Origin of the sequence: Nocardia sp. NPDC059195 (assembly GCF_042754695.1) — a bacterium.
GTDB lineage: Bacteria > Actinomycetota > Actinomycetes > Mycobacteriales > Mycobacteriaceae > Nocardia.
Map to the genome: position 1 here is coordinate 73,153 of NZ_JBHZBG010000007.1, position 115,343 is coordinate 188,495.

Below are 115,343 nucleotides of genomic sequence, written 5' to 3' on the forward strand. Positions count from 1 at the left end.
GGCGGCGTCGGGTTCGGCGGCGTCGGGTTCGGCGGCGTCGGGTTCGGCGGCGTCGGGTTCGGCGGCGTCGGGTTCGGCGGCGTCGGGTTCGGCGGCGTCGGGTTCGGCGGAACAGGCGGCTCGGGCTGACGTGGCGGCTCGGGCTGACGTGGCGGCTCGGGCTGACGTGGCGGCTCGGGCTGAGTCGGCGGCTCGGGCTGGGTCGGCGGCTCGGGCTCGCCTGGGTCGGTGGGGGTCAGGTCGAGGTCTGGCCAGCGGATCCGGTCGACGTGCATCAGGTCTGGGAATTCTGGGTCGAATTCCCTTGGGGGGTGCGGGATATGCGAGCGGAAGGTGGGGGCCGATGGCGGTGGGGTCCGCCGGGGGGCCGTGGTGGTGTTCGGCGATTCAGGGGTTCCGTCGTCGCCGGGCGAGTTGGGAGTTGGCCGGGCAGGGTCCGCCTCACCGGGCGAGGTCGCGGGCGGGGCAGATTTCGCCTCACCAGACGAGTTGGCAGTAGGCCGAGCAGGATTCGCTTCTCCGGGCGAGGTGGCAGGCCGAGCAGGATTCGCTTCTCCGGGCGAAGTAGTGGGCCGGGCAGCGTCCGCCTCGCCAGGCGACGTCGTTGGCCGGGCCCGGTTCGCCTCGACAGACGAGTTGGCGGGCGGGGCAGGGTTCCCCTCATCAGACGAATTGGCAGTAGGCCGAGCAGGATTCGCTTCTCCGGGCGAAGCGGTGGGCCGGGCAGCGTCCGCCTCGCCAGGCGACGTCGTTGGCCGGGCCCGGTTCGCCTCGACAGTCGAATTGGCGGGCCGAGCAGGGTTCGTCTCGCCAGACACGTTGGTGGGCCGGGCAGGATTCGCTTCGCCGGGGGTAGGCAGCGGGTGGGTTGTCGTCGAGTCGGGGGCGGGTCGGTTGTTCGTGGCTGCGTTGTCGAATGCGGCGAGGGCTTCTTCCCTGGCCTGTTCGAGGTCGTTCAGCGCGCGGACATAGTCGGCGTGCGCCTCGATGTCTCCGTCGACCCGGTCCAGATCGTCGATAACCCGATCGTGGTCGGCAGCCGACTCTTCATCGGCGCGGGTGAACGCCTCGTCCACCGCTGCGGTCTCGCGCTGGCGGGCAGCTTCGATCTGTGCCAACGGGTCGGGTGTGGGCTCGGTGGGCTTGCGGTCAGAAGGTGGGTTGGCGGGATCGGTGGGGGTGGTCCGACCGTTGTTCGGCGTTTCGGCATCGGGGGCGCGCTGGTTGTTCGAGGCTGCGTTCTTGTCGAAGGCGGCGAGGGCTTCTTCCCTGGCCTGTTCGAGGTCGTTCAGCGCGCGGACGTAGTCGGCGTGCGCCTCGATGTCTCCGTCGACCCGGTCCAGATCGTCGATAACCCGATCGTGGTCGGCAGCCGACTCTTCATCGGCGCGGGTGAACGCCTCGTCCACCGCTGCGGTCTCGCGCTGGCGGGCAGCTTCGATCTGCGCCAACGGGTTCGGTGTGGGCTCTGGGCCGGAAGGCGGGGTGGTGGGACCGTTGTTCGGCGTTCCGGTCTCGGGGGCGGGGAGTGTGTGGGGTTCGGTGGCAGGTAGTTGTTCGGCGCGCACGGCCAGGTCCAGTTCGGCGAGCAGGCGGGCCAGGGTGTCGATCTGATCGGCGCGCAAGCGGATCTCGCCGCGCAGTGCGGCGAGCTCGGCGACCAGCTGGTCGGGGGTCAGGCCCTCGTGACGCTCGATCCGGCCGTCGCGGTACGCCTCGTACACCTTGGCGAAGGTGGCGTCGTCGGCGTCGGTGATGTCGACGCCGACGATCCTGGCCCAGTCTCGGTTCGCGCTCGGCCGGTGCGCCTGATCGGTGGTCGGCAGTGGACCGCTGTCGGGTCGGGCCGCCGCTTCGGCCACCGCGGTGGCGAAGTCGACCTCGCCGCGACCGCGCATCGCATCGGCGACGACATCGCGCACGCTGTACACGGCATCGGGATCGTGCATCGGCAATCTGCCGTCCACCACGCGCGGATCGGCGGACTCGTCGCCGCGCGGCACCTCGGAGTAGACGTCGACTTCCTGCAGCGCACTCGCGTATTCGGTGAGCGCGTCGCGCACAAGGTCGTGTTGCCCGTCGCGTTCGAGCATCCGCAGCAGCTTGCGCAGCTTCTTGGCCGAGAGCCCGCTCGCGCTAACCGCGTAGACCCGTTTGCCGTTCGGGCCATCGACGAATCCCGGTGGCAGCAACGCCATGATCCGGGGATCGATGTTCACCCGGGCGATGAACCGCTTCGGCACCAACCTGCGCGCCCGCTCCTCGGAGACGAGCCGCTGCGCGAGCTGGTTCCGCGCGGCGTCGACGGCAACCGGGTCGATCTCGCGCAGTTGCTTGGCGTAGGCGACCAGGTCGCCGACCTGTTGCACGCGAAGCGCTTTCGCCGTCGAGGTGTCGGTGAGTGCGGCCACCAGGGTTTCCGGGGTGAGCGCGGCCTGGGTGAGCCCGAGCCGCGTCGCGAGGTGACTGCGAGCGTCGCCGACCTCGTGGAAAGTCTGAATATCGTTGGCGGAGCGCGTGAAATCGCTCAGCGCCTCGATCTGAGTGGCCCGTACGGCATTGTCGAGCCGCAGATCCGGCACCAGCGCTTCGAGCTGGGACGGGTCGAGGCCGAGCGGGTTCAAGCCCAGATCGCGCACCACCCGCACCAGATCGGTCAGTACGGCGGTGGGCGAGCGCGGCGCGGTGGTGGACAAGGTGGGAGTGAGTTCGTCGGCATTGAGCACCGCCCGCCACGGACCGTCGCCGTCACGCAGCAATGTCACGGCCAGTTCGCGGCCGTCGACAACCTCGCGCCGATGCCGGACATCCGGGGTGTCGACGGCTTCGAGCCGAACATTGCCCGACCAATCCGTCTGTGCCACACGGTAATCGACAATCAGCTTACGCCGAGCGAGCTGGCCGGCGAGGTCGGAGTCGGCGGCCAGTAGCCCGGCCAGGACGTGGTCGCGCTGGGCGAGACCGTCGACGATGACCAACCGGTCGGGCCCGATCGCGTACGGCACCAGCGCCGCCTGATCGCCGTACCTGGTATCGACCGGCGTACCGCCCTCGTCACCGTCCGGGAAGAGCAACCGCTCGGCCGCCGCCGTGAACTCGGCGACCCGGGCCGACCTGGCGATGCTCTCGGCCCGCAGCCGTTCGAGCAGCGCGTCGGCATCGGCCCTGGTCGACACCTGATCGATGCCCACATCGCGACTTGCCGCCCAGGTGGCCAGCTCGTCGCGAAGCTGATCACGACGCAGCGCGTGCTCGAAGAACTTGCGCAGGCCCTCGTCGCGACCGAGCTCGTCGGCATCGCCCCACTCCGGCAGCGGCTCGGCGCCATTGCCGATCGGGGTGACATTGAGCAGCCCCGGATCGTGGCCGAAGGCCCGGAGGAATTCGTCGCGCAGCCGGCCGAGCGGGTTCTGGTCGATGAAGCTCACCTCACCGCCCATCGGCACGGGCCGAGGGGTGGGATCGGGATCGTCGTGTCGACCGCGCCGCGGCGGCGACGCTTCGTCGAAGTCGTCGTCATCATCGAGATAGCCGTCGTCATCACGGTATTCATCGATGGCGGCTGGTTCGCGCCGACCGGGCAGCCCCGCCGAATCCGGCCGGGTGCCATCGCCGAGATCGGCCCCGTAAGGCAGCGTCTGCTCTTCGATGAACCGCGCCACCGCGGCGGACAGCCCTTCGATCGAGCCGACCATCCGCATCGCGCGATACTGCTGCTCGTCGATGACTCGGCGCAGCGTTTCCGGCGACTCGTCCGGCAGCTCGATATCGAGCAGCCTGCGCGCGGCCTCGGTCAGCGTCTCCCCGTCCGGCGCGGGCGCGACAGGTTCGGGCAGTTGTGGTGCGGCAGGCGGCTCGTCCGCGAGCCGGTCCGCCGCCTCGGGCGAGATCAGGTCGTGCTCGAGCAAGGCGTCGATGATCCGATCACGCGCTGCGCCATCGGCATTGGCGAACGCAAGCAGCAGCCCCTCGCGCGCCTCGTCGGGTGTGGTGCGGCCGACTTCGAGGTCGCCGGTCACCTGGGCGCGCACATCGTCGGGGTCCACGTCGGTGTACCAGGGCTGGTACACCGACCCGTCCGGCAGCCGCATCGGCAGGTGTTCGCCCGCCGTATCGCGCATCCGGGCCGAGAGTTGGCCCAGCAGCGGGATCTTCTCCCGGTTGGCGATCCAGATCGGCAACTGCTGCGCGATCCGCAGGAAGGTCGGATCCGGCCCACCGGCCTCCGGCGGGGCCTGGATCACCGGTATGTCCGGGTTCGCCGGCGGGGTCACCGGCGCGGGCGCCGCCCCGCCCGACTCGACGAGATCGGCGAGGCCGCTGATGCCGTCGGCGATGGCGGCCTGCCCCTTGGAATCGCCGACCGGCGAGCCGGACGGATACTTGATCTGCTCCACATGCTGCGGCATGGAGTCGCGGATGAACTGCCATTCCCGGCGCAGCCGGGAGGTCGGTTCCGCGTCGGCCAACGGCGCGTTCTCCCCAACCACCAGCCACCGATCGTCGCCGTCCGGGCGGACATGCAACGGCACCTGCTCGCCGTCGACATCGATGACCACCTTCGGCGGGTGGCCGACGGCGGCAGGCTCGATCGGCTGGTGGGTCTCATCGCGCGCGGGCTCACGCGGGCTCTCGGGCTCCTCGCCCTCACGGGCGGGCTCACGCGTGCTGTCCGGCTCATCGCCCATGAGGTCCAGCGGCCGATCGACCTGCTCGCGAGGACGATTCGACGCGTCCGCCCGATCACCCGGATCGTCGGCGACCGGCAGGAGGTCTCCGGGATGGAGATCGGGGTCCGCGGCGTACCGCATCAGCAGTTCGTACAGCGCGCGGACGGGCGGGGGCACCTCGTCCACACCACGGAAGACCACGTGGGCGAACGCCTCGGCCAGCGCCTCGCCCGACCGGAGCATCTGATCCTGGTCGAGGCTGTAGCGGCTGAGCATGCCCAACCAGTCGCCGAAGTCGGCGTCGGGGTCGCGCTTGCTCAGCTCGAGCAGATAGGCCTCGGCGAGTATCCGGGCGTTCATCTGCCCCGCGGTGTCGAGGACGTGCCCGAACTCGTGCGCCACCACGTAGTAGACGGGCCGCGACAGCGCGGACGGGTAGAACAGGCCGGTGTCGACCGCGTCGCGAACCTGCTGGTGGAAGTCGTACGCGCTCGTCGCGTGGTCGTAATTGAGCGCGACTTCCTTGCTGTGGTAGCGGCCGGATTCGATGGGGCCACGCTCGGTTTCCCCGAGCACACCGAAGGGCATCGACCGAATCGCGACGCTGCGCAGATCGACGTCCGGGTGCTGTCTCGCCATATCGACCGCGCCCCTGGCGAATTCCTGCACCACCGACCAATTGAGGCCGGGCAGATCGAATCCGATCGCCGCCATGTCGGGATAGTCGAGGATGCGGGCGAGTTCGTCGCGCAGCCGCACGCCGACCTCGGCGGGACTCAGACCGGTCCATTCGTCGGCACCGGGCACCCCGAGCAACCGATTGTTGTCGGCTTCGAAGGAATCGATGTCCTCGCTGGGCGGGCGCAACGGCTCGATGCCATCGCCCATCCGGTCGACACCGGGCCGGTGTGAGGACTCCCCCGTCGCGGCCTGGTCGACGATCGGCAACGGGACATCGGCGAGGACGTTCACGCCGTCGCGCACCAGCAGCAGCTCGGTCACCGTCACCTCGCCGCGCGCGGAAGCGTGCACCAGGTGGTACTCGACCCGCAGTGTCTCGTCCCCGGTGGCCTCGCGCAGTTCGCGCACCGCATCGATCAAGGCTCGGCCCGCGTCGCTGTCGGGATCGAGACCGCGCGCCGCCATCTGGGCCGGGGTCTCGTTGAGGATCCTGGCCAGGTTCTGATCGATCGCCAGGGTGCGCCGCAGGTATTCCGGCGAACCCTGTTGCGCGTGTGCGGTTTTCGAGCCACCGAGGGCCGAGCCGACGCCCTTGGCCTCGACGACGATCAGTGTCGTCGGCGCACCGTCGACCGCCCGCGTCATCGACGCGATATCGACGGTGTTCGCGCCGTCGAAGGAACCGTCGAACGGGGACAACAGGATCGCGCCCGGCCTGGCCTGCGGGTCGAGGGCGAACGCCCGCCCCGCCAGCTCGCCGAGCTGCTTGGAGACCTCGACCATCTTCGGACCGAGGTCGTTGTATTTCGTCGCCGCGGCCTCCAACTCGGCGAGGGCGGTGAGCTCGGCCACCACGTCGGCATCGGTGAGCGACGAATCGGCGGCGAGCCGAGCCTGCTGCCGCTGGATCTCGGGTCCAAGGCGGTCGGTCGTCAGATCGCTGAGCCGCTCGATCTCGAACCGGCCCATGAGCTGATCCATGGTGGCGCGGACCGCGTCCCGCTCGTCTTGTAGCGCCAAGCGGTCGGCGGACGCGTCGCGCAATTGCTGGGCGAGGTCGGGATCGCGCACCTCGTAGGTGTGCGACTCGCCCTTCTGCGCGAGGTAGTCGTAGTCCGCGGCGGTGAGGTGATCGTCGATGAACTGGTTGTTCGTGTTCCGGTAGCCGAAGTTGGCGTCGCGGTGGGTATTCGGCGCGTCGTCGCCGTGATGCAACGTGCCGTCGGGATCGCGGTAGCTGTCGGCGCGCGGATCGGGGCCCTCGCCCATCAGATCCAGCGGACGGCTGCGCGGTGGGGTATCCGGCTCCCCCGCACCGATTTCCGGCTTCGTCCCCTCGGGCCTCGGCGTCGGGTTCTCCGGTGCGGGCGCTTCGAACGGGACGTTCGCGCGGTCACCGGTGAGCGGGGTGCGGTGACCGTCCCAGTGCTCGCCCGGCATGCGCGAGACCCGGTCCTGGATTTCCTCCCAGGTGAGGTTGTAGTCATCGTCTTCGTAGCTGCGGCGCCGCTGCTCGGACCACTCCCACGCATCGCGCATCAACAGCAGGTCGCCCGGCTCCGGCTCGCCCCGGCTCAGTCGATCCCACGCCTCGGCCACATGGGCCAGCCGGTCGAGCGGACGCCAGCGCGGCTGACCGGAATCCGGGTCGGTCAGCAGGATCTCGTCCTGCATGAGCAGCCGCTTGATCTGGCGCACATTGTCCGGAGTGAGGTCCGGGACCCGGCTCGGCAGCTGGTGGGCGACCGTGTCGGCGATGACGTGCGGTGGCACACCCGCGTCCAGCCAGTCGTACACCTGCCGCAGTACTTCGCGGCGCGCGTCAGCCTCCGGATCCTTGCGGCTGAATCGGAGTTCGGGGTCGGCGAGCTGGGCCCTGACCTCGTCGATCAACGCCCGGCGTCGGGTATCGGCGTCGCCGGGCAGGCGGGCGGCCGCGTCGTCGAGGGCGTCCTCGAGGGCGCCGACCATCTCCCGAGCCTGCGTCCGCTGATCCGCCACACGCTGATCCCGCACGGCTTGCGCGATCGCATCGGCATCGCTCGCGGTGCGCAGGAACCGCTCGTATTGATCGTTCGCCCAGCTCTGTACCTCGGCCCAGGCGGCCCGGCGAGCATCGCGGCGATCGCGCATCTGCGCCGAATCGTTCGGGTTGGCGACCACGTCGGCACGGTCAGGCGCGTTGACGAACGGCTGCTCCGGCGAGCTGAATCGGCGGAGCAGCCGCTTCCGCTTGAAGCCGGGGCTGATCCGGTGCGGATTGTCCGAATCCGAGAACCACGACCAGCCCGAGAACTTCACCAGTTCCACCGTGAGCCGCAGCAGGTTGGACGCCGCTTCGGGCACCGGATTCGCGTGACTCTCCAGGCCGGGGTCCAGTGGCGGACCACCGGGCAACCTCGGCAGGAAGCCCTCGTTGATGCCGGGGCCGGGCGTACCACCGAAGAACCCGTCCGTGACGGCCGCCTGAGTCGGACTGACGCCGACACTGCTCACGCCTTCGGGCAGCGGCCTGCCTTCGAACTGCTCGGGGCGGTCGTCGGAGCCGCGCCGATTCTCCCACCGGGCGCCTTCCGGGTTGACGCTGTGCCAGGTCCCGTCGGACGAACGCCACTGCACGACATCCAGATGCGTGCGCTCGCCCCGGCCGTCCCGGTTCGTGAAATCGATGGTGGTGCGCCGCACCTGTGGTCCGTCGTCGGGCATGGCATCGACGCGCGCATTGCCCTCGCGGTCGGCGGTGATCCTGCGGAACTCCACCGTGGCGCGGTCGCTGGTGAGGGCCCTGACCACCGCGTCGCTGGTGCTCAGCGCGTGTTGCAGGGCGGCATCGTGGTCGGTGAGCCCGCCGTCACGCGGCATATAACCCAACTGATCGCGCGGGCCGTAGACGATGATGCGCGGCGGTTCGCCGTCCACGAGCCCGACGTCTCTGGTGTGCATCCGGCCACCTTTGCCCTCGATGTCGGTGCGGGCCGCACCGGCCACCAGCGCCATCTCATCCTGCAGGCGGCCGATCCGATTGTGTGCCTCGTTCACATCGCGGGCGGCGGTGGCGAGGGTGTTGATCTCGTCGGCGCGACGCCCGGGTTGGCTGTCACGCAGCTCGTCGATCGTGGCGGCGAGGTTCTCCGGGCTCAGCGCGGCCTCGTTGATCGCGCCGTCGGCGTCGACCAGGCCGAAGCGCTGCGCCAGGTCGTCGCGCATCGCGCGGTGCGGCTTGATCCGCAGCAATTCGGCGGCGCGGCGACGGGCCAGCCGATCCAGTTCGGCGGCGGCCTCAGCCCTCGGCGGCCGACCGTCGATGGCGCCGCTGGCCTCGAGTCCGGCGATCTGACGGTCGACGGCGGCGAGGTCTTCGCGCAGGTCGATGACTCGGCGAGCGGCATCGTCGAGCTTGGCGGCGGCCTCACGCCGATGCGCCTGGTCGGCCTGCGAGCGCCGCTCGTTGACCTGCCCGCCTGCTTCCTCGCCGATCGCCGCGACCCGGGTGGACTGCGACGCCGCCTCGTCCGCCAGCCTGCGCATCGTCTGCGCGAGGTCGGCCCGGGTACCGACGGCCCGTTCGGCATCGACGATCCCCATCAGTCGCGTGACCCGATCGTCGCGCTTGGCCCGCCAGAACTCGGTCTCCCGCGCCAACTGGTTCCGCTCGGCCATCAGCCGGTCGTACTCGGCCTTGGCCCACGCGTCGGCCGCGGCGATATCCGGTTGCGACGCAGGAGGATCCATCATCCACGCCGCACGCGGATCGGTCGGCGACGGATCGGTCGGCGATGCCGGGTCATCCATCATCCAGGCACGACGCGGATCCGTCGGCGACGCCGGATCGTCCATCATCCAGGCACGACGCGGATCTACTGGCGGCGAATCAGACTGCGACGCAGCATCATCGGCCATCCAGGCCAGACGGGGGTCAATGGGAGGCGAATCCGACTGCGACGCCGGATCATCCAACATCCACGCACGACGCGGGTCCACTGGCGGCGAATCAGACTGCGACGCAGCATCATCGGCCATCCAGGCCAGACGAGGGTCAACGGGAGGCGAATCCGACTGCGATGCCTGGTCGCCCAGCATCCACCCGCGACGTGGATCGATCGGCGGCGAGGCAGGATCATCGACCATCCACGCTCGCCGTGGGTCCACCGGCGGTGTGACAGGGTCATCCGATGTCCGCCCACGGCCCGGGTCCAACGGCGACGAATCCAATTGCGACGCCGGATCACCCAGCATCCACCCACGACGCGGATCCGTCGGCGACGAATCCGAGCGCGAAGCAGGGTCCATCATCCAGCTCACGCGTGGATCCGGGATGGGGCGGCCGGGGTTGTCCTCGCCCATCAGGTCGAGCCCCCGGCGATTCGGCGATTCGGGGTCCGGGCGAAGGTGCGGGTATTCCGGCGATGCCCCCTTCTCGGGCAGCGTGCGTAGTACTTCGGCATGGAACGCGGCGAAGTCACCGCCGTTGGCGAGGGTGGCCACCAGCGCCGCGTGGATCGCGTCCGAGCGCACGAACCCGAAACTGTTGCCCGAAGGATGTGCGCCGAAGCCGACACCCTCCAGTACCTGCCGCGTCATCGGCGGGGCATCCCAGAGGAAGACGTCCCCCGCTTGATCGCGATAGTTGCGCAACCACTCGGTCACCCGGTCCACGTCGCCGAGATCGCGCACGTAGACCACGACGGCGTCGGGCCGGGTGGCCAGCGGGCCCGCCACCTTCGCGGTTTTGACGCCAGGGTGGTCGTCATCGAGGATCAAGTCGCGCACGAGGTTTCGCATCAGCTCGGGCGCGGCATCCATGCGGGGGTTCACGTACACCCGGTACCCCGGCGAGAAGTCGGCACCCGGTCGGCTGAAGTGCAGGAAGTGGAAATCCTGCCCGACGGAATCGACGTCTTCGGGCAGGAGCATCCCGCGCCGATCCGGCGCCTGGATATACGCGTACCGAAGCTCGGGATTGTTCACCAGCAGGTCGGTGATGGCACGCAGGTAGCCGGCGGGGTCGGAGGTCACATTGGGCGCGTGCGCGAGCGCGTACTGGTTGTACACATCCATGGCGTTGCGCACCGAGTCCCGGCGGTCCCAGACTTCCCGGACGAAGGCGTCGAGGCTCTCGCGCGACAGGCTCGGCGGTTCGAGACCTGCCTGCTGATACAGCGCGTCGCGCAGCTCGAGCAGTTCCTCGAACGACAGATCGGGCCGGTCGGCGCGCAACTCGTCGAGCGAACGCGGCGGCCCGCCGGCATCCGGGCTCTCGCCCAGCGCGATCCCGTCGACAACAGGCCCGAACGGAGCGTCACGCGGGAGATCGGGATTGCGCCCGGCCTCGTATGCCTCATCGGGACTATAGAACCGCGGCTCCTGCGCGGGCTGACGCGGATCTGGTTGCCGCCCTGGCGATTCCGCCGAGTTACGCGGATCCGGCTGCGGCCCCGGCGATTCCGCCGAGTTACGCGGATCTGGTTGCCGCCCCGGCGACTCCACCAAGCCACGCGGATCCGACTGCCGCCCCGGCGACTCCACCACGCCACGCGGATCAGGCTGCCGCCCCGGCGACTCCGCCGAGTCATGCGGGCCGGGCTGCCGCGCGTGCGGCTGCCCCGGATTGCGCGAGTCAGGTTGCTGTGCAGGTGATTCCGGCAGGCTGTGCGGGGCGGGTGCGGGGTTGTCGGTACGTGGTGTGGGTCCAGCGCTGTTCGGGTCAGCGGATGACCATTGCAGGCGGGGGTCAGCGGCGCGCGGCGGCACGACGTTGCCCTGGGAATCCATCAGGAGGGCCGAGACCGAGCGCAGGTCCGGTGGGGTGGGGCGCGGATAAGGGTGGCGCGCACCGGTTTCGGGGTCGAGTATCTCGACGCGGTGCTGGCCGGTCGCCGGATCGAGGCCGACGACCATGGCGTAGGGCGCGCCGCCGACGACGAGCCCTTGGCCGGGGCTCACGAACTGGTCGACCACGAAGGCGCGCGGACCGGCGCCGCGGGCGATGTCGGCGGGATCGGTGTCGCGGGCCATCCGCATCAGCTCGTCGACGATCCCCTGGTGCCGTGGCCGACCGGCGCCCGGGTCGGCGTAGTCGTGCAGCGGGCCGCCGAGGGCAGCCTCCAGATCCGCGCGTGACCGGCCGTCCTCGCCCATCCGGTCCGTGCGCAGGTCGCCGAAGTCGCGGGGTGCTCGCGGCGGGTCCGCAGGCTGATGCGCGCCGTCGGCGACCGGTCCGGTGGTGTTGCCGGGCCGGAATTCCTTCCATTTGCCACCGACCAATTCGGCGGGCTCGTCGGGTTCTGGATAGACACCGACTTCCTTGGTCGGCGCGTGCACCTTCGCACCGAGCAGGTCGGCGAGTGCCTTCGCGAAGCTGCCGTCGGCACCGCTGTGGCAGGAGAGCAGCCGCACCGGCGTGCCGCGAACGTATTTCGGGTTGCTCAGGATCGCCTGGGCGATCAGCTCCACATCGACCCGACCCGCCTTGCCCGGAATCGGGTGCCCGTCCATGCTTCCGTGCAGGACAACGTCGTGCGCACCCTCATTGCGCACGTTGTCGCGCACATTGTGCGTCTTGGTGTCGTTGCCGATGGACGTGGCGGTCGGCGTGTGGACCACGCCCTGACCGTTGGGCAGCAAGTACGCGTAATCGGTTCTGCCGTCAGCGATTCCGTCGTCAGCCTCGCTGCTCCGGTCGGCACCGTCACCGCGACCGGCATCGTTGCCGCGACCCGCATCGTTGCCGCGGTCAGCACCATCACCGCGGCCCGCATCATCACCGCGGCCCGCATCATCACCGCGGCCCGCATCGTTACTGCGGTCGGCGCCGTCACCGCGACCGACGCCATCGGCAGGCGCACCCGGATCGCCGATCGGAACGCGGGCGCGTCGACGCGCGGGATTCGACGGCGCGTTCTCTCCGGGAACGAGCGGCACGATCGGCGCCACCGCCTCATCGATAGGCGCGGCCCGCCCCGTTTCCCCGTTGTCCGCACCATCGCGCGATTTCGTCGCCACGTCGTCCGCACCCTCGGCGCGCACGGCGGGCTGGTTGTCCGCACCATCGCGCGAGCTCGTCACCACGTCGTCCGCACCCCCGGCGCGCACGGCGGGCTGATCATCCGCACCATCGCGCGAGCTCGTCACCGCATTCTCGGCACGATCGGCGCGCACGGCGGGCTGATCATCCGCACCATCGCGCGAGCTCGTCGCCACGTCGTCCGCACCCTCGGCGCGCACGGCGGGCTGATCATCCGCACCATCGCGCGCGCTCGTCACCGCATTCTCGGCACGATCGGCACGCGCGGCAGGCTGATCATCCGCACCATCGCGCGCGCTCGTCACCGCATTCTCGGCACGATCGGCGCGCACGGCAGGCTGATTGTCCGCACCGGTCAGCCCCTCGTCGGCGAGCCCCGCGCGACTGTCGGGGTGGCCAGCCGCATCGTCGGCACCGGCTCGTGACGCCGACGATTCTCCGGTCACCGGCATCGAGTCGGGGGTGGGGCCGACGATCCCCGCACCCGAGAGGCCATCCGCCCCGGCACCTTGAATCAGATCCCCGGCCGAACCCCGACTCGGAGTGGAAGAGGTTGGCGCACTTCGTGGTTCGCCGCCAGTTGCAGCCTGGGAGGCGGGCGCTTGGTTACCCGGCGCAGCAGGATTCGGACTGCCCGCCGTCGGCGCCGAGCTGCCGACGGCCGGAGTCGCACTGCCCACCGCGGCCGGTGCCGGGTTGCCCACAGCAGCCGGGCTCCCCACCGCGGTGAGAGGAGCGGCGGCAGCTACCGGAGCGTGCGCCAACTCGCCGGGCGTTGCCGCGGTGACCGGCGCGACGGAGTCAGCGGCACCACGCGAACCGAGGTCTGCGCCCGACAGCCCGTTCTCCCCCAGCGGAACACCGGCCCGCTGCGCACCATTCGGATCCCCGGCCTGACCGACCGACGAATCAGGCTCCGCCCCATTGCGATTCGTCTCCGACGACGCGCCTTCGGCACGATCATCACTCCCCGCCCGATCGCCTTCGGCTCGAGCACCCTCAGCACGAGCACCGTCCGCACGAGCACCGTCCCCTTGAGCACCGTCCGCACGATCGCCCTCAGCCCGGGAATCCTCGCCGCCTCGCTGACTGCCGGCCAAGTCCTCACCCTGACCCGCCCTGGAAACAGCACGATCGTCCCCCGCCGAAGCGGCCGGCTTCGCTGCGCCGCCCTCGGATTCACCGATGGACGCCGCGGCAGCGGGACGCACCGAAGACCCGTCGTTGCTACTCGACCCGAGCCCGGACGGACCACTGGCCCTCGGCCCGTCCTCGCGAGTTCCCGCGGCGGTGTCATCACCATCGCCTTCCGCGAGCCCGGCACGGCTCCCCTCACCCACCCCGGCCTCGTCGTCGGCACGCGTCGGACCACCCTGCGCGGTGTCATCGTCGTCCGCGCGCGAACCCGCACCGAGCGCGCCGTCGTCACCCTCGCCGGCACCTCGCCCCTCGGGCGAGCCGATCCCGGCGATCTCATCGATCTGCGCCCGCAGACTCGGCCCGTCCATCGTGTCGAGGCCGAGCGTGGGGACGCCCTCGCGGGTGCGGTAGGCATGCGCGCCGGTCCCGCTCAGGCTGGACAGCAGCCCGTTGGACACCCCCGCCGTCAACATCAGCGGATCATGATTCTTGGGGTTGGCGGCGTGCGCGGCCCGATCCCAGGCCGCGTCCCATTCTTCCTGGTTCTTCGCGTCGTGCAGGTCGATGGCCAGCTGGGTGCCGATGGCGGCGTAGTTGCCCGCCTCGGCCCCGACGAAGCCTGCCGTCGGCCCCGTGATCGCGGCCTTGAGCCACCGGTTCATCTGCGGGCCGAGGATGCGGTCGCTCATGAGCTCGCCCGCGGGCCCGGCGAAAGCGCCGCCGATCGCCGAGCTCACCATGGTGACCAGCAGCTGGCGGTCGTTGATCTCGTCGCGGTGCCCCTGGCTCACCTGCCAGGCCTGGGTACCGAGTTCCTGCATCGTGCCGAGGGTCAGGTCGATGGCCACATGCTTGGCGAGGAACTTCAGGATGGTCTTGACGAAGGCGTTGCGGCCGAAGCGGATGAGGGCACGCGTGGCCGCCTGCCCGATGATCCGCACCGCCAGCCGCGTCGCCAAGATCGCGGCGGCGTTCAGCGCGGGCGAGGCAGGCGTCGGCGGCACCCAGCACAGGGCGATCTCGAGCGCCAGCAACGCCAGCGACGAGTAGAACATGATCTTCGTGTACTCGACCTCGGTGCCGGTGTTGAACACCGATTCGCCGACCGAGTCGAAGTACTCGGCCAGCTTCTCCAGCGACTGATCCTTTTCGGACCCGTCGCCGCTGCGCATCGAGTTGAAGTCCTTGATCATCTCCTCGACGCCCTTGCCGAACGGATAGGCCGTCAGCGAGGCCGCTTTCGCGTCGTCGATGTCGTCGAGGATCCCGCGCAGTTCCGCCGCGGCCGCCTTCCAGTCCTCGGCGAGACCGAACAGCTCGTCTTCGTTCCCCTCGGGCCACTCCATGCCGGCCGGATACTTGAGCCAGCCCAGCTCATCGGGAAGATAGATCATCCGTGGTTACGCGAGGTCACCAGCTCGAGTCGGTCGCCGAACCCGACCGATCCGGTGCTCCGAGTAGCTGGTCGCCTTCCGAAATCTCCTGCCGCTCAGCGGAATCAGGGGCCGCGAGGGAGGCCTCCACGGCCTCGGGAACGATGAGATCAGGCATGTCGGCGACGAAGTCGGTCAGTTTCGGCAGCCGCGAACGGCTTTCCTGCAGCGGTGCCATCATTTCCTGGGTCAGCCGGGCGACCTCGGCCGCTGCCTGCTGCGCGGCTTCGGTTGTCGCCCTGGCGATCTCGGGGTAGGTGAGATCGTCGATGTTGTCGCTGAACTTGGTCTCGATCACCTTGTAATCAGCGTTCACCGACACCGTCACCCGCTTGCGGACCGTCGCGCTGGCAATGATCTTGGCGCGGTCGCGCTGCACCTGCGCGATCGAGCGCATCTGCTCCTGCACACCTTCGATGATGTCGGCGAGCTGGGCCTTTGCCTGTTCATTCGTCATGATCGATCGACCCCCGGATCAGCGCAAGCCGTCGTAGTTGCCCTTTTCCATCTGCTCGAGCAATCGGGCAGACTCCAGCTGCCCGGCGGACATCGTGCCCATGTTGCCCGCGATGGTCGCGGCGCTGTCGGTGGTGTTCTTCTTCGACGCCTCGTAGCCGTTGTCGGCGTCGCCTTTGAAGAAGTTCTGGCCCAGTGTGTCGTTGCCCCAGCAGGTGCCGCGCCGCTCAGCTGCCGCGTCGAGCCGGCTGATGACGCCGTTGATCTGGTCGCGAACCGAACCGGTCTTGGCGGCCGCCCTGCGGAACAGCAAGGGTTCGTACTCGAACTTCTCCACCATCGCGTTCGTGTCCCTCCAGCGTCAACGCACCGTTCCACAATTCGTTTGCTGCGCAAAAGAATGACAGGGGTGAGCGAATCTTTCGTGACGCCAACGTGAATGGAGGGTTCCCACCGCGTGATCGCTACGCAATGGGCGGTGGCGCGATCAGCCGAAGTAGCGCAGGAGCGCGTCGTAGAACGTCTGGTCGTCCTCGACCGCCGGTGGGGTGTAATCGATGGACCGCACGTAGTCGACGAAGTCGGCCGGGATCTCCAGGGGTTGGGCGGCCAGGTACTCGACGGAGTCCTCGCGCCAGACCCACACACCGTCGGAGTTCAACGACGAACCGCCGGGGATCCACCGGTCCTGCTCGAACAGGTGCGACACCGCCTCCATCACATCGAATCCGGCCGGTGGATTGCGCAGGTAGGCGATGATCTCGGCGCGGTCGGGCAGGACCTGGTCGGTCGTGGACTCGGCGATCGAGGGCAGTTCGTCGTGCTTGCCGCGGAACATCTCCCGGTACATGCCAACGGGTTTGAGGATCACTGGGTCACATCCTGGATCAGGGTGCCCGCAGCGTCCCACTTGCGCCGCGCGCGCAGTCTGCCGGTTTCGTCGTAGACGTCGATCTGTTTGACGGTGCCGTCCGGGTACCACTCGCGCCACTCGCCGATCGCCCGGTTTCGCGAGGCTGTCCCGTCGGATTGGGGTGAACCGTCGGGGTAGAAGCCCTGGGACGGGCCGTCTTCCATGCCGTCGACATAGGTCATCAGGGTGAACAGCGAGCCGTCGTCGTACAGCTCGACCATCTCCCCGGTGAACAATTCGCCGCGGTAGTACATCAGACCGTCGGGGCCGGTCGCGTCGGCCTCCGGGTCATCCGTGTCGATCCGCCGGGTCATCGATACCTGCCTTCCGTTCGCTGCGTTCCTACGGTGTCACAACCGCGGCGACCGTCGCATCCGGCGTGGTGGCGCCGACGACGGTCAGCTGGAACAACGCGCCGTCCACGTCGAAATCGCCGTCGAACACCTCGGCCAACGAGGCGCGGGTGACCACGCCCGCCTCGGCGTCGGCGACCAGTCGCCGCGCGGCCGCGTGCTGGGATTCAGTGGGCTCGTCGGCCAGCAGACCGGCGATGATGCCCGCGACGATGTCGGCCGTCCACATACCGGGCACCGCCTCGGCAAGGTTGCCGGCGCCCGGGGAATCCGCGCGATACCAGTGCCCGTCAGCCCACCAGTAGCAGAACGAGAGCAGGCCGGAACTCGTGCGCGCGTTCAGCACCGGGTCCGCCACCCACGCCGGGGCGCCGCGATACAGATCGGGCGACTCGGCACCGTCTTGATAGACCGCCGCCAAGGCCGGGGCGTTCCACACCCCGCCCGAGAGCACCGCCCGGTCCCCCGGCAACGCCTGCAAGGTGGACCCGCTGCGGCGCGCGCCCTCGAAAACACAGGTCGACGGCGCCACCCGCGGACCCCACATCGACCCGACCGCGACGAACCCCGCCGCGATCACCGCCCATCTCCGGACCAGCACCGGGAAGTCCGGGAATTCGGTGTCGGTGCCGCATCGCAGCGGCACCCGTCCGGTCGCCTCGTCATCTCTGGCCTGCGCCGCCGCCAGTCGCGGCGGACGCGACTGTCTGCCGCCGTGCCCCACATAGGCGGCCAACCACAATGGCACCTGCGAACGCGGATACGCCGTGAGGTCGGCGCGATAGACCTCGGGTGCGAACAGTTGATCGTCGGGGAAGGGTTCGTCGCCGTAGTCGTAGTCGACTTCGAGCTGTCCCTCGTCGGTGAGGGTCATCAGGAAACGCCACCACGGGCCGTCGCCGAGCGAAGCCGACAGATGCCGGTGCTCGCGCACCGACGCCAGGACCGACTCGGTCGGGAAAACCCGCGCCACCCGATCGTTGTCATCGGTGAAGACCAGCGCCGTCGACTCGCCCGCCACGGTCATCGAGAACGTCGCCTGCACCCGGCGCCAGCCCGGTGGCCCGAGTTCGGCTGTCTCGCGGGCGATCCGGCGACTGAGCTCAGCGGCGGTGTCCAGTGGCGACAGGGTGAATCCGACGTCGGGCGCGGCTGTCGCTTCGGGCGCGGGGACCGTTTCGGGTGCTGTGGTCGTCTCGGCGTCAGGTGTCATCGCGTCAGTGCTCGGCGTGGTCATCGGTGCTCCTCCCAGATCGGCATCTCCCGCTCAGCCACCGAAGATCGTGGCCCGGCGAACCGGGTCGGCCATGACATCGCGGACCATCAGTCCCAGATCCATCTCCGGCGGCAACGACCAGTAGATCAATTCGCAGCGCACGACACCGGCGACGACGACCGCGAGCCTGGTCTGTCGTTGCTGCGACTGCGCCCACTCCACACTCACCGGCCCATCCAGCTCGATCCGCTGCCCACCGACCCGCAGACCCAGCCGGCCCGCGTCCCGGTAGAACACCACGAAGACATTACCGAGATCGGCGAAGAAGCCACCGAGCGCGAGCCCGCCACCGGCCGACGCGAACAACGAACCGGTCGTCGGATCGAACTGCGCCGGTCCCCCGTTGCCGAAGTAGGGCTGCACGAAAACTGGTGTATCAGTGGGACTTTCCGGATGGTACGGACGCTCGGGTGTTCGTCCGGCCCGGCGCCCGCCGCCTTGCTGAGGCGACATGGGCATCATGGGCGGCATCATCGGCGGCTGGGCTCCCGGCTGGTACTGACCGCCGGCCGATGCCTGCGGTACCGCGGACCCGGAATTCGCGGGGGTGTGCCACGGCGGATAAGCGGGCAGCGAGGAACCGCCCTGGCCCGTCGCGCCATAGCCGTTTCCGGTCGGCGGTTGTGCGTAGCCGGGGCCGCCCCCTTGATAGTGCGGAGGTTGGCCGACCGGTGCCTGATAGCCCGAGCCATTCTGCGGGTAGGACGGAACCTGGCCGGTCGACGGATAACCCGAACCCTGCGGCAGCCCGGTCGATGGATAGCCCGAACCTTGCGGTCCGGTGCCTTGCGGGCCTTGTGGCAGCCCGTTCTGCGCATAGTCGGGCCCCTGCGGATAGCTGGGATTCGCCGACTGCGGCCGGCCGGACGGATACTGCGGGGCAGGTGGCTGCTGTGCGTACCCGGGAACCTGCGGCGAACCGTGCGGGTACTGCTGGCCGGCCGGCTGCGGATAACCGGTTTGCGACGGCTGTCCGCCCCCCTGACCGTATGGCGGTTGTCCGTAACCCGACTGCGCAGACGGGCCGCCGGAGCCGTGCGGCTGACTCGAATCATGCGGCGAACGTTGACTGTTCGGCTGAACTTTACCCGACTCGGCACCGCCCCCATCGTGATTCCGGATCGCCGACTCGGGCACCGGCCAGCGCACCGGGTCGCCGGGCAACGGAACCGACAGTTCGTACTCGTATTCGTGCGGCGGATGCGGAATGTGCGAGCGCATCGCGTGCGGGGGCACGCCACGTCGGTCGGTGGCGGTGCCGTCGTCGCGGATCGACTCGGAGTCCGGTGGCGGGTCGTCGCCGTCGGCCGGGTCGTGATTGTCGGTGCCATCGGGTTCGTCCGGCGTGAACCGCTGGTCGGGCAGGTCTTCGGCACGGGCGGCAGCCTCGGGCGTACCGAGGTGGCGCCCGTCGAGTTCGTCGAAACGCCGGGCGATCTCGCGCTGGGCGGCATCGAGGTCACCGGCGATGCGGGCCCGCTCGGCCATGTCGGTGCTCACCCGATCGAGGTGATCGAGCAGTTCCTGATGCACCGCTTCGGCTTCGGCCGCACGACGGTCGAACTCCGCGTCGATGCGCGCGAGTTCGCGGGCGAGCACGGTGTCGATCCGGCTGCGGACATCGGCTTCGGGCGCGGCACCGGCGATGTCGTTGATCGCGGCGATCGGCGCACTCAGCGCCTGCCGGACCTGCTCCATCCGCTCGATGGTGCGGCGCAGATCCGCGTCGGCCTCAGCGGTGAGCAGCCGGTGGTGCTCGTCGAGTGCGGCCAGCTCTTGATCGACGGCCGCCTGGTAACGCGACGCAGCCACCCGACTGTCGTCCGCGGGCAGGCCGCCGGATTCGGCCTGCGCACTGCCGGAGTCGGCTCGATCGCGGCCGTCGGCATCGGCGCGGCCGTCAGCATCGCCGCGACCATCAGCATCGCCGCGACCATCAGCATCGCCGCGACCATCAGCATCGCCGCGACCATCAGCATCGCCGCGACCATCGGAACCCATCCAGTCGACGCCGTCGCTCTGGTCGCTGGGCGGCAGAGCATCGCGCGGTGCGGTATCGCCGCGCGAGAGATCAGGGCCTGCCTGCTGGTCGGGCTGGTCGCCGGAGTCGCGCAAACGTTCGGTCAATCGGCCGAGCAGCCCACGGCGCTCCAGCGAGTCCAGGCTCGCGTTGCCGTCCTGCAGGATCCGGGTGACGGCGGCCTCGATGGTGTCGGCATCGCTGACCCAGCTGTCCGGCAGCACCCGGCCGATCACATCGGAGGGATGCCCCTGCGCGGTCGGCGGCGCCAAGCGCCAGTTGCCGTCACCGTCGCCGACCAGCCACAGCGTGAACGGGCGCCCGCCGAGTTCGACGGTGCGCGCTTCGTACTGTGGTGTCGGTCGCGGCGGGTGCCCGTCCCGCGGTGGCATCGTGAGCTGGCGGGTGTGCAGTTCGTGCGCGACAGCGGCCGGGTGGGCCGGCCCGTACCGATCGGGTTCGGCGGCGTGCATCTGGTGACCGATCGCCGTGAATTCGTCCGCGAGCATCGAGACCTGCACGCGGCGGCGCCCGTGCAGGAAGCTGTCGGCGAACACACTCTGATCCTGGAAACTGTTGGGGCCCAACTGCTTCAGCCAGTCGTCGAACCCCAGCCGGATCCGCCCCTCCCCGCGCAGGCTCAGGTAGCGCGCCAACGCGTGCGCCACGGCTTCGTTGCGATCGGGAGCACGGAACACCCCCTCGGCCAGCGACGCGGGAATATCGCGCAGCGAGGGCCGCCCACCCGGACCGACCACCGGCAACTCATAGCTTAGCCGATGCGATCGGTCCCAGAGCACATTCGAGTATTCCGGGTGATCGATGGCCAGATCGGTGAGCACCCGCAGATGCTCACCAGCGGGCGCGACGACCACCAGGCGGCGGTCGGAGTCCCCCGCATACGGCGAGGCGACCGCGACATAGTCGGTCAGGCGGTGCACCTCGGGATGCCGTTGCAGGTATCGGTCGAGCGCCTGGACGGCCAGCGCGTCATCCGCCGCGAGGTCGGCCGGCACCGCGTCGGCGAGCGCGACCGGACCGTCGGCGCGCAGCCGGTCGGCACTCGCGTCGACCGGCCGCGGACGACCCCACCGCGGCTCACCGTCGTGCAACCCACCGTGCACCAGATCCATCGCGACCTGCGCGGTATCGATGCCTGCCTTATCGAGGTAGCGACGCACCGCGGCACGACCGGCGTCCGCGGCGACCCGCTCGGGTGCCGGCGCGTCGGGCTTACGCTCCGCGGCCCGCTCGGCTTTACGCAGGGCTTTGTCGTGGGCGGCGGCGTAGGCACGTTCGGCGGGACCGACCGGGATGTACTCCCCTGCCACGCGCAACGCTCGGAAGGTCTCGATCTCGGTCGTGAACTGATCGGCGAGCCGGTCGCGGCGCTGCGGGGTATCGCGGGCGATCGCGGCCGGATCACCCGGCTGGTCACTGACCGGAATCCCGTGTGCCCGATCCCAATTCGCGCCGTGATGATCGGCGAGACCGCGACCGTCGACAGTCGCCGGCTCGGCGATCGACGCACGCACCGCACGCACACCCGCTCGATGGGCCGCGCCGTGCACAGCGGACGGCGTCGCGGTCATGTCCTTGCCGATCCGCGCGGCCAGCTCGGACGCGCGCTGATACTCCGCGGCGTAGGTGCGTGCGATGGCGTCGCCCTGTGGCACAACGGGATTGCCCTCGTCGCCGCGGGTGAACGCCCACGCCAGCCCGTGCGCTTCGGCCGCGCGATCGAGCATCGTCGCGACGTATTCGTCGCGCGACATCCGCAACCGTTCGACGCCGTTGTCGCCGAAAGTCCTTGTCAGGTCGACGATCATCGCCGCCATGACCAGTTCCCTCGCCTGGTCGCCCCGTTCACCGTTGCGATCGAGAACGGTCTCGTTGGTGACCGGGTCGTACCCGATCCTGGCGTCGGGCTCAACGCTGTAGCGGATCGCCACGGCATTGTCGGCGAGCACCTGCGCCGCCCAGCGTCCGACCGGGTCGCCGCCCAGTTCCTCGAAGGCGCCGCGCAGCTTGCGCTCGCCGATACCGTCGAGCTGCGGCGGCATCCGGTGCTCGACGAAGCCCGAGCGTGGTGCCGGTTCGGCGGGAGTGTGGGTGGCCGATGCGTCACCGACGTAGAGCACACCCGTCGCGTCACCGTGCACGGTCACCGGCACACCGAGATCAGCGCGAACCGCCGCGGTGACATCGCCGACCAGCTGTGCGCGCGCCGCGACGACTTCCGCGTGCCGGTGCGTGAGCGCGTCCAGGACGTGCACTTCTTCGGTGAGGTGCGGCATGAACACGTGGCGAATACGTTCCAGCAGGAGATCCGCGGTTTCGCGTCGACCGGGTCCGAGCTCGTCGTCGCGGATGTTCATCCGCTCCTGCAGCCTGGAAGCCACTCGCTGCCAATCGGTTTCGATCCGATGCAGTTCGCGGACCGTCGCCGCCTGCGCGCGCACCAAGCCGTCGACGGCGCGGGCGTGCGCCGGCGTCGACGGTACGTACTCGCGCAGTCCGGGCGGCGGGGTGTGCGCGAGTGCGTTGTCCCATTCCCGGCCTGCGATATCCCGGAAACTCCGACCGCCGTGCGGGAAGTCGGCCGCGTCGAACCGCTCGCCCGCCAGCAGACGGTCGGCGCCCGCGGACCGGGCGAGATCGAGGAGCCGGTCGCCGTCGATAGTCGGCTCGGCGGTGCGGGCCGCGGCGACTGCCTCATCGAACGCCGCGAGATAGGAGGCTTCCAGGTCCTGCCGGTAGTCGCTGTCGATCAGGTCGCGCAGCGGTGCCGCCGACACGTCGTAACCGGCGTTCGACATTTCGCGATGGAACTCCGCCTGCCTACCGAGCGCCATCGCCTCCGCCCGCAACCTGGCGTCGATGTGGGCGTCGCGGTCGAGGCCGGCGATCCGGGCCGGGGCCACCTCGAGGTCGCCGGCGAGCACCGCGTCGGCCAGCACGCCCGCCCGGATCACGCCTGCTCCCTGCGCGATCTGGCTGCGTCCCTCGGCGCCGATCACCACCGCCATCGTGCGGCCGTCGAAGTGGTCGGCACCGCCGGCTTCGAGGGTTTCGGGCGTGAAGCGGATCGCGGCGTCGGCGGCGGCCAGCGATCGCACCGCCCGCGTGCCTAGATCGCTGTGCGCGAGGACATCCCGGACTTCCGCGGCCGCGATGTCGGTGGGGCTCGTCCGCCACCTCGCCGGTTGACCCGCGTTGTCCTCGCCGTAGCGGGGTCGCGGTTCGGGGTCGCCGCCCATCCAGTCGATGTCGTCGCCGGGTGTGCGGCTGTGGTCGGCGGGCGGGGTCTTCGGCGGCTCGTCCGGGTTCGCGGGGGTTCCCGCGTCCGGCTCCGGGTCGTCGCCGTCGTCCTCGCGTGCCCGGTCGGGTGACTCCGCGCTCGGATGCTGCTGCGCGGCGTCGAATTCCCGCATCATCCGCAGATGTTCCGCCTGTGCGGTGAGCTCGTCGGCGACCTGTTGCAGGTGATCCAGCGCCGCCCGATGCGCGGCCTCGGCCCGCGCCTGAAGTTCCTCGAATCCGGCTGTCATCCGGTCGATTTCGCGAGCGCGCGCGGCATCGATGAGCGCCGTCGCGTCGGGCCGCCCATCGAGCCCGACCACCGGATCACGCAGCCCATCGAGCACTTCGGCCAGCCGGTCGAGCCGGCGCGCCGAATCCGCATCGGCATGCTCGGCGATCTGACGCTGCGACTCGGTGAACAACTCGAGCTGCCGGGTGGCCGCGTCGCCGAACCGAGCAGGCACGGGCCTGTTGTCGGCCGCTGGGTCAGCGCTGTTGTCCGGCGGCGTCGGACCGGGTTCGGCTCGACGCGGCGGCGTCGAATCAGGATCGACCGAACTGCTCGGCGTCCCAGCGACCGGGTCAGGCGTTGCCGCCGGACCACTCGGGAGCGCCGGTCCGGACGGAGTTGCCGGTCCGGACGGGAGCGCCGGTCCAGGCGGAGTTGCAGGTCCAGGCGGAGTTGCAGGTCCAGGCGGAGTTGCAGGTCCAGGCGGCGGCGCAGGTTCCGGCGTTGGCGCCGGTCCGGACGGCAGCGCAGGTCCCGACGTAGGCGCCGGTCCGGACGGCAGCGCAGGTCCCGACGTAGGCGCCTGCCCAGACGGCAGCGCAGGTCCAGGTGTCAGCGCCTGCCCGGGCGGAAGCGCAGGGTCGCGCGGCGGCGTGGGGTTGGACGGCGACGTCGGGTCGGGCTGGTTCGGGTCGGGCGGGCTCGGGTCGAGCACACGTGGACCGTCGGATTCGGGTGCGTTGTCGGGCGTCGGCGCCGCGGTGGGCCGGTAGAACTCGTCGCTGAGCTGGACGAGTCGGTCGATGAGCGCGGCGCGGCGGCGGACCTCGCCACGCAGCTTGTTCAGCTCCGCTTCCAGCCCCTCGCGATCCAGTCCCGCATGCTGATCGGGATCGCCCGCGCGGAACTTCTCGTACGCGTCGTAGTAGCCCTTCTCGTCGAGCGTGGTGAGGTCGAGCCCGACCAGCAGCATCCAATCCGGATTCGGCTGCGGCCGTGGATCTCTCGAACCCTGCGTCGTATCGGCGCCGAAGGCGCGGTGGGCGTTGTCCGCCAGCAACCGGGCGAAGTCGAGTGGATCGCCGTCGGGCAGCGCGGCCGCGATCACCTCGCGCAGGGCATGGATCGCCATCGGGTCGAAGATCGCCAGCGGGCCGAGGCGACGCGGGTCGGCGCTGCGGTCGCCGCGCGCTACGTCGGAGTACGGGTCGAGCTCGTTCAGCTTTGCCACGTACTCTGCCAGCGCCGCCGCGACAGCCGGCTCACGGCGCTCGCGATCCCTGACCTCCGAGAGCAGCTTCTCCCAGTCCAAGGCCTCGGGATCGGGCTCGTAGTCGAACTTGTTGGTTTCCTCGTTCGCGGTGAACTTCTTCGGTTGCAGCGCATCCGCTTCCAGCCCGAGCGCAGTCGTGAGCTGCGCACGCGCGGCGTCGACGCCGTCGGGATCGATCCCGCGCAGCTTTTCGGCGTACGCCGCGAGAGCCTCGTATTGCTGCCTGCGCCGGGAACGGGGCTGACCGCGATCGGCCAGGAGTTCGCCCAACCGATCCGCGGTCAGTTCGGCGGCGGTGAGTTCGAATGTGTCGGCCAGTTTGCTGTACTTGTCACTGATCGATGTGTACTCGTCGATCGCCCGCGCGTAGCGCGCGAAATCGGCCATTCCCTCCAGCAGCGCGGCCCGCACCGCGTTGTCGACGCGCAGGTCGGCGACCGCGTCATCGATGCGGCGAACATCCAGTTGCCGATGTCCTAGCCCGAGTTCCTGTGCCACATCGACCAACTCGGTCAGCAACTCGGCGCGCGTGCGCGGCAGCGGCGGCGGCCCGCCGACGGTCGCACCGGGCTCGGGTGCCTGCACGGCCCGCCATTCGCCGTCACCGTCGCGCAGCATCGTGACCACCAGCTCGCGACCATCGCTGATCTGCCTGATCTGCCGGACATCCGGCGTCGGCGCGGGATCGAGGTGGATCGTGCCGAAGGCGTCCACCCGCGCGGTCCGGAATTCCAGCTGCAGTGTGCCCGTGGCGAGATCGTCGCCGAGCTGGGGATGGTCGGCGAGCACCTGTGCCAGCGCGCTGTCGCGGTCCAGCGTCCCTTCGATGACCAGCAGCCGGTCCGGCTGTCCTTCGCCCAGCGGTATCCGGGCGACCTGATCACCGAAGTTCGCGCCGACCACGTCGCGGGTGATCCGCAATACCGGTTCGGCCGCGGCGATGAATTCGCCGAGCTGCTCGGCCCGCAGCTGCGCCGCCGCACGCAGCTCCGCGATGATCGAATCCCGCTCCGGTCCGCGCATCGCGACCGGATCGACCTCGAAATGTCGTGCCCATGTGGCTACTTCGTCGAGCAGCTGCATGCGCCGGAACGCCTGCTCGAAGTACATGCGCTGGACCGAGTCGCCGCCTGGCTCGGTGCCGAGCTCGCGGAAAATCGGCAGCGCGTCCGCGCCGTTGCCCACCGCGCCCACGTCGATCATGGCCGTGCCGCTGCCGAAAGCGGTCATCAATTCGCGCAGGAACGTGTCTAGGTGGCTTTCGTTGTAGGCGATGGGCAACCCGGCGAGCGGAACAGGGCGGCCGGGTCCGCCGAGGTCGTCGAGCTGAGCGGGCACCGCACCCTCGGCAGGCGGCGCGGATCCTGCGATCTCCGGGTGTGGGGTACCGCCGTCGAGTGCGGCTCGCGGGTCCGGGTCGGACGTACGGACATAATGAACAGTGCTCTCGAGCTCGGCGCGGCGGCCGGCAGCCGCCAGCCCTTCGACCGCCGCCGCGTCCCGCCAGGCCAGGTAGGTCTGCTCGTCGACCACTCGGCGCACGGTCAGCGGCGACTCGTCGGGCAGGTTGAAACCGAAGCGCGCCGCCAGACCGGTCAACGAGTTGTCGGCCACGGGTAGTTGCGACGACTCGGGGGCGGGCAGCGGTTCGTCCCACCACGGGGTCTCACCGCGTCGCAGCGTCTCGGCGTCGTCGAGCGCGATCAGGCCACGAATGTCGAGGTCGTCGATGATCTGGCGTCGCAATTCGCCCTCGGCACGGTCGAGCGCGTGCAGGAGCATATTTCGTGCCTCGCCCCGGGAAATACGCTGGACGTCGAGCTGGTCGAGCGCCATCGCGCGCAGCTCTGCCGGATCGCTTTCGGTGAGCTCCGGCTCATGGACAGTGCCGTCGTCGTCGTGGACCGGCACGTGCTCGCCCGCGACTTCGGGCCGCAACGACGAGAAGCGACCCAGGATCGGTGCGTGGGCACGGCCGCGATAGAAGGTGATCGCCGTGGTGATGAAGCCGGGGCCCATGACCGCGTGACCGGCGTCCGGCGCCTCCCGGATTTCATGTTGACCTGGGTGCGCCGGCGGACTGTGCGGGGTGGGGAGCTGGTGCCCCGGCTGCAGCGCCTGCGCGCCGTCGCGCAACGGCGTGAACCCGTCGATTCCGCTCCCGGCCACGTGGTCCGGGTTCCGCCGGCCGACGAGGCCGCGCAGCCGATTCACCACCCCGCGCAACCCGGTCGCCGGCACGGGTGCGGGTGGTTCCTCGGGTGTCGCCGGTGTGTTGTCCGGCCGCGTGGCGAGTCGCCAGTTGTCGGTGCCCGCGGGCTCCACCCGCACCGGAACCGACTCACCGTCGACCGTGACATGGACGATGCCCGGCTCGTCCGCGCGCACCGGCGTCGCACCGGGTTCGCCTGGGGGAAGCGCGTTTCCGGCACCCTCGCCCGGATCGGGGGCACTCGCGGGGGCGAGTGGACGCGTCGGCGGCTTGTTCGCGCCGCCGGACTCGTCGGCCGCGGGCGGGACGTGCTCACCGTCGTCGTCATCGCGACGGCTGCCGAGCCAGTCGATGTCGTCGTCGGAGCCACGGTCGCGTGCGTCGTCGGCGCGGTCGCGTGCGTCGTCGGCCCGATCGCGCGAGTCCTCGGCCCGGTCACGTGTGTCGTCGGACCGGTCACGAGTGGTCGTCTCGTCGGACCGGGCGCGTGGTTGTTCTTGCACCGCATCGGGATCGCGCGTCGCTCTGATCTGCTCGGCCTGTGCGGCCAGTTCACGACCGAGGTGGCTGATCTGGTCGAGCGCGGCCTGATGCCGCGCCTCGGCCTGTTCGGCGCGCCGCACGGCGAACTCCGTATCACGCGCGAGCTGCTCTGCCCGGGCCGCATGACTACGCTGCGACGGCGACCCGTCCGGGTCTTGATCGAGACTGTCGCGCGCGGCCAATTCTTGTTCCACCCTGATGAGCTGATCCAGGGTTCGCGCCAACTCCGCATCGGCCTGCCCTGCGAGTTCGTCGAGCCTGGCGTTCGCCTCAGCCAGCAACGAATCAGCCTGCCGAACAAGCGAATCGGAGTTCGCGTCGACATCGGGTGCGGTGCCGGCCAGGCGAGCGAGACGATCGGCGAATTCGGCTCGGATGCGCTCCGCTTCGTCGGTGAGCCTGCGATGTTCGGCCGTCGAGGCGTCCATCTCCTGACGTGGCGTAGCGCCGGCGTCGGGTGGCCCGGTAATCGCCGGGTCCGGCTGTGGGGTGAGGATATCCAGGCCGACCAGCGATTCGATCACCCCGTCGGCATTGCGCCGCACATGATCGAAGGGGGTGAAATCGCCTGGCGGGTAACCATTCTGATATCCGGTCGCGCTCTCCGTACCGCTCAGCAGGTTGGTGCAGTTGGCGCAGCACGGCGCGAAGATCCGCACACCCTTGACGAACATCGGCGAGTTGATGATGTCGGGCAGCGCGTCGGCGTCATCGCGCAGATGACCCCACTCCGGCGTCTCCCTCAACCGAGCCCGATCGTGCAGGATCTGGTTGGTGGTCTTCACTTCGGCGTGCGCCAGCGGTTCGTCGGGGTGCGGCTGGTTGAAGGTCTCCGGATCGTCGCCGCGAGTGTAAGTGCCCGCCCGCATCTCGTTCAGCCGCTGTCGCAGCGTCGGATGCACGTCGGCATCGAGGATCACATCACCGACCCGACCGTTGGCCGCCTCGTACACCCGCCCGGTGGCCCGGTCGATCCCGACCGACACCACCGCGCCCTGCGCCTTCTTGCTGAGCACCTTGTCCTTGGCGGCCTGCACGAAATCCGCCTGCCGTTCCAGCCCGAGCCTGCGCACGAAATCGGCGATCGGCTCCCCGCCGACATGGGTGATCAGCCCGTTCTCCCTGGTCGTGCTCGCTGGATCGAGCACGCCGAGCAGGTGGGAATCGGTACTCGGTGGTGGCGGCACGACCATCGCAGGCAGCTCGGGATCGGGCTGCAGGAACGAACTCGGCTCGAGCCGTGGCCCGTCCTCGCCCATCACATCGAGGCCGTACCGCCAGTCGGCGTCATTGTGTAGGTCATCCGGATCACGCGCAGGTGGTGCCGCGGAGTCGCCCTCGACCTGCGGCGCTGGGTTGGCGGGCAAGGGGAACGTACGCCATTCGCCGTCCGGCGCGACCTGCACGGGCGAGTCCGGAGTACGGGGCGCGCCAACGGGTTTCGTCGGTGCCAGCACCGGCGCGTCGATCCGGTCGGCGACGTACTGAGCCCACCCGTTGTCGTTGCCACTGTGGCACGACAGCAACCGCACCGGCGTACCACGCACATAGTGCGGGTTGAGCAGGATCGCGTCGACGATCTGCTGCGGATGCACCTCGGACCGGTCGCCGGGAATGGGCGCGCCGTCCTCGGAGCCGTGCACGATCACGTCGTGCATACCCTCGTTGCGCGCGTTCTCGCGTACCCGATGGGTGCGTGGATCGTCACCGATGGAGGTGCTGTGCGGGGTGTACACAACGCCTTCACCATTGGGCAGGTAGCTGTCGAAGATATCGCGCACCTGGGGTTCGTCGATGGTCTCCGGGTCCGGTTTGCGGCCGCTGCGCATTTCGTCGCCCGCGCCGGGGGTGGGATCGGTGCCGTCGGATCGAGTGCCTGTCCGCGTCGTCCGCGCGGCCGCCTGCCCGCCCGGTGCCACTACCGGCAGGATCGGCGCGACGGTATCGCCGCGGCCCGCACGCGTGCCCGCCCGGCTTTCCGGGTCCGGCCTTGCCATCGAGCCGTCGCCGATGCGCGGCCGTTCGGTGGAGGACTGCGGCAACCCACCGCGGGTCTCCGGCGCACCCGCCCTGGCCTCGGCGACGCTCGACCGGTCGGCACCGGGAGCATCACCGGGTGCGTGCATCTCGGGTGCGAGACCCGATCGCGCGGGTGTCGTCTGAGCACCACCGGGCTTCACGTCTCCGGCGCCCTGTACTGCGGCAGGTCCGGGGGTAGCGGGTTGGCCCGCGTTCGCCGGAGCGGCGGGTGCTTGCCCCGCACTCGCCGGAGCGGCGGCCTGACCCGCCGTCACCGGGGTCGCGGGTGCCTGACCGGCACTCGCCGGGGTCGCGGGTGCCTGACCCACACTCGCCGGGGCGCCGTGCGCGGCCCCGGTTGCCGCGGCTGTGCTCACCGGCCCGGCGGCGATCTCGGGGCCGTTCGCACGAGCGGGGTGCAACCCATTCCCCTGCTGCGCAACCCCATCGTCGCTGCCACGAGTCGCCCCGCCCTGCTCGGCCGATCCTGCCCGATGATCATCGCCACGTTGGACGGCCGAATCCGATTGTCCGCCAGACTGATCCGATTCATCGCTCTCGGCGCTCCGTTGCGGACCACCTTCATCGCGTACCGGTGCACCACCCTCACCGCGAGCGGAATCACCCTCGGCGCGCGGCGCGTCGACACCCGTCTTCTGCGAGGTCTCGCCAGAGCCCGCCCGCTGGTCACCGCCGGGACCGGCCGCGCCCGGGTCGGTGGCACCCGCGGGCCGCATCGCCGAGCCGTCGCCGGGCCCGCGGCTGCTCTGTCCCGCGGTGTCGTCGCGCCGCTCGCCCCTCGTCTCCGGGTCGTCGCCCCCGCGCGCCTCGCCATCCGGGCCTACGCCGAGCTCGTCCTCACCTGCTCCGCGCGCACGTGGACCGTCCCCACCCTCACCCTCGGCCCGGCCACCAGGGCCGTTCTCACCACCCTGCCGACCACCGGAACCCTCACCCGCGCCGATGTTCCCGAATTCCCCGAGCAGTGGATTTAGCCGATCCGCCAGACCGGACCGGCCGGTCATCCCCGGTGCCATGTGCTGCCACGCCGTGTTCGCACCGACCTTGTTCACGCCCGACATGAAGCCGTTGCTGGCGCCCGCGGTGAACATCAGTGGGTCGATCGTGGTCAACGACTTCTTGGCGTTGTCCCACGCCGTGTCCAGATCGAATCGGTAGGCATCGATGCCGAACTGGGTCGCGGTCGCGGCGGCCAGCCCGGCGCCCGCGCCGACCAGCCCGGCAGCGGGGCCGGTGATCGCCGATTGCAACCACTTATCGGTGACGCCATTGTTCTTGAGCCAATTGCCCATCGCGTCGCCCGCGGGCCCAGCCGCCGCACCGCCGGCGGCCGAACTGATCGCGGTCACGATGATCTGGTCGACATTGAGCTTGTCGCGGCTGCCCTTGTCGACCTGCCACTGCTGAACCAGGTACTCCTGCATGGTGCCGAGCGTCGCGTCGATCGCGACGTGCCTGGCCAGGAACTTGACGACGGCGTTGGCCGCGGCCCGCCCGATCCACCGGATGATCGCGGCCGTCGCGCGCTCGCCGAGAATGCGCACCGCGATCCTGGTCGCGGCGATCGCGAGGCCCTCCACCAGCAGCGCCGTCGGCGGGAACAACCACGCCGCCGCCAGCTCCGCGGCCAGCAGGAGCAGCGAGGTCCAGAACATCATCTTGGTGTATTCGATTTCCATGGCGACGCCGTCGACCGATTCGGCGACGAGGTCGAAATACCCGGCGAGCTTGCCCAGCGACTGATCACCGGTGCGCATGCTGTCGAGCGCCTTGGTCATCTCCACGACGCCCTCACCGGACGGATACGCCTTCAGCGAGGCGGCCTTCGCGTCATCGATGTCGGGCAGGATCGCGCGCAGACCGTCGGCGGCGGTTCGCCAGTCCTGCGCCAGCTTCCACATCGCGGTTTCGTCGCCCTCGGGCCACTCCATCCCCGCGACGATCTTGAGCCAGCTCAGCTCATCAGGCAGCTCGATCATGCGGCGCTAGGTCACCAGCTCGAATCCGTCGCGGTGCCGGATCCGCCACGATTGCCCTGATCGTCGTTCTCGGCTGGTCGATCTCGCGCCTTCGGCGGGGCGAGCGACGCCTCGACCGGCGCCGGGATCCGCAGCTCCGGCATGCCGTCGATCAGGTCGCTCAGCTTGGGCATCCGCGCACGCTGCTGCTGAAACGGCGCGGTGAGCTCCGCGGTCTTACGAGCGACCTCGGCGGCGGCCTGCTGCGCGGCTTCGGTGACCGCCTTGGCGATCTCGGCGTAGTCGAGGTCATCGATGTCGGCGGCGAACTTCGTCTCGATCACTCGATTGTCGGCGTTCACCGTCACCGTCACCCGCTTGCGCACGGTAGCGGTGCCGATGATCTCCGCACGCTCCTGCTGAATTCGCGCGATCGTGTGGAACTGCTCCTGCACCCCGTCGATCACGGTGTGCAGATCGGACCTGGCCTGCTCGTTGGTCATGCGCTCGCTCAGCCGCGCAGGCCGTCGCGGTTGCCCTGCTCCATGTCCCTGAGCAGCACCGCGCTCTCGTACTGACCGGTGGAGAGGTTGTTCATGCCGGTGGCCATGCTGTCCGCGTTGTCCACGGTGTTCTCGCGCGAGGAGTCGTAGCCGTTGTCACCGTCGGGGCCGTAGAAGAAGTTGGCGCCGAGTGTGTCGGTGCCCCAGCATCCTTCGCGGCTCGCCGTCGAGGCCGCCAGGGTGTCGAGCACACCCTGGATCCGGTCACGGACACGGCCGGTCGCGTCGGCGGCCTTGAAGAACAGGCCGGAATCGAACTCGACTTTCTTGTCCGTCATCGGTTGCCCTCTTCCAGCGCCTACGCGGCGCACCGCACCAGTTCAGATCGTTGAAGACGTCACTGTGACTGTAAGACGAATCCGAGGTGACGGCAACGTGAACGGCACTATGCCGCGCGGATCGTGTTGCTGGAGAGCAGCTTCGACTCCCGAGTTAAGCGCTGGCCTCCCAGTGCGCCTCGACCCGGCCCATCATGCGGTCGATGCCCGCGTTGACCGCCTCGATCAACGCAGGTCGCGACATCGGCGTCGCGACGGGCGCGTCCGAGGGCACCTCGATGGTGTAGCGGCCGTCGTCGGGCAGATCACGCCAGATCAGGATCTCGCGATGCATACCGCGGGAGCCGAACATGGATTTGTTCTGGAGGATATCGATGGTTCCGGTGCGATCGGCGGGAATGTCGAAGAACTCCGCACTGCGCCGGGCCACCGAGGTGTCGGCCTCCTCGAAGAACATCGAGGCGCGCGGCTGATGCTCCTCGGGTTCGGCGTCGGTCGTCAGCGGAATGAGGCCACCGCTGCCCGCGCCGACCACGGGCATCAGGTCGACGAGCGCCTCCGCGATCCCGTACGGGCCACAGTCGATTACCACGTAACCGCCACTGTGCGTATAGGTTTCGCCCGGCCGCTGGTAGACGAGGTACCCGTTGGCGCCCACCCGCGCCGCGCGAGCCTTCACCCAGTACTGCGGGTCGCTCTCCTGCGAATCTCGCCAGCCACGCAGTCGCACCCACACATCCGGGCGTTCGAGCACCTCGAAGACAGTTCGAATCACCGGGTCGAGGGTGTGCTGCAACCGTTCCCAGGTCTCGTAGCTCTCACGCTCGAAATCGGCGAGCAACCGCGTGTTCGTCTTGAAGGTGAGCGGGTTCGGCAGCCGGTTTCCGGTCAATCGCCGCCACAGGACGTAGAACTCGAGATCGGTGAATTCCCATGTCCGGCTCACTCGCCGACCACCAATCGGGCAGCCGAAGCGGCGGAACCGTCGCCTTCGCCGACGGCTTGGGGCAGGGGCACGACCTCGGCCTGCGGGGCCGCTTCCACCAGACCGGGCAACGGTGCGCCGACCTCCGCCAGGCTCGGGAGCAGGTTGGAGAAGTCGGGCAGCGCGGCGCGGGGGAAGGCGCCTGCGGCCGACGCGGTCACCGGAAGTTCCGCGGTCTCGGCCGGTTCGGTGACCGCTGGTGCGTCCGCCACCTCGATCCCCAGCATGGCGGCGATCGGCTCCAACGCGGGGTTGGCCGAGATCAGACTGTTGACCTCCGGCGAGTCCGACAGCATCGACGCCAGATCGGGGAACTGGTCGAAAACCGCGCCGAGCTGACTCAGGTCCGGCATACCCGCGGTCACATCCGTGGAGATCTGTTGCAGCGCGGTCAGCAGATTGGGCAGCGCCTCGGACAGGGAGGAGACCGTCGACGTCACCGCCGACATCAGCGAGGACAACATCTCGGTGCCGGAACTCGACCCGGAGCCGGACTGCGTGCTGCCCGTCTGCTGGCCCACGATGCCCGCTCGCGAGGCGCCGGAGGCGGGGTTCGTCGCACTCGACGAACCCGTGCCCGTCGAACCCGAACCGGTCGAACCCTTTCCCGCAGACCCGGTTCCGGTAGGCGTGGACGGGATGACGCCGGCCTGGATCTGCTCGGCGGTCTTCTGCGCAGCCTGCCCCTCGGGCGTGATCTGCGGCTGAGCCTGAGCTTGCGGAGAGCCGCCACCCCCGGACCCGCTCTTCTGGGACCCGCCACCACCCTGTTGCGACCCGCCACCACCCTGGGACCCGCCACCACCTTGCTGGGATCCGCCGTTCTGTCCACCCGACTGCTGATCCGAGGGCTTTTTCTGGCCACCCGATTCGTCTTTCGGCTTCTCGACAGGTCCGGCCGGCGCGGCAGCTTCGGTAAAGACAGGGAAGAGCTTCGTCGTCTGATCCAGACCGTCGACATAGTGGACGCGATACGCCTCCTGCTTGTCGCCGACATCGTCGCCACAGCCACGTGGCTCGTTCTCGCCGAGCGGCATCGCCACCTTCGTGGAGTACAACCAGTCCGCCGTGTACCGCATGTTGGCCTCGGTCATCCGGAAGTCACCGGACAGGTCGTATACCGACTTGGCGTAGGTCGTGATCGCCTTCAACGCGGCGTCACCACCCTGGCTTTCCCAGCTCTCGGTGGTGATCTTCTGCAGCTTCGCCTCCAGCTGCGATGCGGCCTTGTAGACCTCGGTCGCCATATTCGCCCAGAGGGTCGCCGCGTCACCGACGCCGGCCCATTGGATCCGGACACCGAGGCGATGCAGCTCCCCCCAGTCCATGCTTTCCGGCGAGGCCACCGGAATGGGCTCGATCTCCTTGGGCTTACCCTTCGGCTTGATCTTGGGCACCGACGCGACGTCGACGTCGGCTTCGTGCTTCTTCACGTCGTCCGCGTCGTAGTAGCCGGGGCGATACGAGTCGCCCGTCTTGCCCATCGACGTGCCCAGCTTGTCCTGCTGGGCCTTCGAGGGCGCCACGTCGCCGAGTTTGGTCTTGTCGGCCTTCAACGCGGCGATCTCTGTGCTCGACATGTGGTCCGCGCCGGTATAGGTGTTACCAGCGGATTTGAACAGGTCCATCATGTCGGTCAACGAGGCGACGTGCCGATCGAGACATTCCTTGGCGTCCCACGCCTCGATCTCGAACCGGGTGGCCAGCAGCGGGCCTGCGATAACTTCCGACCCGCCGAGTTCGTCACCGGTGAAGTGCCCGAATTTCGACGCACCGACGATCGCCAGGCAAGCGTTGAACACATCGATCGCGTCGCTACACGCCTTGGCGGCATCGAGCGCGGCACCCGTCTCGACCCGAACCTTAGCCCTACCGGCCAACCCCGACCAGGGAGTCTCGTTACCCACGCACTCGCTCCTCGACGCACACCACCGGCGACCCTCGCCGACGGGCTCGATCGTGTCGGAGTCTAACGACCACGGCGAAACATGCACAGCCCCAGGACTTCACGATTAGGCGAACGATCGGCGCTGCGGCCGGCCGTGTGCCGACCCGCCGAGAGCCCGCACCGGAAGTAATCCAGCAATCCGATCACGATCCGACGGCCGAGACCGATCTGTGACAGACTCGATCGAAGCGCAAGCGGCCGTCCACCGGCCGATGACCGAACGAACGATAGGGCTCTCAGGTTGACGTCCCGACGGAACTGCTCATGACCGACCTGAGCGACCTGAGCGACCTCGAACGGCGCGTCGCGGCCAATCGCGCCAACACCCGCAGCCAGCACTCCGACGACTACCTGCGCCTGGCCGGTTCACTCACCGAACTCGCCCAGGGCCTGCTCGCCACCCGCGACGATCCGTCAGGTCGCGATCGCACCGCCGAGGCGCTGGAGCCCGCCCAGGAAGCGGTGGCCATCCGGCTGCACTGGCTGGTCGAGGGGTTCGTCTCCTACGAGTACGCGGGTGCGCTGCAGGACGCGTTGCGGTTGTTCGAGCAGGCGACCCGGTTGGTCGGGCACCGGCAGCTCGCCACCAACACCATTCGCAGCGCGTGTTCGGCGTATCGGCAGGTCGCGCAGGACTACCCGGATGTCTCGGCCATGTGCGCCGACGGGCTGTCCAAGTGTGGCGTGTGGCTGATGCGGCTCGATCACGACGCGGCGGTGGCGGCGAGCGAGTCGGCGGTGCGGATTCGCGCGGCCATGTACGCGCGCGCGTCCGAGCAGCCCGGCAAGTATCTGGCGAGCCTGAGCAGCTTGCTGCGCACCTTGATGGTCGGCCGCTCGCGCAAGCAGGCCATCGCGACCTATCGCGCGTTGTACTCCGAGGTGACCACCACCGCGAGTACCGCGAAACTGCGTGAAACTCGGGTCGAGGAACTCGATCTCACGGTCAAGACCACGCAGGCGCTGGTGAAGCTGGGCGCGCAGACCTTGGAACGCGCGGGGCGGCTGACCCAGCAGCAGATCCTCTACCAGTCGGGCGGCGACCTGGCCACGATCGACGAGATCAACTGGCGGCTGGCGCTCGTCGGCCTCAAACCCCTTGCGGCCGGGGCGATGCCGGAGCCGCCGTCGCGGCCGGTGGAGATCTCGGCGACCTACGGCGCGATCGCCGTGCGTTGTTCGGCGCCCGACGGTCTCGATCAGGTGCGAGCCGCGATCGTCGACGCGTTCGCTCAGGACGGGGCCGAACCGGTGGACGCGGGCAGGTTCGCGGGTGTGCACGAGAAGCATTGGGGCGTCAAAGAACCCAAGACCAACCTCGACACCCAGCTCGGCGCCGATGTCGTGCTGGTCGAGAAGTCCTCCGGCAGCTGGATTTCGGTGAAGAGCCTCAACTGGGAGATCGGCGCCCTGGGTAAACACCCGCTCGCGGTTGCCCTTTCGGCGAAGTGGCCGGTGCTGACCGTCGCCACGATCGAGAAGATCTCCTACGAACTGTGCCTCTACGACGACGGCGTCGCCACTCAGTACGCCGCCCTCGGCCGACCGGCCGGACAGGCACCGCTGGACACCCCGCTGGCCCCCCTGGATTTCGCGACGTTAGCCGATTACGGCGCCGACTACGCCTCCGAAACTCAGGTCAGAGCCGCCTTCGGCAACGCCGAAATGTTCGCGAAGGTCACCGAACTCCCCGGCGCGGGTATCCGCCAGGCCGCGGAGAAGTCCCCGCTCACCGACTACGGCCCGAATATTCTCTTCTTCGGCAAGAACTGACCGACCAGCCGCCCCGGAATATCCCGGCGCGCAGACGCCCGGCATGATCGGTGACTGTGCGAGTACTGCTGCAGCGTGTGACCAGCGCCAAGGTGAGCGTCGACGGTCAGGTCGTCGGCGACATCGACCCGGCGTCGAACGGTGTCCCCCACGGACTGCTCGCGCTGGTCGGCGCCACCCACACCGATACCGAAACCATCGCGAAAGCCCTGGCCGACAAGACATACCGCCTGCGCATCCTCGACGGCGAACGCTCCGCCGCCGACCTCGACGCCCCCATCCTGGTCGTCAGCCAGTTCACCCTCTACGCCAACACCGCCAAGGGCCGCCGCCCCTCCTGGAACGCCGCCGCCCCCGGCCCCCTCGCCGAACCCCTCGTCGACACCTTCGCCGAAACCCTGCGCGAACTCGGCGCCACCGTGGCCACCGGAAAATTCGGCGCCCACATGCAGATCGAACTCACCAACGACGGCCCGATCACCGTCCTGCTCGAAGGCTGAACTCAGTCAAGACCGTCAGCGAGCGCGGATGACCACACCGCGTCCTCGCCTGCCGAGTTCCACTCGTCCCACGCAGATTCGTACGTGTCTTCGAGCGCACTGTTCATGTCCGACATCCCACCAAACTACTTGTCGCCAGGCCGGTAGGGAATGCCGTCGGCAGCAGGTGCGACCGCCTTTCCGATGAACCCAGCTACCACAACAAGGGTCACCACATACGGCAGCATGCCGAGGAACTCGGTGGGGATCGGGTTGCCCGGCATGGTGTTGAGGAAGCGTTCCAGGGCGCTGGAGAAGCCGAACAGCAGGGCTGCCAGCAGGGCGCCGACCGGCTTCCAGCGGCCGACGATCATCACCGCCAGTGCGACGAAGCCGAGCGCGGCGGTCATGTTCTTGCTGAACGCCACATTGTTGGCGATGGTGAAGAAGGCGCCGCCGAAACCCGACAGGGCACCGGCGCAGGTGACGTTCCAGAAGCGCAGGCGGTTCACGTCGATGCCCGCGGCGTCGGCCGCGGCGGGATGCTCGCCGACGGCCCGCGTGCGCAGGCCCCAGCGGGTGTGGAACAGCAGGTACGACAGCCCGAACACGCAGGCCAGCGCGACATAGACGAACAGGTTCTGGTCGAACAGCACCGGGCCGAGCACCGGGATGTCGGTCAGGAAACCGAGGCCGATGTCGTGGAGGAACCCGCCGATGCGCGGCACCGTGCTCGGCTCGTTGAGCGAATGGTCCATGCGCATGAGCCGCTCGAACAGGAAGCCGGTGAGGCCGAGCGCCAGCAGGTTGAGGATGACACCGGTGACCAGCTGGTTCACCTCGAAGCGGGTGGCCAGCCAGGCCAGCAGCAGCGTCGATGCCATGCCGCTGAGCACCGCGGCCAGTATTCCGAGGTAGGGGTTGTCGGTGATCGAGGCGAACAGCACCGCGGTGAACGCACCCGCCAGGAACTGCCCCTCGATGCCGAGGTTGATCACGCCCGAACGTTCACAGACCACACCCGACAGCGCGCCGAAGATGAACGGCAGCGCCAGGAACAACGTCGAGGCCAGCACGAACTCCACCGGAAAGCCGACACCCGGCGTCACCACCCACGACAGCGCGGCGATCACCAGAGCCGCCACCGCGACGCCGACGATCACCCCGTGCGCTCGCCGCGAGAGCGGCCTGGCGAGCAGCACACCGCCGAGCACCACCGTGAGGACACTGAGGATCAGCACAATCGTGAGAGTGCCGACAGTCCAGCCACTTTCGATGGTCTGATCCAGCCGGAAGGTGGTCGTCCGCCCACCATCGATGAACGACAGCCCGAGGACGCCGAGACCGATGCCGAGCACGGTGAGCACCACCCCGGCCACACGGTGCGGGGCGGCTTCGATCGTGACGACCGGTGACGCGGTAGTGGTACTCACCAGCCCCTCGCTTCCAGAGTATTGAGGCCACCGCGCGGTGTGCGCAGGCGCAGCAGGGTTTTCACCAGCGCGGGCGCGGCCACGAACAGCACGATCACGGCCTGCAACAGCGTGGACATCTCGACCGGGATGGCGGGCTGCATGTGCAGCGTGCCCGATTTCAACGCACCGAACAGCAGTGCCGCGGCCACGATGCCGCCCGGATGCGCCCGCCCTAGCAGAGCGACGGTGATCCCGTCGAACCCGAATTCCGCGACCGTGCCCGGGTTCACCGTGTACGGGTTCAGGCCCAGCACCAGCGCGGCACCACCCAATCCGGCCAGCCCGCCCGACACCCCCATCGTCGTGATGAACGTGCGCCCGATATCGATGCCTGCCGTCGCCGCCGCGTGGGTATTGGCGCCGACCGCGCGAATCCGGTACCCGAAGGTGGATTTTCGCAGCAGCCACCAGATTCCGGCCGCGAGCGCCAGCCCGAGCAACAGCCCCGCACTGACCCGCAGCCCCGACCCGGCCCACCCGAGCAGCCGCGGCAGTCGGCCGGAGAAGTCCACCTGCTTGGAGACCAGCTCCTGCGAGGTCGTCGAATGGATGAACGTGGTGCCCAACGCCCAGAGCAGGAAATAGGTAGCGATGTTGTTCAACATGATCGACGAAATAACCTCGTGTGCACCAGTTTTCGCCTTGAGCACACCGGGGATGGCACCGAGTAGACCACCGGCGAGCGCACCCGCGAGCAGGGCCAGCGGCACATGCAGCAGCGGCGGCAGGTCGAGCGCGAACCCGACGATCACACCGCCGAGCATGCCGAAGATGAACTGCCCGTGCCCGCCGATATTGAACAGTCCGGCCCGGAAAGCCAGGCCGACAGCGAGTCCGGTGAAGATCAGCGGGGTCGCGTAGGTGAGCGTCTCCGAGATCGGCCGCAGCACCTGGGCGAGCGTGGCATCCCCGTCGAAATACTGTCGCAGGCGCCCGAAGTCGATGATCGCGCCTTCGAACAGATCGCGATATCCCGTGCTCACCGCCTGCCACGAGAAGCTCAGCGCATCGGCGGGCCGGTTGAAGAAATAGCCCCATGCTCCCCGCACCGACGCGTCGGAGACGATGATCAGCAGAGCGCCGATCGCGAAGGCGAGCAGCAGCGAATAAATCGTCACCATCACGCTGTTGGCCTCGGTCAGGTACCCGATGAAAGTGCGGCCGACGTCGCGCTTTTCCGGTTTACGCTCGCCGGGTGAGTCGATGGTCGTACTCGGCATGGATGTCCTCGGGGTCGACGACTACAGCTCAGCTCGCGGTGGCTGGATCTGCGGGACGGTGGCCTGCCATGAGCTGACCGATGATCTCGCGCGGCGTATCCGGGGCGAGGACGCCGACGATCTGCCCGTTGTGGATCACCGCGATGCGGTCGGACAGGGCCAGGATCTCGTCCAGCTCCGCGGAGATGAGCAGGACCGCGGTCCCCGAATCACGTTCGGCGACCAGACGACGGTGGATGAACTCGATGGCACCCACATCCACCCCGCGGGTGGGTTGCGCTGCCACCAGAACCGAACGCGGCCTGGAGAATTCGCGCGCGATCACCACCTTCTGCTGATTGCCGCCCGAAAGCGCCGACACCAGCTCCCCCGGCCCTCTGGTGCGGATGTCGAAATCGGCGATGGCCTTGTCGGCGAGCGAGCGCACCGCCGCCGCATCGACCACCCCACGATTGGACAGCGGTTTGTCGCGATACTGATTGAGGACGAGGTTCTCGGCGACGGTGAAATCGGCGGCCAGCCCGTCGCGGCCGCGATCCTCCGGGATGTAGCCGAGCCCGGCGACGATCCGCCGGTACGGGTCCCACCCGGTGATCGGGGTGCCGCCCATCTCGACCGAGCCGCTCTCGGGCGTGACGGTGCCGAGCACCGCTCTGGCCAGTTCGGTCTGACCGTTGCCCTCCACCCCGGCCAACCCGACGATCTCACCGGCCCGTACCTGCAGGTTCAGTCCATCGAGCATCGGCGTCCCGCGCTCGCCGAGCACCGTCAGATCCTTGACGTCCAAGGCGATCTCGCCCGGCCGCGCCTGCGGCCGATCCACGGTGAGCACCACCGAGCGTCCGACCATCGCCGACGCCAGCTCTGCCTCGCTGTCGTCGGGCGATGCCTCGGTCACCACCTTCCCGCGCCGCAGGACAGTGATCGTGTCCGCGATGGCCTTGACCTCTTTGAGCTTGTGGCTGATGAAGATCACCGACATCCCCGAGGCCGTGAGATTGCCGATGATGTCGAGCAGCTCAGCGACTTCGGGCGGGGTGAGCACCGCGGTCGGTTCGTCCAGAATCAGCAGATCGGTCTTGCCCGAGAGCGCCTTCACGATCTCGACGCGCTGCTGCACGCCGACCGGCAGGTCTTCGCAGATCGCGTCGGGGTCGAGCGCCAGACCGTACCGCTGCGACACCTCGAGCACCGCCTGCCGCGCGGTCGCCCGATCGAGGCTCCCGCGCTTGACGTGTTCACGACCAAGCTGCACATTGTCGGCGACGCTGAACGGCCCGACGAGCTTGAAATGCTGATGCACCATGCCGATTCCGGCGGCGATGGCATCGCTGGGCGATCGCAGCCGCACCGGCTCGCCGTCGATCAGGATCTGCCCGCTGGTCGGTTCGAGGATGCCGTACAGCATGTTCATCAGCGTCGACTTGCCCGCGCCGTTCTCCCCGAGGATCGCGTGCACCTGCCCTGGCTCGACGACCAGGTCGACGCTGTCGTCGGCGAGAAACGCACCGAATGCCTTGGTCAGTCCCTGTACTTCGAGTCGCATGGGCGTGTCCTCTACAGCTTCGGGGCGGCCGGGGAATGGATCACGATCTTGCCGTCGACGATGTCGCTTCGCAGCTCGGTGAGCTCCTGCTTCAGCGGCTGCGGCACCTTCGCGTCGAAATCGTGGAACGGCGCGAGCCCGACCCCGGCATTGCTCAAGGTGCCCACGTATCGACCGTCCATGACACCGTCGCTGTAGGCATTGTCGATCGCCACGCGGATCGCGGCGGCGATGTCCTTCATCGAGGAGGACAACATGATGTCCTGGTACTCCGGAACCGCTTGGTAGCCATCGGAATCCACCCAGATCATGGATACACCGGCGGAGTCCTGCACGGCGGAGGCCCCGCCCATCCCGACCGGCCCGGCCACCGGGTGGATCACGTCGGCGCCCTGGGCGATGAAGTTCTCGGTGAGTGAGCGGCCCGCGCTCGTATCGTCGAAGTTGCCGGTGAACGAGCCGTTCTGGTCTTCGACGTCCCAACCGAGCACGGCGATCGCGGTGCCGTGCTCGGTGTTGTAGCCGGCCACCCCGGCGGCGAACCCGTCCATGAAGATGGTCACCGCGGGAATCTCCATGCCACCCCAGGTGGCGACCCGACCGGTCTTGGACATCCCGGCCGCGAGATAGCCTGCCAGATAAGAAGATTGGGCGGCGTTGAATTCCATCGAGTAGACATTGCCCAACTCGACGTGCGCGTCCACGATCGCGAAACGCTGATCGGGATACTCGCCTGCCACCTGCGCCACCGCCTCGGCCATCAGGCCGCCGACGCCGATCACCAGATCGCAGTCGTCGTCGGCCGAGGCTCGCAGGTTGGGTTCGTAGTCGGCGGAACTATTGGACTGACGGTAGGAGCCGTAGACACCGGGGTTGGCGTCGATCGCGGCTTTCACACCGTTCCAGCCGGATTCGTTGAACGACTTGTCGTCGACACCGCCCGCGTCGGTCACCATGCAGGTCTCGAAACCCGCGTTCGCCGTGCCGTAGGTATTGCCCGATCCCGTATAGCGCGCGTTCGGCGGCGGCTCGGCGCAACCGGCGAGCAGTGCCGTAGCCACGCAAGCGACCAGCGCGATGCGAGATCTCATCTCTCAGAGATACAGGATCACACCAACAGCCAGTCGGTTTAGAAAGATTACTTCACCGAAAAGTCGTCGCCGACTACTCCGGGCGCAGGGTGAGAATGCGTGGCCCGTCCTCGGTCACAGCGACGCTGTGCTCCCAGTGCGCGGCCCGCGACCCGTCGGTGGTGACCACGGTCCACTCATCATCGAGGGTCTTGGTGTCGGTGGTGCCGAGCGTCAGCATCGGCTCGATCGCCAGCACCGACCCGACCACCAGGCGCGGGCCCTTACCGGGCGCGCCTTCGTTGGGCAGGAACGGATCCATGTGCATCTCGCGGCCGATGGCGTGGCCACCGTAGCCGTCGACGATGCCGTATTGCCGACCGTGCGCCTGCGCGGCCGCGCGAGTACCCAGCTCGATGGCGTGCGAGACGTCGGTGAGCCGGTTGCCCGGTAGCATCGCCGCGATGCCGGTCTCCATCGAGAGCCTGGTCGCCTCGCTCAGCAGGTGATCGGCCTCGATGATGTTGCCGATGCCGAACGTCCACGCCGAGTCGCCGTGCCAGCCGTCGAGAATGGCGCCGCAGTCGATGGACACGAGATCGCCCTCGGCGAGAATGTCACTCGCCGAGGGGATCCCGTGGACCACACGGTCGTTGACCGAAGAACAGATCGAGCCGGGGAAGCCGTGATAACCCTTGAACGACGGGACAGCGCCCGCGTCGCGGATCGTCGCCTCGGCGACCTCGTCGAGCTCCAGCGTCGAAACGCCGGGCTTGGCCGCCGCGCGAACGGCGACCAGCGTCGCACCGACGATCGCGCCGGCTGCCTGCATGGCATCCAGCTCGCCCGCCGAACGGAACGGCACGACCTTCTTCTTACGGTTGAAGACCATCCGGCCTCAGTACTCCGATCCGCTGGGGCTCATCCCCGCTCGCGCGGGGAGGTGAAGAGCTACTGTCCGAGCGCCTTGAGCGCGCGGGCGTTGACCTCATCGACTTCGCCGATGCCGTCGACGGTCACGACCAGACCGTCGTAGTACTCGAGCAGCGGCTCGGTCTCCTCACGGTAGACCCGCAGCCGGTTGCGGATGACGTCCTCGGTGTCGTCGGCGCGCCCACGGGAGAGCATGCGCTCCACCACGGTGTCCTCGGCGACCACGAAGCACAGCACGGCGTCGAGCTTGGTGCCGTTGTGCTCGAGGATCTTCTTCAGCGCGTCGGCCTGGTCGACCGTGCGCGGGTAACCGTCGAGCACGAAACCGTTCGCGGCATCGGGCTCGCCGACGCGGGCCTCGACCATGCGGTTGGTGACGTCGCTTGGAACGAGGTCGCCCGCGTCCATGTACTTCTGTGCCTCGCGACCGAGGGCGGTCTGCTGGCTGATGTTCGCGCGGAAGAGGTCTCCGGTGGAGATGTGCGGAACGCCCAGCTTCTCTGACAGCAGGACGGCCTGAGTACCTTTGCCGGCACCCGGCGGACCGAGCAGAACAACTCTCACTTGAGGAACCCTTCGTAATTTCGATTCATCAGCTGGCTCTCGATCTGCTTGACCGTGTCGAGACCCACGCTGACCATGATGAGCACCGCGGTACCGCCGAACGGAAGGTTCGCCACCGCACCCGAATTGCCCATGTCGAGGAACAGGTTCGGGAGCACGGCGACCAAACCGAGGTAAATCGAGCCAGGCAGGGTGATGCGGCTCAGGACGAAGTTCAGATAGTCGGCGGTCGGCTTACCGGGCCGGTAGCCCGGGATGAAGCCACCGAACTTCTTCATCTCGTCCGCGCGTTCCTCCGGATTGAAGGTGATCGCGACGTAGAAGTAGGTGAAGAACACGATCAGGCCGAAGTAGATCGCGATGTAGACCGGGTTGGACGGGTTCACCAGGTATTTCTGGATGGCTTCCTGCCACCAGCTCGGCTCCGTTGCCGTGCTCGACCCGGTGAGCTGCGCGATCAGGTTCGGCAGGTACAGCAGCGAGGACGCGAAGATCACCGGGATGACACCGGCCTGGTTGACCTTCAACGGCAGGTACGTCGATGAACCGCCGTACATCTTGCGACCGACGACGCGCTTGGCGTACTGCACCGGAATCCGGCGCTGACCCTGCTCGACGAAGATCACGGCCACGATGATCGCCAGCACGGCCCCACACACCAGGCCGAACACGAGGCCGCCACGGGTGTCGAGGATGTTCTTGCCGTCGATCGGGATACGCGCCGCGATACCGGCGAAGATGAGCAGCGACATGCCGTTACCGACACCGCGCTCGGTGATCTGCTCGCCGAACCACATCACCAGCGAGGCACCGGCGGTCATCACCAGCACGATGATGATCATGCCGAAGATGCTGGTATCAGCGAGGATCGGCTCGTTGCAGCCTTGGAGCAGCTGACCGCGCGAGGCGAGCGCGACGAGACCGGTGGCCTGCAGGACCGCCAAGGCGACCGACAGGTACCTCGTGTACTGCGTCATCTTGGTCTGGCCGGATTGGCCTTCCTTGCGCAGTTCCTCGAACCGCGGGATGACGACGGTCAGCAGCTGGATGATGATGCTCGCGGTGATGTACGGCATGATGCCGATCGCGAACACCGACAGCTGCAGCAGCGCGCCACCGGAGAAGAGGTTGATGAGCTGGTAGATACCGGCGGATTCACCGCCGGAGACCAGCTTCACGCACTCCTGGACGTTTTGGTAGTCGACGCCGGGGGACGGCAGCGCGGCACCCAACCGGTACAGCGCGATCAACCCCAGCGTGAAGAGAATCTTCCGCCGTAAGTCCGGAGTCCGGAAGGCCGATACGAAGGCGGAAAGCACAAATCCTCCTGGCGAACGACATGGTCATGCCATGCGACATCGGTTTTACGGAAACGTCAGCCCATGACAGGGTTTGGCAGCCAACGACTGAACTCTAACAGTGACACCGGACGAGTTTGCCACTCGTCCGGTGTCGACTGCTATTCAGAGTACCGTCAGGCCAGTTCGGTGACAGTGCCACCGGCTGCGGTGATCTTCTCCTTGGCGGAGCCGGTCACCTTGTCGGCGGTCACCTGGATGGCGACACCGATCTCGCCGTCGCCGAGAACCTTGACCAGCTCGTTCTTGCGAACGGCGCCGGCCGCGACGAGCTCGGCCTTACCGATGGTGCCGCCCTGCGGGAACAGCTCAGCGATGCGGCCAACGTTGACAACCTGGTACTCGACCCGGAAGCGGTTGGTGAAGCCGCGAAGCTTCGGCAGACGCATGTGCAGCGGCATCTGGCCACCCTCGAACGCCGCGGGGACGTTCTTGCGCGCCTTGGTGCCCTTGGTACCGCGACCAGCGGTCTTACCCTTGGAACCTTCACCGCGACCCACACGGGTCTTCTCGGTCTTGGAGCCAGGGGCGGGACGCAGGTGGTGCAATTTGATGGTCATGTCTAGACCTCCTCAACTGTTACGAGGTGGCGCACGACGTTGATCAGACCGCGGTTCTGAGCGTTGTCCTCACGAACCACCGACTGGCGGATCTTCCGCAGACCAAGCGTCCGCAGGCTGTCGCGCTGGTTCGACTTGGCACCGATCGTGCTCTTGATCTGGGTTACCTTGAGATCAGCCATGTCAGGCTCCCTGTCCTGCACGCGCACGCAGCATGCCCGCCGGAGCGACATCCTCGATCGGCAGACCGCGACGAGCGGCAACCTCTTCGGGACGCTGGAGCATCTTGAGCGCGGCAACTGTCGCGTGAACGACGTTGATCGCATTGTCGCTACCGAGCGACTTCGACAGAATGTCGTGGATACCGGCACATTCGAGCACGGCACGGCACGCACCACCGGCGATCACACCGGTACCGGGCGAAGCCGGACGCAGCATGACCACACCGGCCGCCGCCTCACCCTGAACCGGGTGGACGATGGTCGAGCCGATCATCGGGACGCGGAAGAAGCTCTTACGAGCCTCCTCGACACCCTTCTGGATGGCCGCGGGAACTTCCTTGGCCTTGCCGTAGCCGACGCCGACCAGACCGTTGCCGTCACCGACGATCACGAGGGCGGTGAAGCTGAAGCGACGACCACCCTTCACGACCTTGGAGACACGGTTGATCGCGACGACGCGCTCGAGCTGGTTCTTCTCGGCCGCATTGTCGCGACGGTCGCCGCCACCGCGACGATCGCCACCGCCACGACGGTTGCCCTCGGGGCCTCCGGCGTTGCTGTTGGTGTTGGGTCCGGCGGGTCCGCTGCCGCCGTCACGCCGCTGACGTCCCGGCATCAGACGTTCCTTCCGTTAGAAATTGCAGTCATCAGAACTTCAGCCCACCTTCACGAGCGGCATCGGCCAGCGCCGCGATACGGCCGTGGTAGTCGTGACCACCACGGTCGAACACGACCGCCTCGATACCGGCAGCCTTGGCACGCTCGGCGATCAGCTGACCGACCTTCGCGCCCTTGGCGGACTTGTCACCTTCGAGCGCGCGCACGTCGGCCTCGATCGAGGAAGCGGCGGCAATGGTCTTGCCCACCGAGTCGTCGATCAGCTGAGCGTGCAGGTGGCGCGCGGAGCGGTTGACCACCAGGCGCGGACGCTCGGTGGTGCCTTCGACCTTCTTACGAAGACGGAAGTGACGGCGGGTCTTCGACAGGCGACGCTTCGTGGAAGCATCCTTGCCCAGCGGAATCCGCTTCGCCTTCTGGTTAGCAGTTTGCGCCATGATCACTTACCCGTCTTTCCGACCTTGCGGCGAACGACCTCGCCGGCGTAGCGGATGCCCTTGCCCTTGTACGGGTCGGGCTTACGCAGTCCGTGGATGACAGCGGAGATCTGACCGACCGCCTGCTTGTCGATGCCGGACACCGAGAACTTGGTGGGCGATTCCACCGCGAAGGTGATGCCTGCCGGGGCCGTGATCGGCACCGGGTGGCTGTAGCCGAGGGCGAACTCGAGGTTCGAACCCTTGGCCTGAACGCGGTAACCGACGCCGAAGATTTCCATCTTCTTCTCGTAGCCCTTGGTGACACCCTCGACCATGTTGGCGATCAGGGTGCGGGAAAGGCCGTGCAGCGAACGGTTCGCGCGCTCGTCGTTGGGACGAGCAACCTCGAGCTCATTACCTTCACCCTTGGTGACGGTGATGGGCTCGGCCACGGTGTGCGACAGGGTGCCCTTGGGCCCCTTGACCGTGACAACCTGGCCGTCGATGTTGACGTCGACGCCGGCCGGAATCTCGATGGGCTTCTTACCAATACGCGACATTAGTCCTGACCTCCCTTACCAGACGTAGGCGAGGACTTCGCCCCCGACGCCCTGCTTGGCCGCCTGACGGTCGGTGAGCAGACCGGTCGACGTGGAAATGATCGCCACGCCGAGGCCGCCGAGGACCTTGGGCAGGTTGGTGGACTTCGCGTACACACGCAGACCCGGCTTCGAGACGCGACGCAGGCCCTGCAGGCTGCGCTCACGGCTGGGGCCGTACTTCAGATCGACGACGATGGCCTTGCCAACGGTCGCGTCTTCGGTGCGGTAATCGGCGATGTAGCCCTCACGCTTGAGGATCTCGGCGATGTTCACCTTGATCTTCGAGTGGGGCGCCTTCACCTGATCGTGGTACGCCGAGTTGGCGTTGCGCAGACGCGTCAAGAAGTCTGCGATCGGATCAGTCATGGTCATGGTTAGACCTCGACACCTTTCTCGCTGCGGTTCCCATGCAACATCTCCCGCACGCTCGCGCGCAGGTGACCGTGGGCCTACAACAATTCGGCTGGTCCGGTCGGCACTTGCCGACCGGATGAGTTCTCTTGCGAGCTCTCGGCGCCTGGCACGGTCCCACCCGCGCCGAAGCGCGCAGCGGACACAGATCTGCCCAGGCAACCGCTCTAGTGTAGGCAATGCCGTGGTCAGGACCAAACTCGGGGTCAGCGAGGTTGCTCACTGCCCGACGCGCCCCCCGCCGAGCAACCCGCCGCAGAGGCTGTAATTCCCGCCACATTTCGACCGATCCCGTAACGCTACGGCCAGCTGGACATATAGGGCCAGATTTCCCGGCAAGACAATCGGACCTCATGACCGAGCACCACAGTTACCTGTGACTGATAGCGATCAACTATGCCGCGGCGAAATAGTTGATCTTGCTGGGGTTACGGTTTGTGCCATGTTACGCACCAGGGGGGTGCAGTCGACGACTGCAGGGCGACATCTCGCCAATTCGGGGACTCCGCGACAGCTCGAGTCCCACGGCGCATTCACGAGCCGGTTCGGCATCCGCCACTAGGCGCCTTCGGATTTTCGCCGACATCTGAAATCTCTTGCTCCGCAGGGTTGTCCAGCGGGCGTGCCAAGCGCGCCCGCTGGTCAGTGCTGCGTCGCAGCGCTCTGTAGAAAAGGAAAACAATGATCGTCAGGAAATTCGTCGCGACCGCGATGCTGGCAGCGGCATCGACCGTGATCTGCGCGGGCACCGTGCACGCCGAGACCACCCCGGCCCCGATCCAGGCGCCCGCCGCGACCCCCGCGCTGCCGGTTCAGCAGGGCGTCGACGGCAGTGTCGGCTATGTCGCGCAGGGTAGCGCCGACGGCCGGGGCGTAGTGGCCGAACTCGACAGCGGTGCGTTCGCTCTCGACGGCTCGGCCGTCACGATCACCGACGCCGCGGGTTCGACCATCGGTTCGATCCCGACCGCTTACCAGATCGCCGGGCAGCACATCACCCTCATTCCGGCGATCAGCGCGAGCGGCCGCGAACTGACCCTGACGCCGGTCGGCATGAGCCGCCTCGACGACGTGGCCGCCAAGGACTTCCAGACCCAGCTGGGCGCCGCCGCGGGTGGCGCGGTCATCGGTGGCATCGTCGGTGTCATTGCCGGACTGGTGCTGACCTTCATCATCAACGGCATCCTGCTCGGCCCCGCCGGTTGGGTGCTGTCGGGATTCGGCCTGCTCCTGTTCGTCGGCGGCGGCCTCATCGCGGGCGCGACCCTGGGCGGCCTGGCGGGTTACGCCATCGCCAACGCTCTGCCTTGATCGGATAACCGAGCCGGACGGCCGTTTCGCCCTTTCGTCGGGGGCGGGCGAAACGGCTGCTCCGCCACCGTCAGTCAACTGAGCGGGCAGCGCACCTCACGCGGCGGTGTGACCTGCCCGCGTGCCCGTCTTGTAGGTGATCAGGATCGCCGAGGCCGAGACACCAGCGGCGACGATCAGCATCATCTCGCCACCCACCACCATGCTCATCAAGCCACCGAGCAGGGCGCCGACGGCGAAGGCCGCGTATTGCAGGCCGTAGCCGAGCCAATCGCGCGAACTACCCCCGCTGACATGGCTTTCGATACCCTGGCTCAGCTTCACGACCGTTCCGGTGGCATAGCTGAGCGGGACGCTGGTCTCGCCGTTCTTGACGAACGCGGTGTTGAGCGCGCCCACCGCGAAGGCGACGAACGCGATCGGGATGAACCCCACCTCCTGACCGCCGGTGCGGTCGAGGGCGTAGTCGACGACCGCGGCCGCGGCGAGCGCCGCGGTGGTCACCACGGACGCGCCGTAGTGGCCGCTGCGCCACAACCGCCGCCGGAGTATCGAGGCCACGAACACCCCGAGCCCGAACGAGAAAAGCAGCGTAATAGCCCCGGTGGCCAGCAGCTGGTCATTGTCGAACCAGCCGAGAACGGCACGCTCGGTATTACCGGTCATGAATGTCACGAAATATCCGGCGGAATGCGTATATGCCGCGGCACCGATAAATCCGGCCAATATCGAAAGAAATGCGACCATCGGCATCGCGCCCGCCGGAATCCCACGCAGCGGCGCCCGGTGGGCCACGTCACGAGCCTTGTTTTCTGTGGTCAGGGTCACAATTTCACATCCTCTGCATTCGCTCTGGCAAGGGATCGACACTGACACCCATCTGCACGCTGCATTGTCGCGCAACGCCCTCGACAGTAGCCACGGAATAAATTTCCGACCAGCACGGAGATCACATTCTCGGGAAAGACACAGGATTATGAGGTGCCGGCAATACCGCGGTAACCGAGAATTCGATATCAATTCCGAGGACAGCCACGCGAAAGATCGGCGACGACCTGCGGCGATGCCGCCGCAGGATGGCCGCCGATCCGCACCATCGTTCGAATTGCGTTCGATACCAACCACTTTGCGTTCGTGAGCGCCGCTCACGAATGTGGTAGCTTCGCGAGGTTCGTCGGATCTGCGCAGGAGGCTCGGCCGTTGTCTTCCCACCGTGCACGCCGCCGGGGCTCGGCCTATCTGCTCGCCGTACTGCTCGGGATCGGCGCGCTCGTCACGCCTGCGCGCGCTTCGGCCGATCCCTACGTCGACCAGCTCGCCGACGCGGCGGCCACCCCGACGCTGGGGTGGGAGGGTTGCGCGGACGGATTCGAGTGCGCGTTGGCTCAGGTGCCGCTGGACTACAACAGCCCGCACGCCGCGCAGATCGACCTGGCGGTCATCAAGTTGCCCGCGTCCGATCCCGCACGGCGCATCGGGACGTTGTTCGTCAACTTCGGTGGGCCCGGCCCGTCCGGCGTGGACCGGCTCCGCGAGCGAGCCCGCTGGCCGTGGCTGTTCTCCGACGAACTGCGCGCCCGGTTCGACCTGGTCTCCTGGGATCCGCGCGCGGTCTCGCGCAGCGCGGGCACGCAGTGTTTCGCCAGCGCCGACGAGCAGGCCGCGTACCTCGCTTCCTTCCCCGGCACCCCCACCGATCCGCGCGATGAGCCCGCGTTCTTCGCCGCCTCCGCCGACATCGCCGCCCGCTGCGCCGAGAACGCCGGCCCGATCCTGCACCACGCCTCCACCGCGAACACCGCCCGCGACCTTGACCTGTTGCGCCGCGCGGTCGGCGATCAGACCCTGACCTACCACGGTATTTCCTACGGCACCCAGGTCGGCGCGGTCTACGCCAACATGTTCCCCGGCCGGGTCCGCGCGATGGCGTTCGACGGTTCCCTCGACTTCGAAGGCAATGTCAACGGCCACGGCACCGACGGACTGAACCTGCCCTTGGACACCCGCCAGGGCGTAGCCGCGGGCATCGCCGAGACCTTCGATACCTTCGTGCGCGACTGCTCTGCCGCGGGTCCGCGCTGCGCGTTCGCCGCGGGCGACCCGAAACTCAAGTGGATCGCGCTGGCCGAACGAGCGCGCCTCGCGCCGATCACGGTCGACGGCACCCCGTGGACCTTCTCCCAGGTGGTGAGCGCCGCGGGCAGCCTCTCCCGCCCCGACACCTATCCTGACCTGGCGATTCTTCTCCAAAGCCTGTTCGACGCGGCAACGGTGCTCCCCGCGCGGGTTCCCGATGCTCTTTTCGCCGAGAACCATCCCGCCAACCGTGTCGAGGCCTTCTACACAATCCAGTGCTCCGACAGCACCGTCCCCACAGACCCCGCCGTCTACAGCAGAGTGGCCGCCGCCGTTGACCGCGAGTCCCGCTACTTCGGCCGAACCGCGGTCTTCAACGCCACCCCCTGCGCCTTCTGGCAGGCCGAGGACCGAGACCGCTACACCGGCCCGTGGAACCGCGAAACCGCCGCCCCGATCCTCGTCCTCAACAGCCGATACGACCCGGCCACCCCACTGGCTGGCGCCAAAGCCGGTGCGGCCCAACTGAACCGGGCCCAGGTAGTCGTCATCGAAGGCGCGGGCCACAGCTCCATGTACGTCCAGAGCACCTGCGCCGAACACCTCAAACGCGACTACCTGTTCACCGGCCAACTTCCTCCTGCCGGCATCAGCTGCGGAATCGACCGCTCCCCGTTCAACTGAGCAAGCAGAGGAAGTCGTAGAGCGGCGGCTTCTCCACGCTGCCCCCGGCGAACAACAACTGCGCGATCGGCGAACAGATCAACGCCGTCTCCGACGACCCCGACCCACCCCCCGAACCGGAATCGGCAACCGGCGCGATGGGGGCGGCGGATGCGACAGCGGGCGCCCCGAGGAGCGCGACGGAAACAACAGCGACTGTGGCGAACTTCTTCATGCGCCAAGAGAACACACCAGCCTCAGCCTCGGGAGTGAAATATCAACATTTCATCCAACGTCACAACATCCGCGGGTGGTTGTGCGCCGGTTTCCAGCAGAGGATCCTGAGTAGGTCGGTTAGTTGGAGGCTGTTCGATGACACCTCGTACGATCGCGCTCATCGGTGGGGTGACGGCAGGTGCCGCCGCGCTGAGCGTCGCCGTGGTGTTGTCGGTGGACTGGTCGGAGGCCGCCCTCTACGACCCGGCCAGGATCCTGCTGCTCGGGCCGCGTGAGGCGTTCAAGGCGGCAGCGGTTTCGCCGGTTTTCGGGCGGGTCGAGCTTGTACTGTTCCTGCTGGCCGGGGCGTCCTTCGTCGCATCCGGTCTGTTCACCTGGACGAATCGGCCGCGTGATCTGGCCGGACCGCTCTTCGTGCTGGCGGGCCTGGTGTGGCTCGCGGGCGGCGTCCGCCGGTCGAGCGACCCGGCGCTGTTCACCGCCGGCGCGGTGCTGACGAATATCTATCTGCCGGTGATGATTCCGGTGCTCCTCGGCTTCCCGTCCGGGCGACTGAACCATGTGTGGGAGCGCTGGTGTGTCGGGGCGTGCTGGGCATTGGCGGTGATCGGCGTGTCAGCCGAGTGGATGTTCTTCGATCCGCGCGAAGTCCCGGCGCCGCACCGGTCGACATCTGTCAACCTGTTGTTGATCCGACACGATCCGGTCATCGCCGATCGGATCCAGCTGCTGGTCGGCGCGCTCGTCTTCGTCCTCGCCATCGTGCTGCTCGGGGTGGTCCTGCGGCGCTGGCGTACGGGCACGCCTGCCTACCGATCCGGCTTCTCACCGGTGATGGTCTTCGCGCCGATCGCCGGGCTGATCATCCTGGCGATCTTGCTCTCGACCGCGATCCAGTTGCCGGGTTCGATGCACAGCTGGGTATTGGACCTGCGTTACGTCCCGATCGTTCTTTTGCCGATGGCCATCGCGTACGGGCAGATGCGGTACCGCATAGCGCGGTCCGCTGTCGGCGATGCGATGGTCGCGATCGGGGCCGCCCCGATCGGTTCCGGCTTCGTCGAGGCATTGCGCCGCGCATTGCACGACCCCACCTTGGAACTATGGCGTTTCGATGCCGGGCGCGGGTGTTATGTCGATGACGACGGGATCGCGCGAGAACTACCGGCCGATTCCGACCCCAGGGTGGCGACCGTGCTGGAGCCCGCCGGGTCCCCACTGGCCGCGCTCGTCTTCGACGAACAATTGCAGACCGAACCGGCACTGCTCGCGGTGGTGCGCGGCGCGACCGAGCTCGCACTCGAACACGAACGCCTGCGCGACGATCTGGCCGACCAGCTCGCCGAAGTGCGCCGCTCCAGGGAACGCATCGTGGCGGCGGGCGACGCCGAACGCCGCCGAGTCGAACGCGATCTGCACGACGGCGCCCAGCAACGCCTCGTCGCCGCGGCGATCCTGCTACGCAGAGCACAGCGTTCGGCCGACACCGCGACCCAGGACGACCTGATGACGCAGGGCGCCGCCGAACTGGACACCGCGCTCACCGAACTCCGCGAACTGGCCAGGGGCGTGTTCCCGCCCATCCTCGCCGAGCGCGGTCTCACCGCCGCGCTGACCGCCCTCGCCGAACGCGCCCCGATCGCCGTGCGAATCCAAGGCGACCTGGTGCCGAGGCCGGCGCCCGGGATCGAGTTGGCCGCGTATTTCATCGCCGCCGAAGCCCTCACCAACGCGGCCAAGTATTCCGGCGGCACGCACGTGGACATCGAGGTGGATGTCGTCGCCGAGAGCGCGCGGCTCGTGATCGCCGACGACGGGCGCGGCGGCGCCAGCATCGGACCTGGTGGCGGGCTCAGTGGGTTGTGTGATCGAGCCGCCGCGCTCGGTGGACAGCTGTTGCTCGACAGCGCACCCGGCACCGGCACGGTTCTCACCGCCACGCTCCCGCTGCGCGCGCGGGAACCGGTGTTCAATGAAGATTCGCGCCAACGGCGAGGCGGTGACACATGAGCGGTGGTGACCTCGAACCCGGCACGGTGTTCGCGGGCTACACGATCGAGCGAAAGCTCGGCGCGGGCGGCATGGGCTCGGTCTACGCGGCCAGGCACCCGACGCTGCCGCGCACCGTCGCGCTCAAGGTGCTGCACCCCTCGCTCACCGGGGACGACTATGTCCGCACCCGATTCGAATTCGAAGCAGATCATGTCGCACGGCTCGAACATCCCGCCATCGTGGCGGTCTACGACCGGGGCCAGGAAGGTGACCGCCTCTGGATCGCGATGCAACTGGTGCCGGGAACCGACGCAGCCCATCTGGTGCACGAGGGGCCGGTGGCACCGGCGCGCGCCGTGCACATCGTCGAGGTGGTCGCGGCGGGACTCGACTACGCGCACCGGGCGGGCGTGTTCCACCGCGATGTCAATCCGGCGAACATCCTGCTGGCCGCCCCGACCGAGCCGGGCGAGGCCGAGCGGGTGCTGCTCACCGATTTCGGCATCGCCAAAGCGCTCGACGACACGGTGCACCTCACCGCGGCCGGGATGATGGTGGCCACCCTGCGTTACGCGGCCCCCGAACAGATAGAAGGGCGAGCGATCGATCACCGGGCCGACCAATATTCGCTGGGCTGCACCCTGTTCCATCTACTCACCGGCAGCGCGCCCTATCCGGGGCCGGGTCCGGCGGCCATCATGAACGGCCACCTCAACGCACCGGTACCGTTGCCGAGCTCCCGGCTGCCTTCGCTGCCGAAGGCCCTCGACGCCGTGATCGAGCGGGCGATGGCCAAGAGCCCGGATGCCCGCTATCCGAACTGCGGGGAATTCGCCGCCGACGCGCGAGCGGTGCTCACCGCGGCGTCCGACGCCACCGCCGAGCTACCGACGATCCCCGAACCTCTCCCGCCGCGGGAGTCATCCCGACTGCGCGTTGTGCTCGCCGACGACTCGGCGCTCCTTCGGCAGGGCATCGCGCGACTGCTCGAGGACGAGGGATTGGAGGTGTCGGGGCAGGCGGGTGACGCGGTGGCGCTGTTGGGTTTGGTCCGCGCGCACCGCCCCGATGTGGCGGTCGTCGACATCCGGATGCCACCGACCTGCACGACCGAGGGCATCGACGCGGCGGTGACGATCCGTCGCGAGTTTCCCGAAACGGCGGTGCTGCTGCTGTCTCAGTACATCGAAACCGAGAGCGTGCTCGACCTGCTCGCCGGTGGCGCGCGCAGCCTCGGCTACCTGCTCAAAGACCGAGTTTCCGATATCGACGAGTTCGTGACGGCCCTGCGACGGGTCGCCGCGGGCGGCTCGGCGATCGATCCCGACCTGGTCGGCCGCTTGGTCTCCCGGCCGCACCACGGCGCCCTCCCGCTCGACGAGCTCTCCGCCCGCGAGCGAGAAGTGCTGCGGCTCATGGCCGAAGGGCGCTCCAACCGCGCGATCGGCGCCGCCCTGTTCCTCGGCGAGCGCACCATCGAAACCCACGTGCGCAGCATCTTCGTCAAACTCGGTCTCCAGCCGGAACCCGACGACCACCGCCGCGTCCTCGCCGTCCTGACCCACCTACGCGTCTACAACTGAACGCACGAAGGCCGCGTCGGACTACCATTGCGCCGTGACGAACGCGCCCAACAGCGCCTTCGCATGGCGATCATACGGCCCGGCAACCAAGTCGAGAGCCCTTGCCTTGCACCGTTATTCGCCCAGCTAGCCGGTGGCACCCGACGGCCGGTCGACCGGAACAACCGTGAGCACGGCCTCCAAGCCCGCGAAGTCCTTTGGGTTCGTCGTAAACAGCGGCAGGCCGTTACTCGCGGCCGTGGCCGCGATCATCAAGTCCGAGCTCCGTCGACGTGGGCTGCGACCGACAGCGTAGACCTGAGCGCAGAGCAGACCGAAGACGCGAGCAGCGCGGCTGTCGTAAGGCAGAGCCTCGCCGAACTCGGCCTCGACCCGTTGCAGTACGGCGATGCGGTTGGCCCGCTTGATGACGTCATCGGTCGCGTGCGGCCCGTGCGACAACTCCCCCAGCGTGACAGCCGTGATGGCTGACTCCACCGGAAGATCAGCGACGTCGAACAGGCCGAGCGCCGCGACGATGCACGTGTCCAGAACGCCCCGATCGTGGCGGCTCACTCGTCCACCGGCCACGGATCGTCAGCGAGTTCATCATCCACCATCGCGTCGAGGTCGCGCCGCAGGTCATCCGCATCCAGAGCCGGAACACCGACGAAGGATTGCTGGGCCCTTGCGGTCGAGACGAAGCGACTGCGATGGATCGGAATCACATCAGCCAACGGTTCACCATTGAGCGTGAGCACGAACCGCTCCCCGTCACGAAGACTCCTGGTGATCCGCCCGGAGTCGTTGACGAACGCGCGAACGCTGACTTCGGGGGGGATTTTTCCGGGAGCAGCCATACCCCAATGTACTACTGCGTACCACGCCGTGGTACTGCAATCGGGGCCGTCCGAACCGACCCAGGCAACACCCGACCTGTCACTCTGACCACCTCTGCTCGGCTGGAACCGGGACTCGAAAGACGACCGGCGCGCGGATATACTATTTGGAAAACAGATATCAACCGGAGGTTCAGATGGCACGGACAGTGGTCGATCTCGATGACGCCGCGCTAGCCGAGGCGGCTCGATACCTGGGAACAACGACCAAGAAGGACACGGTCAACGCCGCATTGCGCGAGATCATCGATCGCCGCCGCCGCGCTGAGGCGATCGCCCGGATGCGGGCGCTGGTCGCCAATGGCGAGATCGACCTGCCCGAAACCGGGCCGGCACGCCCAGGCCATGAGTCGGCGGCGTGACCGAACGGTTCCTCGCCGACACCAGCGCCCTGGTGCGATTCTTTCGAGGCCAGACCGGTGCGCAATGGGACCAGCTGGCCAGCTCCGGCCTGTTGGGGATCTGCGAACCCGTTCGCCAGGAATACCTACGTGCCGCGGGTGGACGTCCCGCTTACTACGAGGCAGCCAGTCTGCTTCACGAGATCTTTCCCTACTTCGCGATGCCCGATTCCTGCTGGGAGGATTCCGCGCAACTGCAGGATCGCCTCGCCGAGAAGGGCTGGCATCAGTGCGCGGGCCCGGTCGATCTACTCGTCGCGGTGACCGCCGCACACCACAAGCTGACTGTGCTGCACGCGGATTCGGACTATGAGACCATCGCCCGCCTCACCGGGCAGCCTGTTCAACGCATCGACTGAATTCACGACAAACGCGACAAGGCACGGACTCTCCGTCGAGAGTCCGTGCCTTGCTTCGTTATTCGCTTAAGCGGGTGCGCTCACGAGGAGCGCAAGCTCACCAGGAGCTCTTGTGCACGCCCGGGAGCTCACCGCGGTGCGCCATTTCGCGGACGCAGATACGGCACAGGCCGAACTTGCGGTAGACCGCGTGCGGGCGACCGCAACGCTGGCAGCGGGTGTAGGCGCGGACGGCGAACTTAGGCTTGGCCTCCGCCTTGATGCGCAGTGCTTTCTTAGCCATGTGCTCAGTTCTCCTTGAACGGGAAGCCGAGGTGCTTCAGCAGCGCGCGGCCTTCTTCGTTGTTGGTCGCTGTGGTGACCACGGTGATGTCCATACCGCGCGGGCGGTCGATGGAATCCACGTCGATCTCGTGGAACATCGACTGCTCGCTGAGGCCGAACGTGTAGTTGCCGTTGCCGTCGAACTGCTTCGGCGACAGGCCGCGGAAGTCGCGGATACGGGGCAGCGCGATGGACACGAGACGGTCCAGGAACTCCCACATACGGTCGCCACGAAGGGTGACCTTCGCGCCGATCGGCATGCCCTCACGCAGCTTGAACTGCGCGATCGACTTGGTGGCCTTACGGATTTCGGGCTTCTGGCCGGTGATCAGCTCGAGGTCCTTGACGGCACCGTTGATCAGCTTCGCGTCACGGGCGGCGTCGCCGACACCCATGTTCACGACGACCTTGACAACGCCAGGGATCTGCATCACGTTGGCGTATTCGAACTCGCCGTTCAGCGCGTCCTTGATCTCGGCGCGGTAGCGCGCCTTCAGCCGGGGCTGAGTCTGCTCAGAGGTGGTCATGTCAGATGTCCTTCCCGTTTTTACGGGAGATCCGGACGCGCTTGCCGGACTCTTCGTCGGTGCGGTAGCCGACGCGAGTCGGGTTACCGTCGGAGTCGACGACCATCACGTTGGAAACCTGGATGGGGGCTTCCTGGGTGACGATGCCACCCGAGGACGCGCCACGCTGGTTCGCGGAATCCGCGACGTGCTTCTTGATGCGGTTCACGCCTTCGACGAGAACCTTGCCGGTCGCCGGGAAGGCCTGAATGACCTTGCCCTTGGCGCCCTTGTCCTTGCCCGAAATGACGAGCACGGTGTCACCCTTGTGCACCTTCATAGTCAGAGCACCTCCGGGGCCAGCGAAACGATCTTCATGAAGCGCTTGTCACGCAGCTCGCGGCCGACCGGGCCGAAGATGCGGGTGCCACGAGGGTCGTTGTCCGGCTTGATCAGCACGGCGGCGTTCTCGTCGAACTTGATGTAGGAACCGTCCGGACGACGACGCTCCTTGGTCGTGCGAACGACGACAGCCTTGACGACGTCGCCCTTCTTCACGTTGGCGCCGGGGATGGCGTCCTTCACGGTGGCGACGATGATGTCACCGATACCGGCATAGCGACGCGACGAGCCACCGAGCACGCGGATGCAAAGGATTTCCTTCGCCCCGGTGTTGTCGGCGACGCGCAGTCGCGACTCCTGCTGAATCACTTCAGCACCTCCTGGACCTGGATGTATACGTACGCCGGATTGCCGACCCGACGCACATGGTCAGTCACCCTCCGGACGCGCGCCTGCCAGCGGAAATACCTTCCACTGGGGGTTCACTGCCGGATTGCGAGGGCATAGCTCCCGCAGGCAACCGTTCTAGTGTAGGTGAACCCCCAGGGCAAACCGAATCGGGGTGCGTCGGCAGATCTGAAGTAGATATGTTTCAAACTGCCTTCGTCGCGCACGGCCCGTTGCTACCGTCCCGCCATGAACATCACCCTGCCGATGAAGCGCCGTCTCGCGACCACGGCCACCGCGTTCGCCGCCGTCGTCACCATGGTGGCACCGCATGCGGGCGCGGGTCCCGTCATCGACATGCTCACCGACACGCTGACCGTCGGCTGCACCTCGAAGATCGACGTCGTCGGCCTCGACAACTATGTCGGCGCGCAGGTCGACTTCCTCGCCAACGGCAAGTTCTTCGCCAGCGACACCGTCGAGCTCGAGGTGAACGTCGCCGGCGTCACCGTCGCCAAGGCCACGGCGTTCTACCACGTCGACACCGAGGTGGAGGTCAACCTGTCGCTGCTGCTGCATGCCACCGGCACACCGCTGGTGACCAAGCGCGTGCCGACGGTCATGCGAATCCTGAACGCGGGCAGCGGCCTCGCCTGCGACCTGGCGACCGGTAGCTCGGGCCTGTCTTCCTAGCCACCACTGCACCGAGACGGCGTCGCGCCGGTAGCCTGTGCGGGCTAGCTCGAGCGCAACAAGCAGGGTGCGGCTGCCGCATCGGGGAAGGAAGTCCTGTGACATCGTCCGGTCGTCCGTCGGTGATCGACCGCCGCGCGTTCCTGATCGCCATGGGGCTGGTGCCCGTGGCCGCCGCGCTGGCGTCGTGCTCGTCCGAAACCACCGAAGTGCAGCTCACCGGCGTCGATCTGGGCGGCGGCGACCCCACCATCCGCCCGCAGGACGACCTGTACCGCCACGTCAACGGCGCCTGGCTGCGCGATTACCAGCTCCCGCCCGACAAGGCTTCGGTCGGCGCGATCACCGACGCCAACGACCGGACACTGGACCAGCTGCGCGCGATCATCGAGGGCATCTCCGATCCCGAGCACGGCTCGGAGGCGCAGCAGATCAAGGATCTCTACGACGCGCGCCTTGACCTCGACGAGATCGAACGCCTCGGCATCACGCCCCTGACCGGGCTGTTCGCCGCGATCGACAAGGCCGCGGGCAAGCCCGAGCTGGCGAAGGTGATGGCCGAGGCGCCGATCGCCGGGCTGATCGGGATGGGTATCAGCATCGATCGCAAGAATTCCAAGGCCTATATCCCCAGTGTCGGCCAGTCCGGGCTCACGCTGGGCGAGCAGTACTACCGCAAGCCCGAGTTCGCCGCCCAGCTCGCGGGCTACCAGGTCTATCTCGAGCAGCTGGCCGCCGGCCTCGGCCTCGCCGACCCGGCCGGGGTGGCGCAGCGGACGATAGACCTGGAAAAGCGCATCGCCGCCGGGCACTGGGACAGCGTGCGCCTGCGCAATACCGATGCCACCTACAACCTGATGAGCTGGCAGGAACTGACCGCGCTCGGCCCCCAGTTCGATTGGGATCCGTGGCTGGCGGGCATGACCGACCGGCCCAAGTCGCTGTTCGACAAGATGGTGGTCGGCCAGCCGTCGTTCGTCACCGCGGCCGCGCAGCTGTGGGGCGAGGTCGATATCGCCCAGTGGCGCGACTACCTCAAGCTGCAGGTGGCCAACAGCTATGCGCGCTTCCTGCCCAAGGCCATCGCCGACGCGCGCTTCGAGTTCGTCGGCCGGGTGCTGAGCGGTCTAGAGGAGAAGCCGGAGATGTGGCGCTCCGCGGTGGGTGTGGTCGACGACAATCTCGGCGAACCGCTGGGAAAGCTGTACGTGGACAAGCACTTCCCGCCCGCGGCCAAGGAACGCGCGTTGGAGATGGTCGCCGACCTCACCGCCGCCTACCGCGACAACTTCACCAATTCGACCTGGATGACCCAGCCGACCCGCGAGGCCTCGATCGCCAAGCTGGACAAGATCGCCACCCAGATCGGTTACCCCGACAAGTGGGTCGACTACTCGTCGGTGCAGATCACGCGCGGCAAGCTGATCGAATCCCTGTTGGCCATCAACGCTTTCGAGTCCAAGCGCGCGTTCGCCCGCCTCGGCACCGAGGTGGACAAGATGGAGTGGAGCATGTCGCCGCAGACGGTGAATGCCTACTACAGCCCGACCACCAACCAGATCGTCTTCCCGGCCGCCTACCTGCAGCCCCCGTTCTTCGACAAGGACGCCCAGGCCGCGGTCAACTACGGCGCGGTGGGTTCCACGATCGGCCACGAGATCGGGCACGGCTTCGACGACCAGGGCTCCAAGTACGACGGCGACGGCAACCGTCGTGACTGGTGGACGCCCGAGGATCTCGCGGCGTTCGGCGCCAAGACCCAGCAGATCATCGCGCAGTACGACGTGCTCGTTCCCGAGGGCGCGCCCGAGGGCCAGCACGTGAACGGCGCGCTGACCGTCGGCGAGAACCTGGCCGACCTGCGCGGCCTGCAGATCGCGCTGGCCGCCTATCAGAAAGTGGCTCAGCGGTCCGGCGAGCAGCCCGACTACCAGAGCATGTTCTTCTCGTGGGCGCGGCAGTGGCGCGACAAGCAGACCGAGGAGGCGACCCTGCAGGGTTTGCAGGACACCCACTCCCCCAACGAGTTCCGCTGCAACCAGGTGGTTCGCAATATCGCCGAGTTCTACACCACCTTCGAGGTGAAGGACGGCGACGAGCTGTTCATGCCACAGGACCAGCGCGTCACGCTGTAGGACACAGCTTCCCCCCGGAAAGTGACGTAGGTTAGCCTAGGCTGACTTACGCTGGAACTTGCTCTACGGAGGGTGCACCCATGACGACTGTTCGGACTTCGCGCGGCTGGCGACGCGCGGCGGTTGCCGCGCTCGCCGGTGCTCTCGCCTTCGGCGTCGTCGCCTGCGGTTCCACCGAGGACGAGGCCGCTTCGGGCGAAGCGGTGACCATCACCCACGCCCGCGGCGAGACCACCGTCCCCGGTACCCCGAAGAAGATCGTCGCCTTGGGCAACCAGTGGCTCGACAGCTCGCTGGCGCTCGGCGTTGTCCCCGTCGGCTACATCGACAACGTCTCCGCGGTGTCCAAGAGCACCCCGCCGTGGACGCCGGAGTCCCTGAAGGCGGCCACCGCCCTGAACACCACCGGCAGTATCGCCGAGCAGGTCGCAGCCCTGGAGCCGGACCTGATCCTGGCCGACCCGTTCATCGCCGACCAGAAGACCTACGACGACCTGTCCAAGATCGCCCCGACCCTGCCCGCGCTCACCAAGGACGCCGTCACCCCGTGGCAGGACCAGGTCACCGCGCTGGGCAAGGTGCTGCACAAGGAGTCCGACGCGAGCGCGGTGATCAAGAAGGTCGACGACAAGATCGCCGCCATCGCGACCGCCAACCCGGGCCTGAAGGGCAAGACCTTCGCCAGCACCTGGCTCGCGAGCCCCGCGCAGCTGATGGTGCTGACCGACCCCAATGACGGTTCGGCCAAGGTGTTCACCGCACTCGGCATGGGCATCCCCGCCAACCTCACCGCGCTGCCTGCCAACCAGGGCCGCCTGGCGCTGTCGCCGGAGAAGGTCGACGAGCTCACCGCCGACCTGCTGCTGGCCGGTTACTCCCCCGGCCTCGACGAGAAGTACCGGCAGTTGCCGGGTTACGCCGATCTGCCGTCGGTGCGCAAGGGTTCGGTCGTGTTCCTGACCACGCAGGAGATCAGCGCGATCAACCAGCCCAGCGCGCTGTCGGTGCCGTACATGCTGGACAAGCTCGAGCCCGCGTTCGCCGCCGCCGCGAAATAGGCCCCAGACCGGTTCTACCCCGAGGATTTCACCGTGCTCGCCTCCGCTTACCCCGCCCAGACCCGCTTCGCGCTGCGTGCGGGCGTCACCTGCCTCACGACTCCCGCCGGCGCGGTGCTGCTGAACCCGCCGCGCAACGAGAAGCTGACCGGTCTGGGCGCGGGGGCGCTGCAGGCGCTGAAAACCCTGAATCAGGGCCCGGCGACCGCGGCGGAGATGGCGACCGCGGCGGCGGGCGACGACATCACCGCCCTGATGCGCAAGCTCACCGACGGCGGCTGGCTGTCGGTAACGGTCCGCGACGGCGGCCGCGATCTCTACAGCATCCGGCCCTTCGCCGACCCAGCCCCGCGTCCCACGGTGGCCTTGCCCACCTGGTCGGCGGCACTGTCGAAATTCGCTGTCCTGCACCGCGACAACCAGGGCTTCGTCCTCGAACACCCCCAGTCGTGGTGCGACCTGCGCATCCACGACCCCCGCCTGCTCGCCCTGCTCGACGGCCCGCTCGCCGCCGATTCCCCGGTCCCCGCCACCGTGAAAACCCAGTTCATGGCCGACCTGCAGTGGTGCGGTTTCCTGGTCGACGGCGACGAGGAGGAGCGCGAGTTCACCACCCGCTCCTGGAACACCCCCGACCTGTGGTTCCACCGCCGCAGCACCCTCGGCGCCCGCACGGTGACCTGGGACGACTTCGGCCCCACCCGCTGGGCCGACGGCCAGTTCCCCGAATTGCCTTTGCGCCGCGCGTCATTCGATGGCGCACCGGTCGCCTTGGCGAAGCCGGACCTGGTGTCGCTGCGCGTATCCGATCCGAGCCTGGCCGCCGCCATCGAGGACCGCGTCTCCACCCGCGCCTTCGACGACGCCGCCCCCATCACCTCAGTTCAATTGGGCGAGTTGCTGTTCCGCACCGCCCGCACCCGAGACGACGGCTCCCGCCCCTACCCCTCCGGCGGCGGCGCCTACGAACTCGAGATCTACCCCGTGGTGCGCAATGTCGCAGGCCTGGAAAACGGCATGTACCACTACGATTCGACCGACCACGCCCTGCGCCCGGTCGCCCCCGCCGACGCCCCCGCCGTCCAGAAGCTCCTCAAATCCACCTCGGCAACCTTGGCAGGCGGCGCGCAACCCCAAGTCCTGCTCCTGGTTTCGGCCCGCGCGGGCCGCGTCATGTGGAGCTACGAACAGGTCGCCTACGCCAACATCCTCAAACACGTCGGCGTCCTCATGCAGACCTTCTACCTCGCCGCCACCGCCATGCACCTCGGCGTAGTCGCCCAAGGCTTCAGCGACACCTCGGCGTTCGCCGCCGCCACCGGCCTCGACGAACTCGAAGAATGCAACGTCGGCAGCATCATCGTGGGCTCACCAGCCCGCTGATCCGCGTCCGACGGTCTCGGATCCGCGAGTCGGCCTCCGAACGGGTTCCCCAGCGATCGCCCAGGCACCTGTTCGCACGGAAGTCCCTGGCCAGAGCGGGAACTCGCTAGTTGCTAGTGTGCGCGGGAGTGTGTAGCGTCACACGAACAAGAACGGCCGCCCGGTGAGCTACCAACTCACCGAACGGCCTAGGTACGAAACAGTCCAAGCTGTTCGCACCGTGGGATGAAATCCTACATGCAACGGCTCGGCGCTCCATGCGTCGGGCTTTCGTCGTTCCAGGGGTGAAGTCTGCCCTGACGACGGGCTTCCTGTGTCGTGTCCTGGGCTGGCCGCTCCTGTCGGCCGTTATCGGAGAGCCCGACCGAGGGACAAACAACCCTGACACCCCAGCCTCCTGCGAGCACCTTCGTCGTACGCCTCGCACGTACGCATCTGGTCGGTTCGGGAGTGCACACCAACGCCTGGGTCCAACATCGCCACACGCCGAAACAGGCGCGGGGCCAATTGTGTTGGCCGAGGACGCAAATCGGGGTTCGGTGCGGGGAAGCGGGCAGGGATGGTTACGACACCGGCACCCTTGGGTGCTCCTTCCGGTCGAACACAGTGCGGGCGAAGCCCGGTCCGAATCAAGCAGGAGGAAGCGATGGCGAGCTCTGATGAACCTGAGGACTTCGGTTTCGAGGAGGTTCCCGCTGCCGGAATTGCGCTCGCCGGGCAAGGGCTAGACCTGCTCACCGCCGTTGAGCGTGACGCGATCCAGTCATATGCGCTCAACGGGTTCGAACGGATCAACAAGGCTCTCTGGGATCAGATACCGATGACTGACGCACTCGTGCAGCGCATTGATGCCATCAGATCGGGCCTGATGAAGTATCCGCTGCCGACCATGGTTCGCGTCACCCGCGAAGATGAGGCACCCAACATGGGCATCGTCGGTGTCGAATCCGCATATTCGCTGATCGACCGGAAGTTCACACACCGCGGGTTTCTGTCTGCCAGCGGCGCGACCAACCCTCCGCGATCTAGGCGCCACCGCGACCCGGTGATTCTGGACCTGCTCGTTCCTGCAGGCACCCCGGCCCTACGACTGGGTGAGCTCGCCGAGATCCCAGACGAACGAGAAGTGCTGCTCATCGACGCGCGCAGCTATTTCGTCGTTGGCGTCACCTGGGACGAGGCGCGTAGCATGTGGCGTATCCAGGCAATTGTGACGGAGGGCTAGCGATGAGTGCACTGACCCAAGAATCGTTGCATGTCGTCGAGGTGAAGCTGTCGCCGGAGCAGGTTCAAGAGCATCGACGCCAGGCCGAGAAGCTCCTTGGCAAGGCTCTTCCGCCGCGGCCGAACACTGCGGCGGCTGGCTCCCGCTCCAGGTAATACTGGTCAGCACAGTCCCGCCCGCTTCGGCGCATCGTCGGCGGCACTGTGACGTTGACGAGTGCGCGATCGAGTCAAACCCTCGGCGGTCGACGGATCGGTCGAACTCCAACTGCGCACATCGGCTCACTCACTCGCTGACGTCATCGCCAATCCAGCTGACCATCGACAACGGTCGGCGCCGAATAGCCGTCGAACTCGGACCCAGTGCGCAGGCTCGTCGCGAGGTCGGTCAGCATCGCGCTGATCGACACCCAGCTCGGTCCTGCGTCATCGGCGGCGCACTTGTCGAAAGTGGTTACACAGCCGTGCAGCTCACCCGGCCGGGTATCGACGAACAGCAGGTAACCGTCCGCGCCCGCGAAGGGGATGAACTCGGGCAGATAGGTCCCGGCCGGGTCGCCCGCCTGCGCGTCGGGGTCGACCTCGAACCCCATCTCCTCAGCCATGGGTCCCCATATGTCGAGCTCGAGCTGCCACTCACGGAGAACTCGATCCAGATCGAACAGTTCGTTTCCGGGCAGCAACTGCACCCACTGATCGACGGGAAACCCATTGATCCTGGTGTAGAGCTCGACCAACTCGGCAGGCCACGCCCGACCGGTCGCGGCAGCGGCTTCTTCGATCTGCCCGCTCGTTGCCCCGCTGATCGACACCGTCGCAAGATTGCCCCGCAACCACTTCTCGATCTCGCCGAACTGCTCGGCGACCGACCCGACCGGGGTCGAATACTTCGGCTCCATGACGATCCCCGTCCTCGCGCGAGACGTGCGTCACATAATGCAACCTCCGACGACTCCCGCGCGTCCAAACTTATGACGTGCTTCCTGACAGATCGAGGGTCTCATGAACGACGACTGGTCGGCGCCGACGCGAGCTTCCAACGATGCGTTGCGCGCGCAGATCGATTCGATGCTGGACACCTATACCGCTGAGAAATCGGCGCTGCTCGATGCTCAGTCCCAGGCCACCCAGCTCGTGACCGCCTGGTCGGCGGACGGCTTGGTCCGCGTCTCCGGCACCATCGCGGGGATCTCGGAGGTCCACATCGAGCCGGATGCCTTCAAACGATCGACCCCGGAATCCCTCGGCCGGTCGGTCACCGAGGTGATCGCCCAGGTGGCCACGCAAGCCGCCCAGACCCAGCAGCAAGCCCTCGCCCCACTATCGGACATGAGCGCGAACATGCCCGACCTCCCCGATCTGATCCCGGGCGCCCCCAGCATGAAAGACCTCATCGCCCAGCTGACCCCGCCACCGCCACCGGCCCCCGAACCGGTCACGGACTCACGCCACAGCCTCATCGATGACACCGACGACGAAGAGGGCGAATACTTCCGCAACCGCGGATACCTCCGATGAGCTCACTGAAAGCCGACCCGCAAGCGCTGCGCGGCACTCAGCCGTCGTTCACCTCGGTCGCCGACACGATCACCACCGGCGCCCAGAAGCTGGCGGCTGTGATCGCGGCGGAGGGTGAGTGCTGGGGTAACGACGAGATCGGCCAGTCGTTCGCCAAGAACTACACCCCCGGCGTCGAGCCCGGCCAGAAGGCGGTGACCGGCCTGGCAACAGTGATGACCAAACTGGGCGAGAACATGGTCACCGTCGCCGAAACCCTGCAAGCCCAGGACACCGCGCGTGCCGGTGAGATCGATAAGGCCACGGGGTCGCTGTAATGGGCATCGAGATCCCCGACGAGCTGGCCTGGGTAGCGAAATACATTCTCGGCGCGGGTGATTGGCCCGAAGGTGACGAAACAGCCATGCGCCGTGTCGCCGATGGGTGGACCGCCATGGCGAACACCCTCGATACCGTCGACGACGGTGCCGCACTCGCGCTGAACGCCGCGCTCACAGCGCTGTCCGAGGGCGAAACCCACACCGCCATCACCACTTTCCGCGACAAACTGCTGTCGGGCGACGAAGCGACCTTCGCCGCGGTCCGCAAGTGGTGCGAGAAACAGGCCGAGCTACTCGAAGACGGCGCCAACGACATCGAACACACCAAACTGGTGATCATCGCGACAATGATCATCGCCGCGGTGGAGATCGGTGCGGCCATCGCGACCTCGTGGACAGGTGTCGGCGCTGTAGCCGGCGTGGCAGCCCGGGTGGCCGCCCAGGTCGCGGTGCGCGTGGCGATCAAACAGCTCATCGCCCGCATGCTCACCCGCGGCGCGGCGAAAGCCGCAGCCCGATTGGCCCTGCGTGGCGCCGCATTCGAAGCACTGGAGGAGGGCGGCACCGACCTCGGCGCGCGCTTGATCCAGGTAGCAAAGGGCGACCGCTCGGCCGACAAATTCGGCTGGACCGACCTCGGCCTGGCCACCTTCGGCGGTGCGGTCGGCGGTGCGGCAGGCGGCCTCCTCGGCGGCGGCACCGGCGCTCTGGGCGATGTCGCATCCTCGACAGCAGGCAAACTCGCAGGCAAGGTCGTCGGCGGCACCGTCACCGAACTGGGCGCCGACCTCTCCGCGCAGGTCGCTACCGCAGGAGTAGGCGCCGCCTTCCTCGGCCAGGAATTCAAACTGGATGTCGGCGTAGACACCTTCACCAGCGCGGGAGCAGGTGGCGTCCAGAGCGCGCTGGAATCCAGCAGTCACGGCGGAAACAGCACGGCCCCCACCGTTCCCGATCTCGGCACCGACGTTCCGGGCGCCACCACGCCCGCGGGGACCGATACCCCCTCCGGTGATCAGAGCCCGAACGCACCGACAAGTCCGAACACCGGTGACACCGGCGGGTCGACGAACCCAGCATCCACCGCTCCTACCGGGGACGGAGCGACCCCGCAAAACGGTTCGCCCAACTCCGCAGCACCGGGGGAATCGGCACCCACAAGCCCGAATGACAACGGCGCGAATGGAACTCCGCCCACTGGCGACTCCGCACCGTCGAACCCGAACAGCAACGGATCTACCGAAACCCCCGACGCCGGAGAAACAGCACCCTCATCCAACGGATCCCCCTCCGCCGGAGACACGACGCCGTCCAGCCCGAACGACAACGGGTCCAACCCGACCCCGCCGACCGGCGACACCACACCATCGAACCCGGGCATCGACACCCCGACCGGAACGCCCCAGACCGGCGACTCGCCGTCGAACCCGAACAGCAGCACCCCGGCCGAAACACCGTCGACCGGCGATACCTCGCCCTCGGACAATCCCTCGAACACACCGCCCACAAGCGACACCACTCCCAACCCCACCGGCTCATCACTGGATCTCCCGGACCAGGATTCGTCGACCCAGCCGAACACCCCCACCGACAACAGCCCGAATACCGCTACCGGACAACAGAACCCGACTCCGAGCGACACCGGGCAGTCCAACACCACCCCGACAACACCGGCGAATCCCCAACCCACGACACCCGCACCCACAGCCCCTACCGACACACCGGATGCGACCACCCAACAACCGACCCCCACGGCACTGACCACACAGGAGTCGACCCCACAGCAATCACCGACTCCGACTCCCGCCGCAACCACCGGTTCGCCGATCTCCACAACCTCCCAACCGGCAGCCCCTGCGAACAACCCCACCCATACCCCTGCCGACACCACTCGCCCTTCCTCCACAGACACATCGACAGCGACCGCCACCACCGCGACAGCTCCCCCAGTCCAAACCGCAAACCCCACAACAACTCCCCCCACATCAACACCACCGCCCACTGCCACACCGACGCCCACGCCGACACCCCCGATCAGTCAAATCCCAACGTCAGCGCCGTCATCGCCCAGGTCGAACACACCCACGTCAACCCCCACAACAACTCCGGCACCGGTCACCTCGATCTCGACCACCCGGACTGGGCCGCCAATCGACCAGACCCCGTCTCGGTCTAGGCCGACGACCCCGCCAGCGGTACCACAAACGCGCACAGCAACGAGCCCTGACAGCCGACCGAGTTCTACCCCGACCACCAACCCCACTCGGACAACACCGCAAACCCTCACGCCCACTCCAACTCCGGCAAACCAGCTACCCGACCCCGGTTACAGCCCAGACGCCCGCCCGCTGCGCGACGCACTGCGTAACCAACCTCCGCACGACGGCCGCACAACCACCGTCGACCGGAACCCGTCCCAACCACGCCCTTCATACCGAATTCGCCGCTTCCAGGTCGGCAGCCGCTGGGTCTCGGTAGCCACCATCCGCGCCCACATCCCGAACGCACACCTGATGACACCGGCCGAGCTGAACCTGGAGATGGAATACGCCCAGGGCGCGGTCGATGCCGCCTTCAACCACGGTCAGGATCTCCTCAGCCGCGCCCCGTCCGTCGGCGACCAGTTCCTGGTCGACCTCGAATTCACCACCGACCCGAACGCAGCCGATCTACGCCTGAACACCCAGCAACACCAATTCGACCTGTCCAACGATCTCCGCGCACACATGGGCTTGCCGCGAAGCACCCCGGACACCCGTTTGAGCCCCGACGACCTCCGCACGATCAGCAACGACATCGCCCGAGCCAACACGCCGGCCCGGTTCACCAATCCCTCGGACAGCCGAGTCATGGCCCCGGGTCGGCTCGAGCCTGTCGAGCAGGCGGCGCACCAGCAACGAGTTGAAGACCAACTCCGCGACGGCAGCGGATTCACGATCGGCGCCGACCCTCGAACGCACCCCTACGGCACGTCGGTCAACGACGGCGGCCCGACCCGGGGCGGCCGAAGCAATAACTGCCTCGACTGTTCCCTATCAGCGTTGTCGTCGTTCTACGGCGTTCCTCAGGTCTCGGCGCCACGGTGGCCCGACCCTCTGCCGAACGGCTCCCGCGACAACCGCAGTGGCGAACGATTCGGCACCGCACGAGCGGAAAATTGGCTCGGCCGGAGTTTGAGCCATTTCCCTGGACTACCGATCCAGGATCAGTTCCGCGAACTGCACAATCATGTCGCCGGCCTCGGTCCAGGCTCGGCTGCGCTGGTCATCAACTGCTGGCATGCACGCGACAGCAATGGAAACCCTCGATTCAACGCCGACGGTTCCCCTCTGATCCTTGCCTCGCACGCAACAGTCATTGTCTATCCGCCCGGCGCAGCAGGGCCCGTATGGTGGGATCCGCAGTCGGGCGCCACCTCCGATGTCCCACCCCCAGACATGGTCGCCCGGTCGGCCGCGCTGGACTTCATTCCCATCGACGCACACGGAGGTATCCAGAATGCCGGAGCCAATTCACACGGCGGAACAGGCCAACCAGCTGCTGACCAAAGTGTTCGGGCCGAACCGGAAGTTCCAAACGATGGAGACCAGACACGGCTGGGTAGCCCAAGCGATTCTCTCCCAGGAGGAATTGGATCAGGGCATGGGATTGGGACTGGGGAACTACGTCCTGAACAAGCAAACGGGAGTCGTGACAGCTCACCGGAGCCTGCCACCGGACATGATCGGGGAGGAATTCGACCAGGCGATCGAAACGGGCCAGCCGATCCAGGGCGGCCAGGTGTATCCCCCACTCCATCGAATCCACCTGCTGAAAACCTTCGAGGACCCACAGACAGTCCAGTACCAAGTCCACGTGACCGACCTGGATCAATCGAACAACCCGGGAACCACCGAACTGATCACGATCAACAAGGAAACCCTGTACTTCCATCCGAGCGGGGGCCCGCTCTCGGAAGCGACAGCATGGGCCGAGATGCTCAGCCGGACAACGGGATCGTGGCCGATGGAGGAAACGATCGAACGGTAGCGAGCGACGCAGACACCACCCCGTCGCCCAGAGCGTCACAGTCAGCGCTGCTACAGCAACAGGTCGACAACGCCGAGCGGGCAAGGAGCGCCCGCGAGCAGCTGCGTGCGGACGTCACAGCGACCGGCGAAGCTACGCGAGTTGGAAATCGGAACAGCGGCAGGTCATTTCAAGCCCGTCGCGTTGACTTCAACGGACAACCACTCACTGTTCTCCAAATCGCTGTGCACATCAACGCCAGTGCGTCCGTAAACCCAGACGCTGTCGGCGAACTGAGTGAACGAGCCCAGCTTGCAACTGACCTTGCTTTCAACGGCGGGAATCAGTTCGCCAATGGCGAATGGGTAATGGTCGACCTCGTCCCGGTGGACAATCCGGCCGACGCCGACATGCAGGTCCAGGTGGACGACACAGGGCAACCCGGCACCACTCACCCGAACTCGGACGTCAAGGCCCTGACATCACAGTTGCGCGATCAGCTCGGGTTAGCCCCGAGTACCGCCGATGCACTCTCGCCGAGCGACCTTCAACAGCTCAGCAGCGAGATCGACCGTGCCACACTCGCACCGCGCTCACTCCCGCCATGGCTTACCTCAGATTCCTCACAGTCGTCCTCGACCCACGACGCCCCGGCCACCGACTACCGGTCGAGCCCCGACTCCGACAGTGCGTCGGTCGCAGGCCACGACAGCAGCGATCATTCCTTGCCGGCCACCGACTACTTCCGACCCGACGGGCGACCAGTACCTACCGACGAGCTCGTCCATCCGGAAATGGACGAGACCGAACTTCAACGACTACAGGCCCTCGACAGCCAGCTGTCGGCGATCGCGCGGGATCACCGCAGCAGGACCGGCGCATTTCCCGATCCACCGCCGGGCGTCGGCCGCGGCAATCCAGCTGTGGACGCGCTGCTGCCCAACGGCTGGGACCCGTTTCACGGAGTCGGCCGCGACGCCTGGATGCGGTCAATCGCTGGACCGAACGGCGATCCCGCATGGGCAGACGGCAATCTGTATCCGCAAGGTTTCTCCAGTTCGACCGACCGTCATCCAGCCATGCTCCAACCGGGCGAGGTCATCGACCGGTTCGGTGGACCCTCTGGCAGGTTTACATCGCCCGCGGGCGTTCCGTATCCGCAGCGAGCGCTGCCACCAACCAATCTCGATGGCGAGTCGTATCACCAATACGAAGTCCTACGGCCATTGCCTATGTGGCGGGGCGGCATTGCTCCCCAGATGGGAGAACCCGGCCTCGGTTCCCAGCACTATCTTCCAGTCAGTGTGCAGGCACTCATCGATGCTGGGTACCTCAGAGAAGTAGATCCTCTTCCTCGTGCACCTGCTTCCGGCGCCGACGTCGATGCGCCGACAGCTGATGGCCTGGAAGAACGTGGCAACCCCGCAGCGTCTCCCACAACGTATCCATTCACGGATGCCCGCCCGGGGTTCTCGATCATGTCCGCGACGGATCGCTTCTACCAGGATGTACAAAGCGTTTCGCCACTTGCGGGGCACTACGATGTCGTTGCGCATGGACAGCCGAACAGCGTGAACATGGACTCGACCGGAGGAGGAGCGATGTCGGCGCGCGAGCTGGCCAATTTGATCCGCCATCGACCGGACTATGTCCCCGGCACCCCCATCCGGTTGTTGTCCTGCAACACCGGACGGCTCGACGGCAACTTCGCACGAAGTCTTGCCCAAGCGCTCGGCACGCCGGTAGTAGCGCCGGATGGATACCTCTACACATCCAGAGGCAGACTCGGCGTTGATGCCAGACTGCGGAGGATCAGTCCATGGCAAGTACCGCGACTGCCTGACACCTGCCACCGATTCCACCCCGATGGAAGAGTCGAGGAATTGGACCGTTCCGAGTGGGAAGGCTGAAAGTGAAACTACTGCCCGATTTTTCGGAGGACCCCCGCGAGGGAATCGAAGGCTGGCCAGAAGTCAGCTTGGCGGACCTTGTCGGGCGCCTGGACGACGAACTCCGCGAACCCCTTTCGCACTACCTGCTGGAGTGTCAGTCGCTTGTCTCGACCCAGTCGATGGCCGACCCACTCGACCCGGCACGAGACCACGGCGTACCGACCGGGATGTCAAGCGACGGCACCTGGGTGTGGTCAACATACTGGGGATACTTCGTGCGGGAGTACGCGATCGAGGTTCCCGCCGAGTTCATCGACCATGCCCGGTCGCGCGATTTTCAGCCGGTGACACTCGACAACGCCGAGCAGGAACGAATCGACAGCGAACTCGAAGCAACGTTCTCCGACTGAGCTAGAAGAGGTTTCATCGTGAACATCGACGAACTCACCAAGATCTTGCGGGGTCTTGGTGTTCCCGACTCAGTTGCCTCGGTCGGCAGACTCCGCGACGACCATTACTGCTTAGTACCGGGCCGAGATGGCTCGTTCGAAGCATTCTGGTACGAACGCGGCGGCCCACATGACCTCTGCGAATACGACAACGAAGCCGCTGCCTGTTTCGGGTTCCTCGGGTTGATCGGCGGAGCTCTCGATGGGTCGCAGCCACTGGAACCGGGTCGTGGTACCGCCGGGTCGGTCGGCGGCGTGCCGATCAGCAGTCCGGCGGTTCAGTCGATTCTCGATGACGGTGATCTGTTCGGCGGCATGCGTGAAGCGCAGTGGGCGCGGGAGTTCGTGGTACCCGAAGACGTCGGAGCTTCAGCTGGCCGGAGGTTGCTCCGCTGGCCCGATCCGATACTCCATCCAGACGGCTTCGCGACCCCCACCGGCCGGAAACCGGCACGGCTCGAACCTGGTCGGATCATGGACTCGTTCGGCACCACATTCACCCGACTGCTCTACGACATCGGGACGCCGTTCGGCGCACGTTCACTGCCGATCGACTACGCCGAATCCGGATACCGACGATGGAAGGTCCTGACGCCGACACCGGTGTGGTCCGGCCCCGTCGCACCGTGGTTCGCCAGACCAGGTGGCGGAAACCAGTACTTCACCGTGATGCCGGTCGTCGATCTGGTCGGCTCCGGATTCATCGAGGAGATGGCAATATGACCCCGAACGACGGTGTGTTCTCCCAGAATCCGATCAGCCAGCTCGCCTGGTTCTCCCACGTCGGCGCGCCCGCAGCCCTTGTCTCGGAAGGTGAACTGCGCGAACAGGCTTGGTGCCTGATTCAAGCCGAAGACGGCTGGTGGGATGTCTTCTACTACGAGCGAGGTTCCCGAACCACCAACATCGGCCGCGCCAAAACCCGTCTCGCCGCCCTCCGGCTACTCGGCGGGCGCCTTCTCTACACCGACATCCTCAACCGAGCTACTTCCTGAGAACCGCTATGCCAGTTGCCCCGACCCCCACCAAGCAGACGCGCAGGAATTGCTGGCGGACGCATTTCCGTCACAGACGTCTCACTTACCTGCTGGCGGCACGTGACCGACCGCCTCGGGATATTCGGTGGCAAGGAGTTGGGAAACCGCGCCTTCGACTGTCGGTAGGTCTACTTCGGCGACCTCACGCACGATCTCCCAGTCGAGACTGAAGTAGGCGTGTACCGCGTGGTTGCGGAATCCCCGCATCTGTCGCCAGGGCAGGTCGGGAAGCTTGTTCCGCGTCTCATCCGTGAGATGCGATGCGGCCTCACCGATGACAAGTAGCTGTCGAAGCACCGCGTTCTGCAGAATTTCGTCGGTGCTCCAGCCGTCGCCGCGCTGGTCGAGCCACCGGATCACGGTGCGGGCCGCGATGACGATGTCTGCGAGGTAGAGCGAGTTGGCGCGTTCCTCACGCGGCGGCATACAGGACCTCGGCGTCGGCAAGTACTTCGTCACGGATCAGTCGGTTGAGGCCACTCTTGGGGACCAGATCGACGTGGATGCCCAACAGCTTCTCGAGCTCCTCCTCCAGTCCGAAGAAGGCCAGGCCGCGAACTGCGTGTGGTCCGCGCACGTAGAGGAGATCGACGTCGCTGTCCTCGCGGTCGTCACCGCGGGCAACCGAGCCGAAGAGCGCTAGCTCCGTGACGCCGTATTCGGCACAGAGCTGGATAATCGCGGGAAGGAACTCGATGAGCTCGTCTCGTCTCACTCCACCATCATGGCAGCTCAGATGGGTGGGAAACAGGGGCCGCGGGGTTCGAGGTTCGAGGTTCGGAGCTCGCTTCGGTTGTTGGGGACCGGTAGTTCCCGGCGACGGTCCGGGTTGAGTAGGGTCGGAGGCACAGGTTGGAGGGCTGTCGACAGGTCGGTGGAACCGAATGGGGTCGGGGTGCGTCTAATTGAGTAGTGGCGGGTTGCTGCCGTGTCCGACCAGGTAGGAGTGCTGTGCGAAGCGTTGTGGTGATGCGGGCTGTGGTCTGTGGTGTGGTCGGGGCGGCTGTGCTGGCGGGGTGTGGGGGGGCTGAGGAGGGGTCGGCTGGGCCTACGACTACGGTGCGGGATCCGGACACTATCGAGGTGTTCAATCCGTGTCGGGGGGCGTTGTCGGATGAGGTGTTGCGGGGTGTGGGGCTCGATCCGGCGACGAAGGGCATCACCACCGACCCGCCGACCGGGGTGTCAGCCTGGCGCATCTGTGGGTGGCTTCCGCTCGACGACAGATACGGTTCCGGCAAGCGGCGGGTCAGCGTCTTCTCGACCAGCCACACGCTTGACGAGGCCCGAAAGAAGGACAGCGCGATCATCGTCCGCGACACCACCGTGAATGGGCGGCCCGGTCTCATCTCGAAAGAGAAGGACGATCCGGATGCCTGCATCGCGTCTTTCGGAGCCGAGCAAGGCATGTTCGAAGTCCGGACGTCGTGGTTGAGCACCGAAGGTCCGCGAGTCGGCGACGTATGCGAAATGGCGGAGCAGTATGCGACTGCTCTCGAACCGCATTTGCCGAAGTAAGCACAGGGGGGAACATGACTCAGGACCACGCCACCTATTGGCGAAACATGAAGACTCAGGCGATCAACGGCGAGTTCAAGATCGACGAAGACCTCGGCCAAGCGATCGCTGATGTCGTCAGCCAATACATCTCGGACCTAGAGATCCAAAAGGATGACGCGGCCAACCTCAACCGCATGTCCGGTTGGGGCGGTCTCCCCTCGGCAGAAACGATCCGCGCCAAGTACGAAGCCAAGGCAGTTGCCGGAGGCGCCGGCGACCCCAACGACTCCGCGGTGAAACGCCTGGACCAGCACATCGCCATCGCCCGCGACCAGCGCGACACCTTCCTCGCCGCCATCGGCAAACTACAAGCCGTCGACCAGCAGACCGCAGGCGCTATCGGCGCGACGGGGGCGAACATCTGATGGGGTTCTGGGATGGGCTATCCAATTTCGGTCAAGGCGTTGGGCATGTAGGCACTCTCGGCATCTTCAAGATCATGGACAATAACGACCGGTCCGACAATGGCGAGAATGAACGCAGCACACTCGACGCCAACGGCAAGCAGGCGTGGGAAGGCGACCGCAGAATCATCGGCGACGAATGGTCGCGGTTGCTGGCAGGCACGAATGTGACGATGGAGGGAGCGAAGGTAACTCCCGAGCAGTTCAGCACGTGGCCGCACCAGCAAATCTGGGATGCGTTGAACGGCAAAGGCGGTCAGGGTGGAGTCGATGCCGGTCAGATCAACGCCAGTGCGGACGCGTGGCGGCGACTGACGACGGGAACGGAAACCGCGGTCAACAACTACCGCACCAAGTTCGAGCAAGTGCTGTCCGAGAAATGGTCGGGTGCTTCGGGGAACTCGGCGATCGACGCGGTGAAGAGCTACACCACCGAGGCCGCGAAGCTGCCCGCCACGTTCCAGATGGTTGCGAATGGCGTCGACTACATGGAAGGTGTTCTCGGACAGGCGAAGATCGCCATTCCGGAACCGGATAACGTTTCGACCTTCGACGAGTTCATCGGCCACATCCCCGGCAACGGCGTTGTCAAAGCGGCCAAGCATCGCGCCAATGAAGCCGAGGAAGACGCTCGCCTCTTCATGATCGGCACCTATCAGCCCGGTTCGATCACCGTCGACAAACAGACTCCCGTGCTTCCCCTCCCCCAGAACAACGTCGGCGACCCCGGTGGGGTCACCCCCGGCGACGGCGGAACCGACAACGGCAACGGCGGGAACAGCAACGGCAACGGCAACGGCGGTACCCCGTCAACGAAACCGGCTGACACACAAGAGGACCCGGCAACAACTGAACCGCAGTCGACCGACCCCGGCGACGATCAGAACGACGACGAAACCGGCGACGACTCCACCGAGCCGAGCACGACCGAACCAGCCTCGACCACGCCCGCCGCGACCACTCCGGCCGGAACGGGCACGCCGACCACCCCCGGCGGCGGAGGGTCGCCTGGCTCGGGTTCACCGGGTTCGGGTTCACCCGGGTCCGGCGTGCCGAGCGGAGGCACTCCAGGCGCCGCTTCGCCGGGCACTCCCGGCGGCGCCGGCGCGGCCGCAGGGGCGTCAGGTAACCGCGCGGGAACTACCAGCGGCGCAGGCGGTAGGGGCATGAGCGGCATGCCCGGCATGATGGGCGGCGGACGTGGCGGCGGCAAAGGCGAGGACGACAGCGAGCACGCCATTCCCGACTACCTCATCCAAGATCGGGAAGACGAACTCATCGGGCTGCTTCCGCCGACCCTTCCGCCAGGTGGAGTGATCGGCGCGTGAGCTGGAACAATGACACCTACACCGAACCGCGCGTAACAGGTCGCTGGCAGCTCGACCCGCACGCGTTCGCTGTCGGACTCGAAGGCCATGGTCGTGACCGCCTGCCCTACCCGCTGACCTTCCGGCCCGAGTTCGCCGAAACCCACGAGATCCACCAGGAGCGGCGCGAGGCCGCCATCGCCAGGCTGCGACAGGTCTACGACGACGGCCTGCACAAAGTGTTCCGCGCTCTGCTCGAACCAGAGGTTCGCGTCGAAATCGAGGGTTTGCACGGTCCGGGTCTGTCCGAGGTCGCCCGCGTGTATGCCGGAATCATCGAGGATCACGCAGCTTTGGCGGTCCAAGCATCAGGACCCACCCGCGAGCAAGGCGGGGATATCGCCTTGACCATTGTGCCGCTGGTTGATTTGGCCGCCGCGATCGTCGCGAAACTTCCTCACGCACAAGGTGGTTCGACACCCCGCTTCGAGGGCCGCCGCAGCGACCTCGACACCGCCACCTACGCCCGCCACCCCACGCGCCTGTCCCCCGTCGAACAAACGCAACGATTCTTCCGCCGCCCCCGAACCAGCACCGGCGAAATCACCGTCTACCCCGGCTACCAGGTGGACTCACGCCCCACCGCCGACGGCAAAGCCTTTCTGTGGCTGGACTATCCGAACGACGGCCGCTACCTCATCCAGCACCACGACGCCGACAACTTCACCGTCATCCCCGGCCCACCCACCGAACTCCAACACCGCCTGGCCAAACACATCGCGATGTTCACCGAACGAAGGCGCGTATAGCATCGGCCAGAACAGGTATCAGCGGTGTTACTAACATCAGTGATACCGAGTCTGAGCAGCATCGGCGCGGCACCGAGGGCGACGTCGGCACTCGCGCTACTTGCGCAGGCCGACGTCGCGATGCCGCTATACGTCGACGATCAGGACGCGATCTCCGCAGAGTCGCTCCCAATCATCACGATCGGATGTGAGAACGACCGGCGGTCCAGGACTGCGCAGCGCCATCGCCGCCACCAATGAGTCGATCGCGTACTTGTGTCCGTGTACACCGTCTGCCTCACGAGGCAGACGCACCGCATCGAGCGAATCGGCTTGGGTTACTTCCTCGACTCGCAGCCGCGAAAGCAACCAGCTCAGCCTGCCCATATCGGTCTTTCCATGAACGGCTTCGACAATAGCCAGCACCGATACCCGTACAGGAATGCTGTTCCGCCTGGCTGCTTCGATGCGGGCGGTGAGCGCTCTGTCATGTCGTAGCAGCAGTGACAGAGCCTCGGAATCAAGGACTACCGACCGAACATTCCGTTCCGTCACGCGGCTCCCCGGTCGGAGCCCTGCGCGCCGTGGCCGAAAAGCTCCTCAGCTGCGGCTTGCACCTCCGCGTCGGTGAGCGGCTCGTGGCTCGACTCGAAGTCCGAGACGATCTCCCCGAGCCCGTCCATCTCGAGTTGGTGCCGCACCGCTTCGGCAACGTACGCCGAGAGGCCGCGCTTACCTGTCCGGTCGCGGACCGCGGACAGAAGATCCGACGGCATCGACACCGAGACGTTGGTGGTGGCGCCGGGACGAGCGGTAGTCATAGCCAAATTGTACTACATGGACTATTACATCCCTGCCGTCGCGTCGACGGTGCGCGAAGGTGCGGATAACGCCCGCAAGAGAAGGTATCATCGATGTTACTATCATCAATGATACTAAGAGGTGCGATGGACTTCGTCGGGCGATGGCATGAACTGCACACCCTGGACGCCGCCTTGTCCGGCGTCGGGGCCGCGATCGATACGGCGAAGCCGGGACGTTGCCTCATTCTTCGTGGCCGCCGCCGCATCGGTAAGTCTGCACTGATCGAGGAGTTCACCCAGCGCAGCGGTGTGCCAAATGTCTTCTACACCAGCGAGATCGGACTCGGAAACGACCCGCTGCGCGAGTTCTCCGATACGGTCGCGCATTCCTCGCTGCCCGATGCCGAGATCTTCGATGAGGCGCTTCCGGCCAACTGGACCGCAGCCCTGCGACAGCTCGCCGGCATTCTGCCCGACAATGAGCCGAGCATCGTCGTTCTCGACGAGTTGCCATACCTGATGGATGAGTCGGGCGCTTTCGAGAGTGTCTTGCAACGCGCGTGGGACCGCGAACTGTGCCGCAAACCGGTTCTGTTGATCCTGATCGGTTCCGATCTCGCCATGATGGCTGCGCTCACGTCGTATGGTCGCCCGTTTCATCAGCGCGGCACCGAGATGCGACTGGGCCCACTCAATCCCGCCGATGTCGCCGCCATGACCGGCTCCGACCCCGCGGCGGCCTTCGATGCCACCCTCATCACCGGTGGATTGCCCATCATCTCCTCACGATGGCGCGCAGGCGAGGACGTGTGGGAGTTCTTGACGAGAGAACTCGCCGACCCGGTCAGCCCGCTGATCGTCTCCGCGCAATTGTCTCTGGCAGCCGAGTTTCCCGATCAGACCTTGGCGCGCCAGGTCTTGTCCGCGATCGGCAGCGGCGAACGAACGTTCACCAATATCGCCCGTGCCGCAGGCGGTCTAGCCAGCACGAGTCTCTCGCGCGCACTGAACCTGTTGGTGGACAAGGGAATCGTGGCCGCGGAACTACCGATCAGCCTGGCCCCATCGAAAGAACGCCGTTACCGGATCACCGACTCATACCTACGGTTCTGGCTCACCTTCCTCGGCCCCTACTTGCCTGAGCTGGATCGCCTGCGCGGTGACCTGACTCTGGATCGGATCCGCCGTGGCTGGACGAGTTGGCGCGGCCGCGCGGTGGAACCCCTGATCCGTGACTCGCTCGCCCGGCTTCTCCCAGCCCAAGGCATCCCCGCGGTCCCCGCCATCGGCGGGTTCTGGACACGCACCAATGACGTAGAGATCGACATCGTGGGCGCCGACCGGGAACCCGTCGCCAAGGAGCTGGCCTTTCTCGGGTCGATCAAGTGGCTGGAGAACTCACCCTTCGACACCCACGACCTCGTCGCCCTGCAAAACCACCGCTTCCGGCTGACCGATGACCCCGTCCCCTTGATCGCTGTCAGCCGCTCCGGCGTCTCAACCGACCACCTCGCCGCCACCTTCACTCCCACCGACCTGATCGCGGCGTGGCGACCGCCAACCATCTGACCTGCACCGATGCCGGTGACAGATCGTGCCGCTCAACGCAAAGGCCGGCCCAGCTACATCGGTGTCACCTGCATCCGGTCGGCGTCGAAGGTCGTGGTTGTGGGTTCTGTGTCGCCGTTCTTGCGTATGGCGATAGTGGTGTCGTTGGAGAAGAACACTTGCGTCGGGCAATTGCCTTCATGCAGATGCCACACCAGCGCCCGTCGACTGAAAAGCCCCCCGCGCTCCAGCAGCCACACGCGGCAGGCAGGGTCGATTAAATTCATGTACTTCTCGGTGGCCAGTTCAACGCGACCGTCGGGACTCACCGCGACCGTGCGGACAACGCTGCGATCGTCGAACGCCTCGAGAAACGTCGTGATCGCCCACAGGAACATTGTCGCCAGCACCAGCATCACCGCGAACACGATCCGCAACCAGCGGCGAGGCCTGCTGCGACTGAACCAGACGTAGCAGAGATAGACGGCGGTTGCGGCCGTCCAGCACAGCGGCATCGCGAAGAGCGGGGGGTCGCCGAAGCGATAGAAGCGGTCCGCCGCCGCCGCTACCATCCATACGGCCACTCCCGCCGCGAGTAACGCGACAACAGCGAGCACCCACACGATCTGCTGCCGGCGCGACATCGGACCGGCCCCTCCTCGGTCCAAATCGGATGTCCCATATCGCCGGCGGATACGTTCCGACGTAGCGTTGTTGTCTGTCATCCCAACTCCTCGGGTCGCAATAGTTGCTCAGGCGGGCACTGGTTCGGTTCCGTCGAAGGGTGGGTAGGTGTCGCTGGTTGTGCGTTCGGCGGCGGCGATGTAGACGGCGAGGGCGTCTCGGGATCGGGCGAGGCGGTCGATTTGGTCGTCGAGGCGGTGGAGTCGAGTTCGCATGTTGGACACGAGTTCTGGGCATGCGGGCAAGGTGGGGGTTTCGCCTTCCGCGCAGGGTAGGAGGTAGGCGATGTCGTCGGAGGACAGGCCTGCGCCGAGTAGGTGGCGGATCTGTTGCACGCGCAGCAAGGCGGTTTCGTCGTATTCGCGGTAGCCGTTCGGGCTGCGGTCCGCGGTCATCAGCCCCTGGGCCTCGTAGTAGCGCAGTTGGTGGGCGTTGACGCCCGTGCGGGTACTCAGTTCGCCGATTCGCATCGCAACCTCACTTGACCTTCATACCGGTATCAACGTTGATGATGCTGCCATGAACAACGCAACCGAAACATCTGTGACCGTCATCGGACTCGGGCTCATGGGCCAGTCGCTCGCCGGCGCGTTCCTCGCCGCCGGACATCCCACCACCGTATGGAATCGGACGCCCGCCAAGGCCGACAGGCTGATTGCCGAGGGTGCGCGGCTCGCGCCGACCATCGGCGACGCGCTGCGGGCGGGCTCGATCACGATCATCTGCGTCACCGACTACCCGGCCGTGCGTGAACTGTTGGGCACGAACGATATCGACGGTACGACCTTCCTCAACCTGACCTCGGGCGACTCGGCCCAGGCCCGCGAAACCGCCCGCTGGTTCGAGCAGCGCGGCGCCCACTACCTGGACGGCGCGATCATGGCCATCCCGCAGGCGATCGGAACCTCCGACGCCGTGATTCTGCACAGCGGTCCACAGGCGGACTTCGACGCGCACGAGAAGACACTCGAGGCACTGGGCACCGTCACCTACCTCGGCGCCGACCACGGCCTCGCCTCCCTGTACGACGTGGCCGGCCTGACCATGATGTGGAGCGTCCTCAACGCCTGGCTCCAGGGCACCGCGATGCTCAGAACCGCCGGTGTCGACGCCGCGACGTTCGCACCGTTCGCGCAGATGATGGCTACCGGGGTGGCCACCTGGCTGCCCGGTTATGCCGAGCAGATCGACAGCGGATCCTTTCCCGCCGAGGTGGCGGCCCTGGAGACCGATGCGCGAACGATGGCCCACCTGATCGAGGAGTGTGAGGCGCTCGGCGTCAACGCCGAGCTCCCGAAGCTGATCAAGGCAATGGCAGACCGCTCGATCGCCGCAGGTCACGGCGGGGAGCAGTATCCCGTGCTGATCGAAGAGTTCGCCAAGCCCCACAGCGACTGACATCACCGCGTGCCCAACGAGCAGGCAAACTAGCGGTCCAGCACCTCGGCGAGGGTGGTGAGCGCCAGCTCCCAGAGTTCGGCGAAGCGGGCTGCCTCGGCTTCCGTGAATAGAGCGGTGCTCCAGCGGAAGTTCGTGGTGAGGGCGGCGCCTTCGGGGGTGGTTCCGATGCCTGCGATGACGTCTACCGCGTAGCGCAGGGGTAGGTCTGGTTCCGGGTCGAGTGGGAGTGCGGTGTCGTGTTCACCGACGAGCAGCGACCAGGGGTCGGTGTTGTTGCCGCTCAGGTCGATTCGGCCGAGGTAGTTGAATTCGACCTGCGGTTCGGCGGCGGTGCGAAGTTCGGCGGCGCGGTTGACGTAGCGGAGCAAGCCGTAATCGAGGCCCTGGTTCGGGATTTCGCGCAGGTGAGTCGCGACCGAGTCGAGCAGGGTTCGGGCGGCGGACGGATCTGCTTGTGCGCGTAGGACATCCACCGCGTTGTCGCCGACGCCGAGGCGGACGGGGAAGACGCTGGTGAACCAGCCGAGGGTGTTGGCGGTGTCGGTGCCGAGGGTGGTGTCGGCGCGGCCATGGCCTTCCATGGCGATCAACGCGCCTGCGGCCGGATCGTTTCCGTTCTCGGCGTGGAGTGAGGCCATGGTCATGGTGAGGGCGGTGAGCAGGAATTCGCGGACGCCCTCGTCCTTGCCGACGCGGTTGAGCAGGCGCTCGGTGACCGCGACCGGAGTCGCTACCGTGCTGACGCGCAGGCTGGACCAGGTGTCGGTGGCCGGTGCGGGGTGCCGGGAGCCGAGCGCTGCGTCGGGCTCGCGGACCTGCGCGGTCCAGTAGTCGCGCTGGGCGAGGACTTCCGGTTCGGACGCGCGCTGCCACATGGCCTCGGACCACTGCCGGTACGAGGTGAACTCGGGCAACATCTTCGGCGCCACGCCTGCTTGGATCTGCTGCCAGGCGGCAGCCAGCGCGTCGAGCATGATGTGCCAGGACACGACGTCGACCGCGAGGTGGTGCACGGCGAGCAGCAGAATGTCGCCGGTTCCGCGACCGGCAGCCTCGCTCGCCACCGCACCGGCGGAATCCGAGCCGAGGTACACATCGGCATCCGTGGCCGGGAACCACACCGCGCGCACCATGTCGCCGGTGCGGGGATCGATCGCATCGTTGGCGATCCGCGCGAATTCGGTGATAGCCGAGTCGAGTTCGTCACCGGCGAGATTCCGGGGTGCTTCGATCACCAGGTCGGTGGCGTTCACCGCGCCGGGTGCCCGGGTGACCATGCGCGGGCCGTCCGTCGTGTCGGTGAGCACCGCGCGCAGGGTGTCGTGCGCATCGAGCAGCGACTGCAGCGTGGATTCCAGTGCCGCCCGGTCGATTCCGGCGGGCAGGCGCAGCAGCGCGGTCTGGGTGAAGCGGCGGTAGTTGCCGTATTCGTACATCCAGGAGACCACCGGCAGCGGCGGAACCACACCGTAGGCGTCGGCGCCGGACTGCGCGGCGGCGGCCGGAGCGTCATCGACGGCCGCGGCGAGTTCACGAATGGTCGGGCAGGCCAGCACCATTCGCGGATTGAGGGCCAGGCCGCGGCGGCGGGCCTTGTTGACGAGGGAAATCGCGACGATGCTGTCGACGCCGAGTTCGTAGAAGTCGGCGTCGATGCCGGGGGCGCGGCCGTCGAAGAGTTCGGCGAACAGCTCGCTGAGCGCGATCTCCGTGGGTGTCTCGGCAGCGGCGTTGCTATCGGCGGCCGAAAGCGACTGCTCGGCGAGCTCGTTCAGCGCGTGGCTGTCGAGCTTGCCGTTGACGTTCACCGGCAGTTGCTCCATCACCACGATGCGCGCGGGAATCATGTACGCGGGCAGGCGTTGTGCCAGGTCAGCACGCACCCGGCTGACGATCACGGCGCGACCGGCCTTGCCGACGACGAAGCCGACCAGCGACGCACCACCGGCGCGGCGCACCACAGTCACCGCGGCGGTGTCGATATCGGCGGAGCGCCGCAGCGCGGTCTCGATCTCGCCGACCTCGATGCGATAGCCGCGCACCTTCACCTGGGCGTCGGCGCGGCCGAGGTAGCCGAATCGACCACCGGGCAGCCTGCGGACGAGGTCACCGGTGCGGTACATGCGCTCGCCGGGGCGCGTCGGGTCGGCGACGAAACGGTCCGCGGTGATGGCGGGTTTGCCGAGGTAGCCGCGGGCCAGCTGCACGCCGGACAGGTAGAGCTCGCCGACGATGCCGCGCGGAACCGGTCGCAGCCGGGAGTCGAGCACGTAGCCGACCATGCCGCCGTTGGCGGTGCCGATCGTCGGGATTTCCGAGGTGGCGACGGGTGCGACCACGGCTTCGACGGTCGTTTCGGTGGGCCCGTAGCAGTTGTACACAGCCGTACCGGGCAGGGCGCGCAGCCGCGCCCACAGCGCGGTGTCGATGGCCTCGCCGCCGAGGGCGAGCACCGACAGTTCGCGGTCGAGCAGGCCCGCCGCCGCCAGCTGCGCCAGCATCGACGGGGTCGTGTCGATCATGTCGATGTCGAATTCGGCCATCCCTGAGACGATCCGGTGCGCGTCACGCATTTCCTCGGCGTCGAACAGGTGCAGGGCCTGGCCGGCGAAGAAGCCGACCATCGGCTGCCAGGAGGCATCGAAGCCGAGCGACCAGGCGTGGGCGATCCGCAGGGGGCGCCCGAGCTTGCCCATGGCCGGGCGGTAGAAACGCTCCAGGTGATCGGCGAAGTAACCCGCCAGTGCCGCGTTGGTGCCGACCACGCCCTTGGGCTCGCCGGTGGAGCCGGAAGTGAAGATGATGTAGGCACTGTGCTCGAGTTCGCGACGCACGGTGGGGGCCTTGGCGGGCCGGGCCGCGATCCGCGCTACGACGGCGGGCTCGTCCAGCGCCAACACGGCCGACGGCGCATCGAACACGAATCCGTCGAGCAGCATCCGATCCTCGGCCAGGACAACGGCGAGAGCTGGGTTCGACTGGCGCAGAATCGATTCGATCCGGGCGGCTGGGAGCGTGATGTCGACCGGGACGTAAGCGGCGCCCGCGGCGAACGTCGCCAGAATGGCGATGATCGAGCGAGGACTACGCGGGAGCATCAGGGCGACAACGGTTTCCGGAGCGACGCCGTTGGCGGCGAACTCCCCTGCCAACCGGCAGGCCTCGTCGTGCAGCGCGCGGTAGGTGAAGACCTCGCCGGAAGTGGTGGTGAGGGCGATCGCGTCCGGGGTGGCGGTTGTCTGCTGCTCGAACAGTTCCCACGGGGTGGCGGTGGGTGCTGCGGGGATATCCGTTGCGGCGCTGAGGAGTTCGGCGTGCTCGGTCTCGGTGAGCAGGTCGATCGCCTCGGTGGTCGCGGTAGCGTCGAGGGTCGGCAGGGTGCGCAGGATGGTCAGCATGCGCGCGCCGAGGTCGGCGGGGTCGAGGTGACCGAGAAGGGCGGGGATCGCTTCGACGAGGACGAGGAGTTCGCCGTCGCTCAGGTGGGAGACGACCGTGAGCGGGTAGTGGGCGAGGCTTTCCATCTCGATCGGACGGAACTGGGCGCCGTCGGGGGCGGTGGCCGTCTGGATCGCGTCGTCGATGGGGGCGTTCTCGAATACGAACAGGGTGTCGAACAGGGCGCCGTGGCCCGCCGCGCGCTGCAGGGTCGACAGGCTGAGGTAGCCGATGTCGCGCATGGTGGCCGAATCACGTTGCAGGCGCGCGCATTGCGCGACGACCGGCTCGGCGGAATCGAGGCGGTGCACCACCGGGACGGTATTGATGAACAGCCCGACCATGCCTTCGACGCCCGCCAGCTTCTCGGGGCGGCCGGAGATGGTGGTGCCGTAGACGACATCGCGGCGGTCGGTGATGCGACCGAGCAGCAGCGTCCAGGCGAACTGGACTGCGGTGTTGAGCGTCATCCCGTTGGTGCGCGCCCACTGCTGCAATTGCTCGGTTTCGGTGGTGGACAAGCTGAGTCGCGTGGTCTGGGGAACACCAGCGCCACCGGTGCCGTCGGCCAGCACCAGCGGCGCGCTCACCTGCCGCAGGTACTCGGCCCAGCGGCGGGCCGCGGCGTCGTGGTCCTGGGCACCGAGCCAGCCGATGTAGTCACGGTAGGGACGGGGCGCGGGCAGCCCGTCGAGCGTGCCGCCCGCCCGGTAGACGGCGAGCAGCTCGGTGAAGAACACCGCGACCGCCCAGCCGTCCATGAGGATGTGGTGGGCGGTCAGGATCATCCGCCTGCGCGGCTCGGGTGCATCGGTGACGTCGAGCAGCAGCACCCGCAGCGCGGGACCGCGACTCAGCACGAATGGCACGCGCCGCTCGGATTCGGCGATCGAGTCGAATTCCGTTGAGTGAGCGGCACGTTCAGCCCACGGCAGCTCCGCGCGCGAGGGGATGATCTGCACCGGTTTGGGCACATCGGTGTCCCAGAACGCGGCACGCAGGTTCGGATGACGGTCCAGCATGGCCTGCGCGCTGCGGTGGAGCAGGTCGGTGTCGAGCGGGCCGTCGATATCGACCACGAATTGCATTGTGTACAGGTCGATCTCGGTGCCCGTCAGCCGGGAGAGCGAGAACAGTCCCTCCTGCAGCGGGCTCAGCGCGAGTACGTCTTCGATCTGCGGCGCACTCATGCTGCGTCCTCTCCTAGCTGTCGGGTATTGCTGTGATCGGCGTGCCGCACGACCCCCGATGCCGTGGTCACCCACGACATCGGGCCCTGATGCGAGCTCACCGAGTTGTTCATCCTTGGGCAGACCAGGCGGCTGACAGTGCGGACAAGGCGTCGGCCTCCAGGCCGGACGCGCTCATCGGCGCGTGCGAAACCTGTGCGGGCTCTTCCGCTTTTGCCGCACCGGCGGCCGCGTCGACAGCGGCTGCCAGTTCGGTGATCGAGGCGCACTCGAACACCAACTGCGGGGTCAGTGCCAATCCCAGATCGGCGGCGCGGGCCGACCACTGGATGGAGATGACGCTGTCGCCGCCGATGGCGAAGAAGTTGTCCTCGCCGGTGACGTCCTCGGTCTCGAGCAGCTCCTCGATCAGCGCGATCAGGGCGCGCTCGGTGTCGGAGTCGGTCGCCGCACCGGTGGCGACGGCGCTCGCGGCCACCGGGGCCGGCGCGGCCAGCAGGCGCTCGAGATCCGCGGCGGGCAGCACGCGCAGGTCGGCGACCAGCAGGTCAGGCGTTTCGGCGAAGGCGCGCAGCGTGGCGGCGAGCGCGTCGGCGATCAGCGCGGCCGTGGCCGGGTCGTACAGATCGGCGTTGACGACGACGCGCACGTCCATGCCGCCGTCGGCGGTCACGTTCAAGCTCAGGTTCAGATCCAGGAAGGAGACGTCGAACTCGGCGGGCAGCACGGTGACGGTGCTCTCCCCCGAGGTCGCGAACGGGAGCGTGGTGGGTGCCCAGTCGGCGCCACGGAAGTGGACCATGCTCTGGAACAACGGGTTACGCGACCGCGAGCGACGCGGGTTGAGCGCTTCGACCAGGCGCTCGATCGGGAGCTCCTGGTTGGCGTTGGCGTCGAGCACCACATTGCGGGCCCGAATCACGGTGTCGCGCAGGGTCGGTGCGTTCGACAGGTCGTTGCGCAGCACGACCATGTTGGCGAACAACCCGATCAGGGTGGTCGTCGCCGGATCGGTGCGCGCCGCGAAGGGAGTACCGAGGGTGATGTCGGTACCACCACCGAGGGCGTGCAGCAGCGTGGCGACCGCGGCCTGGCACACCATGAATTCAGTGGCGCCACTTCGGATCGCGAGCGATTCGAGCCCCGAACGCACGGCGGCGGGCACCGAGAAACTCACCACTTCACCGCGCTTGCCGAGCACCGGCGGACGCTGCCGATCATGGGCGACGGCGATCTCCTCGGGAACATCCGCGAGCGCGGCACGCCAGTAGTCGATCTGGCCCGTAGCGAACGCGCTCGGCGCGGCCTGGTCGAACAGTTCACGCTGCCACAGCGCGTAGTCGGCGAACTGGACCGGCAGCGGCGCCCAGCTCGGCGCACCGCCCAGCTCGCTGCGCGCACGGTAGGCGGCGGTGAGGTCGTCGAGCAGCACACCGAAGGACGCGTGGTCGGCGACGATGTGGTGCACCAGCAGCGAGAGCACGTGGGTGCCCGCGTCGAGCACGAGCAGTTCGGCGCGGATCAGCGACTCACCGTCGAGGGTGAAGTGGTAGCCGGCGATCTCGGCGAGTGCCTCGGTGAGCTGGTCGGCGGCGATCTCGCGCACCGGCAGCGGGACCGGAGCGGCGGGGTGCACCACCTGGTAGGGCACGCCGTCGTGTTCGGGGAACGTAGTGCGCAGCGACTCGTGCCGGGCCACCACGTCATCGAGGGCGGCGCGCAGGGCCACGATGTCGAGTGCGCCATCGAAGCGCATGGCCAGCGGCAGGTTGCCGACCGAGCCCGCGCCCTCCATCCGGTACTGGAACCACATCGCCAGCTGCGAGTACGACAGCGGAATGCGCTCGCCACGTGGGCGCCCGCCGATCGCGGGACGATTGGACCGCCCCGGTCCGGCGGCTGCCATTGCCGCTACGTGTGATCCAGCGGTGGCGACGCCGCGATCCGCAGCGGAACCGGTCGAGCCGATCTCCGATGCCGAACCAGCGAGCGAGCCGTCCGAGGCAGCCGCGGCCGAAGTATCCGTGTTCGCGGGTGCGCTCTCGCTCGCGGCGGGCGCGTCATCGAAATCGCTGTCGACGGCGTCGAGGTCGATGTCGAATTCGGCCAGGAAGCGCGCGACCAGGTTGGCGGCCAGCGCGGCGGGGGTCGGGCTGTCGAAGACCACGCGCACGTCCAGCTCGATGCCGAACTCCGCGCGGACCTGGGCGACCAGGCGGGCCGCGAGCAGCGAGTGGCCGCCGAGCTCGAAGAAGGAGTCTTCGGCGCCGACGTCATCGAGGTCGAACAGGGCGCCGAACAGGGCGCAGACCTTGCGTTCGGTGGCGGTGGCCGGAGCGCGGTGGGTGCGCACGGCGGCGGAGGTGGCGGCGGGCAGCGCGCGCTTGTCGAGCTTGCCGTTGAGGGTGAGCGGGATCTCGCCGATCACCGCGAAACCGCTGGGCACCATGTATTCCGGCAGCGCGTTCGCCGCGAAGGCGTGCACCTGCTCGAGGTCGACGGCATCGCCAACGGGCACGACATAGGCGGCCAGCATCGCGCCGATGGCCGGATCCTCGGTCACGACTACGACGCAGTGCGCCACGTCGGGGTGCGCGGCGATCGCGGCCTCGACCTCGCCGAGTTCGATGCGGAAACCACGCACCTTCACCTGCTCGTCGGCGCGACCGACGAACTCCAGTTCACCGAAGCTGTTGCGGCGCACCAGGTCACCGGAGCGATACATGCGCGCGCCCGCCGCGGGGCCACCCTCGGCCGCCGCGAACGGGTCGGCGACGAAACGCTGCGCGCTCAGCGCGGGACGGTCGAGATAGCCGCGGGCGAGCTGATCGCCACCGAGGTAGAGCTCACCGACGACACCGTCGGGCACCAGCTGCAGTGCCTCGTCGAGGACGTAGGTGTAGACGTTGCGGTTGGGGATGCCGATCGGCACCACACCGGTGCCCTGTGGGCCCGCGACCGGCATATGGGTCGAGCAGACCACCGCCTCGGTGGGTCCGTAGTGATTGCGGAGTTCGGCCTCGAGCGTGTTGAAGAACCGGTCGGCGACCTCACCGGGCAGCGCCTCGCCGCCGACGGGAATCTGGCGCAGCGACTGCCATTCACTGATCTCGGGCAGCAACAGGAACGTGCTCAGCATCGACGGCACCATGTGCAGCACGGTCACCTGACGGCGGCTGATCAGGTCGGCGACATAGCGGATATCGCGGAAAGCGTTGGGCTTGGGCACGATCAGCTGCGCGCCGACAGTGAGGGTGATCGCGATGTCGACCAGCGAGGCGTCGAAGCTCACCGACGACGACTGCATCAGGCGGTCGGCGGCGGTCATGTTCCAGTCGGCGGTGAAGCAGACGATGTGCTCGGCGATCGCGTTGTGCGGCACCGGAACACCCTTGGGCTTGCCGGTGGAGCCGGAGGTGTAGATGACGTAGGCGAGGTTCGCGGGCAGCAGCGGACGCAGCCGCTCGGCATCGGTGGGCGCGGTCGCCGGGAGCTGCGCCGCCATCTCCTCCGCGGCGGCCAATTCGACCGCACCGAGCAACAATCGAGGGTTCGCGTCCTCGACCAGGTACTCGATCCGATCGTCCGGGTAGGCCGGATCGATCGGCAGGTAGGCACCACCGGCCTTCAACACCGCGAGCACGGCGACGATGAATTCCACCGAGGTACCCAAGCGAAGGCCGACGAGGTCCTCGGTACCGATGCCATGCCCGATCAGCCAGTGCGCCAGGCGATTCGCGCGGGCGTGTAGCGCGGCATAGGTCAGCTCGGTGTCGTCGGAGAGCAGGGCGAGCGCGTCGGGCGTGGCGGCCGCGGCCGATTCCAGCAGGGTGACAAGGGTATTCGCCGGTTCATCGACGAGAACGCCGTGCGAGCGGTCGAGCAGCGCCGCGCGGTCGGCCGCACCGAGCATGTCGAGGTTGGCGAGCCTGCGCCGCGGCTCGCGCAACGCGCTGTCGAGGAGCTGACCGAAGTGCGCGAGCAGCCCGTCGATGAGGGCTTCGGAGAGCACATCGGTCTGGTACTCGGCTTCCACCACTGCCGTGCCGTCGGCCTCGAGCACGATGGCCAACGCCAACGGCACCTGGGCGCTCGCCGCACCGAGTTCGAGCTGGGTGGAGGTGACGCCGTCGATGGCGAAACCGTCGGCGCTCTTGCGCACCGAGAAACCGAGGCGCACCAGCTGATCCAAGCCGTCGCGACCGGCCACCCGATCTGGGTTCGCCTCGCGGACAACACGATCGATGCCGACACCGCGGTGGGCGAAGGCGCCGGTGCAGGTGTCGCGCACCGAGCCGACGAGCTGGACGAAATCGGCCTGGGCGCCCATGGTGGCGCGCAGCAGCAGGGTGTTGCCGAAATAGCCGATGAGCTGTTCGGTGCCCGCGGGGCGGTCGGTCACCGGGATGGAGACGAGGAAGTCGTCGGCGGCGGTGTAGCGGTGGATCAGGGCGTCGAACCCGGCGAGCAGCACCATGAACGGGGTCGCGGCCTGCTCACGCGCGAACTGTTCGGTGCGGGTGACGAGCTCGGCCGGGAGACGGTGGGTGCGGCGCTGGGCGTTGCGGCCGGGGGTGGCCGCGGCGGAGCCTGGCAGTTCGAGGGGTTCGGGCAGCGGGCGCAGTGCGTCGCGCCAGTAGGCGACGTCGGCTTCGGCGGGCTCGGCGGTGGGGGCGATCGCGGCGAACTGAACCGTTTCGGGCTGGAATCCGGAAGTGCCGGCGGCGGCGTTCGTCTCGTCAGGGGATGGTGCCGCGATCGAGGTCGAATCGACAACGCTCACACCATCGGCGGCCTTCGTCGCATCGGAGGACTGCGGCCCCGCATCGGATGCCGTGACCGCGTGGCCGTCCGCCACGAAGACGTTCGGTCCAGCGGCGGGTGTGCCCAGCCGGTAGGCGGTGTTGAGCTCGGCGAAGAACACCGCCCAGGAGTCGTCGTCCCAGGCGATGTGGTGGATGGCCAGGAGCACGATGTGCTCATCGGTCCCGGTGCGGATCAGCGTCGCGCGCAGCGGGAGTTCGGTGCCGAGCGCGAAGGGGCGGCTGAACTCACGCTGGGCCAGCACCTCCACCCGCAGGTCGCGACCCGACTCCGCGAGCTCGGTGACGTCGTGGGTGGACCATTCGACCCGTGCGTCGGCGGCGAACACCTGGAACGGTGTGCCGTCGGCGTCCGCGCCGTAGGTGGTGCGCAGGATGTCGTGACGAGCCACCACCGTGTCGAACGCGGCGTGCAGGCGGTCGGCGTCGAGCGGGCCGGTGAGGCGGTAGGCGACGCAGATATTGAGGGCGGTGTCGTCGGCGTCGCGGGTCTGCAGGAACCACATGCGGCGCTGGCCGGGGGTGAGTGCGCGCCGCTCCCCCGCCGGGATCCGCGGTACCGCGACAGGTTCGGCGTGCACCACCGACATGCCGCGTTCGCGCAGCTTCTGCTGGAGCAGCAGTTTGCGGCGTTCCGCGACGGACAGGGTGGCTTCGGTGTCAGACATGTTCTTCGGCCCCTCAGCCCTGGTTGGTGTTGCGTGCCATAAGCAGCACGACATCGTCGAGCGATGCGCCGCCGAGAATCGCCGCGACCGGCAGATCGCGATCCAGCTCCGCTTTCACGCGCTTGCGGAAGTCCAAGGCCTGCAAGGAATCGAGACCGAGCGCGACCAATGGCATGGTGGCGTCGATGGATTCGGCGCTGTCGCCGCCGATCACCTTGAGCAGCTCGGTGCGCATGCGCAGGTCGAGTGCGATGCCGCCGTGCGCGGCACCGGTGGACACCGGCGCGCTCGATCGTGTGCCGGGCAGGTCGGCGTCCGACTGTGTGCCCGGGCCTGCCGATTCGAACGCGACGGTGGCCGCCGTACTCGAGTTTCGTGCGGGCGCGGCGGATTCGAGGCCGGTGAGCACGCTGGCCTGACCGAACGCCCCGAGCACCTCGCGCAGGAAGTCCCAGTCGGCGGCGATGATCATGCTGTCACGCACCGGTACGGCGAGTCCGGCCTCGATCGCGTCGGCGGGCACCATCGGGTACACGCCCGCTTCCTCGACCCGGGCGAACCCAGCATCGTCGAGCGGACCGGCGACGCTCCACAGACCCCACTGCAGGCTCGCGGCGGCGATGCCACGGGCGCGGAGCCGACGGGCCGCTACATCGAGCATCCGGTTGGTCACCGCGTACAGGACCTGCCCGCGTCCGCCCAGCGTCGCCGCCATCGACGAGCACAGCAGGACCCGGCCGTCCACGGTCAGCGGGATCGCGTCGATCAGGTTGTCCAGGCCGCGCAGCTTCGCGGCGGCGGCGGTGCGCACGGCATCGTCGGTGATCTGCGCGAGTTCGGCGTCCACGTAGTTGACCGCAGCGTGAATCACCAGGTCCACGGGGCGATCGGCGATCTCGGCACCAAAAGCCCCCGCGGCGGCGGCATCGCTCACATCGCAGGACCGCACCACGATCTCGGTCACGCCGATACCGCGCAGCCGAGCCAGTTCCGGTGCCAGCGCATCGGTTTCGCCGCTGCGACTCAGCAACGTGACCCGGCCCGCACCCGTGCGTGCCAGATGATCGGCGAAGCGCAGACCCAGCTGACCGGTACCACCGACGATCACGACATGATCGAGATCTGTTCCCAGCGAACCGGTTTCACTGGTCGTATCGACGACCAGGCGCTTGACGAACAGTTTGCCTGCCCGCAGGGCCAGCTCGGCCTCGCCGCTGGAGTGCACCGCACCGACGATCTTGGCGGCCTGGGCGGGAGCGGATTCGTGTGCGGCGAGATCGAGGTGCCGGAAGAGGATTCCCGGGTGTTCGATACCGACACTGCGGAATCCGGCGCTGACGCCCGACTGGAACAGCCCGGGAATCGGGTCGCCGTCGTGCACGGTCTCGCCGCCGACAGTGAGCAGCCAGCACTCGCCACCGGGACGGAGCGCGGACAACGCCGGAGCCCAGCGACGTTCGGCATAGAACTCGGCCAGCGCATCGATCGCGCCGGCACTGTCGTCATCGCGGCCCGAAGCAAGCAAGACGACCACGGAATCGAAGCTCGCGCTCGAGCCCTGCTCACCCTGGTCAGCCGAGCCGAAGGCCACCGCGACACTCGGGTCACCGGTGAGTTCCGGTCGGCCGACGACGCGCGCATCGGCACCGTGCCGATCAGCGGCGGCGACAAGGGCGGCGGCCAGCTCGGCACATTCGCCGGTGTGGTCGACGATGAGCAGGCTGCGCGGCGCGGTCAAGGACCGGCGTTGCAGCGGCGTCCACTGTTCCACCAGCCGTTGGGGTTTCGGGGTGGTGACGGCGAGTTCGGCGGGGGTTTCGTTGGCGCCGAGGGGGGCCCAGAGGCGCTTGGCGTTGGTGACGGTGTGCGGGAAGTCGCGCAGCGGGAGGCTGACGGTGTTGTCGACCCGCAGCGCGTCCCAGCGGTAGCCGATGTCGAGGACGGCGACCTGGGCGAGATTGCGGGTGAACTCGGACAGCCCGTCCGCGGTGCGCAGCGAGGTGCCGAGGACACGGAAATCGCGCGCGGGCAGGCCGGGGCGGTTCGGGACCAGGCCCAGGTTTTCCTGGATGGCCAGTTGCAGCACGGGATGCTCGGCGACCTCGATCAGCAGGTCGACGCCGTCACTGCCGGCGCTGACCACGGCCCGGTCGAACCGCACGCGGTTGCGCAGGTTCCAGAACCAGTACTGCTCCTGCTCGAGGTCGGGCGTGATCTGCTCGCCGAGAGTCGCGCCGTAGCAGGCGATCTCGGACGCGGTGAAGTTCGGCGTGCTCATCTCGTCGCCGAGGAAGCCTTCGAAATCAGCCCGCACCTCGGCGACGATGGAGGTGTGTGCCGGGAAGGCGACCCGGATCTCCCTGGCGAACTGGCCGCGCGCGGTGGCGGCGGCCACCAGATCGACGACGCAGCCGCGTTCACCGGAGATGGCGATGATGTGCGGCGAGTTGACGACCGCGAGTTCGGCCCAGCCCGAGTGCCGCGCCATCAGCGCTTCCACACTCTCGCGGTCCATCCCGAAGACCGCCATCGAATAGCCGCGCGGGGACAGCCGGTCCGCGAGCAGGGCACGATGGGTCACCGCGAGCACCGAATCACGCAGCGTCATCACACCGGAGACCGCGCCCGCGGCGAGCTCGCCCTGGCTGTGGCCGATGGTCGCGTGCGGGTCGACACCCGCCGCTCGCCACAGCGCGGCCAGGCCCGTCATGTGGAACATCAACGCGGGCTGTACTTCCCACACCGTGTCCTCGTACTGCCCTTCGTCGCCGAGCAGATAGTGCAGCGGCTGGGAATGCCCGAAGCGTTCGGCATGGATGGCGGCGCACTCGTCGACGACGGCGCGGTAGGCGGCCGACAGCTCGTAGAACGCCGCGCCCATACCGGGCCGCTGACTGCCCTGACCGGGGAACACGAATCCGATCCGACGCCCGCTCGCCGGCACGTCGCCGTGCACGACGAGTGCGTGCTCGGAGCCGGTCGCGATCGCGTCGAGCGCGGAAAGCAGGTCATCCCGCACCGGGGAACCTTCGGCCGCCTCCACAGCTGCCACGCTCGGGTCGGCGATTGCTTCGGCGGGCCTGTCCACAGGAGCACGGGTTGATGAGGCCAGGATCAGCGCCCGGCGACGCCGGGGCACGCGGGTGCGGAACAGCATGTCCGACAACCGTTCCGCGGTGACCTCGGGGTGCGCGGCAACGTAATCGCGCAGCGCGGCCGCCTCGGCGCGCAGTCCATCGACACTGTCGGAGGACAGCAGCACGGGAACGCTGCCGTCCGGCAAGCGGTACTCAGCCATGGTTGGTTTCCTCCAGCACCGGCAGGCCGACGATGGCGTGCGCGTTGGTTCCCGCGACACCGAACGAGGACACCGCGGCGTAGCGCAGGCCGTCCGCGCGTGGCGCCCAGTCGGTGAGTTCGGCCGCCAGGCGCAAACTGGTTGCGTCCCAGTCGATATCGGTGGTCGGCGCGTCGGCCCACAGGCTCGGTGCGATGGCGCCGTGCGCACCGCACAGCAGCACCTTGATCAGCCCGAGCATCCCCGAAGCCGCTTGGGCGTGGCCGGTGTTGGACTTCACCGAGCCGAGCAGCGGGCCGTCGGTGCGGTCAGGATTGCCGTAAGTCGCTGCGAGCGCGGTCAATTCGAGTGGATCACCGACAGCGGTGCCGGTGCCGTGACCTTCGATCAGGCCGATGTCGTCGGCGCTGATCCCGGCCGCGGCGACAGTGTCGGTGATCAGCCGCTGCTGAGCGCTCGCGCTGGGCACCGCGATCGGGGCACCCGCGCCATTGTGGTTGACGCGCGAACCGAGCAGCTGCCCGTAGATCCGGTGGCCGAGTGCCTTTGCCCGCGATTCCCGTTCCAGCACGATGACTCCCGCGCCTTCGGCCCACAGGGTGCCGGTCGGGTCGGCAGCGTAGGAACGGCAGTGGCCGTCGGTGGCGAGGGCGTTGTTCTTGGAGAACTCGTAGAACGCGCCGGGCGAACCCATCACGCACACCCCGCCCGCGAGCGCCCAGTCGCACTCGCCCGCGCGGATGGCTGAGGCCGCCTGATGCACGGCGGTCAGCGACGACGCGCACGCGGTATCCACGCTGATCGACGGACCGACCAGGCCGAGCCCGTGCGAGATCCGCCCGGCCACCGCACCGAGCGCGGTGCCGGTCGCGCGATAGCCGCTGTACTCGTTCACCGACCCCACCCGCGGCCCGTACTCGACCGTCGAGACACCCATCCATACACCGGCCGAATCACCGTCCAGCGCACCGGGATTGATGCCCGCGTGCTCGAGTGCGCGCCAGGCCACCCGCATGGCCACCCGCTGCTGCGGATCCATCGCCACCGCTTCGCGCGGGGTGATGCCGAAGAACTGCGCGTCGAACTCGGTCGCGCCGTCGAGGAACCCGCCCGCGTCGCGGACCGGCGCCCAGCCCTCGAGCCTGCCGAGGGCGAACAGCTCGTCGAGCGGCCAGTCACGGTCGCGTGGGAAGGGGCCGATCAGTTCGCGTCCGGACGCGAGGGCCGACCAGAAATCGGGCAGGTTGTCGATGCCGCCGGGGGCTTCGACACCCATCCCGACGATCACGATGGGATCAGAGTTCATCGCGCGAGCGCCTGGCCGACGAGCGCCTCGGCGATGCCGTCGATGTTCTCGTCGAGGTAGAAGTGGCCGCCCGCGAACAGGTTGACCTCGATCTCGGCGGTGGTGCTCTGTTCCCAGCCGTAGAGATCGCGTGGGCCGACGAACGGGTCGTCGTCGCCGCCGAGGACCAGCACGGGCGTCGCGACAGCCACTTCGGGGCCGCACGCGTAGGCGTCGAAGGCGCGGTAGTCGGCCTTCAGCACCGGCAGCGCCATCCGGATCACTTCGCGGCTGGCCATCACGTCGGCGCCGGTGCCGTTGAGCGCGGCCATGTGGTCGAGCAATTCGTCATCCTCGGTGGGATGGCCGGGGAGCTCGGCGATTCGGTGCGGTGCGGCGGCCGCGGAGACCACCAGCAAACGCACGGACAACCCCGCGGCCTCGGCCAACCGGACGAACTCGAACGCGACAATGGAGCCCATGCTGTGGCCGAAGACGGTCAGCGGCGCGCCGGTGTTGTGGACCGAGTCACGGAAGGCATCGAAGGCACCCGCGGCCAGCTCAGGCAGGGTCTGCGCGGCGGCTTCCCGCACACGGTCCTGACGGCCGGGGTATTGCACGATCACGGTGTCGAAGTCGGCGGCCATACGCTTGGCGAACACCCGATAGGCCGAGGCGCCCGCCCCCGCGTGCGGGAAGACGATCAGCGGCGGTAGGGAATCGGTCCTGGGGGCCTGAAATTGCCTGATCCAGCCGAGTTCTCTTGCCATGTCGCTCTCCCTCACCGGCCACGCAAAGCTGCGCGGCCGTTTCGCACTATCCAAACGCCGCACTCACGCACGGGCCCGCCCGGCGCAGTCGTCCGGGACCGGGGCGAATCCTGTTGCACCCGAATCCGACCCGGATCGGGGACCGCCCGGCTATCACCGGGCGATCGGTCGGGCAACAATAACACCCAGCCATTAGTATAGGCTAGCCTTACCAATCGAGGTGACCAAGGTAACGATTGAACGGAGCACCGAGCAGATGAACCCCGCCGGGACCCCCACCGCGCTGCCCCGCGAGCAGACCGACCTGCCCGCCGAGGTGGCCGCCGCCCCCGCGCCCGTGCTGCCCGTCTTCGCGGCGCCGTTCAGCCTGCGCCTGGCCGATCCCGACGGTACCGACCCCGAGCTGCTCGCCGAATGGATGGCCCGCCCGCACCTGCTCGAGTCGTGGGAACAGGACTGGGACGCCGAGCGCCGTCGCGAGAACTTCCGCGCCCAGCTGGCCGGAACCTATTCCCGCCCTTGCATTCTCAGCCTGGATTTCGCCGTGCTCGGCGAGCCCGAACACGGCGTGCGCGATATCGCCTACCTGGAGTTCTATCGCGCCGCCAAGGATGAGGTCGGCCGTTTCTACGATAGCGATCCCAGCGATATCGGCTTCCACATCGCCACCGCCGACACCGCGGTGATCGGCAAGGGCATCATGTCGGCGTGGATCTCCACCATGACCACCGCCGTCTTCGCGGCCGACCCCGATTGCCGTCGCGTCCTGGGCGATCCCGACCACCGCAACGTGGCGATCGGGCGCAGTCTGGCCAAGGCCGGGTTCCAGCTGATCGGTGAGATCGATGTCCGCCCCGATCGGCGGATCGCCTTGCAGTACGTTCCTCGCACGCCGGACGACATGGTCGCGCCGCGCTGAGCGCGAGCAAAGAGCCCCTTCTGATCGAGTGTTCGACCGGAAGGGGCTCTTTTGTGTGTGCTCAGCGAGCGATGGCGGCGGCCCGTGCCCGAGCGGGCACCGTCTGCAGCACCCGGTCCGAAAGTTCGCCGAGGCAACTGAGATTCGGGAACCCCGGCCCCTGCGCCATCGCGGCCATGTTCGGGAGGTAGAGCTTCCCGCCGAGCCCGGTGACGGCCAGGTCGTAGCCGATCGATGACTCGATTCGCGACTGCGTCAACGCTCCGCCGACGGCGAGTTCGAGCAGATCCGCGGTCCGCTGATCGAACATCTCGAGGAACCACAGCGGCTGACCACCGGTGGCATCGACCACCAGATCGAACTTGTGCACCTGATCGGCCCGCAACTCGTTGCTCAGCGTCAAAGCCAGCGATTCCCCCTGCGGCGCGATCTTGGTTACCCGGCCCTGCAGGTGGTGAACGCGGTTGTCGCCCAACAGGCTTTCCTGCACGCGCACCGAGAACACCCCGCGGTCGGTGCGCCGGATCACGTCGCGGCGTTCCTGAAGGCTCAGCGCCGCCCATTTCACGGGATCGCTGAACAGCGAGTTCTCGAAGAAGCTCTCGCCGCGGGTGTAGAGGGTGGCCAGCGGGGAGATCACCGAGATGGTGAGCATCTCGTGGCGAACCAGCTCGTCCAGCGCCGAGCCACCGGTCTCGCCGCCACCGATCACCGCGGCGCGCGAGGCGGCCGGCAGCGTGCGTTTGCCTGCGCGGTCCCAGAATTCGGCGATGCTGAGCACGCGCGGATGATCGACAAGGGCGCGGCTGCTGCGGCCGGGGCCGGTGATCATCAGGCCGTCGGCGGTCAGCTCGCTGCGGGTGCCGTCGGCGTCGACCACGTCGACCTGCCACTGCTCGCCATCACCGTGACTGATTCGCTCCACCCGCCCGAGTACCAGCTCGAGGTCGATGGACTTCGCCACCCACTGCAAGTACTTGGCCCACACATGGTGCTGCGGACTCGGCCTGCCGCGGTCGATCCACTCGGCGTAGGTGCCGTGTTCGATCAGGAAGGTGGTCCAGCTGAAAGCGGCCATCGCATGGTCGATGTCGCGATTGCGGCCGCGCGCCCAGGTGGAGTGGTACGGGAAGCCGATGTCCTTCTCAGGGCTGGTGCCGAGACGGTGCTGTCCGTCGGTCCAGCCGCCGGTGGGCAGCCAGTTGCCGCCCACGGCATGCGCCTCGACCACGACAACGCGCGGAGCGGGCATCCCGAGCGAGCGCAGAACGTGCGATTTAGTCGCCACCGCAAGGGCTTTCGGCCCCGCGCCGACTACCAGGAGGGTTTCCACCGGTTCGTTCTCCGCTCTCTCACGCACAGCCAACATTGCATAGGCTTACCTTATTAAACCACCGGAGCGGACAAACAAGTGTCGTTAGGCTAACCTAACGACATGGGTAAGGGATTGAATGGTCTGATAACCAAGGCCTGGGGCGGCGCCGACTACCGGCTGACGGTGACGTCCAACGAGCAGATCACCGACAAGTTCATCCGCATCGGCTTCACCGCGGGCGGCCTGCTCGCCGACCACCCGGTGCATCCGACCCAGTGGATCCGCCTGTGGATTCCCGACGCGACCAGCGACAAGCTGCACCACCGCGGCTACACCCTGGTCGACCAGAACCCCGCCGAAGACACGATGAGCATCGACTTCGCCCTGCACGCCGGTCCGGCGGCCGACTGGGCCCGCCGCGCGAAGCCGGGCGATCCGCTCGACGCCACCGTGCTCGGTTCGGACTTCCAGCTCCCCGAGCAGGCACCGAGCGAGTACGTGATCTTCGGCGACACCGCCTCGCTGCCCGCCATCAACTCGCTGCTCGACGCCATCGGCGACACCCCCGCGCGAGTCTGGCTGGAATGGCAGTACGAGTCCGACCAGACCATCCCGGTCAGCAACAAGCCCCACCACACCCTCACCTGGCTCCAGCGCGTCGACGACGGCCGCCTGCTGCGCGAGGCCGCACAGGAAATCACATGTGTCCCAGGGACTTATGGATGGGTCACCTGCGACGGGCACACCACCCGCTCGATCGTGAAGACCCTCAAGACCCAGCACGCCCTGCCCAAGACCTCGATCAAGGCGCAGGCCTACTGGAAGTAAGCGCCCCCGGACCGCTTCCGAACTGCCGCGGTGGGGGCGCCGGATCCCGGCGAGTACTGTGGCGAGCTCCGTCCGTATCACGGTGGGGAGCCGACATGCAGTTCAAACAGTCGAGCAAGCTCGCGAACGTTTCCTATGAAATCCGCGGCCCGATAGCCGAGCACGCCGCCCGGCTCGAGGTCGAGGGACACCGGGTGGTGAAGCTCAATACCGGTAACCCGATGCAATTCGGGTTCGACGCACCGTCGGAGCTGCTGCGCGACATCATCGCCAACCTGCCGATGTCGGCGGGCTACGCGACCTCGAAGGGATTGCTGCCCGCCCGGCGCGCGGTGGTGCAGTACTACGAGGGCCGCGGGGTGGACGACCTCGATATCGAGAACGTCTTCCTCGGCAACGGCGCCTCCGAGCTCATCATGATGGCGATGACCGCGCTCATCGAGAACGGCGACGAAGTCCTGGTCCCCGCACCGGACTTCCCGCTGTGGACCGCCGCGGTGCATCTCAACGGCGGCAAAGCGGTGCACTACCTGTGCGATGAGGGCGCCGACTGGTATCCCGACATCGCCGACATCGCGGCCAAGATCACCGACCGCACGCGGGCCATCGTGATCATCAACCCGAACAACCCGACCGGTGCGGTGTATCCGACCGAGGTGCTCGAGCAGATGCTCGAGCTCGCCCGCCAGCACAATCTGATCGTCTGCTCCGACGAGATCTACGACAAGATCCTCTACGACGACGTCACCCACACCGTCACCGCCTCGCTGGCACCCGACCTGCTGTGTCTGACGTTCAACGGTTTGTCCAAGGCCTACCGCCTCGCCGGCTTCCGATCCGGCTGGCTCACCGTCTCCGGGCCGACCCGTCACGCCGAGAGCTACCTCGAAGGCCTGACGATGCTGTCCGGGTTGCGACTATGCGCGAATGTGCCTGCGCAGCAAGCTGTTCAGGCGGCGCTCGGCGGGCATCAGAGTATCCACGAACTCACCCTGCCCGGCGGGCGACTACTCGAACAGCGCGATCGCGCGTGGACTGCCCTCAATGCGATTCCGGGTGTGTCGTGCGTGAAGCCCAAGGGCGCGCTGTACGCCTTCCCCAAGCTCGACCGTGCGACCTATCGGATCGACAACGACGAGAAGTTCGTGCTGGATCTCTTGCTGGCCACCAAGATTCACGTTGTGCAAGGCACCGGCTTCAACTGGCCCGCACCCGACCACTTCCGCATCGTCACCCTGCCGCACGCCGATGAACTCGACCAGATCATCGGCCGGATCGGCGAATTCCTCTCGACCTACCACCAGTAATACGCCGCTGCGCGGTACGACCTCCATCGCCAGGGCTGCCGTGTGCGGACCGATCGGAGTCTTGCATCCGATGAAATTGCAATCAGATGTACGGAAGGAGACGCCGCGGGCGGCGAACCTGGCGATCATCGACTGCCACCAGCGTCTCCATCAGCTGCTTCATCGCATTTCCCTTTCGCAGAGGGCTCGGAAGGCCCGCGCGGGCCGACCGGTGAGGCGCTGGACATCGTCGGTGACGCGGTCCTCCGCCCCTTCGGCAATGGCACGGTCCATGCCGGCCAGCATCACGGCGAACTCCGCCGGCACCAGCGCCGTGAGGCGATCGCGCAGCTGCTTGTTGGACAGATGACGGTGAGCCACGGGCCGACCGGTGACCTCGGTGATGATCGTGGCGACGTCGTCATAGCTGAGGGCCTCGGGCCCAGTGAGGACTAAGTCGGTGTTGGGGGCTTGCTGGTCTGTCAGGGCGTGCACGGCGACGGCTGCGATGTCGTCGGCGTCGACGAAGCCGACCCGGCCGCTGTCAGTCGCGGTCCAGATGATGCCGTCTTCACGGATGCTGTGCGCGTGCGCGTGTGTGCCGGTGAAGTTCTGCATGAACCACGAGGGCCGCAGTACCGCCCACTGTTCGAACAGATCGGGCAGGGCCTGGTGCACTGTTCCCGCCGCAGGGCCGCCCTCGGGTATGGCCGAGGAGCTCAGTAGCACCGCGCGATCCACGCCGCCGGTGCGGGCCCGCTGCAGGAAAGGCAGCATGACCTCCGCCGGGTCGGACTCGCCCACGGGCGGTATGAGGTAGACGCGGTCGACGCCATCGAGGGCGGCAGTGTGGGTAGCGGGGTCGTACCAGTCGAAGCGGACCGGCTCAGCGCCGGCGACCGCGGTGGCTTGACGGCTGGCCGCTTTGACACGATGACCGGCGGCTGTCAGCTGCGCTGTGGTGCGGCTGCCGGTGGTGCCGGTGGCGCCGATGATCAAAGTGGTGCCGGTGGTGGTCATCGACTGCTTCCGGTGAAGTCGGCGCTGGGTTCGACGGCGAGGGGGTTCCAGTAGTCACGGTAGGAGGTGATGCGCCCGTCCTGAACTGTGACGACGGCGATGTAGGTCATGTCGAAGGGAGCGTCGGTCTGCACCAGACGGCCGATACCGCGCATCTCGACCACGATGGTCTCCGGATCGGTGGTCTGGTGGATCCGCAGGTCAGGGAAGTCGTGCACATCGATGTGATCGGGGTAGTTGCGCATGTAGGCCGCGATGGCCTCCTTGCCCTCCAGCCGCTCGGGCCAGCCCGGTGCGGCGAAGGGGAACTCCATGATGCCGCCCTCGGCCCACAGGCTTACCCACCCGGCGATGTTCTTGTCCAGTAGCAGCCTCAAGCTGTGGCGGTAGAGATCCGCCGGAGAAGTCGGTGCGGACATTTGGCCTCCTTCCATCGCATAGAATTCGGACCCAAGGTCCGCTTTTGACAATACGGACCTGGGGTCCGTTTTGTAAAGGGAGGAACCGCATGCCCGAGCACAAGATCCGCAAGGACGCCGCCCGTAACCGGAATGCCGTCCTCGCGGCCGCCGACACCCTCTTCGCCCGCGGCGAGAGCCCCGACGACATCACCATGGCCGACATCGCAGCAGCGGCCGGCGTCGGCAAGGGCACGCTCTTCCGAGCCTTCGGCGACCGCGCCGGGCTGCTCCGCGCGCTGTACGAGGCACGACTCGAACCGATCAGGAAAGCCATCGAAGCCGGACCACCACCCTTGGGGCCCGCCACCCCACCACACCAGCGCGTGCCCGCCCTGCTCGACGCCGTCCTGTGCTTCAAACTCGACAACCGGCGCCTCGCGCTCGCCCTGGAGGAAAGCGGGAGCGGCAGCCCGTATCAGGCCGAGCATTACGTACGGTGGCACGGCTTGGTCCAAGCCGTACTGGAGCAGATCCCCGGCCTCACCGACAGCGACTTCACCGCCCACGCCCTGCTCGCCGCCACCCGAGCGGACCTCGTCGAGCAACTGGCCGGACAAGAGCGCATGCCGCGCGAAAGGATGCGGACGCAGTTGGCGAACTTCGCCAACAGGGTCCTGGTCTCCGACTCACAACAGGGGTTGGTCGCCGAGCCCTGATCGAGAATCGGGCGGCCTTGGCGGTGTCGCAACACCGCCAAGGCGCTCGTCGTCAGGCGGGGACGGGTTCCAGGCGCCAGCCCGTGGCCCGGTCGCGTTCGTTCCAGAAGGCGGCGTAGCGGCCGTTCAGGGCGAGAAGCTCGGTGTGCGTACCGCGTTCGGCGATGCGGCCCTTGTCCAGGAACAGGATCTGGTCGGCGTGGGCGATCGTCGAGAGACGGTGCGCGACGACGAGAACCGTTTTGTCCCTGGTGAGTTCGTGGATGCCACGCACCACGACAGCTTCGCTGTGTGGGTCCAGCGCGCTGGTCGCCTCGTCGAGCAGCACGATCGGGGCGTCCTTGAGCAGGGCACGGGCGATCGAGACCCGTTGACGCTCACCGCCGGACAGCGCGGTGCCACCTTCGCCGACGGCGGTATCGAAACCGTCGGGCAGCCGCTCGACGATCTCGTCGACCCTGGCGGCCTCGGCCGCGCGCCGCAGGTCCTCGTCGGTCGCGTCGGGTTTGCCGATGCGGATGTTGTCGGCGACCGAGCGGTTGAACAGGTAGACATTCTGGAAAACCAGGGCGAGCTGGTCGAGCAGGGTGTCCGAAGGCTGCTGACGCACATCGTGTTCGCCGACCGACACCACGCCGGAGTCCACGTCGTAGAAGCGGGCGGCGAGGCGGAGCAGGGTGGTCTTGCCGGAGCCGCTCGGTCCGACGATGGCGGTGGTGGTGCCTGCCGGGACGGTGAAGGTCAGGTCGGACAGGACCGGTTCGTCGGCGCGGTAACCGAAGTTCACCCCGTCGAAGACCACCGCGGGGGCACCGGGCGTGACCGGCTCGGTGGGACTCGGCAGGGGCGATTCGGCCAGCAGGTCGGTGATGCGATCCGCGGCCGCGGCGGCCGAGCGCAGGGCGGCGCCGAGCTGGGCGGCCTGGTTCACCGGTTCGATGAAGCGCGCGCTCACCGCGATCAGCGCGATCGCCGCGGCGGCCGAGACCGAACCGTCGGTCACCTGCACGACCGCGATGTAGGCCAGCACCAGGAACACGGCCTGGACGAACAGTGCGAAGACGATCAGGCCGGGCACTGTCGCGACCATCATCTTCCGCACGGCCGAACGTTGCTGCACCAGTGCCGAATCCAGCTTCTTGTTCCCGGCGCCGACGGCACCGAAGGCCCGCAGCACCGGCTGTGCCTGCGCGAATTCGACCACCCGCGAATCGGCTTCGGCCGCGGCGGTGTGCAGGCGGGCGTCGGCGCCGGTGTAGGCGCGGTTCGCGAGATTATTGACCAGGTAGAGCACCGGCGCGGCGAGCAGCATCGCCACCCCGATTCGCCAGTCGATGAACAGCATGCCGATCGCGACGACCAGCGGCACGATGATGCCGGTGAGCACCTTGGTGAGCAGGTAGGCGATCAGCCCCTGCATCTCGCGGACCTGCTCGACCATCACGCGCGAGAGCGGGCCCGCGTCGCGGTCTTCGAACCAGCCCAGCGGCAACGCGTTCAGCTGATCGCCTAGGCGGGTCTGCAGACCGCGCTGCATGCCGAGACCGATGCGCAGACCGATCACGGCCTGCGCGAAACCGAACACCACCACGCCCGCCACGGCGGCGGTCATCCCCAGCGCCCACAGCCAGGCACCGCTCAGGTTGTCACCGAACAGCGCCTCCAGCACGGGGACCAGCAGCAGGTAGGCGATCGCCTGGAAGAACGCCTGGAGCACGATCACCGTGAGCAGGCGCGGGATCAGCGGGGCGAACTCGTCGGGGACGAGGCGGAAAACCTTGCGAATCATCGTGTTTCCTCCACCAGGGCGAGCGTGCCGAGCGCGGCTTCGTTGATCTCCCACAGCTGCTGGTACAGCCCGCCCGCGGCGCGCAACTCGGGGTGTGTGCCCTGTTCGACGATGGCGCCGTTGTCCAGCACCAGGATTCGGTTCACCCCGGTGATGGTGTGCAGGCGGTGCGCGATCACCAGCACCGTACGTCCGGCGACCAGGGCGGCCAGCGCGTCCTGGACCGCGGCTTCGGATTCGGGATCGGCGAAGGCGGTGGCCTCGTCGAGGACGAGCACCGGGGTGTCGGCCAGCAGTGCCCTGGCGATCGAAAGACGCTGTGCCTCACCGCCGGACAGGGTGGCGTCGACACCGATCTCGGAGTCGTAGCCGCGGGGCAGCGCCAGGATCCGATCGTGGATCTGGGCGGCCCTGGTCGCGCGCTCGATGGCTTCGTCATCGGCGTCGGGACTGGCCAGCAGGAGGTTCTCGCGGATCGAGCCGCGGATCAGGCGGACATCCTGGAAGACGAATCCGACGGTGCGGTACAGCTCTTCGCTGGTGAACTCGCGAATATCGCGGCCATCGATGGTGATTCGGCCGGTGCCGACGTCGTAGAAGCGGGGTAGCAGTTTCGCCAGTGTCGACTTGCCGGAACCGCTCGGGCCGACCAGGGCGGTGATCGTGCCCGGAGTCAGCTCGAGGTCGATGCCGCGCAGCACGTCATGTCCGGTGCGGTAGGCGAATTCGACGCCTTCGAAGCGGACGATCCCGGTCTTGGCGGTGGCTTCGGTCGCGACGGTTTCCAATTCCGGTGTCTGCATCAGTTCGTGCAGACGCAGCGCCGCGGCACCACCGGCGCGCAGCGCCTGCGAACCGTAGCCGAGGCCGAGCAGCGAACTGCCGATACCCAGCCCCACCAGCAGGAACGGCAACATGTCCAGGGGATCCACCCAGCCGAGGCCGACGCCGGCCAGCCCGCCGAGGACCACCACCAGCATGACGAACACCGGCATCACCACGATGTCGGAGGCCGACTGCACGCGGATGATCGGCATCTTCATCCGATGCGCCGCCTGAACCTGGCCGTCGACCGCGTCCTGGAATTCCTTGTGCGCCTTGCCCGCCTGACCGAACGCGCGCACCACCTGGATGCCGTCGACGAACTCGATGGTCGCCTCGGCGGTGCGGCGCTCCCAGCGGGTGTAGACCGCGAGCCGGTCGCGGCCGTCGCGGTCCATGATCTTGCCGAACAGGACGAAGTAGGCGATCAGCGGAATCAGCAGCACCAGGGTGAGCCGCCAGTCGACGGTGAACAGGTAGCCGAGGGTCACCAGCGGCACCACCAGTGCGCCCACGAACTCGAGCCGGGCGTGCGCGACCAGGTAGTGCAGGGCCTCGACATCGTCGCGCAGGTAGTTCTTCACCTCGCCGGAGCTGCGCTCGCCGAACCAGCCGAGCGGTACCCGGGTGAGCTTGCTCGCGAGTAGTCGGCGCAGGGTGAGCTGGTAGCCGGCGTCGACCGCGTGCGACCACGTCAGCGCGACGGCCTGCAGCAGTGCCCGCGCCACGAGCACGATCACGGCCGCGCCGAACAGCCACCACACGCGGTCGGTGTCGACCGGGGAGTTCAGCAGTTCACGGCAGGCCGCCACGATCAGCAGGAACGGGACCACCGAGCAGACCGACGCGACGGCCACGAGCAGGCTCGCCACCGTGAGCATGCCCGATACCGGTGCCAGAATCTCTTTGCGCGCCTGCGCTTCCCGCTGCTTCTGCGCTTTCGCTGCCGCCTTGGGCAGCCGGTTCCCCGACTCCGCCCCCGGCGGCGGCGCTACCTGCACCGTCATATCGTTCTCGCCTCTCGACCTGTCCGCGGCAACTCCGCCAAAGGTAGGTTAGCCTAAGTTGAGCGGTTGTGGCCGACCGGGGAAGGTTGCGTGAACTGCCAGTCAACCCGTCTGCAATTCGCATTTTCGGGCGTAATTTCCTCCGTACCTCTTGATCTCGTATAGCGGTGGGAGAACGAAAATGTTTGTCACGTCAATCATTTCAGCGATTGCCGACTGCCATTCCGATCCTGGAAAGCTGTCGCCCGAACAAGCGCATCGGGCGATGCAGATACATCTGGAATGCAGCGTCGACCTGTGCCGGGTACGACGGCGTGCGCGCCATGTCCTCGTCGAAGCGAAACTGATGGTGCTCGATCAGCGAGCGGGCTAGCGATTGGTCAGCGGAATCGGGGGAATGCGTTTCTCATGTTCACTCCCCTGCCATCTTCGGCCGCCTGGTTACATCGCGACGCGCGCACCGGATTCGAGGTGACGTATTTCCACGACGATGCGCGCGGACATCTCGTCGAAGGGTGCGCGACGGCGGTCGAGGACGGGATCGTCTGGGCGATCGACTATCGGCTGCGGCTCGACGGGAGCTGGCACACCCGCTCGGCACAGATCGTCGGGCGATATCCCGCGGGCAGGCGATCGGTGAACGTGCAGTCCGACGGGTTGGGACGCTGGCAGCTCGACGGCGCGCCCGCGCCCGAACTCGACGGGTGTCTCGATATCGATCTCGAGGCGTCGGCGTTCACCAACGCCTTGCCGGTGCATCGCCTCGGACTCGCCGTCGGTGATGCCGCCGACGCGCCCGCGGTCTATCTGCGGGCCGCGGATCTCACGGCGGCCCGATTACCGCAGCGCTATCGCCGAATCACCGATGGGGTCGGTCAGCGCTACGACTACAGCGCGCCCGACTTCGACTTCCAGGCCACCCTGGACTACGACGCGTCGGGTCTGATCGTCGACTATCCGGGACTCGCGACGCGCGCCGCCTGAACCCCACGGCGGATCACGATCACCGGACAGACCACACTTGCTCTATGCGACGTAGGCAGCAGCCGCCGCTGCCGAAACGGCACGGCCTAGATCCCGCTCGACTCCGGCTCCCCGAGGACGGGCAGTGGGTGACCGTGCGCGACCACCTCGTCGAGCGGTTACCTCGGGTGGATCCGGCCAGGATCGACGCGATGCTGGTGGCGGGCGAGATCGTGGATCTGGCAGGTCCGCTGGCACCGGACGCGCCGTTCGTGCCGGGCAGTGCCGTGTGGTTCCACCGCGATCTGCCCACCGAGACCGAGGTGCCCTTCGAGATCGGCATCGTGCACCGCGACGACGACATCCTCGTGATCGACAAGCCGCACTTCCTGGCGACGATCCCGCGTGGCCAGCACATCTTGCAGACCGCGCTGGTGCGGTTGCGCAACGAGCTCGAACTGCCCGACCTGATCCCGGCGCACCGACTGGACCGGGTCACCGCGGGCCTGCTGCTGTTCGTGGTGAATCCGGCGCGACGCGGGGCCTATCAGACGATGTTCCACCGCAAGACCGTGCGCAAGGAGTACGAGGCCATCGCGCCCTACGATCCCGCGCTCGAGCTGCCGCGGATCGTGCGCAGCCGGATTATCAAGGAGAAGCAGGTGCTCGCCGCTTTCGAGGTGGACGGCGAGCCCAATGCCGAGACCGAGGTGGCGCTGGTCGAACACCGCGACGGCCTCGGGCGCTACCGCCTTCGCCCGCACACCGGCCGAACCCATCAGCTGCGGCTGCATATGAACGGGCTCGGCGTGCCGATTCTCGGCGACGATTTCTATCCGGTGATCACCGATAAACCGGTCGACGAATACACCCGTCCGCTGCAATTGCTGGCGGCTTCGCTCGAATTCACCGATCCGATCAGCGGAGTGCCACGGCGATTCGAGACCCGGCGCACACTGCAGGCGTGGACCGATATGGCTGGATGGTCCGGATCGGCTGTCGCGTAGCTCACAGCGCGGCGAATCCTGCTCGATCTTGGTAAACGCACTCCGGGCCGCTCAACGCTGGGGTCGGCGGGTTGTCCCGCATTCACCGGACCGTTTTCATTTCGTGATATTTCCGTACACTCGATCGGGTGCCCGTACCCGCCGTCGCCGATTCCCGGCCGAAACTGCATGCCTACATCGATATCGCGGTGGTTGTCGTCGTGCTGGCAGGCACCAATCTGATCGCGCACTTCACGACGGCCTGGGCCAATATCGTCATCGTCCCCATCGCGGCGGTCGCGCTCTTGGCGCTGATGCGCAAACGCGGACTCGGCTGGTCCGAACTCGGACTCTCACCCAGGCACTGGAAGCGCGGGACCGTGTACGCGCTCGGCGCGGTCGCGATCGTGCTGACCGCGGTCGCGATCGGCGCCCTTCTACCGCTCACCAGGCCGTTCTTCCTCGCCGATCGCTACGCGACGATTTCCGGCGCGCTGATCGCGTCGATGATCGTCATCCCGTTGCAGACGGTGATCCCCGAAGAGCTCGCGTTCCGCGGCGTACTGCACGGCACCCTCGATCGAGTCCTCGGCGTCCGCGGGCTCTTCGCGGCCGGATCGCTGATGTTCGGCCTCTGGCATATCGCCTCGTCGTTCGGCCTGACCTCCGGTAACAAGGGCCTGGCAGGCATCGTCGGCGGCGGCCTCCTCGGCCAGCTCGCCGGGATCGCCCTCGCCGTCGCCGCAACCGCCGCCGCGGGCGTCGTGTTCACCTGGTTGCGCCGCCGCAGCGGCAGTCTGCTCGCACCGATCGCCCTGCACTGGTCGCTCAACGGGGCGGGCGCGCTCGCAGCGGCTGTCGTCTGGCACACCGCGCTGAGCTGAGCGACCGCCGAAAAAACGGCCGCTCCACGGTGATCGGCGATTTCTGAATTCCGGCGTGTCGCTGCCGGGGATTCGGCGGAATCGACCCGTTGTCGTTGACCGGGGCACGGTGGGCGTTTACGCTCTCTGGCAATCACACATATGTTCGATAGTCCATATGTTCGAGTGGCGGAAGGCGCGATATGTCCGACGATCGGTTGAGCGAGAACGCCGCCATCGCGCCGAACACCGAGATCACCGCGCTCGCCAAGCAGGTTGCGACGGCTCGCGACAAGCTCCCCCTGCAACACGACACCGCCCTCTACGACGCGCTCTCCGACGACGAGATCCGGGCGGAACGCGAGCTGGCCGAATGGATTAGAGCCCAGCGCCGTAAACAGCGGCGCCGCGCCATCGTCGACGAACTCGCCGCCGACCAGCGCGACCGGCGCACCGGCACGCTCATCCGCCGCACCGACGAAGCCGACGCGCGCTGGCACCGCAAGGCATTGGCCGCCCGACGCCGGGTCTCCAGTGCCGATGCCCGGCTCGCGCAGCTGTATCGGCGGTCGGAGTGGTCGTCGCGCGCGCTGATCGGCGTCGTCATCCTCGGGATGGTGTGGGCGGGCGTCAATGTGCAACGGAACCTCGTGCCGAGCGGTGACATGAGCGACCCGCTCTACTGGCTCAGCTTCGGCATCGAGGCGATGATCTCGATCCCGATCATCGTCATCATGATCGCCGCCACCACCGCCGCCCGCTGGGGCCGCGAACTCGAACGCGGCAAGGTACTCGTCTTCGAACTAGCCCTGCTCGGCACCACCGTGGCCCTCAACGCGGGCCCACACCTGGCCTCCGGATCCTTCGGTCGCGCGGCCGAATTCGCTATCGCCCCGGTGATGGTGGGTGTGGTGATCTGGCTGCACGCCTGGGTGTCGGCGCGGTACGCGATGTTGATCGAGAGTGCCTCGGTGGAATTACCTGGGGACACCAGCTATGCCCCCGCCGAGCGAATGATGTCAGCGGCTCTGACTCCAACACCAGAAGCCACCCTCGGCGGCGTGGAGCCCTCCCCCGCAGCTGAATTGGTTCGCGAGACCGTCGCCCCTCTCGCGAAAGCAACCACCGCCGATCACGACATCATCGAACCGGCCCAGCCGGTAGCCCCGGAGCCCGCACCGCGCGATACTTCGGCACCGAGCGTGGATCCGCTGGTCGCGGAGGCCGAACGAATCGCGGCATCGGCGGCCGAGCGCGCCTACCCGCACGGGCTGCGGCGCCCATCGTCGGACACACCGAACGCCCCCGGCACCCTCGAACTGATCCACAAGGCGGCGGCCGACCACCGCCGCAACGGCATCGAGCACGCCACCCGAACCAATGGCGCCGCGTCGACGTTGCGGCGAATACCGGTCACCACCGCCGCACAGTCCGCCCTGGGCGACGCGACCGGTACCGACCCGGTTCCCGAGGCGACGATGCACGCCGGCACCGTCGCCCGTGACCCTGATGGCGACACCTCGGCACCCACCGATCCGGTTGCGGTGCACAACGATCCACAACCTCCCGCCACCGATCCGGAACAGTTGACCCTCACCGCCGAACCCGCGGAGCAACTAACCCTGCGAACGGAACTCGAGCCCTCGCAGGGCGAACAGGTCGCGTCCAGGAGCAAGCCCACCCCGGTCGCCGAAGTCGAGCCGACCCCCCGGCAGCCGGTGGCCGACCCCACCGCGCCCGCCTCAGCCGAGTCTGCCCCAGTTGCCGCTGTCGACCAGCTCACAGAGACAATTCCCGAGCCGGTCGACCTTGACCTCACCCTCGACGAATCCGATGAAGACCTCCCAACCGCCGACGATATCGACTTCGACGAAGACACCGAGGTCCGCGCCCTGGCACGCCAGATCGCGCACCGCAATCCCCTGCGCCTGACCCTCGACCAGATCGAAGAGATCCTCGAACTCACCGACCAATCCTGGTCGGCCCGCAGCATCGGCAGCGAAGTCGGCGTCCCCAGCAGCACAGTCACCAACATCGTCGAATTCGCCCACAAGATCCGCCAGCCTTACGCCTTCACCGGCTGACACAGCACACAGCAAAGGCCCGCTCCGGAATATAGGAGCGGGCCTTTGTGATGCGCTCGGCGTGATCGAATGACGAAGGCCCGCCTCCCAAAGGAAGCGGGCCTTCGTACTACAACGATCTCGATGGATCGAGGAGGGACCTTACTTGGCCTTCTCCAGGACCTCGACCAGACGCCAGCGCTTGGTGGCCGACAGCGGACGGGTCTCCATCAGCTGAACGTGGTCGCCGACGTGGGCGATCTCGTTCTCGTCATGCGCCTTCACCTTGGAGGTGGTGCGAATGATCTTGCCGTAGAGCTTGTGCCGGTGACGGTCTTCCAGCTCGACGACGATCGTCTTGTTCATCTTGTCCGAGACGACGTAGCCGCTACGAACCTTGCGGCTGTTGCGCTCTTCGGTGTTCTCGCTCATGCCGCATCTCCCTTGCCAGCCGGTGCCGTGGCCAGCCCGAGCTCGCGCTCACGCATGACCGTGTAGATGCGCGCGATCTCGTGACGAACGACGCGCAGTCGACGGTTGTTGTCGAGCTGACCCGTCGCCATCTGGAAACGCAGGTTGAAGAGCTCTTCCTTGCTTTCGCGCAGTTTGGCCACGAGCTCTTCTTCGTTGAGCTCACGGAGCTCTGCGGCCGGTGTTTCGGTAGCCATCAGAACTGCTCCTCCCTGGTCACGATCCTGCATTTCATCGGGAGCTTGTGCATCGCGCGGCGCAGGGCCTCACGAGCGGTCTCCTCGTTGGGGTAAGACATCTCGAACATGACCCGACCGGGCTTCACGTTCGCGATCCACCACTCCGGCGAACCCTTACCGGAACCCATGCGGGTTTCGGCCGGCTTCTTGGTGAGCGGGCGATCGGGGTAGATGTTGATCCAGATCTTGCCGCCACGCTTGATGTGGCGGGTCATTGCGATACGCGCCGACTCGATCTGACGGTTGGTGACGTAGGCGGGCTCGAGAGCCTGGATGCCGTACTCACCGAAGGCCACCGCGGTGCCGCCCTTGGACATGCCCGAGCGACCGGGGTGGTGCTGCTTGCGGTGCTTGACCCTACGGGG

88 protein-coding genes and 1 pseudogene (1 of these 89 running past the window's edge) are annotated in these 115,343 nt (G+C 67.5%); 35 read left to right on the top strand and 54 right to left on the bottom strand.

Annotated elements, in window-relative coordinates:
* From ACFXKN_RS12010 to ACFXKN_RS12060, 11 genes are all read right to left on the bottom strand, one after another.
* Window positions 1-14,909, bottom strand: a 14,909-nt coding sequence (locus tag ACFXKN_RS12010; protein ID WP_379432958.1) for a T3SS effector HopA1 family protein, incomplete at its 3' end; no start/stop codon positions are given.
* Window positions 14,910-14,925: 16 nt separating this feature from the next.
* On the bottom strand, window positions 14,926-15,405 hold the full coding sequence (locus ACFXKN_RS12015; RefSeq protein WP_378953859.1) for a YbaB/EbfC family nucleoid-associated protein: 480 nt from the start codon (window positions 15,403-15,405) through the stop codon (window positions 14,926-14,928).
* Between the two features lie 18 nt (window positions 15,406-15,423).
* Window positions 15,424-15,744: a hypothetical protein gene (locus ACFXKN_RS12020; RefSeq protein WP_378953851.1), complete on the bottom strand. Its 321-nt coding sequence runs from the start codon at window positions 15,742-15,744 to the stop codon at window positions 15,424-15,426.
* A 147-nt stretch (window positions 15,745-15,891) separates the two neighbouring features.
* Window positions 15,892-16,275, bottom strand: coding sequence for a hypothetical protein (locus ACFXKN_RS12025; protein ID WP_378953849.1), 384 nt, complete (start codon window positions 16,273-16,275; stop codon window positions 15,892-15,894).
* Window positions 16,272-16,631, bottom strand: a complete 360-nt coding sequence (locus tag ACFXKN_RS12030; RefSeq protein ID WP_266296744.1) for a hypothetical protein — start codon at window positions 16,629-16,631, stop codon at window positions 16,272-16,274. Before ACFXKN_RS12030 ends, ACFXKN_RS12025 begins: the two co-directional genes overlap by 4 nt.
* Before the next feature lie 28 nt (window positions 16,632-16,659).
* On the bottom strand, window positions 16,660-17,907 hold the full coding sequence (locus ACFXKN_RS12035; RefSeq protein WP_378953842.1) for a hypothetical protein: 1,248 nt from the start codon (window positions 17,905-17,907) through the stop codon (window positions 16,660-16,662).
* A gap of 30 nt (window positions 17,908-17,937) precedes the next feature.
* Window positions 17,938-31,545, bottom strand: a complete 13,608-nt coding sequence (locus ACFXKN_RS12040) for a hypothetical protein (protein WP_379432959.1) — start codon at window positions 31,543-31,545, stop codon at window positions 17,938-17,940.
* Window positions 31,546-31,556: 11 nt separating this feature from the next.
* Complete coding sequence (locus ACFXKN_RS12045) at window positions 31,557-32,027, bottom strand: YbaB/EbfC family nucleoid-associated protein (RefSeq protein ID WP_378953835.1); 471 nt, start codon at window positions 32,025-32,027, stop codon at window positions 31,557-31,559.
* 8 nt (window positions 32,028-32,035) lie between these two features.
* On the bottom strand, window positions 32,036-32,365 hold the full coding sequence (locus tag ACFXKN_RS12050; protein ID WP_378953832.1) for a hypothetical protein: 330 nt from the start codon (window positions 32,363-32,365) through the stop codon (window positions 32,036-32,038).
* Window positions 32,366-32,519: 154 nt separating this feature from the next.
* On the bottom strand, window positions 32,520-33,311 hold the full coding sequence (locus tag ACFXKN_RS12055) for an ESX secretion-associated protein EspG (protein WP_378953830.1): 792 nt from the start codon (window positions 33,309-33,311) through the stop codon (window positions 32,520-32,522).
* Complete coding sequence (locus ACFXKN_RS12060; protein ID WP_378953828.1) at window positions 33,308-35,257, bottom strand: hypothetical protein; 1,950 nt, start codon at window positions 35,255-35,257, stop codon at window positions 33,308-33,310. The genes ACFXKN_RS12055 and ACFXKN_RS12060 overlap by 4 nt, the downstream gene beginning before the upstream one ends.
* A gap of 305 nt (window positions 35,258-35,562) precedes the next feature.
* On the opposite strand from ACFXKN_RS12060, the gene ACFXKN_RS12065 reads away from it, so the two are divergent.
* Together ACFXKN_RS12065 and dtd are read left to right on the top strand one after the other, a co-directional pair.
* Entirely contained in the window at window positions 35,563-37,071 is a 1,509-nt protein-coding gene (locus ACFXKN_RS12065) for a hypothetical protein (protein WP_379432960.1), read from the top strand.
* A 56-nt stretch (window positions 37,072-37,127) separates the two neighbouring features.
* Complete coding sequence (gene dtd, locus ACFXKN_RS12070) at window positions 37,128-37,571, top strand: D-aminoacyl-tRNA deacylase (RefSeq protein ID WP_379432995.1); 444 nt, start codon at window positions 37,128-37,130, stop codon at window positions 37,569-37,571.
* 125 nt (window positions 37,572-37,696) lie between these two features.
* Here dtd and ACFXKN_RS12075 read toward each other — a convergent pair whose 3' ends face one another.
* The 13 genes from ACFXKN_RS12075 to rpsH all read right to left on the bottom strand — a co-directional run bounded on the left by ACFXKN_RS12075 (window position 37,697) and on the right by rpsH (window position 48,508).
* On the bottom strand, window positions 37,697-38,983 hold the full coding sequence (locus ACFXKN_RS12075) for an ABC transporter permease (RefSeq protein WP_379432961.1): 1,287 nt from the start codon (window positions 38,981-38,983) through the stop codon (window positions 37,697-37,699).
* Window positions 38,980-40,245: an ABC transporter permease gene (locus ACFXKN_RS12080; RefSeq protein WP_379432962.1), complete on the bottom strand. Its 1,266-nt coding sequence runs from the start codon at window positions 40,243-40,245 to the stop codon at window positions 38,980-38,982. Before ACFXKN_RS12080 ends, ACFXKN_RS12075 begins: the two co-directional genes overlap by 4 nt.
* A 28-nt stretch (window positions 40,246-40,273) precedes the next feature.
* Complete coding sequence (locus ACFXKN_RS12085) at window positions 40,274-41,791, bottom strand: ABC transporter ATP-binding protein (RefSeq protein WP_379432963.1); 1,518 nt, start codon at window positions 41,789-41,791, stop codon at window positions 40,274-40,276.
* Window positions 41,792-41,802: 11 nt separating this feature from the next.
* Window positions 41,803-42,882 (bottom strand): BMP family protein, encoded by a 1,080-nt coding sequence (locus ACFXKN_RS12090; protein WP_379432964.1) that lies wholly within the window; start codon window positions 42,880-42,882, stop codon window positions 41,803-41,805.
* Window positions 42,883-42,955: 73 nt separating this feature from the next.
* Window positions 42,956-43,753, bottom strand: a complete 798-nt coding sequence (gene map, locus ACFXKN_RS12095; protein ID WP_379432965.1) for a type I methionyl aminopeptidase — start codon at window positions 43,751-43,753, stop codon at window positions 42,956-42,958.
* Between the two features lie 59 nt (window positions 43,754-43,812).
* A complete protein-coding gene (locus tag ACFXKN_RS12100) occupies window positions 43,813-44,358 on the bottom strand; it encodes an adenylate kinase (protein WP_378919119.1) in 546 nt (181 codons plus the stop codon).
* Window positions 44,355-45,677 (bottom strand): preprotein translocase subunit SecY, encoded by a 1,323-nt coding sequence (gene secY / locus ACFXKN_RS12105; protein ID WP_378953804.1) that lies wholly within the window; start codon window positions 45,675-45,677, stop codon window positions 44,355-44,357. Before secY ends, ACFXKN_RS12100 begins: the two co-directional genes overlap by 4 nt.
* 155 nt (window positions 45,678-45,832) lie before the next feature.
* Window positions 45,833-46,276: a 50S ribosomal protein L15 gene (rplO, locus tag ACFXKN_RS12110; RefSeq protein ID WP_378598338.1), complete on the bottom strand. Its 444-nt coding sequence runs from the start codon at window positions 46,274-46,276 to the stop codon at window positions 45,833-45,835.
* 2 nt (window positions 46,277-46,278) lie between these two features.
* Window positions 46,279-46,458 (bottom strand): 50S ribosomal protein L30, encoded by a 180-nt coding sequence (gene rpmD / locus ACFXKN_RS12115; protein ID WP_056819257.1) that lies wholly within the window; start codon window positions 46,456-46,458, stop codon window positions 46,279-46,281.
* A 1-nt stretch (window position 46,459) separates the two neighbouring features.
* Window positions 46,460-47,113 carry a 30S ribosomal protein S5 gene (gene rpsE / locus ACFXKN_RS12120; protein ID WP_378953802.1) on the bottom strand — a complete coding sequence of 218 codons (654 nt, stop codon included), beginning with the start codon at window positions 47,111-47,113 and terminating at the stop codon, window positions 46,460-46,462.
* 31 nt (window positions 47,114-47,144) lie between these two features.
* The gene (gene rplR, locus ACFXKN_RS12125; protein ID WP_266296784.1) at window positions 47,145-47,552 is read right to left on the bottom strand and encodes a 50S ribosomal protein L18; all 408 of its coding nucleotides are present in this window, start codon (window positions 47,550-47,552) and stop codon (window positions 47,145-47,147) included.
* 2 nt (window positions 47,553-47,554) lie between these two features.
* Window positions 47,555-48,094, bottom strand: coding sequence for a 50S ribosomal protein L6 (gene rplF, locus ACFXKN_RS12130; RefSeq protein ID WP_378953800.1), 540 nt, complete (start codon window positions 48,092-48,094; stop codon window positions 47,555-47,557).
* 15 nt (window positions 48,095-48,109) lie between these two features.
* The gene (rpsH, locus tag ACFXKN_RS12135; protein ID WP_056818383.1) at window positions 48,110-48,508 is read right to left on the bottom strand and encodes a 30S ribosomal protein S8; all 399 of its coding nucleotides are present in this window, start codon (window positions 48,506-48,508) and stop codon (window positions 48,110-48,112) included.
* Window positions 48,509-49,228: 720 nt separating this feature from the next.
* On the opposite strand from rpsH, the gene ACFXKN_RS12140 reads away from it, so the two are divergent.
* On the top strand, window positions 49,229-49,858 hold the full coding sequence (locus ACFXKN_RS12140; RefSeq protein WP_379432966.1) for a hypothetical protein: 630 nt from the start codon (window positions 49,229-49,231) through the stop codon (window positions 49,856-49,858).
* 96 nt (window positions 49,859-49,954) lie between these two features.
* Here ACFXKN_RS12140 and ACFXKN_RS12145 read toward each other — a convergent pair whose 3' ends face one another.
* The gene (locus tag ACFXKN_RS12145; protein ID WP_378954262.1) at window positions 49,955-50,611 is read right to left on the bottom strand and encodes a YoaK family protein; all 657 of its coding nucleotides are present in this window, start codon (window positions 50,609-50,611) and stop codon (window positions 49,955-49,957) included.
* Window positions 50,612-51,058: 447 nt separating this feature from the next.
* Between ACFXKN_RS12145 and ACFXKN_RS12150 the strand changes: the two genes are divergently transcribed.
* Entirely contained in the window at window positions 51,059-52,618 is a 1,560-nt protein-coding gene (locus ACFXKN_RS12150; protein ID WP_379432967.1) for an alpha/beta hydrolase, read from the top strand.
* Here ACFXKN_RS12150 and ACFXKN_RS12155 read toward each other — a convergent pair.
* Window positions 52,611-52,832: a hypothetical protein gene (locus ACFXKN_RS12155; protein WP_378953793.1), complete on the bottom strand. Its 222-nt coding sequence runs from the start codon at window positions 52,830-52,832 to the stop codon at window positions 52,611-52,613. The two genes, ACFXKN_RS12150 and ACFXKN_RS12155, sit on opposite strands and share 8 nt — an antisense overlap.
* Window positions 52,833-52,969: 137 nt before the next feature.
* On the opposite strand from ACFXKN_RS12155, the gene ACFXKN_RS12160 reads away from it, so the two are divergent.
* Together ACFXKN_RS12160 and ACFXKN_RS12165 are read left to right on the top strand one after the other, a co-directional pair.
* Window positions 52,970-54,844, top strand: coding sequence for a sensor histidine kinase (locus ACFXKN_RS12160; protein ID WP_379432968.1), 1,875 nt, complete (start codon window positions 52,970-52,972; stop codon window positions 54,842-54,844).
* Window positions 54,841-56,409, top strand: coding sequence for a protein kinase (locus ACFXKN_RS12165; protein ID WP_379432969.1), 1,569 nt, complete (start codon window positions 54,841-54,843; stop codon window positions 56,407-56,409). Before ACFXKN_RS12160 ends, ACFXKN_RS12165 begins: the two co-directional genes overlap by 4 nt.
* Window positions 56,410-56,535: 126 nt before the next feature.
* On the opposite strand, the gene ACFXKN_RS12170 is transcribed toward ACFXKN_RS12165, so the two are convergent.
* Window positions 56,536-56,964 carry a type II toxin-antitoxin system VapC family toxin gene (locus ACFXKN_RS12170; protein ID WP_379432970.1) on the bottom strand — a complete coding sequence of 143 codons (429 nt, stop codon included), beginning with the start codon at window positions 56,962-56,964 and terminating at the stop codon, window positions 56,536-56,538.
* Entirely contained in the window at window positions 56,961-57,248 is a 288-nt protein-coding gene (locus ACFXKN_RS12175; RefSeq protein WP_379432971.1) for a hypothetical protein, read from the bottom strand. The genes ACFXKN_RS12170 and ACFXKN_RS12175 overlap by 4 nt, the downstream gene beginning before the upstream one ends.
* Window positions 57,249-57,424: 176 nt before the next feature.
* On the opposite strand from ACFXKN_RS12175, the gene ACFXKN_RS12180 reads away from it, so the two are divergent.
* Complete coding sequence (locus ACFXKN_RS12180) at window positions 57,425-57,649, top strand: type II toxin-antitoxin system VapB family antitoxin (protein ID WP_378953777.1); 225 nt, start codon at window positions 57,425-57,427, stop codon at window positions 57,647-57,649.
* Window positions 57,646-58,047: a PIN domain nuclease gene (locus ACFXKN_RS12185; RefSeq protein ID WP_378953774.1), complete on the top strand. Its 402-nt coding sequence runs from the start codon at window positions 57,646-57,648 to the stop codon at window positions 58,045-58,047. Before ACFXKN_RS12180 ends, ACFXKN_RS12185 begins: the two co-directional genes overlap by 4 nt.
* A gap of 97 nt (window positions 58,048-58,144) precedes the next feature.
* Here ACFXKN_RS12185 and ACFXKN_RS12190 read toward each other — a convergent pair whose 3' ends face one another.
* The 4 genes from ACFXKN_RS12190 to rplN are packed head-to-tail and all read right to left on the bottom strand — an operon-like array spanning window position 58,145 to window position 59,588.
* Window positions 58,145-58,330, bottom strand: coding sequence for a type Z 30S ribosomal protein S14 (locus ACFXKN_RS12190; RefSeq protein WP_056818387.1), 186 nt, complete (start codon window positions 58,328-58,330; stop codon window positions 58,145-58,147).
* Between the two features lie 4 nt (window positions 58,331-58,334).
* Complete coding sequence (gene rplE, locus ACFXKN_RS12195; RefSeq protein WP_056818389.1) at window positions 58,335-58,898, bottom strand: 50S ribosomal protein L5; 564 nt, start codon at window positions 58,896-58,898, stop codon at window positions 58,335-58,337.
* Between the two features lies 1 nt (window position 58,899).
* Window positions 58,900-59,217 carry a 50S ribosomal protein L24 gene (rplX, locus tag ACFXKN_RS12200; protein WP_056818391.1) on the bottom strand — a complete coding sequence of 106 codons (318 nt, stop codon included), beginning with the start codon at window positions 59,215-59,217 and terminating at the stop codon, window positions 58,900-58,902.
* A 2-nt stretch (window positions 59,218-59,219) separates the two neighbouring features.
* Entirely contained in the window at window positions 59,220-59,588 is a 369-nt protein-coding gene (rplN, locus tag ACFXKN_RS12205; RefSeq protein WP_056818394.1) for a 50S ribosomal protein L14, read from the bottom strand.
* 267 nt (window positions 59,589-59,855) lie between these two features.
* Here rplN and ACFXKN_RS12210 point away from each other — a divergent pair, with 267 nt between their 5' ends.
* The 5 genes from ACFXKN_RS12210 to ACFXKN_RS12230 all read left to right on the top strand — a co-directional run bounded on the left by ACFXKN_RS12210 (window position 59,856) and on the right by ACFXKN_RS12230 (window position 66,100).
* The gene (locus ACFXKN_RS12210) at window positions 59,856-60,299 is read left to right on the top strand and encodes a hypothetical protein (protein ID WP_378953771.1); all 444 of its coding nucleotides are present in this window, start codon (window positions 59,856-59,858) and stop codon (window positions 60,297-60,299) included.
* Between the two features lie 98 nt (window positions 60,300-60,397).
* Window positions 60,398-62,434, top strand: a complete 2,037-nt coding sequence (locus ACFXKN_RS12215) for a M13 family metallopeptidase (protein WP_379432972.1) — start codon at window positions 60,398-60,400, stop codon at window positions 62,432-62,434.
* Window positions 62,435-62,514: 80 nt separating this feature from the next.
* Entirely contained in the window at window positions 62,515-63,492 is a 978-nt protein-coding gene (locus ACFXKN_RS12220) for an ABC transporter substrate-binding protein (RefSeq protein WP_378953765.1), read from the top strand.
* A gap of 33 nt (window positions 63,493-63,525) precedes the next feature.
* Window positions 63,526-64,875: a SagB family peptide dehydrogenase gene (locus ACFXKN_RS12225; protein ID WP_379432973.1), complete on the top strand. Its 1,350-nt coding sequence runs from the start codon at window positions 63,526-63,528 to the stop codon at window positions 64,873-64,875.
* Between the two features lie 646 nt (window positions 64,876-65,521).
* Window positions 65,522-66,100 carry an ADP-ribosyltransferase gene (locus ACFXKN_RS12230; protein WP_379432974.1) on the top strand — a complete coding sequence of 193 codons (579 nt, stop codon included), beginning with the start codon at window positions 65,522-65,524 and terminating at the stop codon, window positions 66,098-66,100.
* Between the two features lie 298 nt (window positions 66,101-66,398).
* Here ACFXKN_RS12230 and ACFXKN_RS12235 read toward each other — a convergent pair whose 3' ends face one another.
* The gene (locus ACFXKN_RS12235) at window positions 66,399-66,998 is read right to left on the bottom strand and encodes an SMI1/KNR4 family protein (protein ID WP_378953755.1); all 600 of its coding nucleotides are present in this window, start codon (window positions 66,996-66,998) and stop codon (window positions 66,399-66,401) included.
* A 103-nt stretch (window positions 66,999-67,101) separates the two neighbouring features.
* On the opposite strand from ACFXKN_RS12235, the gene ACFXKN_RS12240 reads away from it, so the two are divergent.
* Together ACFXKN_RS12240 and ACFXKN_RS12245 are read left to right on the top strand one after the other, a co-directional pair.
* Window positions 67,102-67,617, top strand: a complete 516-nt coding sequence (locus ACFXKN_RS12240) for a YbaB/EbfC family nucleoid-associated protein (protein WP_379432975.1) — start codon at window positions 67,102-67,104, stop codon at window positions 67,615-67,617.
* On the top strand, window positions 67,614-67,934 hold the full coding sequence (locus ACFXKN_RS12245; RefSeq protein ID WP_379432976.1) for a hypothetical protein: 321 nt from the start codon (window positions 67,614-67,616) through the stop codon (window positions 67,932-67,934). The genes ACFXKN_RS12240 and ACFXKN_RS12245 overlap by 4 nt, the downstream gene beginning before the upstream one ends.
* A 293-nt stretch (window positions 67,935-68,227) precedes the next feature.
* Here ACFXKN_RS12245 and ACFXKN_RS12250 read toward each other — a convergent pair whose 3' ends face one another.
* The gene (locus tag ACFXKN_RS12250; protein ID WP_379432997.1) at window positions 68,228-68,860 is read right to left on the bottom strand and encodes a hypothetical protein; all 633 of its coding nucleotides are present in this window, start codon (window positions 68,858-68,860) and stop codon (window positions 68,228-68,230) included.
* Window positions 68,861-68,952: 92 nt separating this feature from the next.
* Window positions 68,953-69,627 (bottom strand): hypothetical protein, encoded by a 675-nt coding sequence (locus ACFXKN_RS12255; RefSeq protein ID WP_379432998.1) that lies wholly within the window; start codon window positions 69,625-69,627, stop codon window positions 68,953-68,955.
* A gap of 1,159 nt (window positions 69,628-70,786) precedes the next feature.
* On the opposite strand from ACFXKN_RS12255, the pseudogene ACFXKN_RS12260 reads away from it, so the two are divergent.
* From ACFXKN_RS12260 to ACFXKN_RS12285, 6 genes and pseudogenes are all read left to right on the top strand, one after another.
* Window positions 70,787-71,287: pseudogene (locus tag ACFXKN_RS12260) on the top strand (toxin glutamine deamidase domain-containing protein); the annotation flags it as partial.
* Window positions 71,288-71,435: 148 nt separating this feature from the next.
* Window positions 71,436-71,966: a hypothetical protein gene (locus ACFXKN_RS12265; protein ID WP_378954288.1), complete on the top strand. Its 531-nt coding sequence runs from the start codon at window positions 71,436-71,438 to the stop codon at window positions 71,964-71,966.
* 224 nt (window positions 71,967-72,190) lie between these two features.
* Entirely contained in the window at window positions 72,191-73,855 is a 1,665-nt protein-coding gene (locus ACFXKN_RS12270; protein ID WP_379432996.1) for a glycohydrolase toxin TNT-related protein, read from the top strand.
* 68 nt (window positions 73,856-73,923) lie between these two features.
* The gene (locus ACFXKN_RS12275) at window positions 73,924-74,247 is read left to right on the top strand and encodes a hypothetical protein (protein WP_379432977.1); all 324 of its coding nucleotides are present in this window, start codon (window positions 73,924-73,926) and stop codon (window positions 74,245-74,247) included.
* Between the two features lie 18 nt (window positions 74,248-74,265).
* Window positions 74,266-75,009 carry a TNT domain-containing protein gene (locus ACFXKN_RS12280; RefSeq protein ID WP_378953738.1) on the top strand — a complete coding sequence of 248 codons (744 nt, stop codon included), beginning with the start codon at window positions 74,266-74,268 and terminating at the stop codon, window positions 75,007-75,009.
* Window positions 75,006-75,281 (top strand): hypothetical protein, encoded by a 276-nt coding sequence (locus tag ACFXKN_RS12285; protein ID WP_378953735.1) that lies wholly within the window; start codon window positions 75,006-75,008, stop codon window positions 75,279-75,281. Before ACFXKN_RS12280 ends, ACFXKN_RS12285 begins: the two co-directional genes overlap by 4 nt.
* An 81-nt stretch (window positions 75,282-75,362) precedes the next feature.
* On the opposite strand, the gene ACFXKN_RS12290 is transcribed toward ACFXKN_RS12285, so the two are convergent.
* Together ACFXKN_RS12290 and ACFXKN_RS12295 are read right to left on the bottom strand one after the other, a co-directional pair.
* On the bottom strand, window positions 75,363-75,749 hold the full coding sequence (locus ACFXKN_RS12290; RefSeq protein WP_379432978.1) for a DUF86 domain-containing protein: 387 nt from the start codon (window positions 75,747-75,749) through the stop codon (window positions 75,363-75,365).
* Window positions 75,736-76,038, bottom strand: coding sequence for a nucleotidyltransferase family protein (locus tag ACFXKN_RS12295; protein ID WP_379432979.1), 303 nt, complete (start codon window positions 76,036-76,038; stop codon window positions 75,736-75,738). Before ACFXKN_RS12295 ends, ACFXKN_RS12290 begins: the two co-directional genes overlap by 14 nt.
* A 254-nt stretch (window positions 76,039-76,292) precedes the next feature.
* On the opposite strand from ACFXKN_RS12295, the gene ACFXKN_RS12300 reads away from it, so the two are divergent.
* The 4 genes from ACFXKN_RS12300 (at window position 76,293) to ACFXKN_RS12315 (ending at window position 79,403) form a co-directional block, all read left to right on the top strand.
* The gene (locus tag ACFXKN_RS12300) at window positions 76,293-76,841 is read left to right on the top strand and encodes a DUF3558 domain-containing protein (protein ID WP_379432980.1); all 549 of its coding nucleotides are present in this window, start codon (window positions 76,293-76,295) and stop codon (window positions 76,839-76,841) included.
* A 47-nt stretch (window positions 76,842-76,888) separates the two neighbouring features.
* Window positions 76,889-77,248: a hypothetical protein gene (locus ACFXKN_RS12305; RefSeq protein ID WP_379432981.1), complete on the top strand. Its 360-nt coding sequence runs from the start codon at window positions 76,889-76,891 to the stop codon at window positions 77,246-77,248.
* Window positions 77,249-77,322: 74 nt separating this feature from the next.
* Window positions 77,323-78,615 carry a PPE domain-containing protein gene (locus ACFXKN_RS12310; RefSeq protein WP_379432982.1) on the top strand — a complete coding sequence of 431 codons (1,293 nt, stop codon included), beginning with the start codon at window positions 77,323-77,325 and terminating at the stop codon, window positions 78,613-78,615.
* Window positions 78,612-79,403 carry an ESX secretion-associated protein EspG gene (locus tag ACFXKN_RS12315; protein WP_379432983.1) on the top strand — a complete coding sequence of 264 codons (792 nt, stop codon included), beginning with the start codon at window positions 78,612-78,614 and terminating at the stop codon, window positions 79,401-79,403. The genes ACFXKN_RS12310 and ACFXKN_RS12315 overlap by 4 nt, the downstream gene beginning before the upstream one ends.
* 126 nt (window positions 79,404-79,529) lie before the next feature.
* Here the strand turns inward: ACFXKN_RS12315 and ACFXKN_RS12320 are convergent, their stop codons facing one another.
* Together ACFXKN_RS12320 and ACFXKN_RS12325 are read right to left on the bottom strand one after the other, a co-directional pair.
* Window positions 79,530-79,769, bottom strand: coding sequence for a hypothetical protein (locus tag ACFXKN_RS12320; RefSeq protein ID WP_379432984.1), 240 nt, complete (start codon window positions 79,767-79,769; stop codon window positions 79,530-79,532).
* 164 nt (window positions 79,770-79,933) lie between these two features.
* A complete protein-coding gene (locus ACFXKN_RS12325; protein WP_379432985.1) occupies window positions 79,934-80,203 on the bottom strand; it encodes a hypothetical protein in 270 nt (89 codons plus the stop codon).
* Between the two features lie 93 nt (window positions 80,204-80,296).
* On the opposite strand from ACFXKN_RS12325, the gene ACFXKN_RS12330 reads away from it, so the two are divergent.
* Window positions 80,297-81,754, top strand: coding sequence for an ATP-binding protein (locus ACFXKN_RS12330; RefSeq protein ID WP_379432986.1), 1,458 nt, complete (start codon window positions 80,297-80,299; stop codon window positions 81,752-81,754).
* Window positions 81,755-81,807: 53 nt separating this feature from the next.
* On the opposite strand, the gene ACFXKN_RS12335 is transcribed toward ACFXKN_RS12330, so the two are convergent.
* Together ACFXKN_RS12335 and ACFXKN_RS12340 are read right to left on the bottom strand one after the other, a co-directional pair.
* Window positions 81,808-82,458: a hypothetical protein gene (locus ACFXKN_RS12335; RefSeq protein ID WP_378953709.1), complete on the bottom strand. Its 651-nt coding sequence runs from the start codon at window positions 82,456-82,458 to the stop codon at window positions 81,808-81,810.
* A 27-nt stretch (window positions 82,459-82,485) separates the two neighbouring features.
* Window positions 82,486-82,887, bottom strand: coding sequence for a MerR family transcriptional regulator (locus tag ACFXKN_RS12340; RefSeq protein WP_378953706.1), 402 nt, complete (start codon window positions 82,885-82,887; stop codon window positions 82,486-82,488).
* A 49-nt stretch (window positions 82,888-82,936) separates the two neighbouring features.
* Here ACFXKN_RS12340 and ACFXKN_RS12345 point away from each other — a divergent pair, with 49 nt between their 5' ends.
* Window positions 82,937-83,815, top strand: coding sequence for an NAD(P)-dependent oxidoreductase (locus ACFXKN_RS12345; protein WP_378953703.1), 879 nt, complete (start codon window positions 82,937-82,939; stop codon window positions 83,813-83,815).
* A 29-nt stretch (window positions 83,816-83,844) separates the two neighbouring features.
* Here ACFXKN_RS12345 and ACFXKN_RS12350 read toward each other — a convergent pair whose 3' ends face one another.
* The 5 genes from ACFXKN_RS12350 to ACFXKN_RS12370 form a co-directional block, all read right to left on the bottom strand.
* Window positions 83,845-88,446, bottom strand: a complete 4,602-nt coding sequence (locus tag ACFXKN_RS12350; RefSeq protein WP_379432987.1) for an amino acid adenylation domain-containing protein — start codon at window positions 88,444-88,446, stop codon at window positions 83,845-83,847.
* A 109-nt stretch (window positions 88,447-88,555) separates the two neighbouring features.
* Entirely contained in the window at window positions 88,556-93,937 is a 5,382-nt protein-coding gene (locus ACFXKN_RS12355; protein ID WP_379432988.1) for an amino acid adenylation domain-containing protein, read from the bottom strand.
* 13 nt (window positions 93,938-93,950) lie between these two features.
* Window positions 93,951-97,235, bottom strand: coding sequence for a nocobactin polyketide synthase NbtC (gene nbtC, locus ACFXKN_RS12360; RefSeq protein ID WP_379432989.1), 3,285 nt, complete (start codon window positions 97,233-97,235; stop codon window positions 93,951-93,953).
* Window positions 97,228-98,541: a polyketide synthase gene (locus tag ACFXKN_RS12365; RefSeq protein ID WP_378953692.1), complete on the bottom strand. Its 1,314-nt coding sequence runs from the start codon at window positions 98,539-98,541 to the stop codon at window positions 97,228-97,230. The genes nbtC and ACFXKN_RS12365 overlap by 8 nt, the downstream gene beginning before the upstream one ends.
* Entirely contained in the window at window positions 98,538-99,290 is a 753-nt protein-coding gene (locus ACFXKN_RS12370) for a thioesterase II family protein (RefSeq protein WP_378953690.1), read from the bottom strand. The genes ACFXKN_RS12365 and ACFXKN_RS12370 overlap by 4 nt, the downstream gene beginning before the upstream one ends.
* A 256-nt stretch (window positions 99,291-99,546) precedes the next feature.
* On the opposite strand from ACFXKN_RS12370, the gene ACFXKN_RS12375 reads away from it, so the two are divergent.
* Window positions 99,547-100,209, top strand: a complete 663-nt coding sequence (locus tag ACFXKN_RS12375; RefSeq protein WP_378953688.1) for a GNAT family N-acetyltransferase — start codon at window positions 99,547-99,549, stop codon at window positions 100,207-100,209.
* A 61-nt stretch (window positions 100,210-100,270) separates the two neighbouring features.
* Here the strand turns inward: ACFXKN_RS12375 and ACFXKN_RS12380 are convergent, their stop codons facing one another.
* Window positions 100,271-101,542, bottom strand: coding sequence for a SidA/IucD/PvdA family monooxygenase (locus ACFXKN_RS12380; RefSeq protein ID WP_378954247.1), 1,272 nt, complete (start codon window positions 101,540-101,542; stop codon window positions 100,271-100,273).
* Window positions 101,543-101,644: 102 nt separating this feature from the next.
* Here ACFXKN_RS12380 and ACFXKN_RS12385 point away from each other — a divergent pair, with 102 nt between their 5' ends.
* Together ACFXKN_RS12385 and ACFXKN_RS12390 are read left to right on the top strand one after the other, a co-directional pair.
* Complete coding sequence (locus ACFXKN_RS12385; RefSeq protein ID WP_379432990.1) at window positions 101,645-102,352, top strand: siderophore-interacting protein; 708 nt, start codon at window positions 101,645-101,647, stop codon at window positions 102,350-102,352.
* A gap of 95 nt (window positions 102,353-102,447) precedes the next feature.
* On the top strand, window positions 102,448-103,659 hold the full coding sequence (locus ACFXKN_RS12390) for a pyridoxal phosphate-dependent aminotransferase (RefSeq protein ID WP_378953683.1): 1,212 nt from the start codon (window positions 102,448-102,450) through the stop codon (window positions 103,657-103,659).
* A gap of 159 nt (window positions 103,660-103,818) precedes the next feature.
* On the opposite strand, the gene ACFXKN_RS12395 is transcribed toward ACFXKN_RS12390, so the two are convergent.
* Together ACFXKN_RS12395 and ACFXKN_RS12400 are read right to left on the bottom strand one after the other, a co-directional pair.
* On the bottom strand, window positions 103,819-104,658 hold the full coding sequence (locus tag ACFXKN_RS12395; RefSeq protein WP_378953680.1) for an NmrA family NAD(P)-binding protein: 840 nt from the start codon (window positions 104,656-104,658) through the stop codon (window positions 103,819-103,821).
* Window positions 104,655-105,077 (bottom strand): nuclear transport factor 2 family protein, encoded by a 423-nt coding sequence (locus ACFXKN_RS12400; RefSeq protein WP_378953676.1) that lies wholly within the window; start codon window positions 105,075-105,077, stop codon window positions 104,655-104,657. Before ACFXKN_RS12400 ends, ACFXKN_RS12395 begins: the two co-directional genes overlap by 4 nt.
* Window positions 105,078-105,166: 89 nt before the next feature.
* On the opposite strand from ACFXKN_RS12400, the gene ACFXKN_RS12405 reads away from it, so the two are divergent.
* Window positions 105,167-105,775, top strand: coding sequence for a TetR/AcrR family transcriptional regulator (locus ACFXKN_RS12405; protein WP_378953673.1), 609 nt, complete (start codon window positions 105,167-105,169; stop codon window positions 105,773-105,775).
* 52 nt (window positions 105,776-105,827) lie between these two features.
* Here the strand turns inward: ACFXKN_RS12405 and ACFXKN_RS12410 are convergent, their stop codons facing one another.
* Window positions 105,828-107,564 carry an ABC transporter ATP-binding protein gene (locus ACFXKN_RS12410; RefSeq protein WP_378953668.1) on the bottom strand — a complete coding sequence of 579 codons (1,737 nt, stop codon included), beginning with the start codon at window positions 107,562-107,564 and terminating at the stop codon, window positions 105,828-105,830.
* Window positions 107,561-109,393 carry an ABC transporter ATP-binding protein gene (locus ACFXKN_RS12415; protein WP_378953665.1) on the bottom strand — a complete coding sequence of 611 codons (1,833 nt, stop codon included), beginning with the start codon at window positions 109,391-109,393 and terminating at the stop codon, window positions 107,561-107,563. Before ACFXKN_RS12415 ends, ACFXKN_RS12410 begins: the two co-directional genes overlap by 4 nt.
* 408 nt (window positions 109,394-109,801) lie before the next feature.
* On the opposite strand from ACFXKN_RS12415, the gene ACFXKN_RS12420 reads away from it, so the two are divergent.
* The 4 genes from ACFXKN_RS12420 (at window position 109,802) to ACFXKN_RS12435 (ending at window position 114,289) form a co-directional block, all read left to right on the top strand.
* Window positions 109,802-110,377, top strand: a complete 576-nt coding sequence (locus tag ACFXKN_RS12420; protein WP_378953662.1) for a putative glycolipid-binding domain-containing protein — start codon at window positions 109,802-109,804, stop codon at window positions 110,375-110,377.
* 44 nt (window positions 110,378-110,421) lie between these two features.
* Window positions 110,422-111,363, top strand: coding sequence for an RluA family pseudouridine synthase (locus ACFXKN_RS12425; protein WP_378953659.1), 942 nt, complete (start codon window positions 110,422-110,424; stop codon window positions 111,361-111,363).
* A gap of 128 nt (window positions 111,364-111,491) precedes the next feature.
* Window positions 111,492-112,226, top strand: coding sequence for a type II CAAX prenyl endopeptidase Rce1 family protein (locus tag ACFXKN_RS12430; protein WP_378953656.1), 735 nt, complete (start codon window positions 111,492-111,494; stop codon window positions 112,224-112,226).
* A 182-nt stretch (window positions 112,227-112,408) separates the two neighbouring features.
* The gene (locus tag ACFXKN_RS12435) at window positions 112,409-114,289 is read left to right on the top strand and encodes a hypothetical protein (protein WP_378953653.1); all 1,881 of its coding nucleotides are present in this window, start codon (window positions 112,409-112,411) and stop codon (window positions 114,287-114,289) included.
* A 141-nt stretch (window positions 114,290-114,430) separates the two neighbouring features.
* Here the strand turns inward: ACFXKN_RS12435 and rpsQ are convergent, their stop codons facing one another.
* The 3 genes in view from rpsQ to rplP are tightly spaced (each overlapping or abutting the next) and all read right to left on the bottom strand, a layout consistent with a single transcriptional unit that may run on beyond the window.
* The gene (rpsQ, locus tag ACFXKN_RS12440) at window positions 114,431-114,700 is read right to left on the bottom strand and encodes a 30S ribosomal protein S17 (RefSeq protein WP_056818470.1); all 270 of its coding nucleotides are present in this window, start codon (window positions 114,698-114,700) and stop codon (window positions 114,431-114,433) included.
* Window positions 114,697-114,936, bottom strand: coding sequence for a 50S ribosomal protein L29 (gene rpmC / locus ACFXKN_RS12445; protein ID WP_378598401.1), 240 nt, complete (start codon window positions 114,934-114,936; stop codon window positions 114,697-114,699). The genes rpsQ and rpmC overlap by 4 nt, the downstream gene beginning before the upstream one ends.
* On the bottom strand, window positions 114,936-115,343 hold the 3' portion of the coding sequence (gene rplP, locus ACFXKN_RS12450; protein ID WP_378953649.1) for a 50S ribosomal protein L16. It continues 9 nt past the right edge of the window; 408 of the gene's 417 nt are visible here — the last part of the coding sequence; the start codon falls outside the window, past its right edge — the gene reads right to left on this strand; it ends in the stop codon at window positions 114,936-114,938. The genes rpmC and rplP overlap by 1 nt, the downstream gene beginning before the upstream one ends.

Excerpts from the sequence above, each read along its gene's own strand:
- rpmD (WP_056819257.1), bottom strand. The coding sequence starts at position 46,458 with ATGGCTGATCTCAAGGTAACCCAGATCAAGAGCACGATCGGTGCCAAG.
- rpmC (WP_378598401.1), bottom strand. The coding sequence starts at position 114,936 with ATGGCTACCGAAACACCGGCCGCAGAGCTCCGTGAGCTCAACGAAGAA.
- ACFXKN_RS12330 (WP_379432986.1), top strand. The coding sequence starts at position 80,297 with ATGTTACTATCATCAATGATACTAAGAGGTGCGATGGACTTCGTCGGG.
- ACFXKN_RS12160 (WP_379432968.1), top strand. The coding sequence starts at position 52,970 with ATGACACCTCGTACGATCGCGCTCATCGGTGGGGTGACGGCAGGTGCC.
- ACFXKN_RS12385 (WP_379432990.1), top strand. The coding sequence starts at position 101,645 with ATGGGTAAGGGATTGAATGGTCTGATAACCAAGGCCTGGGGCGGCGCC.
- ACFXKN_RS12265 (WP_378954288.1), top strand. The coding sequence starts at position 71,436 with ATGCCGGAGCCAATTCACACGGCGGAACAGGCCAACCAGCTGCTGACC.
- ACFXKN_RS12320 (WP_379432984.1), bottom strand. The coding sequence starts at position 79,769 with ATGGGCAGGCTGAGCTGGTTGCTTTCGCGGCTGCGAGTCGAGGAAGTA.
- rplR (WP_266296784.1), bottom strand. The coding sequence starts at position 47,552 with ATGGCGCAAACTGCTAACCAGAAGGCGAAGCGGATTCCGCTGGGCAAG.
- rpsQ (WP_056818470.1), bottom strand. The coding sequence starts at position 114,700 with ATGAGCGAGAACACCGAAGAGCGCAACAGCCGCAAGGTTCGTAGCGGC.
- ACFXKN_RS12415 (WP_378953665.1), bottom strand. The coding sequence starts at position 109,393 with ATGACGGTGCAGGTAGCGCCGCCGCCGGGGGCGGAGTCGGGGAACCGG.
- ACFXKN_RS12030 (WP_266296744.1), bottom strand. The coding sequence starts at position 16,631 with ATGACCCGGCGGATCGACACGGATGACCCGGAGGCCGACGCGACCGGC.
- ACFXKN_RS12355 (WP_379432988.1), bottom strand. The coding sequence starts at position 93,937 with ATGTCTGACACCGAAGCCACCCTGTCCGTCGCGGAACGCCGCAAACTG.
- rplE (WP_056818389.1), bottom strand. The coding sequence starts at position 58,898 with ATGACCACCTCTGAGCAGACTCAGCCCCGGCTGAAGGCGCGCTACCGC.
- ACFXKN_RS12140 (WP_379432966.1), top strand. The coding sequence starts at position 49,229 with ATGATCGTCAGGAAATTCGTCGCGACCGCGATGCTGGCAGCGGCATCG.
- ACFXKN_RS12090 (WP_379432964.1), bottom strand. The coding sequence starts at position 42,882 with ATGAGATCTCGCATCGCGCTGGTCGCTTGCGTGGCTACGGCACTGCTC.
- ACFXKN_RS12235 (WP_378953755.1), bottom strand. The coding sequence starts at position 66,998 with ATGGAGCCGAAGTATTCGACCCCGGTCGGGTCGGTCGCCGAGCAGTTC.
- ACFXKN_RS12375 (WP_378953688.1), top strand. The coding sequence starts at position 99,547 with ATGAACCCCGCCGGGACCCCCACCGCGCTGCCCCGCGAGCAGACCGAC.
- ACFXKN_RS12400 (WP_378953676.1), bottom strand. The coding sequence starts at position 105,077 with ATGTCCGCACCGACTTCTCCGGCGGATCTCTACCGCCACAGCTTGAGG.
- ACFXKN_RS12020 (WP_378953851.1), bottom strand. The coding sequence starts at position 15,744 with ATGGTGGAGAAGTTCGAGTACGAACCCTTGCTGTTCCGCAGGGCGGCC.
- ACFXKN_RS12080 (WP_379432962.1), bottom strand. The coding sequence starts at position 40,245 with ATGCCGAGTACGACCATCGACTCACCCGGCGAGCGTAAACCGGAAAAG.
- ACFXKN_RS12085 (WP_379432963.1), bottom strand. The coding sequence starts at position 41,791 with ATGCGACTCGAAGTACAGGGACTGACCAAGGCATTCGGTGCGTTTCTC.
- map (WP_379432965.1), bottom strand. The coding sequence starts at position 43,753 with ATGGTCTTCAACCGTAAGAAGAAGGTCGTGCCGTTCCGTTCGGCGGGC.
- ACFXKN_RS12065 (WP_379432960.1), top strand. The coding sequence starts at position 35,563 with ATGACCGACCTGAGCGACCTGAGCGACCTCGAACGGCGCGTCGCGGCC.
- ACFXKN_RS12350 (WP_379432987.1), bottom strand. The coding sequence starts at position 88,446 with ATGAGTGCGCCGCAGATCGAAGACGTACTCGCGCTGAGCCCGCTGCAG.
- rplF (WP_378953800.1), bottom strand. The coding sequence starts at position 48,094 with ATGTCGCGTATTGGTAAGAAGCCCATCGAGATTCCGGCCGGCGTCGAC.
- ACFXKN_RS12015 (WP_378953859.1), bottom strand. The coding sequence starts at position 15,405 with ATGACGAATGAACAGGCAAAGGCCCAGCTCGCCGACATCATCGAAGGT.
- ACFXKN_RS12175 (WP_379432971.1), bottom strand. The coding sequence starts at position 57,248 with ATGGCTGCTCCCGGAAAAATCCCCCCCGAAGTCAGCGTTCGCGCGTTC.
- ACFXKN_RS12305 (WP_379432981.1), top strand. The coding sequence starts at position 76,889 with ATGAAGACTCAGGCGATCAACGGCGAGTTCAAGATCGACGAAGACCTC.
- rplO (WP_378598338.1), bottom strand. The coding sequence starts at position 46,276 with ATGACCATCAAATTGCACCACCTGCGTCCCGCCCCTGGCTCCAAGACC.
- ACFXKN_RS12300 (WP_379432980.1), top strand. The coding sequence starts at position 76,293 with ATGCGGGCTGTGGTCTGTGGTGTGGTCGGGGCGGCTGTGCTGGCGGGG.
- ACFXKN_RS12240 (WP_379432975.1), top strand. The coding sequence starts at position 67,102 with ATGAACGACGACTGGTCGGCGCCGACGCGAGCTTCCAACGATGCGTTG.
- ACFXKN_RS12345 (WP_378953703.1), top strand. The coding sequence starts at position 82,937 with ATGAACAACGCAACCGAAACATCTGTGACCGTCATCGGACTCGGGCTC.
- ACFXKN_RS12145 (WP_378954262.1), bottom strand. The coding sequence starts at position 50,611 with ATGCCGATGGTCGCATTTCTTTCGATATTGGCCGGATTTATCGGTGCC.
- rpsE (WP_378953802.1), bottom strand. The coding sequence starts at position 47,113 with ATGCCGGGACGTCAGCGGCGTGACGGCGGCAGCGGACCCGCCGGACCC.
- ACFXKN_RS12245 (WP_379432976.1), top strand. The coding sequence starts at position 67,614 with ATGAGCTCACTGAAAGCCGACCCGCAAGCGCTGCGCGGCACTCAGCCG.
- ACFXKN_RS12340 (WP_378953706.1), bottom strand. The coding sequence starts at position 82,887 with ATGCGAATCGGCGAACTGAGTACCCGCACGGGCGTCAACGCCCACCAA.
- ACFXKN_RS12190 (WP_056818387.1), bottom strand. The coding sequence starts at position 58,330 with ATGGCTAAGAAAGCACTGCGCATCAAGGCGGAGGCCAAGCCTAAGTTC.
- nbtC (WP_379432989.1), bottom strand. The coding sequence starts at position 97,235 with ATGGCTGAGTACCGCTTGCCGGACGGCAGCGTTCCCGTGCTGCTGTCC.
- ACFXKN_RS12370 (WP_378953690.1), bottom strand. The coding sequence starts at position 99,290 with ATGGCAAGAGAACTCGGCTGGATCAGGCAATTTCAGGCCCCCAGGACC.
- ACFXKN_RS12365 (WP_378953692.1), bottom strand. The coding sequence starts at position 98,541 with ATGAACTCTGATCCCATCGTGATCGTCGGGATGGGTGTCGAAGCCCCC.
- ACFXKN_RS12405 (WP_378953673.1), top strand. The coding sequence starts at position 105,167 with ATGCCCGAGCACAAGATCCGCAAGGACGCCGCCCGTAACCGGAATGCC.
- ACFXKN_RS12310 (WP_379432982.1), top strand. The coding sequence starts at position 77,323 with ATGGACAATAACGACCGGTCCGACAATGGCGAGAATGAACGCAGCACA.
- ACFXKN_RS12035 (WP_378953842.1), bottom strand. The coding sequence starts at position 17,907 with ATGACCACGCCGAGCACTGACGCGATGACACCTGACGCCGAGACGACC.
- ACFXKN_RS12040 (WP_379432959.1), bottom strand. The coding sequence starts at position 31,545 with ATGATCGAGCTGCCTGATGAGCTGAGCTGGCTCAAGATCGTCGCGGGG.
- ACFXKN_RS12050 (WP_378953832.1), bottom strand. The coding sequence starts at position 32,365 with ATGACGGACAAGAAAGTCGAGTTCGATTCCGGCCTGTTCTTCAAGGCC.
- ACFXKN_RS12210 (WP_378953771.1), top strand. The coding sequence starts at position 59,856 with ATGAACATCACCCTGCCGATGAAGCGCCGTCTCGCGACCACGGCCACC.
- ACFXKN_RS12285 (WP_378953735.1), top strand. The coding sequence starts at position 75,006 with ATGACCCCGAACGACGGTGTGTTCTCCCAGAATCCGATCAGCCAGCTC.
- ACFXKN_RS12165 (WP_379432969.1), top strand. The coding sequence starts at position 54,841 with ATGAGCGGTGGTGACCTCGAACCCGGCACGGTGTTCGCGGGCTACACG.
- ACFXKN_RS12395 (WP_378953680.1), bottom strand. The coding sequence starts at position 104,658 with ATGACCACCACCGGCACCACTTTGATCATCGGCGCCACCGGCACCACC.
- ACFXKN_RS12335 (WP_378953709.1), bottom strand. The coding sequence starts at position 82,458 with ATGACAGACAACAACGCTACGTCGGAACGTATCCGCCGGCGATATGGG.
- rplX (WP_056818391.1), bottom strand. The coding sequence starts at position 59,217 with ATGAAGGTGCACAAGGGTGACACCGTGCTCGTCATTTCGGGCAAGGAC.
- ACFXKN_RS12410 (WP_378953668.1), bottom strand. The coding sequence starts at position 107,564 with ATGATTCGCAAGGTTTTCCGCCTCGTCCCCGACGAGTTCGCCCCGCTG.
- ACFXKN_RS12435 (WP_378953653.1), top strand. The coding sequence starts at position 112,409 with ATGTCCGACGATCGGTTGAGCGAGAACGCCGCCATCGCGCCGAACACC.
- ACFXKN_RS12230 (WP_379432974.1), top strand. The coding sequence starts at position 65,522 with ATGGCGAGCTCTGATGAACCTGAGGACTTCGGTTTCGAGGAGGTTCCC.
- ACFXKN_RS12390 (WP_378953683.1), top strand. The coding sequence starts at position 102,448 with ATGCAGTTCAAACAGTCGAGCAAGCTCGCGAACGTTTCCTATGAAATC.
- ACFXKN_RS12290 (WP_379432978.1), bottom strand. The coding sequence starts at position 75,749 with ATGCCGCCGCGTGAGGAACGCGCCAACTCGCTCTACCTCGCAGACATC.
- ACFXKN_RS12180 (WP_378953777.1), top strand. The coding sequence starts at position 57,425 with ATGGCACGGACAGTGGTCGATCTCGATGACGCCGCGCTAGCCGAGGCG.
- ACFXKN_RS12420 (WP_378953662.1), top strand. The coding sequence starts at position 109,802 with ATGTTCACTCCCCTGCCATCTTCGGCCGCCTGGTTACATCGCGACGCG.
- rpsH (WP_056818383.1), bottom strand. The coding sequence starts at position 48,508 with ATGACCATGACTGATCCGATCGCAGACTTCTTGACGCGTCTGCGCAAC.
- ACFXKN_RS12155 (WP_378953793.1), bottom strand. The coding sequence starts at position 52,832 with ATGAAGAAGTTCGCCACAGTCGCTGTTGTTTCCGTCGCGCTCCTCGGG.
- ACFXKN_RS12425 (WP_378953659.1), top strand. The coding sequence starts at position 110,422 with ATGCGACGTAGGCAGCAGCCGCCGCTGCCGAAACGGCACGGCCTAGAT.
- ACFXKN_RS12325 (WP_379432985.1), bottom strand. The coding sequence starts at position 80,203 with ATGACTACCGCTCGTCCCGGCGCCACCACCAACGTCTCGGTGTCGATG.
- ACFXKN_RS12220 (WP_378953765.1), top strand. The coding sequence starts at position 62,515 with ATGACGACTGTTCGGACTTCGCGCGGCTGGCGACGCGCGGCGGTTGCC.
- ACFXKN_RS12045 (WP_378953835.1), bottom strand. The coding sequence starts at position 32,027 with ATGACCAACGAGCAGGCCAGGTCCGATCTGCACACCGTGATCGACGGG.